The sequence below is a fragment of the Methylobacterium sp. TK26 genome (assembly GCF_055361565.1).
Genome location: NZ_CM143965.1, coordinates 7,501 through 119,423 on the forward strand (window position 1 = coordinate 7,501; position 111,923 = coordinate 119,423).

Consider the following 111,923-nt stretch of genomic DNA (forward strand, 5'->3'; position numbering starts at 1 on the left):
ATGATCGCGCGGCTCGAAGCCGGAAGTGCCGGCGAACTCATGGCGCCCCTGGATCTCGGCGCTTCGGCGCGGAGCGTGGGGGAGCTTTACGAAGTCCTGGCCGAGGATCACGGCTTGACCATTGAGGTGCAGGCGCCCGAAGGCGTCGTCATCCAGGCGAACCGCGAACTGACCGGGCAGGCCCTGGCCAACCTCGTGGACAATGCCCTGAAATACGGAAGCCCAGCCGAGGGGGGCGCCGGCCGCATTCTCATCGCGGTCGAAAGGCGCCCCGGGGCGGCCGTGCTCACCGTGTCGGATCACGGGCCGGGCATCCCAGAGGAGGAGCGGGAGCATGTGCTGGCGCGATTCGTCCGGTTGGAGAAGTCGCGTTCGCGGCCGGGTTTCGGGCTCGGCCTCAGCCTCGTGAACGCGGTGATGCGCATTCACCGGGGCACTTTGCGGCTGGCTGACAACGGCCCCGGGCTTAAGGTCGAGATGGTGTTTCCCCGGGCACCGGCATCGCCGTGACGATCCTCCCCCTTTGAAGGTCTTTGGAGCCCTCACGAAGTCGGCGCCGGCCGTGGACTTCACCCTGCGGTTCGGCCAAGTGCTGCCTGACCCTCTCTCGAACACGCTTCCGGAGGTTGCCATGAGCTTGAAGAGCAAGACCGCCCTCGTCACCGGATCGACCAGCGGCATCGGCCTCGCCATCGCGAGGGGTTTCGCGGCGCAGGGGGCGAATGTCGTTCTGAACGGCTTCGGCAAGCCGGACGAGATCGAGCGCACCCGCGCTGGGATCGAGACGGAATTCCGCGTCCGAGCCCACTATTCCGGGGCGGACATGACCAAGCCCGCCGAGATCGAGGCGATGGTGCGGGAGGCTCAGGAGATGTTCGGTTCCGTCGACATCCTCGTGAACAATGCCGGCATCCAGTTCGTCTCGCCCATCGAGGAGTTCCCCGGCGAGAAATGGGAGCAGATCATCGCGATCAACCTGTCATCCGCGTTCTATTCGATGAAGGCGGTGATCCCCGGCATGAAGACCAAGGGGTGGGGGCGGATCATCAACACGGCCTCGGCGCATTCGCTCGTGGCCTCGCCGTACAAGTCGGCCTACGTGGCGGCCAAGCACGGCATCGCCGGCCTGACCAAGACGGCCGCCCTCGAATTGGCGCCGCACAAGATCACGGTGAATTGCATTTCGCCGGGCTATGTCTGGACGCCCCTCGTGGAAGCGCAGATTCCGGACACGATGAAGGCGCGCGGCCTCACGAAGGAACAGGTGATCGAGGACGTGTTCCTCAAGGCGCAGCCGACGAAGGAATTCGTGACCGTCGATCAGGTCGCCGGCCTCGCCGTGTTCCTGTGTTCGGACGCGGCGAGCCAGATGACCGGCGCCAACCTCACCATGGATGGTGGTTGGACCGCTCAGTAAGTCGAGACGGCCCCGCCAGGGGGCGGGGCCGGACCTTCGATCAACGGCGCCCGTGCACCAGCAGGGCGAGGCCGTAGCCGACCGCGCCCGCGATGAGCAGGGCGATCATCGGGTTCTCTTCGACCTGGTTGCTGACAGCATGGCGACCGTCGCGCAGGTAGGATGAGCCGCGCGCGTAGGCGTCGTTGGCGTAATCGCCGGCCCGGTCGTAGGCATCGCTGGCATAGTCGCCCGCGCGGTCGGCGAGATCCGCCGCGGTGTCCTTGGCCTGGCCGTAGGCGTTTTGTGCCGTGCCTTGGGCTTCGCGGAGCCGGCCATCGACCGAGTCGCGATTCGACCCGAGGACGTCGCCTGCCGCACCCTGCGCCTTGCCGAGTGCCTCCTTGGCTCCCCCGACGATCCGATCAGTGTCCACCATCGTACTCTCCTCGACGCGGCGTCCGGTGCCGCCCGCGCGGATGCGCGGCCCCCGCGTCCACGGAACGCGCGAGAGGCCGTTTGTTCACCCGGCGGGCGCGTTTTTCTTCGTCGGGAGAGCGCCGATCTAGAGGCCGATCAACTCGGCGATGGCGGCCGCTCCGGCGGCGGGGGAGACCTCGCCCCGCGACACGCCGGATTCGGCCTCGGCCGTCTTCTGCCGCACCTCCGCCGTGCCGACGAGGCGCTGATGCAGGCGCTCGTGGACGAGGGCCCACATCCACTTCACGTCCTGACCACGGCGCTTGCTGGCGATCTCGCCGGTCGCGGTGAGCTTCGTGCGGTGGTCCTCGATCTTCGCCCAGAGGGCATCGAGGCGCCGGTTGTGGAAACCGGAGATCGTCACCACCGGGGGCGTCCAGGTCGCCGAGGCGGGGGTGAGGATGTGCAGGGCCGCCCGGTATTCCGAGGCCGCCGCGTTCGCCCGCGCCTCGGCCTCGCCCTCGTCCGCCTTGTTGACGGCGATCATGTCCGCGAGTTCGAGAATGCCCTTCTTGATGCCCTGCAACTCGTCGCCCGCGCCCGGCAGCATCAGCACAAGGAAGAAGTCGGTCAGGTCGGCCACCGCCGTTTCCGACTGGCCGACGCCCACCGTCTCCACGAGGATGACGTCGAACCCCGCCGCCTCGCAGAGCAGCATCGTCTCGCGGGTCTTGGCCGCTACGCCGCCGAGGGTGCCGGAGGAGGGCGAGGGGCGGATGAACGCCTTCGGATCGTGCGACAGCCGCGCCATGCGGGTCTTGTCGCCGAGGATCGAGCCGCCCGTGCGCGAGGAGGACGGATCGACCGCCAGCACCGCCACCTTGTGGCCCGCCTCGGTGAGGTTCGTGCCCAGCGCGTCGATGGTGGTCGACTTGCCGACGCCGGGCACGCCCGTGATGCCGACGCGGATGGCATTGCCGGTTTGCGGCAGCACCGCATCGATCAGCGCCGCCGCCGCCGCACGGTGATCCGCCCGCTTCGACTCGACCAGGGTGATCGCGCGCGCGAGCGCCGCCCTGTCGCCAGCCAGAAGCCTGTCCTTGAGCGAGTCGATGTCGAGCGGAGCAGCCATGCTCCTTCATGGCCAAGGCCGGGCCTGACGTCGAGAGGCCCCTCCGGCCCGGTGCGGGAAAAGGGCGGGGGCGCGTCGAAGCGCCGTCAAGGTTAAGAAGTTTCGCGGCCGCCGGCAGGGGTGCCAAGCCGATGACGCGGTGGACGAATCCCCGTCGCGCCGCTGCGCCGGACCCTGTGGCCGATGCGGCACGGGGGCAGGGGGAGCACGGGAATGGCTTGGCGTGCCCCGTCTTGGTCACGATCCCCTGATTACGGTTCCGCTTCAAAGGGCGGCGCGGCCGCTCGATCAGTCCCGTGGATCATGACGCCTCGGTCTCCCTCCCGCCGCTTCCTCCTGCGCGTCGGCGCGCTCACGGCCGCCGCCGGAGCCATGCCGATGCTCGGCGGCTGCGTCACCGACGAATTGGGCGGCGGCCCGGCCCTGCCGGAAAAGCAATCGGCGCTCGACGTCATGCCGGTCCTGTTGGTCGCCACGACGCGCAAGCCGGTCGGGAGTCCGGTGCGGCCCCCGTATTTCTCGTCCGACCGGGGCAAGGGCCTGAGCTTCGCGGAAGTTCGGCTCTCCCCGCCGGATCGCTCGCTCCTCGGCAAGGTGTCGGCGGTCATCACTGGAGACTGGACCATCGGCGCGGTGCCGAAGGTCGAGACCGGGCCCGGCGCGGCGGACGCATTCAGCCAGGCCGCACTCGGCCGCGACGTGCTCATCTACGTCCACGGCTACCGCGAATCGTTCGAATCGGCCGCCGTCAGCGCCGCGCGGCTGTCGGACGGCATCCGCTTCAAGGGCGTCTCCGGCCTGTTCACATGGCCGTCGGCCGCCGCGACGCTCGATTACGGCTACGATCGCGAGAGCGCGATGTGGTCGCGCGATGCGTTCGAGGACCTGCTGAAGGCCCTCGCGGTGACGCCGAACGGCGGGCGCATCTTCATCGTCGCCCATTCCATGGGGACGCTGCTGACGCTGGAGACTCTGCGGATGCTGCGGGCGGAGGCCGGCGAATCGGCGATGGCGCGGATCGGCGCCGTGGTGCTCGCCGCGCCCGACATCGATTTCGACCTGTTCTCGAACGGCGTCTCCCGGCTGGGACCGGACCTCGCGAAGATCACCGTCATCTCCGCGACGAACGACCGGGCCCTCGAATTGTCGGCGGCCATCGCGGGCGGCACCCGGGCGGGGGCGGCCGACCGGGCGAAGCTCGAAGCCCTCGGCGTGCGCGTGGCCGATGCGTCGGATTATGGCGGCGGCCTCATCAACCACGACCTCTTCCTCTCGAACCCCGAGGTCCAGGGCGTGGTGAAGCGGGCGATCGCCCGAGGCGGCGCCGGGGTCGAGAACCCGCGCGAACGGGCTTGGCCCGGGGCCGCTTCCCCCCTACAGCAGCCGCGTGCGGCGATGGTGCCGGCCAGATCGGCCGACCCGTCGCATCACGCGCCCCGGACGGGAGCGTGCAGGCGCGGTCTTGAAGAGAGGATGCCGGCCATGTTCACCCTGGAAATCGAGGGCACGGCGGTCGCGGTCATCAACAGCGATGAGGCCTCGGCCAAAGACCTGTTCACCTGCGACGGCTTCAAGGAAGACATCAAGACGATGACGAGCGGCGGCAAGCCGCTCTGGGACGGCAAGGCCGCCCTCAACGTCCGCCCGGCCAACGAGGACGAGATCGAGGTGTTCGAGGATGCCCTCGCCGAGGATGACGGCGAAGGCGATTTCGTGGACGACCCGCGCTACGCCGAAGCCGATGACAGCGAAGAGGACGAGGCCGACATCGTCTTCCTCGTAGATATCGACGAGGACGACACGGCCCACGCCTGAGGCCGAAGACCGGGCCGGTCGATCTGTCGTGGAATGACCGGCCCGGCCCTCGCCATCGCGTGACGCTTCGTGGCATGTGGTGGACGCGGCTGGCTTGGCCGGTATCCGGGAACGATGACGTTGCTGCTCCGCGCATTCGCCTTCGGTTCTGGCGGCCCTCGCCGCCATGTCCTCACCCGGCCGTGCCGCCGATGCCCCGACCCCTCCGCTGACCCTCTCCGCCCAGGGCAGTTTCTTCGTGGGGGGACGAGACGTCTCGTCCGACACGCTCTCCACCCTGCCGGCCTATGCGGCCTCCGGCACGGTGACGGTCGATCAGATCTACGTGCGCTTTCAGGTCCCCGTCTCGCCGACGCGGGCGCCGCTGGTGCTGATCCACGGCTGCTGCCTGACCGGCAAGACCTGGGAGACGACGCCCGACGGGCGGATGGGGTGGGACGAGTACTTCGTCCGCAAGGGTTTCCCGACCTACGTGATCGATCAATCCTGGCGGGGGCGCTCGGCCGGCAACCCGAGCGCGATCAACGCCGTGAAGGCCGGCAAGGCGGGCGCCGAGACGCTGCCGGCGGTCTTCTCGGCGGGGCGCGAGGCGGCCTGGGCGATCTTCCGGTTCGGCCCGGAATACCCGAAGGTCTTCCCCGGCATGCAGTTCCCCCTGGAAGCGCAGGGTGAGTTCTGGAAGCAGATGGTGCCGGATTGGTCGGCGGCGCTGCCGGTTCCGAACCCGACCGTCACGGCCCTGTCGGACCTGTCCAAGCGCCTCAAGAACGCAGTGCTGATCTCGCATTCGCAATCGGGCATCTACCCGTTCCAGACGGCCGCCCTCGACCGTACCGGTGTCCGCGCCCTCGTCGCCCTCGAGCCCGCCGCCTGCCCGGATCCGGGCAAGGACGACCTTGCACCCTACAAGGACCTCCCGATCCTCGTGCTGTTCGGGGATTACGTGGACCAATCGTCCCGCTGGGCGCCCCGTTTGAAACTGTGCCGGGCCTTCGTCGCCGCCGCCAACGCTGCGGGGGGGAAGGCAGAACTGATCCTGCTGCCGGAGATCGGCATCCACGGCAATTCGCACATGCTGATGCAGGACAAGAACAGCTTCGAGATCGCCGACTGGCTGGCCGGCTGGCTCGACAAGCGGGTGCCGGTGAAGGAGTGAGCAACCGCGTGCGACCTTGCACGCCGGACGTTCCGCGTTCCTCCTCTCAAGACGTTTCCGCCGTGATGCCGCGACGCAACCGGCGTCGTCCTTGCCTTTTGCGTGTCGATCTTCGAAAACCCGCCCCGAAGGCTTAAGCGTGCGCCGGTATCCGTGGCGCGGTGGACCGGATCGGTTCAGGAACGAGGTTTCCGATGCTCGATTACGCGCAGGCGCGGCGGATGATGGTCGACTGCCAGTTGCGGACCTTCGACGTGAACGACAACGCCGTTCTCGACGCCTTCGATTCGGTGCCGCGCGAAGCCTTCGTTCCCAAGAACCAGGAGCCCTTCGCCTATATCGACCAGCCCCTGCGGCTCGGTTCGGCAGGCTCCGATCTCCGCGTGACCCCGGCTCCGATGGTTCTCGGCCGGATGATCCAGGCTCTCAAGATTCATTCCGGTGTCACGGCGCTCGATGTCGGCACCGGCTATGGCTACGCCTCCGTCCTGATGGCGCAGCTCGGCGCGACGGTGACGGCCATCGAATCGATTCCCGAACTGGTCGCCGCCGCGAAGGAACGGCTCGCCGGCAAGGCGAACGTCATCGAGGGGCCGCTGCGGGCCGGTGCCGCCAGCCAAGGGCCGTTCGACGCGATTCTCGTCAACGGCCGCGTCGAGACCCGCCCGCAATCCTTGCTTGATCAACTCAAGGATGACGGACGGCTCGTGTGTGTCTTCGGGCCCGACCGGGGCGCGAAGGTCACTGTATTCGTCCGGGCCGGCAATGCCTTCGGATCGCGTCCGCTCTTCGACGCGTCCCTGCCAGCCTTGGCAGACTTCGCGCAAGAAGCGTCTTTTGCCTTCTGATACTCTCGAAAGCTGAGAATTCGCGGGTCCAGTGAGGTGTCGCCTTTATGCGCCACCCCCGAGGATTCAGGCGCGGAAGCCGCTGGACCCGGTGCCGAGTTAACGTCTTCCAGCTAAGGTCCGTCGCAGGGCGGGCTTGTTCGGATAGGTGCGGTTCGCCGCATGACCGCTGTTGAGGCGGGTGTCCGAGATCGCGGGGGCCGCAAGGGTTGAGCACTGTGAGTTTACGAGTGCCGAAAAACCGCTTCACCCAGCGCCGCGCTGGCATCGCCGTCACGGCGATCGCCGCGGTGCTGGCGTCGAGCCAGGTGGGTGCGGAAACGCTCGAGAGTGCCCTTGTTCGGGCCTATCGCGGCAATCCGACCCTCAATTCCGGTCGGGCAACCGTTCGCTACACCGATGAGTTCGTGGCCATCGCCCAATCGGGCTACCGGCCGCAGGTGAACCTCAGCGCTGACGTCGGAACCCAGTACACGAAGGGCCAGCTTTCCGGCGGGACTTTCAACCAGACCACGACTCCTGGCGGCGCCGGCCTCGTGGTCAGCCAAACGCTGTTCAACGGCTTCCAGACGGACAACAACGTCCGCCGGTACGAGTCGACGGTCTACAGCCAACGCGAGACGCTGCGCTTCACCGAGCTGTCGGTCCTCTACGCCGCCGTTCAGGCCTACATGAACGTGCTGAGCAACACGGCGACGCTGGAGCTGAACCGCAACAACGTCGAAGTGCTCGAAGAGCAGCTCCGGCAGACGCGCGACCGCTTCAACGTCGGCGAGGTCACGCGGACGGACGTCGCGCAGGCCGAGGCGCGCCTTGCCGGTGCCCGGTCGCAGGTGAGTGCCGCGGAATCGACCTTGCGGACGTCGATCGGTGTCTATCGCCAGAACATCGGTGTGGAGCCGCGCTCGCTGGCACCGGGTCGGCCGCTCGATCGCTACGTCCCGGCCAGCCTCGACGCCGCCGTGTCGGTCGGCCTGCAAGAGCATCCGCAGATCTTCTCGGCGATTCACGCGCTCGATGCCGCCGAGTCTCAGGTTAAGGTGCTGGAGGGTCAGCTTTACCCGCAAGTGACCGTGCAGGGCAGCGTCCAGCAGCGTTACGACAGCCAGCTGCCCGGCGACAACGCCGTGACCGCCTCGCTCATCGGCCGCGTGACCATCCCGATCTATGAAGGCGGGCAGGTCTATGCGCAGGTCCGTCAGCAGAAGGAACAGGTGGGTCAGCTCCGGATCGAGGTGGACCGGGTCCGCGATCAGGTGCGGGCGCAGATCGTGGATTTCTGGGGCCGGCTCGAAGCCGCCAAGGCGCAGGTGATCGCCGCCCAGGCGCAGGTCCAGGCCAACGAGGTCGCCCTCAACGGCGTGCGCGAGGAAGCGCGCGTCGGCCAGCGGACCACCCTCGACGTCCTCAACGCGCAGCAGGAATTGCTGAACTCCCGCGTGAACCTCATCGTCGCCCAGCGCGACCGGGTGATCTTCTCCTACGGCGTCGTTCAAGCGATGGGTCAGCTGACCGCCCGCTTCACGGCCCTGCCGGTCGAGGCCTACAGCGCCAAGATCCACTTCGATCAGGTCAAGGATCTGTGGTTCGGCCTGCGCACGCCCGACGGGCGCTGAGCCCGCCGCCTCTGCTGTGAGCATTGTTCGTTTTTTCAAGGACTGTGCTGTCGGTACGCTTGTCGTAGCTCAGGGGCGTGAAATACTGAGTTGCGGCTCCGAGCGAGCCGCCTTCCGGTCTCTTCGCATCCGAGCGCGCCGTCGTCATGAGTGCAGCAAGCCCCCAGGTTCAGGACAAGGCTGCCGATAAGGCGCATGAGCCGTCGATGGAGGAAATTCTCGCCTCCATCCGCCGGATCATCGCCGACGATCAGGCGGCCAAGCCCAGCGAGCCGGAGCCGGAACCGGCCGAGGTCGATGATATCCTCGACCTCGCCGAGGTGGCCGAACCGGTGCCGCCGCCCGTCGCCCTGGTGCGACCCGTCGAGCCGCCCGCGCCGCAGCCGGCTCCGCTCGATCTCGATGAGATCAGCTTCGAGGATCTGGCCGTCGAGGACGAATTCGTGCCCGAGCCGCCGCCCGTCGCCAAGGCTCCGGAGCCGGTGGCCCCCGAGCCCGTGGCACCCCCGGAGCCGCCCAAGCCCGCACCGCGCATGGAACCGCCGCCGGTCGCCAAGGCGCCCGAGCCCTCGTTCGACCGTCTGATTTCCCCAACCACGGATGCGACCGTCGGGCAGGCGTTCAACCTGCTGGCGCATACGGTGCTCACCAACAACGCGCGCACCCTCGAAGACATCGTGCAGGACATGCTCCGCCCGATGCTCAAGTCCTGGCTGGACGACAATCTGCCCGTGGTGGTGGAGCGCCTCGTCCGCGCCGAGATCGAGCGGGTATCGCGGGGGCGCTGAGGCCTCTCGCGTGTTGACGCGGGCGGTCTGACGGCCGAAAGCGGGGGCTCGTTCCAGCCCAGCCCGCTTTCGGCCCGACTTTCGCGATGATGGACAAAACCTTCGACCCGGCTTCCGTCGAGGCGCGCATCCGCGCCGCTTGGGAGGATGCGGGGGCCTTCCGCGCCGGCCGCCCCGAGCGGGCCGGCGCCGCGCCCTATTGTATCGTGATCCCGCCGCCGAACGTGACGGGCTCCCTGCATATGGGCCACGCCCTCAACAACACCCTGCAGGACGTGCTCTGCCGGTTCGAGCGCATGCGCGGGCGCGACGTGCTCTGGCAGCCCGGCACCGACCATGCCGGCATCGCGACGCAGATGGTGGTCGAGCGCCGGATGGCCGAGCGCAAGGAGCCGGGTCGCCGGGAGATCGGCCGCGAGGCCTTCCTCGAAAAGGTCTGGGCGTGGAAGGCCGAATCCGGCGGCGCCATCGTGGAGCAGCTGAAGCGGCTCGGCGCCTCCTGCGATTGGACCCGCGAGCGCTTCACCATGGACGAGGGCCTGAGCCGCGCCGTGCTCAAGACCTTCGTGGACCTGCACAAGGACGACCTGATCTACCGCGACAAGCGCCTCGTGAACTGGGACCCCCGGTTCCAGACGGCGATTTCCGACCTCGAAGTGCTGCAGGTCGATATCAAGGGCCATCTCTGGCACTTCGACTATCCCGTGGTCGATGCCTCCGGCGCCGAGACCGGCGAGATCATCACCGTCGCCACCACCCGGCCCGAGACGATGCTCGGCGACACCGCCGTGGCGGTGCACCCGGAGGACGAGCGCTACACGTCCCTCGTCGGCAAGTCCGTGCGTCTGCCGCTGGTGGGGCGCCTGATCCCGATCGTCGCCGACAGCTATTCGGACCCGGAGAAGGGAACGGGCGCGGTCAAGATCACCCCGGCCCACGACTTCAACGACTTCGAGGTTGGCCGCCGGCACGCTCTGACGATGATCAACGTCCTCGATCCCGAGGGCAGGATGCTCATCGAGGGCAACGAGGCGTTCCTGGCGAAGGCGTCGCCCGAGGCGGACGTGCTGGCCCTGCACGGCGTGGACCGGGCGGCGGCGCGCAAGCGCGTCGTGGAACTGATGGAGGAGCGCGGGCGCCTGCGCACCATCGAACCCAACACCCATATGGTGCCGCACGGCGACCGCTCGGGCGTGGTGATCGAGCCCTACCTCACGGACCAATGGTACGTGAACGTGAAGCCGCTGGCCGAGCGGGCGATGCAGGCCGTTCGCGACGGCAAGACCCAATTCGTGCCGGAGAACTACGAGAAGATCTTCTTCCAGTGGCTCACCAACATCGAGCCGTGGTGCATCTCGCGCCAGCTCTGGTGGGGCCACCAGATCCCCGTCTGGTACGACGACGAGGGCGGTGTCTACGTCGCCGAGAGCGAGTCCGATGCCCTGGCGCAGGCCGAGGCGAAGCACGGCCGCGCCATGGCGCTGACGCGCGATCCGGACGTCCTCGACACGTGGTTCTCCTCCGGTCTGTGGCCGTTTTCGACCCTCGGCTGGCCGGACAAGACGCCGGAACTTGCTCGCTTCTACCCGACCAACACGCTGGTGACGGGCAAGGACATCCTGTTCTTCTGGGTCGCCCGCATGATGATGCTCGGGCTGCACGTCACGGGCGAAGTCCCGTTCGACACCGTCTATCTGCACACGCTGGTGCGCGACGCCTCCGGCGCCAAGATGTCGAAGTCGAAGGGCAACGTCGTCGATCCCCTCGAAATCATCGAGCAGGTCGGCGCGGACGCCCTGCGCTTCACCCTCTGCGCGCTGGCCGTGCAGGGGCGCGACATCAAGCTGTCCACCGACCGCGTTCAAAGCTACCGCAACTTCGCGACGAAACTCTGGAACGCGGCCCGCTTCGCCGAACTGAACGGCTGCACGCTCGATCCCGCCTTCGATCCGCGCGCGGTCACGGGGGCGATCAACAAGTGGGCCCTGGGTGAAGCCGCCCGCGCGGTGGCCGAGGTCGCGGCCGCCATCTCGGCCTATCGGTTCAACGATGCGGCGAACGCCGCCTACCGCTTCACCTGGAACATCTTCTGCGATTGGTACCTCGAACTCGCGAAGCCCGTGCTGCAGGGGGAGGGGGCCGATCCGGCCGCCAAGGCTGAGACCCAGGCGAGCGTCGCCTACCTGATCGATCAGGTCGCCAAGATCCTGCACCCGTTCATGCCGTTCCTCACCGAGGAGCTGTGGGGCATCAAGGGCGAGGGCATCGAAGGGCGCGGTCTGCTGGCGCTCGCCTCCTGGCCCGACCTCGCGGGGCTCGCGGACGCGGGGGCCGAGGAGGAAGTCGGCTTCGTGGTCGATCTCATCGGCCAGATCCGCTCGGCGCGTTCCGAGACGAACGTGCCGGCCGGCGCGCAGATCCCCCTAGTTCTCGTCGGCGCCGATGCGGCGGTGAGGGCGCGGGTCGAGGCGTGGCGCGAGACGCTGGTGCGCCTCGCCCGCCTGTCGGAGATCACCTTCACCGACGCGCCTCCGGCCAAGTCCGTGCAACTGCTGGTCCGCGGCAGCGTGGCCGCGCTTCCCCTGGAAGGCATCGTGGACCTCGCCGCCGAGGTCGCGCGGCTAAAGAAGGAGAAGGCCAAGGCCGAGGGCGAGATCAAGAAGGTCGATGCCAAGATGGCCAACGCCGACTTCGTCGCCCGCGCCCCCGAGGAGATCATCGAGGAGAACCGCGAGCGGCGGGAGGCCGAGAGCGCGCGTCTCGTGAAGATCGATGAGGCGCTGGCCCGGTTGAGCGGCGAGTAGACCGGCGATTGCAGGGCGGCCGTCACGCGCGGCCGCCCACCTGACAAAACGGTAATCTGCCCGCCACACCGGGGTGAGGGCCGGGCGCCTAGAAAGATCCCATCGACGGCCGCGACAGGCGTCGTCCCGATCTTTTCAGGTGTGAGAGCCCCATGACCGAGCCCCGTACCGCCCGCCGCTACACCAGCCGTGCCCTCGCCTCCGTCGCCGCCGCGGCGTTGGTGGCCGGTGGGGCCGTGGGCAGCGGCTACCTGCCCGCCGCGACCCCCGCCTTCGCCCAGGCCCTGCCGAAGTCGCCCATCGAGGCGCCCGAGCATCCGCCGGGCTCGTTCGCCGGCATCGTCAACAAGGTGAAGCCGGGCGTCGTCTCGGTGAAGGTGAAGCTCGACGATTCCGCGAGCGACGACGAGGACGGCGGCGGCAACAACGGCCAGAACCTCCAGAACGTCCCGCCGCAGCTGCGCGAGTTCTTCAAGCGCTTCGGCGAGAACGGCCCGAACGCGCAGCCGCAGCGTCGCGGCAGCCGTGGCGCCGTGGGCTCGGGCTTCATCATCTCGGCCGATGGCTACGTCGTCACGAACAACCACGTCGTGGACCACGCCACCACCGTGCAGGTGACGCTGGATGACGGCCGCACCCTCGACGCGAAGGTCATCGGCAAGGATGCCAAGACCGACGTCGCGCTCTTGAAGATCAAGGAAGGCGGCAACTTCCCCTACGTGCAGTTCGGCAAGTCCGCGCCGCAGGTGGGTGACTGGGTGGTCGCCATCGGCAACCCGTTCGGCCTCGGCGGCACGGTGACGGCGGGCATCGTCTCGGCCCGTGGCCGCGACATCGGCGCCGGCCCCTACGACGACTTCCTGCAGATCGACGCGCCCATCAACAAGGGCAATTCCGGCGGCCCGACCTTCAACGTCAACGGCGAAGTGGTCGGCGTGAACACGGCCATCGCCTCGCCGTCCGGCGGCAGCGTCGGCCTCGCCTTCGCCATCCCGGCCGAGACGGTGCAGGCGGTGGTGGATCAGCTCCGCACGGACGGGAAGGTCGCCCGCGGCTACCTCGGCGTGCAGATCCAGCCGGTGACGCAGGACATCGCGGAGGGCCTCGGCCTCGACAAGGCCAAGGGCGCCCTGGTCGATCATGCCGAGAGCGGCACCCCGGCGGCCAAGGCCGGGCTGAAGTCCGGCGACGTGATCGAGAAGGTCAACGGCGAGACCGTCGACAGCGCTCGCGAGCTTTCCCGCCGCATCGCCTCCATGAAGCCCGGCGCCGAAGTGAAGCTCGGCTACCTGCGCGGCGGTAAGGCCGACACGGCGACCGTCACCCTCGGCTCCATGCCGACCGACGGTACCAAGGTGGCGAGCCGCGAGGATGACAACGGCGGTCAGGTGCATCTCGGCCTCGGCCTCGCCCCCGCTGCCCAGGTCGGCCTGTCCGACCAGGGCGTGGCGGTGATGCAGGTGGATCCCGATGGTCCGGCTGCCGCGAAGGGCATCGAGCGCGGTGATCTGATCCTCGACGTCGGCGGACAGTCGGTCTCCAGCCCCTCGGACGTGGCCGCCCAGGTCCGCGCCGCCGAGACCAGCGGTCGCAAGGCCGTGCTGATGCGGGTGAAGAGCGCCAAGGGCCAGACCCGCTTCGTGGCGATCTCGCTCAGCAAGAATGCCGGCTGATGCCGGCTGTTAAGGGGGAACCCCTCTTCCCCCGGTGACGCCCCTCGACTGGCGCCGGTCTCAGGACCGGCGCCATTTTTCGTTCAGGGCTGGGCGGGCGGAACGGGGATGCCGAGCCCGTCGCCGAGACACTGGCGGCAGCGGGCGAGGACGGCGAAAGCCGCGTTCGAATCGCGACCGAGGCGCATGAGATCGCCGATCCGCGCCCGTCCGAAGACCAGGGCCGAGAGTACGCCCCTGATGTCCGGTTCGCCATCGGGCGTGAGGGCGTTGGCGGCGAAGGCGGGGAGCGCCCGGTCGGCCGGATCGCAGATCACCCGCAGGGCCGCGAAGGGCAGGCCGTGCCGCCCGGCGAAGGTCGCCGCGACATGCGATTCCATATCGACGGCCGCCGCGCCGGTCGTCTCGCGCAGGATCGTCTTGTCGGCGACGGCCAGCACCGCCGCATCGACGCCTGCGAGATCCGCCGAGATCACGCGATTGGGCAGGTCTGCGAGCAGGCCCACCATCGCGGCGGCGGCGTCGAGATCCGCCCGTCGCCGTCCATCGGCCGTGACGATGCCGGTGCCGACGACGACATCGCCCGGCTTCAAGCTGGGATCGAGCCCGCCCGCGATGCCGAAGCTCACCACGGCCCTGCAGGCCGGTGGCACGCGCCCGTCGAGCAGCACGCGCAGGCGGGCCGGATCGCCGCCCGCGCCGACCGCCTCGACGCCACGGCCGGCGGCGATGCGCCGTTCGCGGGCAAGTCCGGTCACGGCGAGGACGGGGGCTGACGGGTCGATCATGGGGCGGGGCTGGATCAGGTCCGCGAGCAGGCCGGGCGGGGGCCGGCGGCGGGGCTGATCGGGGTCGGGAGAGGGCAAGGGGCGCGCGGGTCGAGGGGGCCGCCGCTCGGGCGAATCACGGCCCTCATAGCAGGGCGCAAGCGTCGCGTCGTCAGGAGCGCGGGGCGGGGCGGCGTTCCGCCCCGCCCCACGGGCCGGGTCACATGCCGAAGGCGACCTGGCGGGTGTTGCTCTTCTTCAAGTTCCGGTAGCGCGCCAGCGCCCAGAGCGGGAAGAACTTCGGGTAGCCGTGGTAACGGAGGTAGAACACGCGCGGGAAACCCGTCGCTGTGTAGCGCTCCTCGCTCCACAGGCCGTCCGTGTCCTGCGTGCGGGTGAGGAAGTTGATGCCCCGCGTCACGGCCGGATCGTCCACAGCCCCCGCCGCCATCAGGGCGAGCAGCGCCCAGGCGGTCTGTGAGGCGGTGGAGGAGCCTGCCTCGAACTCCGGGTCGATCTTGTAGGACGAGGCGTCCTCGCCCCAGCCCCCATCCGGGTTCTGGATGCGGATCAGCCAGGAGACGGCCTTCTGGATGCGTGGATCGGCCGAGGAGATGCCCGCCGCGTTCAGGGCGTTCAGCACGGACCACGTGCCGTAGATGAAGTTCATGCCCCAACGGCCGTACCACGAGCCGTCTTCCTCCTGATCGTTCAGGAGGTAGTTCACGCCCCGGTCGAGGGAGCGGCAGGATTCGCGGGTCTCCCCGAGCTGCGCCAGCATCCCCACCACGCGGGCGGTCACGTCGGCGGTCGGCGGGTCGAGGAGCGCCCCGTGATCCGAGAACGGGATGTGGTTCAGGTACATGTAGTTGTTGTCGGCATCGAAGGCGGCCCAGCCGCCATCGGCCGATTGCAGCCCCTCGACCCATTCGCGGGCGCGGGCGATGGCCACCTTGTAGTCGGGCATGCCGGCCACGAGGCCGTGCTGGCGCATGGCGCGGTCCATTGCCATCACCACGACGGCGGTGTCGTCGAGGTCCGGGTAATGGGCGTTGGCGTATTGGAACGCCCAGCCGCCGGGGCGGACCTTCGGCTTGCGGGCCGCCCAGTCACCCACGATGTCGAGCACCTGCCGGGGCTTCAGCCAATCGAGGCCGGCGCGGGCCGTGGCCTCGGCCTCCGGGCCGCCGGCTTCGAGGAAGGCGTGGCTCGCGAGGGCGGTGTCCCACACGGGCGAGACGCAGGGCTGCACATAGGCCTCGTCGTCCTTGATGACGACGAGCTTCTCGATGGCCTCCAACGCGACCTTCACCTGCGGATGGTCGGGCGTGTAGCCCATGATCTCGTACATCAGCACCGAGTTGACCATCGGCGGGAAGATGGCGCCGAGGCCGTCCTCGCCGTTCAGCCGCTCGCTTACCCAGGCGCGGGCCTTCTCCATGGCGCGCTGGCGGGGGCTGCGCGGGAACAGGTGCTCGGTGTTCTGGAGGATGCGGTCGATGAAGCCGAAGATCGGCGTCCACGGCCACGTCGCGTGGGGCGAGCCCGGCCAGGAACGGACGCTCTCCGGTGGCGTCACGAACAGTTCCTGAATGCCGATGCCGCGCGGATTCTTCGCCCTCGGCTTCGTGGCCTGCAGGACGAACATCGGGACCATGGTGCAGCGGGCCCAGTAGCTCACCTTGTCGATGTGGAAGGGAAACCACTTCGGCAGGAACATGATCTCCACCGGCATGGCCGGCACGGCGCGCCACGGCACCTCGCCGTAGAGGGCCAGCAGGAAGCGGGTGAAGACGTTGGCGTTGGCCGCGCCGCCACGGGTGAGGATCGCCTCGCGCGCCCGGCGCATGTGCGGGGCCTCGATGTCCTCGCCGATCATCTTGAGGCAGAAATAGGCCTTCACCGTCGCGCTCATGTCGAACGGCCCCTCGTGGACGAGGGCCCAGCCGCCATGCGGTCCCTGCGTCCGGCGCAGGTAGTTGCCGATCTTGCGCTCAAGGTCGGGCGTCGGCGGAAAGCCGCGGAAATGGTGGAACAGGATGTATTCGGAGGGGATGGTCGCGTCGGCTTCGAGTTCGAAGCAGATATGCCCATCCTTGTGAGCCAGCTCGCCCAGGGCCCGGGTCGCAACGCTCACGCTGCGCTCGACGGTTTCCAGGCTGATGTCCTGCGTCTTCGGGCGCTGCAGCGCCTCTATCTTGTTCACGGCCTCTCGCATCTGTCCTCGCCTCACGGTCACCTGCCGCCGGTCCCGAACGCATCGCGCCCGGAAATGGCCTCAAGCCCCCATTCCACGCGTCCCCTCGCACCGGAACGGCATCCGTTCCGGCGGGGAACGCTCACGTCGCAACCGCCATGCCTCATGCTGCGCCACGCGCAGGTGTCTCCGCACACATCAATGCGTGGGCGGCCGTCTTGCCGGAGCGGATCGCACCCTCGATGGTCGATGGCAGGCCCGTGGCCGTCCAATCGCCCGCGAGAACGAGGTTCGCGTGCCGCGTGCGTGCAGGAGCCCTCCGCGCCGCCTCGGTCGGCGTCGCGGCGAACGTTGCACGCTTCTCCTTGACGATTTGCCAGCGTGGCAGTTCCGAAGCAAGACTGCCGAGCAAGGCGATCTCCCCCCAGATCTGCCGGGCGAGGTCTTCGCGCGGCACGTCGAGGAGCCTATCCGCCCCTGAAATCGTGACCGAATATCGGTCCGAATAGGCGAAAAGCCACTCCGTAAGACTATTCACCACACCGAGAACAAGCGGGCTGCCGGGCTTCGGAACGACCGCGAAATGGGCGTTCACGATCGAGCGAAACTCCAGCGGCGTGGGGACTTCGGGCAACAGGTCGGCGGTCACCCACGGCGGCAGCGCGAGCACGACCGAAGCACCCGGCCCGATCGCCTCCGGCCCATCCGAGAATTGCAGCGCGGTGACGCGCCCGTCCGTGACGTCGAGCCCGCGCAGGCGGCGGCCGAGGCGCACCTGCGCGCCCCGCTTGGCCAGGGTGGCGAGCGCCGGGTCCACGAAGGCGTAGGAGAGGCCCTTCTCGGCCACCATCGGCTTGCAGGCCTTGCCGCCCGCGCCCAGCGTCTCCCGCAGGATGCGCGCGGCGAGGCCGACATCGCTGTCGCGGGGCTCGGTGTTGAGGGCCGCGAGCAGGACCGGGTGCCACAGGCGCTCGTAGAGCGGGCCCGAGCATTCCATGGTCTCGCCGATCGTCCCGCCCGCGCCCTCGGCCTTGCCGGCGGCGGCGCGCAGGATACCGAGGGGGGCGAGGTAGTCGCGGGCGCGGGTGCCGGGCACCCGGCGCGACGGGCTCAGCACCCACCAGGGCAGGCGGCCGGCATTGGGGCGCAGCGTCCAGCGCTGGCCGGATTTCAGGTCGGCGAAGTCGAAGGCGGCTTCTTCCGGGCCGATCAGGGCATCGTCGGGGGCGCCGACCTCGCGCAGGAAGCCGAGCGCGTCGGCATTGCCGGAGAGCAGCAGGTGGTTGCCGTTGTCGATGTGGAGCCCGAGGCTCGGGTCGAAGTAGGAGCGGCAGCGCCCGCCGGCCTGCTTGGCGGCCTCGTGCAGCACGACCTGCTTGCCGCTCTGGCTGAGCGAGACGGCAGCCGAGAGCCCGGCGAGACCGGCTCCGACGATGTGGACCTTGGCCATCACAGCACGCCGTGGCGGAGGGCGACGAGGATCAGCGAGAGCTTGCCCGGCTTCACCCGGGCGCGGGGCGGCGCCCAGCCCCGGCGGATCACCGCCTTGAGGTAGAGATGGTAGGCCGCCGCCATGAGCCGCGCCGCCTTGGTCGCTTTGCGCGGATTGCGCTGGATGATTTCCCAGGTCGCCCGGTAATGCGCCTCGGCCTCCCGCGCGATGGCCGCGCAGACCTCGCCGATGCGCGGATGCATGATCGCCTGGGTCGGCGTCGGATCCGCGAGGCCGATGGCCTCCAGCTTCTCGCGGGGCAGGTAGAGGCGCCCGCGCTCGGCATCCTCATCGATGTCGCGCAGGATGTTGGTGAGCTGCAGCGCCCGGCCCTGGTGCCAGGCGAGCTTCACCCCGTCCGCCTCGGGCATGCCGAAGATGCGCACGGAGAGGCGCCCTACGGCGCTGGCGACGCGGTCGCAATAGAGATCGAGGGTGGCCTCGTCGGGGGCGACGATGTCCTCCTCGGCGTCCATCGCCATGCCGTCGATGACGGCCTGGAAATCCTCGCGCTTCAGGTCGAACTGCGCCACCGGCCCGACGAGGTCGCGGGTGCGCGCCACCGGGCGGCCGGCATAGAGCGCGTCGATATCGGCCCGCCAGCGGTCGAGTTCGGTGCGGCGCACGTCACGCGCGCCGCCATCGTCGGCCACGTCATCGACGGCGCGGCAGAAGGCGTAGACGGCATACATCGCCTCCCGCCGCTCCTTCGGGAGCAGGCGCATGGCCGTGTAGAAGGACGAGCCGGCGGCGGGCAGCGCCGGGGCTTCGGCCTCGGCGGCGGTCGCGGGCGTCGCGGTGGCGCTCAACGGGAGGCTCCTTGCATGGCCGCGCGGACGATCCGCCCGCGGAACGGGCGGCGCGCGAGGGTCGCGGCGACCCCGCGCAGGGCGATGAGGGCGAAGGCCGCCTTGCCGTGATGGACCTTCTCGGAGAGCGGATCGCGGTCCAGCAGGCCCTTCGACAGGACCACCGCGAGGCGATGGATCGCCGCGATCTCCAGCGAGAGCCGGGTGTCGTCGATCAGGTCCGGCAGGGTGGCGCCCTCATCGAGCAGGACGAGGCATTGCTGCGCCAGTTCGTGGAACACCGCGCGGAGCGCCGGAGGGGCCTTCGCCTCGCCGAGCATGGCGATGGTGGCGCCGTGCCGGTCCAGGCAATCCTGCGGCAGGTACACCCGGTCGAGAGCGCGGAAGTCCTTCCCGCAATCCTGCAGGTGGTTGATGATCTGCAGCGCCGCGCAGATCTTGTCCGAGGGGTCGTAGACCCGCGCCGGGTCCTCGCCGTGGATGTCGAGGACGAAGCGGCCCACCGGCATCGCCGAATAGCGGCAATAGTGGATCAACTCGTCCCAGTCGGCGTAGCGGTTCTTGCGCGCGTCCATGCGGAACGCGTCGAGGAGTTCGAGGGCGTGGCGCGGCGGAAGCCGGCGGGTCGCCAGTTCCGCCTTCAGCGGCGCCGCCTCGGGGTCGGCGGGACCCGCCCCGGTCAAGGCGTCGGCGAGGCCGTCGAGGAGGGCGAGCTTACGCTCCGGCGTGAGGTCGGAATGGTCCGCCACGTCGTCGCCCGCGCGGACGAAGTTGTAGAAGGCCAGGATCGCCCCGCGATGGCGCGGATGGATTAGGTGCGAGGCGACGGGGAAGTTCTCGTCGCGATGGCCCTTGCCGGAACGGGTGTCGGTCGCGGTGTCGAGGGTGGTCATTTCAGGTATCCCGCGCCCCGGAACCAGTCGATCGCGTCGGACAGGCCCTCGCGATAGGGCCGCGCCGTGTAACCGAGTTCGGCCCGCGCCTTCTTGTCGGAGAAGAACATCCGGTAGCGGGACATGCGGATGCCGTCGATGGTGGCGAAGGGCTGGTTGCCGGTGAAGCGTGCGGCCAATTGCGCGAAGAACGCCACCGGATACACCACCGCGCGGGGCAGGTTCACGGTCGGCGGCTTGCGCCCGACCATCCCGGCGATGTCCGCCAGCATCTGCGACAGGAACACGTCCTCCCCGCCGAGGATGTAGCGCTCGCCGATCCGCCCCTTGTTCAGGGCCAGCAGATGGCCGTTCGCCACGTCGTCCACATGGGCGAGGTTGAGGCCGGTATCCACGAAGGCCGGCATCTTGCCGAGCGCCGCCTCCTGGATGATCCGCCCGGTGGGGGTCGGCTTCACGTCGCGGGGGCCGATGGGCGTCGAGGGGTTCACGATCACCGCCGGCAAGCCGTCGCGGGCGACCATCTCCTCCACCACGCGCTCGGCCACGACCTTGCTGCGCTTGTAGGCGCCGATGGCCGTCTCCGGCGTGAGCGGCATGGTCTCGTCGGAGGGCGTGACGCCGTCAGCCGGGGGCCGGATGGTCGCGACGCTCGACGTGTAGACGACCCGCTCGACGCCCGCGTCGAGGGCGGCCCGCATCATCAGCCGGGTGCCGTCGCGGTTGGTGCGGACGATCTCCTCCATGTCCGGCGCCCAGAGCCGGTAATCGGCGGCGGCGTGGATCAGGTAGCGCTGGCCGCGCATCGCCTCGGCGACCGAGGCCGGATCGCGCATGTCGCCCGTGACGATCTCGACATCCGGCCATGTGAGGTTGGTGCGCGGGCTCGAGGCGCGCACGAGGATGCGCACCGGGAAGCCGGCCCGGCGGAAGACATCGACCAGGGCCGAGCCGAGGAAGCCGCTCGCGCCGGTGATCAGCACGGGGCCGGCCTCGGCCGGGCCGGATGGGGTGGCCACAGCCATCGTATCTCGTCAGGTCGCAAACAATGACGGCGGGCAAGATGCCCGCCGGTCGGCGTTCTAATCGGGCAGGCCCGGCCGCGGCAAGGCGCGGCCGTGCAGTCCCGTCAGGCGAGGCGCAGGCGCGAACGGCCGTCCTTGCGCTCGGGCAGCGTCTCGGTGACGACCTTGACGATGCTCGGGGCGTCGAGGCCGGCCTCGGCGTACATCTTCTCCGGCTTGTCGTGGTCCTGGTACGTGTCCGGCAGGGTGAGCGTCCGCACCCGCACCCGGCCCGCATCCAGCGCGCCCTTCTCCGCCAGGAGATGCAGCACCATCGCCCCGAACCCGCCGCGCGAGCCTTCCTCGATCGTCACCAGCACCTCGTGCCGCGACGCCAGATCCAGGATCAGCGCCTCGTCCAGCGGCTTGGCGAAGCGCGCATCCGCCACCGTGACCGCCACGCCCTGCTCGGCGAGCGTATCCGCCGCCTTAAGCGCCTCGGCGAGGCGCGTGCCGAGCGACAGGATCGCCACCCGGGCATTCGCGTCCTCGCGGACCATCCGGCCCTTGCCGATGGGCAGGGCCTCGCCCCGCTCCGGCAATTCGATGCCGACGCCTTCGCCGCGCGGATAGCGCAGGGCGGACGGGCCGCTGTCATGGGCGTGCAACGTCGCCACCATGTGCACCAGCTCGGCCTCGTCGGCCGCCGCCATCACCGTCATGTTCGGCAGGCAGCACAAGTAAGCGAGGTCGAAGGCGCCGGCATGGGTCGCGCCGTCCGCGCCGACGAGCCCCGCCCGGTCCATGCAGAAGCGCACCGGCAGGTTCTGCAGGGCGATGTCGTGCACCACCTGATCGTAGGCCCGCTGCAGGAAGGTCGAGTAGATCGCCACGAACGGCTTGTAGCCCTCGGTGGCCAGACCGCCCGCGAAGGTCACCGCGTGCTGCTCGGCGATGCCCACGTCGAAGGTCTTGTCCGGGTGGGCCTTGCCGAACAGGTCGATGCCGGTGCCGCCGGGCATCGCGGCGGTGATCGCCACCACCTTCGGGTCGGCGTCGGCCGCCTTGATCAGGCTCTCGCCGAACACCCGTGTGTAGGCCGGCGCGTTCGGCTTGGCCTTGGCCTGGACGCCCGACACCACGTCGAACTTCACCACACCATGGTAGCGGTCGGCCGACGCCTCGGCCGGGGCGTAGCCCTTGCCCTTGCGGGTGACGACATGCAGCAGGATCGGGCCGGTCTCGGTGTCGCGGACGTTCTTCAGCACCGGCAGCAGGTGGTCGAGGTTGTGGCCATCGACCGGGCCCACGTAGTGGAAGCCCATCTCCTCGAACATCGTGCCGCCGCCGACCACGAGGGAGCGGGCGTACTCTTCCGCCGCCGCCGCGCGCTGGTAGATCGCCTTCGGCAGCAGCTTGCCGAGTTGCTTGGCGGCATCGCGCAGGGTCCGGTAGGTGTCGCCCGAGGCGAGCCGCGCGAGATAGGCCGACATCGCGCCCACGGGGGGCGCGATGGACATGTCGTTGTCGTTGAGGATGACGATGAGGCGCGAATGCAGGGCGCCGGCATTGTTCATGGCCTCATAGGCCATGCCCGCCGACATCGAGCCGTCGCCGATCACCGCGATCATGTTGCGGCGCTTCGGATTCTGGCCCTTGGCCTTGGCGGCGGCGGCGTCGAGGTCGCGGCCCACCGCCATGCCGAGCGCGGCCGAGATCGAGGTGGAGGAATGCGCCGCGCCGAACGGGTCGTAGACGCTCTCGGAGCGCTTGGTGAAGCCGGACAGGCCCCCGCCCTGGCGCAGGGTGCGGATGCGGTCGCGGCGGCCGGTGAGGATCTTGTGCGGGTAGCACTGGTGGCCGACATCCCAGACGATGCGGTCGTCGGGGGTGTCGAAGACGTGGTGCAGGGCGACGGTGAGCTCGACGACGCCGAGCCCCGAGCCGAGATGGCCGCCGGTGATGGACACGGCGTCGATCATCTCGGCGCGCACGGCATCGGCCACGGATTGCAGCTCGCCTTCCGGCACCGTCCGCAGATCCGACGGCTCGTTCACACGATCCAGCAACGCTGATTGCTCAGGGGTGATCGCCAATGCTCGCACTCGCTTGTTCACTGTGCCGCCCGCCGCGCCGATCCGGACCGGACACCGCACGGGCCTTGAGCGGGGCGCGACCGTATGAAATCCGGGATGCCGCCGCTATCACGATATTTCCAGTTACGAACGATCGGCGCTTCGATCAATGACGGGATGACGCTTTTTTCCAGTTCAGTGCCCTTACCGCAACATGAGGTAATCCGTTGAGACCCGTTCGTCTCTGCAAGATCCTGCTGATCTCAGTCATCCCATACTGCAGCCAAGCTTTGGCCGATCCGCGTGTGCCGGATGGCAACCTGGACTTCGCCTGTAACTTCCTCGGCATTTGCCCCGTCCGCACAGTGCCGGGAGGGCCGGACCGAGATGTGCGCCCCTTCGTCGACAGCCTCGGGCGACCCTGCGCGCGGCGTGATCGGCCGACCCCGGAGGGCACGCGGCACGTCCGGGCCTGCTGGTGAGGGCTCTGCGTTTCACCGCCCTCGTCCTGCTCGCCGCGACGGCCGCGACGACGGCCAAGGCGCAGACCTGCCCCGCTCTGTTCGCAGGCGGTCAGGTGCCGGTGCTGGTCAATGCCAAGCTCACCGAGCGGACGACGGCGCTATGCTTCGAAGCTTTCGCCGTTCTGCATTCCGGCGTGACCCGGACCCCGCTCTATTCGGCCGAGCATCTCACCCGGGAGAGCATCGCCGCCGCGCGAGCGGTCGCCCGGGACGACACGTTCCATGAGGAGACGCGCCTGCCGCCGGAGGGCCGCGCGCGGCTGGAGGATTACGTCCGCAGTGGCTTCGACCGGGGCCATCTGGCCCCCGCCGCCGACATGCCGACCCTCTCCGCGCAGGCGGAATCGTTCAGCCTTGCCAACATCGTCCCGCAGGACAGGGCGATGAACCGGGGCATCTGGAGCGACATCGAGGAGAGCACCCGGCGTTTCGCGACGCGGCGCGGCTCGGTCTACGTCGTGACCGGGGTGGTCTTCGCGGGCGAGTCCCTGCGGGAGATCGGTGCGGGCGTCCTCGTGCCGACGCAACTGTACAAGGCGCTCTACGACCCGGCGACCGGGCAGGCCGGGGCCTATCTCGTGCCGAACGCGGCCGGGCGCGAGTGGAAGAGCCTGTCGCTCGACGAACTTCGCACGGCCACGGGCGTCGATGTGTTCCCCGCCCTGCCGCCCGCCGCCAAGGCGAGCGCGATGACATTGCCGGATCCGCAATCCGGCGGGCGCGGCGAGGCGCGGCGTCCGGACGGGTCGCAGGACCAGGTCTGGCGCGATTGGCTCTGGCGCGAGACGATGCGGGCGGTGAGAAAGGCCATCCGCGAATTGCTGCGCGAGATCTTCTGAGGCGACGATGACGAAGACGACGCCCGACCGTTTCGAGCCCTTCGCGGATGAAGCCACCGTGCGCAGCCTCGGCGGCCTGTCCATCGAGAACGGTACCGAGCGGATCGCCCTGCACGGCTCCCTCGACATCACCTGCGACAGGGCGGGGCTCGACGCGGCGCGGCGGCTGCGCGACACGGCCGAGGCCATCGTGAAGGCGCTGGAGGGACGGGACCTGCCGGCGCAGGTGGCCGAGGCGCCCGAGGCGCCGCCGCGCGAGGTGAAGAACCCCTTCGCGTGAGCGGGGAGGATGGGGCGATCCTTGCCGCTCTCCGGCCGTCCTGATACTCGGGACGGATCATACGACACATCCTGACTCGCGCGACAGGGCCGGCCGAGATGCCCGCCGCCGTCCGCCGCGACTCGGACCCGATCCCGAACAAGGACGACCCGCGATGGCCCGCGAATTCATCTATCACATGAAGGGGCTGACCAAGGCCTATACCGGCGGCAAGAAGATCCTCGATAACGTCAACCTGTCGTTCTACCCCGATGCCAAGATCGGCGTGTTGGGCGTCAACGGCGCCGGCAAGTCGACCCTGCTCAAGATCATGGCCGGGATCGACACCGACTTCTCCGGCGACGGCTGGGTCGCGCAGGGCGCCCGCGTCGGCTACCTGCCGCAGGAGCCGCATCTCGATCCGAACAAGTCCGTCCGCGAGAACGTGATGGAGGGCGTCGCCGCCAAGCAGGCCATGCTCGACCGCTACAACGAGCTCGCGATGAACTACTCGGAGGAAACCGCCGACGAGATGACCGAGCTTCAGGACCGGATCGAGACGCTGGGCCTGTGGGAGCTGGATTCGAAGATCGATCAGGCGATGGAGGCCCTCGGCTGCCCGAGCGACGAGCAGCCCGTCGCCACCCTGTCGGGCGGTGAGCGCCGCCGCATCGCCCTGTGCCGCCTGCTGCTGTGGGAGCCGGAGCTCCTGCTCCTCGACGAGCCGACCAACCACCTCGACGCCGAGACGGTGAACTGGCTGGAAGGCCACCTGCGCCAGTATCCGGGCGCGATCCTGATCGTGACCCACGATCGCTACTTCCTCGACAACGTGACGAGCTGGATCCTCGAACTGGATCGCGGCAAGGGCATCCCCTACGAGGGCAACTACTCCTCCTGGCTGGTGCAGAAGCAGAAGCGCCTGGAGCAGGAGGGCCGCGAGGACATGGCCCGCCAGCGCTCCATCGCCCGCGAGCAGGAATGGATCTCGGCCTCGCCGAAGGCCCGCCAGACCAAGTCGAAGGCGCGCATCACCCGCTACGAGGAACTCGTGGCGAAGCAGCAGCAGAAGGTCGACGCCACGGCGCAGATCGTCATCCCGATCACCGAGCGGCTGGGCCAGAACGTCATCGAGTTCAACAAGCTCTCGAAGGCCTATGGCGAACGCCTGCTGATCGAGGACCTGTCCTTCAAGCTGCCGCCGGGCGGCATCGTGGGGGTGATCGGCCCGAACGGCGCCGGCAAGACCACCCTGTTCAAGATGATCACCGGCAACGAGAAGCCGGACGACGGCGAGATCAAGATCGGCGAGAGCGTACATCTCGGCTACGTCGATCAGAGCCGCGACGCCCTCGATCCCAACGCCACCGTCTGGCAGGAGATCTCGGGCGGCAACGACATCCTGTATTTCAACAAGCGCGAGATCAATTCGCGGGCCTATTGCGCGGCCTTCGCCTTCAAGGGCCCCGACCAGCAGAAGAAGGTCGGCACGCTCTCGGGCGGTGAGCGCAACCGCGTCCACCTCGCGGCGACCCTGCGCAAGGGCGGCAACGTGCTGCTTCTCGACGAGCCGACCAACGACCTCGACATGGAAACCCTCCGCGCCCTCGAAGAGGGTCTGGAGGATTACGCGGGCTGCGCGGTGATCATCAGCCACGATCGCTGGTTCCTGAACCGCATCGCGACCCACATCCTCGCCTTCGAGGGCGAGAGCCACGTCGAGTGGTTCGAGGGCAACTTCTCCGATTACGAGCAGGACAAGATGCGCCGTCTCGGCGCGGATTCGCTCATGCCGAAGAAGATCAAGTACAAGAAGTTCTCCCGGTAAGACGCCAAGTCCCGGCGGCGTCTCGCCGCCGGGATCACTTACCTTGGAACCTAACCCGCCCGTCTGTCTTGCTTGGCAGCGGCGGCGACGGGACACGGCGGCCGCGGGAACGCCGCATGCCGGATCGCCGCTCGCTCTTCCTCGGCCTCGCTGCCGCCCTCTCCGTCGCGCCCGCGCGGGCGGTCGGCGCGCCGGAACGCATCGCCCTCTGGCCCGCGACGCCACCGGGCGGGGGAGGTCCGACAGGTCCGCTGCGCCGGGACGACAGCGGCGCCGTCAGCAACATCGCAACCCCCATCCTCGAAGCCTTCCTGCCGGATAAGCCGACCGGCGTCGCCGTGCTCGTCGCGGGCGGTGGCGGCTATGCCCGGATCGGCCTCGTGAAGGAGGCCTACCCGGCCGCGTACTGGCTCGCCGCCCAGGGCATCACCGCCTTCGTCCTCACCTTCCGCCTGCCGCGCGAGGGCTGGAACGACGGGCCCGTCGTCGCCCTTCAGGACGTGCAGCGAGGGCTTCGCCTGATCCGCGCCCAGGCCGACCGCTTCCGGATCGATCCCGCCCGGCTCGGCATCATGGGCTTCTCGGCCGGCGGCCACCTCGCCGGCATGGCCGCCTCGCGCTCAGCCTTCCAATCCTATGCGCCGGTCGATGCGGCGGACGAGGGGTCGGCCCGGCCGGATTTCGCGAGCCTCATCTACCCGGTCGTCTCGGTCGAGGCGCCTTACGACAGGACCACCACACGCCGCTCCCTGGTGGGCGAGGCGCCGAGCCAAGCCGACAGCGCGGCGTGGTCGCTGCAGACCTACGTCCGGACGGGATGCCCGCCGATCTTCCTCGTCCAGACCGACGACGACCCGGTGATCGGCCCCGAGCACAGCCGCATCCTCGATGCCGCCTGCAAGGCGGCGCAGGTGCCGGTGGAGTATCACCGCTTCGCCGTGGGCGGTCACGGCTTCGGGATCGGCCAGTCGGAGACGCCGGTCGCCCTCTGGCCTCGTCTGTGCAGGCTGTGGCTTTCCAGCATTGCGCTGATGCGGTGAACGATGGACGCCCCAATCCCGGAGAGGACGGGCGGCGCGTGGACCGACGCGGCCGCCAAGCAGACCACCCGCAAGCGCGACCCACGGGTCGATGTGCTGCGTGGCCTCGCCCTGCTGATGATCTTCATCGACCACATCCCGCGCAACGCGCCGGCCGCCTTCACCCTGCACAATCTCGGCTTCTCGGATGCCGCTGAGATCTTCGTGCTGCTGGCGGGCTACTCGTCCATGGTCGCCTATGGCGGGATGTTCCGGCGCTCGGGCATCCCGACGACGCTGCTGCGCATCGCGAAGCGCTGCCTGCGGATCTACCTGTTCCAGGCGGGGCTCCTGATCGCGACGCTGCTGATCGTGCGCGCCTGGATGGACATGACCGGGCTGGTGCCGCGCTTCGGCGTGAAGCCGCTTCTCGAAATGGGGCTGTGGCAGGGAATGCTGCGCGGCCTCTCCCTCAACGCCCTGCCGAACTACCTCGACATCCTGCCGCTCTACATCATCCTGCTGGCGCTGTTTCCCCTGGTCTATCTCGGGATCACGCGGGGCATGTGGGGGGCGCTCGCGCTGTCGGCGACCATCTGGCTCGCGGCCAATGTCGATCACCAGCTCAACCTGCCCAACGCCGCCGCCGTCGATGACGGCTGGTACTTCAACCCGTTCGCGTGGCAGTTCCTGTTCGTGATCGGCGCCTGCCTCGCCGTGGCGGTGCGGAACGGCGGGGGCTACCTGCCGCGCATCCCCGTGCTGACGGTGGCGGCGACCTGCTACCTGACCTTCTCGTTCTTTCATGCCGGCTCCTGGGGCGAGTGGGGCCTGCCCGACCTGCGCCTCGTGGCGATGGACCAGCCTGACAAGGGCCATGTCGCGCCCCTGCGGCTCATCAACATCGTGGCGCTGGCCTACCTGCTGTTCAGCTCGCCCGCGATCCGCACGCTCTCCGAGAAGGCCTTCCTGCGCGCGGCCGAGGCCTGCGGGAAGCACTCGCTGGAGATCTTCGCGGCGGGCTGCCTCGCCGCCCTGATCGGCCGCATCCTCTACCGGACCTTCGAACCGCTCTGGTGGTTGCAGATCCTCGTCAACGCCAGCGGCCTCGCGCTCATGCTCGGCCTCGGCCTCTATTTCGATGCACGCGTGCGCCGCCGCGCCGCCAGGACGGAGAGGGCGTGATGCCGCCGATGCGCCGCAAGGGCGATCTGCCGACGAAGATCTGCGCGCAATGCGGCAAGCCGTTCGCGTGGCGCAAGAAGTGGGAGCGCGTCTGGGACGAGGTCCGCTATTGCTCCGACCGCTGCCGCAGCGAGGCCAAACGGGCGAAGTGATCCTCGGCCTGCGCCAGGGCATCGCGCGTATCGATGTCGAGGGCGGTCGAGGGATCGCCGTCGATCTCCATGACATCCGAACGCCCGGCGAGGAGCGGCCCGGCGCCCCGGTCGCCGCTGAGAGAGGCGATCGCGGCCCCGAGCAGGCGCAGGTTGAGGAGCACGGGGTTGCCCCGCCGCCCGCCATGGACGGGCACGATGGCGGCTGGTTTCGGCGCGGCCCGATGGAAGCTTTCCGCGAGGCGGTCGATCATCGCCGGGTCGACCAGGGGCATGTCGCCCAGCATCACGATGGCCACGTCGCAATCCGGCAGGGCGGCAATGCCGGCCTTCAGGGAGGTGGAGAGCCCGTCCGCGTAGGCGCCGTTGCGCACGAAGGTGAGGTCGAGGCCCGCGAGAGCCTGTCTCACTGCCGCGTCGTTCGCGCCAAGCACCGCGACGACCGGCCGGGGGCGAGCAGCCAGCGCCGCTTCCGCCACGCGGCGCACCAGGGGAACGCCGTCGAGTTGAGCGAGAAGCTTCGGCGCCTCGCCGAACCGGGTGCCACGCCCGGCGGCGAGGAGGACGATGCCGATCCTACTCATCGTCGCCCGCCGTCGCGCCGCCCGCGCGGGGCTGCGGGCGGGACACGATCTCCATCAATAACCCGCCGACGCCGAGAGCCACGATATCCGCGCGGCTCACCGGCACATCCGCGAGTAGGCGCTGCAAGATCCAATCGAACCCGTTCTCGCTGGGCGAGCGGGCGCAGCCCGGCGCCCCGATCACCGGCACATCGCCCCGCGCTCCCAGGAGCAGCAAGTTGCCGGGATCGACCGGCATGCCGAGATGATCCACCCGGCCTCCCGCCTGCTCGATCCCCGCCGGGATCACGTCGCGGCGGTCGGCGATGGCCGAGGCGCCGAACACCACCGTCAGGTCCGCACCCACCCCGTCGATGACCTCCGCGAGCCCCGACGCCACGCCCTCCGCCGTGTGGGGAACCCGCGTCTCGGCGACGATCTCCGCGCCGGTCGGCGCGAGACGTTCGGCCAGCACGCGGAGCGTCTTGTCGATGGTCGTATCCTTCAGGGAAGCGAGACGCGTCGAGACGACACCGACGCGCCGCCGCCGATAGGGCGCCACCGCGATGGCGCCGGCTTCGCCCTCGGTGCAGGCGCGGGCCAGGGTCACGCTGCCGACCGCGTAGGGAATGATCTTCACCGTGGCGACCATCTCGCCCTCCGTCACCGGCTTGAAGGCCGGCAGGGTCGCGACGGTCACGGCCTCGTCCACACCGTTCACGGAATCGATCCGGCCCCGGTCGATGAGCAGGATGCCCCGTGTCGTGGCGAACAGGTTGCAGCGGCCGGTGAACGGCTCCTCCACCCGCAGGTTCTCGCCGGACAGGATCGCGGCGAGCCGGCCCGCCGCCGCGTCCTCGCCGACGTCGCCGGTTTCGAGGGAGACGGCCACCACCTCGTGCACGCCGTCCGCTTCGAGCGTCGCGGCCATGGCGGGGGTGATGATCGAGCCCTTGCGCAGGGTCTCGCCCCCGCTGCGCAGGGAATGCGCGGTGATGAGCCCAGCGGAGTCCGCCACCGGGACGGGGCCGAACCTCACGCGACCTCCGGCCTGGGGGCGCGACGCAATTCCGCGACGATTTCCGACAGAACGGAGAGGGCGATCTCGGCCGGGCTCACCGCGCCGATGGGCAGGCCGATGGGCGCGTGGATGCGGCCGATCTCGGCCTCCGTGAAACCGGCCTGACCCAGCCGCGCCACGCGGGCGGCATGCGTCTTCCGCGAGCCGAGGGCGCCGATATAGAAGCACCCCGCCCGCAGACCCGCCACCAGGGCCGGGTCGTCGATCTTCGGATCGTGGGTGAGGGCGGCCAGCGCGCAGTAGCGGTCGAGGGGCGGCACCGGACCGGCGAAGGCCGCATCCGGCCATTTCGCCACGAGGTCGATGCCGGGGAAGCGCTCCGGCGTGGCGAAGGCGGTGCGCGGGTCGATCACCGTCAGGGCAAGGTCGAGGGCGGCGGCCATCGGCGCCATCGCCTGCGAGATATGCACCGCGCCGATCACCACGAGCCGCACCGGCGGCACCTGCACGGTGAGGAAGGCTTGGCCCTCGCCGGTCTCAACGAGGCCGCTCTTGCCGGAGGCGAAATGCTTGCGCAGCGTCTCGGCCATGGGATCGGCCTCGATCTCGGATTCGCGCACGAGGCGCTGGGACCCATCGGGAATCGCGGTGACGAGGATCGCCGCCCGCCGCGCTTCGCGCTCCTCGTTGAGGGCGGCCAGGATATCCGCGCGCATCAGTCGATCCGTTCCACGAAGACGCGGATGCGCCCGCCGCACGAAAGCCCGGCTCGCCACGCCGTCTCGTCGGCCACGCCGAATTCGAGGACGCGGGGCTTTCCGTTCTCGATCACGTCGGCGGCCTCCACCATGACCTCGCCCTCGACGCATCCGCCGGACACCGAGCCGAGGAAATTGCCGTCGCCGTCGATCACGAGATGGCTGCCGACCGGCCGGGGCGCCGAGCCCCAGGTCTCGATCACGGTGGCAAGGGCGACGTCGCGCCCCTCGCGCCGCCACGTCTGGGCGGCGGTGAGAATGTCGGTATCGGTGCTGAGCATGGCCCCGCGCGCCTTGTTGGGAGACGGGCCACGCCCGCTCGGGGAGAGGTATGGCTGCCGCGCCGCAGCGCAAGTCGCCCGACCTTGGCGCCCGACCTTGGCGCCTCATGCGCCGGCCGGTAGAAGGTGATCCCGCTTGGGGCCGGAGCCCATGCCGTCCATCGCGAAGATCACCCGCCGCCGAGGGCGCGGTTCGTGAACGCCGAGGATCCCGCCCTCGCGCGCATGCAGCGTGCGGCCGAGACGCCGGCCCGCGCCCTGTCGGCACCGCGCCGCCAGCTCAAGCGCCTGTCGCGGGCCATCGGCGACGTACTGCCCAAGGGCCTCTACGCGCGCTCGCTCATCATCATCATCGCGCCGATGGTGCTGCTGCAATCGGTGATCGCCTACACCTTCATGGAGCGCCACTGGCAGCTCGTGACGAAGCGGCTCTCCGCTTCCGTGGTGGCGGATGTCGCGGCCCTCATCGACATCTACGAGAGCTATCCGCAGGACAAGGACGCCGACACCCTCTCGCGGATCGCGGGTGAGCGCCTGAACCTCGACCTCGACATCCTGGAGAACGCCAAGCTGCCCCCGCCGGGGCCGCGGCCGTTCTTCTCGATCCTCGACGAAGCCCTCTCCGACGAGATCAAGCGGCAGATCCGGCGACCGTTCTGGATCGACACGGTGGGCCGCTCGAACCTCATCGAGATTCGCGTCTCGATTCCCCAGGGGGTCATGCGCATCACCGCGCGGCGCTCACAGGCTTACGCCTCGAACTCGCACATCTTCCTCGTGTGGATGATGGGCTCCTCGCTGGTGCTGCTCGGCGTCGCGATCCTGTTCCTGCGCAACCAGATCAAGCCGATCCTGCGGCTCGCCGCCGTAGCGGAGGGGTTCGGCAAGGGCCGCGAAATCGAGTTCCGCCCGCGCGGCGCGCGCGAGGTACGGCAGGCGGGCCATGCCTTCATCGAGATGAAGCGGCGCATCGAGCGGGCCATGGAGCAGCGCACGACGATGCTCAACGGCGTCAGCCACGACCTGCGCACCATCCTCACGCGCTTCCGCCTCTCCCTGGCGCTCTTCGAGAGCAGCGACGAGATCGACGACCTGACCCGCGACGTCGATGAGATGAGCCGCATGCTCGAAGGCTACCTCGCCTTCGCGCGGGGCGATTCGGCCGAGACCGCCACGCAGACCGACATGCGTGCCCTCCTCGAAGACCTGCGCACCGATGTGGAACGCCTGGGCGCCCACGTCTCGGAGGTGGAGCTGGTGGGCCGCCCCTTCGTGACCGTCCGGCCGGATGCCTTCCGGCGCTGCCTGTTCAACTTGGCCTCGAATGCCGCCCGCTACGGCGAGACCGTGTCGATCACGGGCAAGCTGGAGACGCGAAGCTTCTTCGTCTCCATCGAGGACGATGGTCCGGGCGTGCCGCCGGAGAGCCGGGAGGACGTGTTCAAACCCTTCGTGCGGCTGGACGACGCACGCCAGGATGCGGGCGGATCGGGCCTCGGCCTCGCCATCGCCCGCGACATCGCCCGCGCCCATGGCGGCGACATCACCCTGCACGACAGTTCGCTCGGCGGCCTGCGCGCCACCGTGCGGGTGCCGGCCTGATCGCTCAGGCGTCGGCGGGGCCGCGCAGCCGGATGTATTCGCTCTGGACGCTGCCGATCAGGTGATGGAGGCTCGTGCTGTCGAGCTTTGCCCGGGTCAGGCGGTCGAGGAGGCTCGCTTCGCCCTGCCACGCATAGCCGCAATCGAAGGGCAGATGGCGCAGCAGCAGCGGGCTCACCACACGGTTCCGCCGATAGGCAGGATGCCGCACGAGGCGTGCGATGTGGCGAACGAGAGAATCGAGGTCGCCCGTACCGATGGAAGTGCCCGACTGATTCGCGGACGTAAACTGCATATCGCTCCCCAAATCTCCTCGATAGTTGTTTTGCATGAGGTTCTGTAAATAAATCCCTCGCGCTCATGTGTTTGCGCCGGGATGCTTCCGCCCCGGCCAATCTCCTGCGCAACGGGGGGTGCCAACCGTCGCCGTGCGATGCTATGCAGGATACCTCACAGCCAAAGGCGCGATCCGCGCCAGTTACCGAGTGCCTTGCATGAACCCGCTCGTCCCGCTGTTCATCCTCATCTCGCTGCCGCTCGCCGCGATCGGCCTGGTGCTCTACACGGATACGGGGATCGAGCCGGCCCTGTTCTACGCCTCGGTGAAGACCTTCATCATCCTCGGTGTCGTCTCGATCGGCATGTCCTTTGCGGCGATGAAGCTGTCCGAGCGCACGAAGCCGTAAGGCGTCGCAGGCGGCTCGGCTTCCGTAGACGACGTTTCCGGCCCGGAGGCCGCCATGCTTCACGTTGTTCCGGCCTTCTCGCGCATCGGCGAGGAGAACGCCTTCGCCGTGCTCGCCCGCGCCCAGGCGCTGGCGGCCCAGGGGCGCGACATCATCAACCTCGGTATCGGCCAGCCCGACATGCCGACCCCGGCCCATGTGGTCGAGGCCGGCATCAAGGCCCTGCGCGACGGCCACCACGGCTACACGCCGGCCACCGGCATCCTGCCCCTGCGCGAGGCGGTGTCCCGCGACATCCTCCGCCGCCACGGCGTCGAGGTCTCGCCCGAATCGGTGATGGTCGTGCCGGGCGGCAAAGTCACCATGTTCATGGCGATCCTGATGTTCGGCGAGCCGGGCGCCGAGATCCTGTATCCGGACCCCGGCTTCCCGATCTACCGCTCGATGATCGAGTACACGGGCGCGACCCCCGTGCCGGTGCCGATCCGCGAGGAGAACGGCTTCGCCTTCTCGGCGGCCGAAACGCTCTCGCTCATCACGCCGAAGACGCGGCTGCTCATCGTCAACTCGCCGGCCAATCCCTGCGGCGGCGTCAGCCCGAAATCCGAGATCGACGCCCTGGTGAAGGGCCTCGCCGACCACCCCGACGTGGCGGTGCTTTCGGACGAGATCTACGGCACCATGACCTATGACGGGGAGGTGCATCACTCCCTGCTCGCGTATCCCGAGATCCGCGACCGGCTGATCTATCTCGACGGCGCCTCGAAGACCTACGCCATGACCGGCTGGCGGCTCGGCTGGTCGGTGTGGCCGAAGCCCCTCTACGAGAACGCCCGCAAGCTCGCGGTGAACGCCCATTCCTGCGTCAACGCCGCGACCCAATGGGCCGGCATTGCCGCCCTCGACGGCCCGCAGGATTGCGTGGCCGAGATGGTCGCGGAGTTTGACCGGCGCCGGTCCATCGTTGTGGACGGGCTTAACGCCCTGCCGGGTGTGTCCTGCATCGTGCCGAAGGGCGCCTTCTACGCCTTCCCGAACGTGTCCCACACCGGCTGGAAGGCCAAGGCCCTGGCCTCGGCGCTCCTGGACGAGGCGGGCGTCGCGACGATCGGTGGCCCGGATTTCGGCGTCCACGGCGAAGGCTTCATCCGCCTGTCCTACGCGAACTCGGCCGAGAACATCCGCCGCGCCCTGGAGCGGATGAAGGATTTCCTGGAGAGCCGGACGGCGGGGTAGCGGCTACCCCACCACCCGCAGATCGTCCCCGGCGGCCAGCCCGCCCCCTGCGATGATCTCCATGTAGACGCCGAGATCCCGGTGGCCGAGACGCTTGTCGATGGTCCAAGGGATGTCGAGGTCGCGGGCACCGGTCTCCGGGTCGACGTTGGTGGCGGCGCAGCGCACCGTCCGCTTCGTCACCTTGAACCGCAGGCCGCTCGGCGCCTCGATGACCTGCCCGAGCATGTCGAGTTCGGCGAAGGGGGCGAGCCCCTCCACCAGCAGGTTGCCGCGAAAGCGCAGCGGGTTCACCGGCACGCCGAGGTCGTCCTCCAGCATCTGCACGCTCGCCCGGTTGATGAGCGAGACGTAGCCGATCGGCGAGTCGGTGAAGCGGTGCTGCGGCGGCGCTTCCAGCACCTTCGGCTCGCCCTTCAGGGCGTCAAGCACGAAGCGGCGTAGGAAGTCTTCCAGGGCTTCGCGTCCTTCGGCCGTGTCGAGCCTCGCGGCGAGGGTTTCGCCGTCGCCCTCCACATGCAGCGTCGCAGTGGCGTCCTCGTAGCGGGTGCGCAGCCGGGCCAGGGCCTCGTCGCGCATCAGCATCAGGTACTTCGTCTTCGGCTGGTGGCGGTAGGCCACCGGGTTGAAGCCGGACGGGCCGTTCTCGACGGCGTAGAGGCGGTCTCCGGGGAAGAAGCCGCTCGTCTCCAGATGGACGCGGTCCACCCTTTCGGGGCTCAAACCCTTCACCGGATAGCGGTAGAGGGCGGTGACGTGAATCAATGCGGTCATGCGCGGATCGTGGCCCTGAAGTGACATGTCGCGCAAGAGCGTCGCCGGGTCTTGTGGTGCGCATATGCAACACCACATCGGGTGTGTCGGCGGCCGTGAGGCGTCGATGCCCTCGCGCGGCAGAGTGCCGGAGGGCGACGTTTCGGTTACGCCGCGCCTCGCATGGGCGGCGGATGCCGGTACGGGAGAGGCGATCCATGAATTTCGAGAAGTACACAGAACGCGCCCGCGGCTTCGTGCAGGCGGCGCAGAACCTCGCCATGCGCGAGGGCCATCCCCAGTTGCAGCCGGGCCATCTGCTGAAGGTGCTGCTCGACGATCCCGAGGGCCTGTGCGCGGGCCTCATCGACCGGGCCGGCGGCCAGTCCCGCGTGGCCCTGGCGCAGACCGAGCAGTGGCTCGCCAAGCAGCCGAAGGTGTCCGGCAACGCGGCCGCCCCGCAGGCGACGCGCGAACTCGTGCGCCTGTTCGACACCGCCGAGAGCGCCGCGCAGAAGGCCGGCGATTCCTATGTCACCGTCGAGCGGCTTCTCCTCGCCATCGCGGTCGAGAAGGAATCGGAAGCTGGCCGCGCCCTGCAGGCCGCCGGCGTCACGCCCGCGTCGCTGAACGCGGCGATCAACACCCTGCGCAAGGGCCGCACCGCCGACAACGCCAGCGCCGAGAACAGCTACGACGCCCTGAAGAAGTATGCCCGCGACCTCACCGAGGCGGCGCGCACCGGCAAGCTCGACCCGGTCATCGGCCGCGACGAGGAGATCCGGCGCACCATCCAGGTCCTGTCCCGGCGCACCAAGAACAACCCGGTGCTCATCGGCGAGCCCGGCGTCGGCAAGACCGCCATCGTGGAGGGTCTGGCGCTGCGCATCGTCAACGGCGACGTGCCCGAATCCCTCAAGGAGAAGAGCCTGCTCGCCCTCGACATGGGCTCGCTGATCGCGGGCGCGAAGTATCGCGGCGAGTTCGAGGAGCGGCTGAAGGGCGTGCTCTCCGAGGTCACGGCGGCCGAGGGCGGGATCATCCTGTTCATCGACGAGATGCACACCCTCGTCGGCGCGGGGAAGGCGGACGGGGCGATGGACGCCTCGAACCTGCTGAAGCCCGCGCTAGCCCGTGGCGAATTGCACTGCGTCGGCGCGACGACCCTCGATGAGTACCGCAAGCACGTCGAGAAGGACGCGGCGCTCGCCCGGCGCTTCCAGCCGGTCTTCGTCTCGGAGCCCACCGTGGAGGACACGGTGTCGATCCTGCGCGGCCTGAAGGAGAAGTACGAGCAGCACCACGGCGTGCGCATCCAGGATTCGGCCCTGGTTGCCGCGGCGACGCTGTCGAACCGCTACATCACCGACCGCTTCCTGCCCGACAAGGCCATCGACCTCGTGGACGAGGCCGGCTCGCGGCTGCGGATGCAGGTCGATTCGAAGCCGGAGGAGCTGGACTCCGTCGACCGCGAGATCGTGCGCCTGAAGATCGAGGGCGAGGCCCTGAAGAAGGAGACCGATTCCGCCTCCCGCGACCGCCTCGTGCGGCTGGAGAAGGAACTCGGCGACCTTGAGGAGCGCTCGGCCGCGATCACGGCGCGCTGGAAGGCCGAGAAGGACAAGCTCGGCACGGCGGCCGATCTCAAGAAGAAGCTCGATGAGGCGCGCAACGAACTCGCCGCCGCCCAGCGGCAGGGGCAGTACCAGCGCGCGGGCGAACTCGCCTACGGCATCATCCCCGGGTTGGAGAAGCAGCTCGCGGACACCGAGAGCACCGAGAACGGGCGCGGCCTGATGGAGGAGGCGGTGACGCCAAGCCACATCGCGGGCGTCGTCTCGCGCTGGACCGGCGTGCCCGTCGACAAGATGCTCGAAGGCGAGCGCGAGAAGCTGCTCGCGATGGAGACGGCGTTGGCGAATCGCGTCGTCGGCCAGCGCGAGGCGGTGGAGGCGGTGGCGACCGCCGTGCGCCGCGCCCGCGCCGGGTTGCAGGATCCGAACCGGCCGATCGGCTCGTTCATGTTCCTCGGCCCGACGGGCGTCGGCAAGACGGAGCTGACCAAGGCCTTGGCCGGCTTCCTGTTCGACGACGACACGGCGCTCGTGCGCATCGACATGTCCGAGTACATGGAGAAGCACGCGGTCGCCCGGCTGATCGGCGCGCCTCCCGGCTATGTCGGCTACGAAGAGGGCGGCGCGCTGACCGAGGCGGTGCGGCGCCGGCCGTATCAGGTCGTGCTGTTCGATGAGGTCGAGAAGGCGCACCCGGACGTGTTCAACGTCCTGCTGCAGGTTCTCGATGACGGTCGCCTGACGGACGGGCAGGGGCGGACGGTGGATTTCCGCAACACGCTCCTGATCATGACCTCGAATCTCGGGTCGGAATACCTCGTGAACCAGCCCGCCGGGCAGGACACGGAGGCCGTGCGGGACGAGGTGATGGGCGTGGTGCGCAGCCACTTCCGGCCGGAATTCCTGAACCGGGTCGATGAGATCATCCTGTTCCACCGCCTCAAGCGGGAGGAGATGGGTGCGATCGTGGAGATCCAGCTCGGGCGGCTTCAGAAGCTCCTGGACGAGCGCAAGATCGTCCTCACGGTGGACGAGGATGCGCGCAACTGGCTCGCCGACAAGGGCTACGACCCGGCCTACGGGGCGCGGCCGCTGAAGCGGGTGATCCAGAAGAACGTGCAGGACCCGCTGGCGGAATTGCTGCTCGCGGGGAAGGTCCACGACGGCGAGCATGTGCCGGTCCATCTCGGGCCCGCCGGCCTGATGATCGGCGACGTCACGGTCGGCGCAAAACGGCGGCCTTCGGACGCCACGCTCAACTGATGGATGGGGAAGGGGGCCTGGCGCCCCCTTCTTCTTGTCTAGGCTCGCTTCCTCCGCAGGTAGGCCTGCCGCTCGCCCTCGGCCTGCAGCGAGGCGGCGCGGATGCGCAGCAGATCGCGGCGGGTGAGGAGCCCGACGAGGGTACCGCCCTCCGCTTCGGTGACGAGAAGCCGCCCGCTGCCGTCGGCCAGCATCACGTCGAGGGCGTGGGAGACCACATCGCCCGGATGCACCACCGGGAGGCTCGCATCGGAGAGGCGCTCAGCCAGCGTCTCGCCCGCGTGCGCCTCGTCATCCTCCCGCGTCCAGAGCAGCATCTCGGCCCGCGAGACGATGGCCACCGGACGGCCCGTCGCGTCGGTGACGGGGTAGGCGTCGTGGCGGCCGGCCTCGATGGCGGCGGCGGCTTCCGCGAGCGTCAGGGTCGCGTCGAGGGTCTCGACCTCCGTCGTCATCACCGCGCCGACGCGGGTGAACTCGTAGGGGTCGATTCCGTATTCGCGCGTGACGTGCAGGCCGCGCCGGGCGATCTTCTCCGTGAGGATCGAGCGCTTCAGCAGAAGCACGCTGACGGCGTAGGCCGCCATGGTCGCGGCGAGCAGCGGCGCCAGCGCGCCGGCATCGCCCGTCACCTCCACCGCGAAGACGATTCCCGTGAGCGGCGCGGGCAGGGTGCCCCCGAGCATCGCGGCCATGCCGAGCAAGGCCCAGAAGCCGTGCGCGCCGGGCAGCACGACCGCCGCGAGCGAACCGAAGGCGCCGCCGAGGATCAGCAGCGGCGCCAGCACGCCGCCGGAGGTGCCGGAGGCCAGCGCCACCAGCCAGATCACGGCCTTCACCACGAGGATCGTCGCCACCACGGACAGGGCCATGTGCCCGTCGAGGAAGCCACGGATCACGTCGTAGCCGACGCCGAGGGCGCGGGGCTCGATCAGCCCGCCGAGGCCGACGACGACGGCGCCCAGCGCCGGCCACCACATCCAGTGGACCGGAAGGCGCCGGAACGCATCCTCCAGCCCGTAGAGCAGACGGGTGAGAAGCCCCGAGAGCAGTCCGCAGGCGAGGCCGAGCAGGACGCAGGCCGGCAGGCCCCACCAGGGCAGGGAGGGGTTGTCGGAGAAGGGGAAGAGCGGCCCGGTCTCGAACAGGGCCGGGCGCCACGCCATGGCCGTCGCGGCGGCGACCGTCACCGGCACGAGGCTGCGCGGGCGCCATTCGAACAGCAGCACTTCGAGGGCCAGCAGCACGGCGGCGACCGGCGTGCCGAAGATCGCGGTCATGCCGGCGGCGGCGCCGGAGACGAGGAGCGTGCGCCTCTCGATGGCCGACAGGTGGAAGAATTGCGCGTAGAGCGAGCCGATGGCCCCGCCCGTGACGATGATCGGTCCCTCCGCGCCGAACGGCCCGCCGCTGCCGATGGCGATGGCGGACGAGAGCGGCTTCAGCACGGCGACCTTGGGCGACATCCGGCTGCCGCCGATGAGAATCGCCTCCATCGCCTCCGGGATGCCGTGGCCGCGGATCTTCTCCGAGCCGTATCGCGCCATCACGCCGACGACGAGCGCGCCGACGACCGGAATGGCGACCATCCCGATTCCGCGCGGCGCCGTGGCAAGCGAGGTGAGCGCCGTGTCGAACCGGCCGAACCACGCGAGGTTCGTCGCGAGCCCGATCAGCGCCAGCAGCACCCAGGCGGCGCCCACCGCCGCCGAGCCGACGATCACCGCCATGCCGGTGAGCAGCAGGATCCGCCTATCGACGGTGAAATCCGAAAGCGTTCGGCGCACCGGGCTATGGCCCGTCGCCTTCGTGGATGACATCTCCATTCCAACCTCCTGCGGCGGAAAATACATCGTGTTACGATATATTCCAGTGCGGCGGGATCGGAGGCAGGTATGAGCGCCGAGCGGAACGATGGGCTCTCGCCGGAGCAATACGCGGCGCTGGCGGCCTTCCGGTACCGGCTGCGCCGCTTCCTCGCCTTCAGCGAGGCGGAGGCGGCCAAGCACGGCCTGCCGACGCAGCAGCATCAGGCGCTGCTGACCCTCGCCGGGCATGGGGGCAGCGGGCCGGCCACGGTGGGGCTGCTCGCGGAGCAGTTGATGATCGCCCCGCACACCGCCGCCGAGCTGGTGTCGCGGATGGTCGAGGCGGGGTTGCTCACCAAGGCGCGGGGCGCGCAGGATCGGCGACGGGCCGAACTCGGCCTCACGCCGCATGCTTCGGCGCTCCTGCACGACCTGACCGAGGCGCATCTGCGCGAGTTGCGCGACCTCGGCCCCGCCCTCGTCGCGGCGCTGGCGGGGGGCGCCGAAAAAGCGACGCAATCGCCGCCGACGAGCCCCGCGTGAGCCCGACGATTCCCTCCGGCGCCTCGTGGCGGCGCTTCTCCCGCGATGCCCTCGGCGCGACGCTCCTGGCGGGGCTCGCCATCGTCGCCTTCATCGCGGCGGCGGATCCCTATGGCCTGCGGGCGGGCCCGGGGCATCCGCCGGGACCCATCGTGGATACGAACCAGCGGCTGTCCTACCCGGCTCTCGCACGAGGCGGGGATTTCGACGCGGCCGTGTTCGGCACCTCGACGGCGCGGCTCCTCGATCCGGCTTCCCTCGACGCGGCCCTTGGGGCCCGCTTCGCGAACCTCGCGGTGAACGCCGCCACGCCCGACGAGCAGATGCGCCTCGCCGCCCTGTTCCTGGCCCGGCGCCCGGTGAAGGCCGTGCTGTTCGGGCTCGACGCGCCCTGGTGCGCCGCGCATCCGGCAGCGCGCACGAGCCACGCCTTTCCGGATTGGCTCTACGAGGAGGGGGCGCCCTGGGGCGTTCTTCGTCAGGCGAACCTGCGCGGCCTGACGGCGGCGGTGAACGCGGTTCAGGTGCGGTTCGGGCATGGGCGCCCGCGCATCCGGGGCGACGGCTACGGCGTGTTCACGCCCCCGGAGGCGAGCTACGACGCCGCCCGCGCCAGCGCCCATATCGCGGCGGGGTCGGGTGATCCGAACGCGCCCTCAGATCCACCCGAGGCGCCGTTCCCGGCCCTCGATGCCCTGGATGCCGTGCTCGCGTCACTGCCGCCGGAGACGGAGACGATCATCGCCTTCATGCCGGTCCATGCGGGGGCGCAGGGGCAACCCGGAACGCCGGTGGGCCGCCGGGAGGATGCCTGCAAGGCGAAGGCGGCCGAGATCGGCGCGCGGCGCCACGCCCTGGTCATCGACTTCCGCCGGATCTCGCCCGTCACGGCCGAGAACACGAACTACTGGGACGCGCTGCATTACCGCCTGCCCATCGCGGCGCGGGTCGTCGCCGGGCTGAAGGACGCCGCGCGCGGCGGCGGTGACGATCCGCAGGGCTTCTACCGGGTGCTGGCGCGCTGACCCCTCAGGCGGCCTGCCGCTCGGCCCGCGCCCAGCCCTCGCGGGTCTCCGCGCAGTAATCGGCGAAGCGCCCCTCACGGATGGCGGCGCGGGAGCCGGCCATGAGGTCCTGGTAGTAGGCGAGGTTGTTCCACGTCAGCAGCATCATCCCAAGGATCTCGTTGGAGCGGACGAGATGATGGAGATAGGCACGAGAATAATCGCGGGCGGCGGGGCAGGCCGATTGCTCGTCCAGGGGCTCGATGGCCTCCGCCCAGCGGGCATTGCGCAGGTTCACCCGGCCGTGCCTCGTGTAGGCGAGGCCGTGGCGGCCGGCGCGGGTCGGCATCACGCAATCGAACATGTCGATACCGCGCGCCACCGAGCCGAGGATGTCGTCCGGCGTGCCGACGCCCATCAGGTAGCGCGGCTTGCCCTGCGGCAGGTGCGGCTCGGTGGCCTCGATCATCGAGAACATCACGGCCTGCGGCTCACCCACCGCGAGGCCGCCGATGGCGTAGCCCTTGAGGTCGAGGTCCACGAGGGCGCGGGCGCTCTCGGCGCGGAGGTCGGGCAGGTCGCCGCCCTGCACGATGCCAAACATCGCCTTACCCGGCTGCTCGCCGAAGGCCACCTTGCAGCGCTCGGCCCAGCGCAGCGACAGGCGCATCGCCTTCTCGACCTCGGCGCGCTCGGCGGGCAGGCGCACGCATTCATCGAGCTGCATCTGGATGTCGGACCCGAGCAGGCCCTGGATCTCGATGGAGCGTTCCGGGCTCATGGCATGGGCGGTGCCGTCGATATGCGAGCGGAAGGTCACGCCGCTCTCGTCGATCTTGCGCAGGGCCGACAGGGACATGACCTGGAAGCCGCCCGAATCGGTCAGGATCGGCCCGCTCCACTGCATGAATTTATGCAGGCCGCCGAGGCGGGCCATCCGCTCGGCGCCGGGCCGGAGCATCAGGTGATAGGTGTTGCCGAGCACGACGTCGGCGCCGAGATCGCGGACCTGATCGGCATACATTGCCTTCACCGTCGCGGCCGTGCCGACGGGCATGAAGGCCGGGGTGCGGATCGTGCCGCGCGGCATGGCGATCTCGCCTGTGCGGGCGGCGCCGTCCTGCCCGTGGAGGGTGAAGCCGAACGACGTCGGAGTCTCGGAGGTCATCGCGTGGCTCCCGCTGCGGCCGGAAACAGCAGGCTCGCATCGCCGTAGGAGTAGAAGCGGTAGCCCGTCGCGATGGCGTGGGCATAGGCCGCCCGCATCGTGTCGAGGCCGGAGAAGGCGCTCACCAGCATGAACAGTGTCGAGCGCGGCAGGTGGAAGTTCGTCACCAGGGCATCGACCGCGCGGAAGCGGTATCCCGGCGTGATGAAGATGTCGGTGGGGCCGGAGAAGGGGGCGATCCGTCCGTCCTCGCCCGCCGCGCTTTCCAGGAGCCGCATCGCGGTCGTGCCTACGGCGACGATGCGCCCGCCCGCCGCCCGCGTGCGGTTCAGGGCCTCCGCTGTGTCGGCGTCGAGATGGCCGATCTCGCTGTGCATCCGGTGACCGTCGGTGTCGTCGGCCTTCACCGGCAGGAAGGTGCCCGCCCCGACATGCAACGTCACATGGTGCCGGCTGAGGCCCGCCGCGTCGATGGCGCCGAGCAGCGCATCGGAGAAGTGCAGGCCGGCGGTGGGCGCGGCGACGGCGCCGGGATCGCGGGCATAGATCGTCTGGTAGTCGTTGGCGTCGCGGGCGTCGGCCGGGCGCTTGCCGGCGATGTAGGGCGGCAGCGGCAATTCCCCGAGGGTGGCGATCTGCTCATCGAGGACGGGCCCCGCCAGTTCGAAGCGCAGGACGATCTCGCCGGCCTCGCCCTTCTCCATCACACTCGCCCGCAGGCGCGTCGCCTCGCAGGCCGTGCCCTCGGTTGCCTGCCCGAAGGTGAGGTCGTCGCCGGGGGCGAGGCGCTTCGCCGGGCGGGCGAAGGCGCGCCAACGGTCGGGGGCCTCGCGCATGTGGAGCATCACCTCCGTGCGCTGGCCCGGTGCGCCGGGCCGGGTGCGGACGCCGTGCAGCCGCGCCGGAATCACGCGGGTGTCGTTGAAGACGAGGGCATCACCCGGCCGCAGCAGGCTCGGCAGATCGCGAATCGCCCGGTCGGCCAGGGGTTCGCCGGGAGCCACCACGAGCAGGCGCGCCGCGTCGCGCGGCTCGGTGGGCCGGAGCGCGATGCTCGCGTCCGGCAGGTCGAAATCGAAGAGGTCCACACGCATCGCAGGGTGCGTGCACCGAACGCTTTCGCGTTTCAAGCGCGCAAAAAGAAACCCGCCGCGGCGTGAGCCGGGCGGGTTCCCGTCAGCAAGGGAAGGCCTCGCTTAGCAGTCCTTGTCGGCCATGTTGGTCGTGGACTTGGCGGCGGCGGCGTTGTTCATGGCGCCGACGGTGCCCGGCGAGGCGGGCTGGTTGCCGCCGGCCATGTTCTTGGAGCCGGCGTTCGCGCCGTCCTTGTTGGACGTGCCGTCGGTCTGGGTCGGGGCCTGCGTGGCGCCGGCATTGTTCATGGCGCCGACGGTGCCCGGCGAGGCCGGCTGGTTGCCGCCCGCGAGGTTGGCGCTCGACTTGTCCACGTCCGAACTCTTCGGATTCATGGTCTTGTCCGGGGACTTGGAGGCCGTGGTGCCGGTGGCGCAGGGGGCAGCGTAGGCGGTGCCAGACATCAGGACGAATACGGCAGCAGCACCGAGCGCGCGAGTAACCTTCATCAGACATTCCTCCAGATTTTGTAATCGTTGAAACAATGGCCTGATATGCCCGGAGGTTCCGAGACATTTCTCCCGAATGACCTTCGACGGCGGGCATCGAGGGCGGCGCATCCGCCTCCTTGCCGAGGCGGGGCCGAACGGGTACGGCTTTCGTGCCGCGGATGGCCGTCGGGGTGTGGCGCAGTCTGGTAGCGCACCTGGTTTGGGACCAGGGGGTCGTAGGTTCGAATCCTATCGCCCCGACCATCCTCCGCAGGGCATGACACCAGGAGCTTTCGAAAACCCCATGCCGAGTGCCCGCATCTACCGCCCCACAAAGGATGCGTCTCAATCGGGCCTCGCCCGCACCAAGCAATGGGTTCTGGTCTTCGACCAGACGAGCCCGCGCGAGACCGATCCGCTCATGGGCTGGTACGGCTCGAAGGACATGATGCAGCAGGTGCGCCTGGAATTCGAGACGCGGGAGGAGGCCGTGGCCTACGCCCAGCGCGAGGGTATCACCTACCGCGTCGAGGAGCCGGGCAAGGAGACGGCGCGCAAGGGCCTCTCCTATTCCGATAATTTCAAGTTCAACCGCACGGCGCCCTGGACCCACTGAGCGCCGTCCGGGAGCGGCGCGTCAGCCCTTCTGGCGCGCTTCCCATTCCGGGTAGGGCGAGGCGCCCTCCGGCCGCATCTGCTTGAGCCGCATCGGCTGCTGGTCCAGCGGCCGGCAAGTTCGGCGTAGATCTCAGCGCTACCCGCGCCGCATTCCTGCGCTTCCTCCGCGCTGAAAGCGAAGTAGCCCTCCTTGAATCCGGCGAGCCGCATGGCCGCGTGGCACATCGGGCAGGGGCGCCCGCTCGCGTACATCACGCAATCCGAGAGATCCTTGCGCCCGAGCGCTTGGCTCGCCTTGTGGATGGCGACCATCTCCGCATGGTCGGTGGCATCCTTGCTCAGATGGACCGTGTTCGGCGCCGTCGCGACGACGGTGCCGTCGCGCACGATGACTGCGCCATAAGGCGTGCCGCCTTCGGCGACATTGGCCCGCGCGATCCGCACGGCCTCCGCCATGTACTCCTCGTGCCGATCCATCAAATCCTCATCTTGCTCTGGCGGGACGTCCTCAGAACGTCGGCCGAGAGGCACGGTTCACGCCAGGATTCACTCTCCAGTGGCACTGGAGGAATTATTTACGCTCTGCTTGTATTTCGGATACCGAGCAGGGAACGGGGCGATGGCCGCGCAAGCAGGCACAAGCTTAGAGCCGAGTGCTGACATGGGAATCGTCGCTTCACCAGAGCGAATTCTCAGGCGTGCCATTCGGCGCGATCAGCTCGATGCTGCCAGACGGAGCGTGTTGCGCGCTCTTTTCATCAACCTGATTCTCGGCCTGACCTGTCTCGCCGTGGCGATCCGCGCCGACCACGGAATGGCCGGCGGAATCTGGTTCGCCGCCTCGACGGTCGCCAACCTCCTGCGGGTCTATCTCTGTCGGGCGTCCTGCGTCGGCCTCGACGACGACACCCCCGTCGATGCGGATGCGGCCGCCACGGCCATCGACCGGCGGCTGGAACTCATGGCGTTCGGCGCCTTCCTGTCCGGACTGGTCTGGGCCTGCCTGCCGTTCCTCTGCGCCGCCTACACCACGCCGCAGGCGGTCTTCTACCTCGTCGTGACCTGCGGAATCACCGCCGGGGCGGTGAGCTACGGCACGTCCTTCGCCCGCATCCCCGTCTTCTTCATCACGCCGCCGCTCGTCTCGGTGGTGGGATGCCTGTTCGTCACGGGCGGCTTCGAGCGCGAGTGCCTTGCGGTGACGACGCTGGTCTACCTCGTCGCGCTGATGCGCACCTGCTTCGAGACGGAGGCCAACTTCCGGCGCACGAGCGGGCTGAAGAACGAGGCCAACGCGCTCGCCGCGCGCATGGCGAACCGCGCGATCTGCGACGGGCTCACCGGCCTCCTCAACCGCGCGGGCTTCGCGGAGCAGGCCGAGGCGACGCCCGCTCCCTGCCTGATGCTGCTCGACCTCGACGGCTTCAAGTCGGTCAACGACATCTACGGCCACAAGACCGGCGATCAGGTGCTCGCCGAGGTCGGCCGCCGCCTGCGGGCGCAGGTGCCGGCCTGTGGCCATGTCGGGCGGCTCGGCGGCGACGAATTCGCCATCCTCTACGATCCCGCCGTGGCGGGCGTGTCCGTCCGCGACCTCGCAGAGGCGGTCATCGCGGCGGTGGCCGAACCCTTCGACCGGTTCGACACCGACCGCGTCGGCATCAGCATCGGCATCCATCTCGGCGCCTGCGACAGCCTGACCGAAGGCCTCGTGCGGGCCGACGAGGCCCTGTACGCGGCCAAGTCCACCGGCCGGAACCGCTACCGCATCTTCGATGACGAGTTGCGCGACCGCCTCGACATGCGCCGCGACGCCGAGCGCGACCTGCCCGACGCGCTGGCCGAGGGCGCCGTCGAGGTGTGGTTCCAGCCGATCTTCCGCGTCCGCGAAGGCAACCTCGCGGGGCTGGAAGCCCTGGTCCGCTGGCGCCATCCGCGCCACGGTTGGGTGCCGCCGCCGGACATCATCGCCGCCGCCGGGGTGATCGGCCTGTCGGAGGCGCTGCTGCGCTACATCCTCGACAGCGTCTACCGGATGAAGCTCGCGCTCACCGAGCATGGGGCGACCGACATCCGCATCGCCATGAACGTCTGCCCGCGCGAACTGACCCAGACCCCCATCGAAGGGCTGATCCTCGACAAGCTCGAAGCCTTCGGCCTGCCGGCGGACTGGCTGGAGATCGAACTGACGGAAGACACCGCCCTCGACGCCGCCGCCGTGTCGGACAAGCTCGGCGCGCTGTCGCGGGCCGGCGTGAGCATCGCCATCGACGATTTCGGCGTGGGCTACTCGTCCCTGTCGCGCATCCGGCAGTTGCGCGTGAACCGCGTGAAGATCGACCGCAGCCTCGTCACCGGCCTCAACGAAGCGGGCGACAAGCGCGGGCTCGTCCAGGCGGTGATCGACCTCGGCAAGGCGCTGAGCCTCGAAGTGGTGGCCGAGGGCGTCGAGACGGAGACCGACCTCGTCGCCCTGCGCGAGATGGGCTGCCCCTTCGCCCAGGGCTACCATCTCGGCCGGCCGATGCCGGCCGAAAGGGTGATCGAGAGTTTCGCCGTCCCGCTGTTGAGGGTCGCCTGAGCGTCAGCGCAGGCGGTAGTCGGACATCCGCGCGCGGCGGGCGCTGCGCCGGTAGGCCAGCACCGAATCCGGCCAGAGGGTCGTGTTGCGGCCCTGGTTGTCGAGATACCAGCTGCGGCATCCGCCGGCCTGCCAGATGCTCTCCTTCATCCGGTTGCGGATGCGCTCCACGAAGCGGACCTGCGCCGGCTCGCTGACCTCGATGGCCTGCCGGCCCTCGGCCAGGGCCTTCAGGCAGCCGATGACGTGATCCACCTGGATCTCGATCATGGCGATGATCGAGTTGTGGCCGATGCCCGTATTGGGGCCGAGCAGGATGAAGTAGTTCGGGAAGCCCGCGACGGTGATGCCCTGGAAGGCCTGCATCCCGTCCGACCACGCCTCGGCGAGGCGGCGCCCCTCACGGCCGATTACCTCCGTGCGCAGCGATCCGCCGAGCACATCGAAGCCCGTGGCGAAGACGAGGGCGTCGAGGTCGTGCTTCGTCCCGTCCGTCATCTCGACCCCCTCGGGCAGGATGCGGGCGATGGAGCCGGTCTCCAGGGTCACGTCGTCCCGCTGGAGGGCGGGGTAGTACTCGTCCGACAGCAGCACGCGCTTGCAGCCGAAGCGGTACTTCGGCGTCAGCTTCTCCCGCAGCACCTTGTCGGGCACGGCTTTGCGCAGGTTGTGCTTGGCCATCCCCTCGGCCTGGGCCGTCACCTTCGAGACGCGGGTGAACCCGACCAGTGCCGGGAATTCGAGCCGCCAGAACAGCCGCCAGCGTTCCAGAAGCCGTAAGGCGGGGAAGCGGGCGTAGCGCGCCTTGCGCGCCTCCGGGATCGCCCGGTCGTTCTTCGGCATGATCCAGGGGGGCGTCCGCTGGAACACCGTGAGGTGCCCGGCATGGCCCGCCAGTTCCGGCACCACCTGGATCGCGCTCGCGCCCGTGCCGACGATGCCGACCCGGCGGCCCTTCAGGTCCACGGAATGGTCCCAGGCGGCGGTGTGGAAGCTCGCCCCGGCGAAGTCCGCGCGGCCGGGAATGTCGGGCATCGACGGATGATGCAGCCCGCCGGCCCCGGAGACGATGGCGCGGGCCAGGATCTCGCCGCGATCCGTCTCCGCCCGCCACAGGGCGCGGGCCTCGTCCCAGACCGCCCGGCGCAGGGTGGTGCCGAAGCGGATCAGCGGCATCAGCCCGTACTGCTCGGCGACGCCGCGCAGGTAATCCTCGATCTCCGGCTGCTTGGCGTAGAGCCGGCTCCAATCGGCCTTCGGTGCGAAGGACAGGGAGTAGAGATGCGAGGGCACGTCGCAGGCCGCACCCGGATAGGTGTTCTCCCGCCACGTCCCGCCGATGCCGGGCCCCTTCTCGATCACCGCAATCGGGCCGATGCCCTGCTGCCGGCAGCGGATCGCCATCGCGATGCCGGAGAAGCCGGCGCCGACGATGAGCACGGCGAGCACGCCGTCGGTGTCCGTGGCGGCGCTCATGCGTGGGTCTCCCGGCCGGCATGGCGCTTCAGGAACTCGGCCGCCTCGTCGAGGGAGGTCTTGGCTTCCGGGAGGACCTGATCGGCGAATTGCCAGGCATGGGCGACGACGGGGAAGACGCGCAGCCGCGTCTCGACCCCCGCCGCCTTGGCGCGGTCGGCCATGCGCACGGCGTCGTCGCGGAGGATTTCGCGGTCGCCGACATGGAACAGCAGCGGCGGCAGGCCGGTCGGGTCGCCATAGACCGGCGAGGCGAGGGGCGTGCGCGGATCGCCCTCGCCGACATAGACCGGCGCCACCTCCGCGATGGATTGGGCGTGGAACATGGCATCCCGGCTTCCATTCGAGATGCGCGAGCCGTCGACGGCGGCGAGGTCGGTGACGGGGGAGAACAGGCAGGCCGCCGAGGGGAGGGGCATGCGCCGGTCCCGCGCCGCCAGCAGGAGCGCCAGGGCGAGGTTGCCCCCGGCCGATTCGCCCGCGAGGCTCGCAGGGCCGGCCGCGCGGAACGCGTTCCACGCGGCGATGACGTCATCGAGCCCCGCCGGGAACGGATGCTCCGGCGCCAGCCGGTAATCCGGCGCGAAGACCTCGAAGCCCCGCCGCGCGAAGGCCCCCGTCACCGGGCGGTGCGTCCGGGGCGAGCAGGCGACGAAGCCGCCGCCATGGACGTAGAAGAGCCGCCGCGACACCGTGCCCGACGCCGGCCGGATCCATTCGCCCGGCACGCCGCCGAGGCTGCCCGCCTCGAAGGTCGCGTCGCGCGGGTCCGGGAACGAGGCGCCGCCGAGGATGCGGCGCACGTCGTCGATGCTCTTGGCGCCCGCCAGGGGGGCCTTTACCCGGCGGCGGACCATCCAGGCCCCGATATAGGCACGCAGGCTCGCCATCTCAAACCTTTCCGCCGGAGAGGCGCAGGATCGCCCGCCAATAGCCGGCGGGCAGCAGGCGTTGGATCAGCGCGGCGTTCCGCGCGTCCTTGCCGACGACGATGCGCGGGGCGCGCCGCTCGATGCCCCGCAGGATGGCGGCGGCGGCGTCGTCCGCCGACAGGGTGAGCAACTTCTCGAAGGCGACCCGCCCGTCCTCCGCCGCCTGCCGCATCGCGTCGGCTTCCGCCGGATCGTCGGACAGGCGCGGGTTGCGGGCGTTGCGGGCGATGGAGGTCGCCACGCCTCCCGGATGCACGACGCTGACGCCAAGCCCCGTGCCGGCATATTCGTGGCGCAGGGATTCGGTGAAGCCGCGCACCCCGAACTTGCTGGTGCAATAGGCCGCTTGGCCGGGGGGCGCGATCAGCCCGAACAGGCTGGAGACATTCACGATCTGCGCGGCCGGCCGTTCCTTCAGCATCGGCAGGAAGGCGTGGCACATGCGGATCACGGCCCGCAGGTTCACGTCGAGCACCCACTCGAAATCGTCGAGATGCGTTTCCTCGAAGCGCCCGCCCAGGGCGACGCCGGCATTGTTCACGAGGAGATCGAGCCGGCCGAACCGCCGCGTGACCGCCTCGGGCAGCGCGGCGATGGCCGAGGCATCGGCGAGGTCGAGGGTGCGGCACTCAGTGTCCGCGCCGGCCGCCTTGGCGCGTGCGGCGGTGACGGCCAAGCCCTCCGCGTCGCGGTCGATGAGCATGAGCGAGGCGCCCCGCGCCGCGAGCGCCGCGGACAACGCGGCGCCTATGCCGCTGGCCGCGCCGGTCACGAGGGCGACGCTTCCCTGCAGGCGGAATCGTTGAGCCAAGCTGCTCTCCCGGCCTTCCTCCGGCGGTGCCGGATCTCAGGGGGTGATAGGCCCGGTGGTCTTCCCTGTCTAGGGTGAATACCCTAAAGTCGGTTCGTGATGACCCGCGCGACACCGATCCCGAGCGTTGCCGCCCCGCGCACCCGCGACCGGATCGTGGCGGCGAGCCTCGCACTGTTCAACGCCCGGGGGATGGGCCGCGTCACCACGGCCGAGATCGCCGCCGCGTCAACCATGCGCGAAGGCAATCTGCACTACCATTTTCCGCGCAAGAGCCTGCTTGTGGAGGCGGTCTTCGCCGCCTTCGCCGCCGAGGCCGAAGCGGTGGCCGGCGGCCTGCCGGCGGATTTCGCGCAGGCCGATGCCCTGACGGCCTATCAGCGGGCATGGTTCGACCTGATCTGGCGCTACCGCTGCATCTACCGCGACGGGATCGCCATGGTGGAGATCGCGCCCGCGTTGCGCGGCGAGGTCCGCACCCTGCGGCAGCGGACGCAGGCCCTGGCGCGGGGCGTGTTCGAGGCCGCCGCCGAAGCCGGGCGCCTGCGCATCGATCCTGACGCGCTCACGCGGCTCCTCGACAATGCCTGGATCGTGTCGAGCCACTGGATGAGCTTCCGCGTGCAAGGCAAGGCGGATCTTGAGGCGGCCGATCTCGAATGGGGGTTCGATCAGGTGCGGGCGCTGTTCCTTCCCTACATCGTCCCCGCCAACGCGACCGAAACTTGACTGTTGGTACGATCCTTCCATCCCGGGTGGGATGATCGATCGTCTGATCCACGCGGCCCTGAGCATCGCGCTGCTCCTCGCCGTCGCCTTCCTGTTCTCGGTGAACCGCCGGTTGGTGCGGCCACGTGTGGTGGTCAGCGCGCTCGCCCTGCAGATCGGCGTCGGCGCCCTGGTGCTGTTCGTGCCGGCGGGGCAGGCGGCGTTGCACGGGGCCGCCGACACCGTGGCGACCCTGCTCGCCTACGGCGACCGGGGCACCGCCTTCCTGTTCGGCGGGCTGGTCGAGCCGCGCATGTTCGAGCTGTTCGGCGGCTCCGGCTTCGTCCTGGCGCTGCGGGTGCTGCCGCAGATCCTCTACGTCTCCGCGCTGATCGGCGTGCTCTACCATTTCGGGATCATGCAGGCGGCGGCGCGGATCCTCGGCGCGGGGCTGCAACGGGTGCTCGGCACGTCGCCCATCGAATCGTTTTCGGCGGTGATCACCATCGCCATCGGGCAGAGCGAGATCGCGGTGGCCCTGCGCCCCTTCCTGCCGATGCTGACCGGGGCTGAACTCTTCGCGGTGATGTCGAGCGGCGCCTCCTCGACGGCGGGCGCGATCCTCGCCGGGTACGCGGCCCTCGGCGTGCCGATGGCCTACCTGCTGGCCGCCTCAGTAATGGCGATCCCCGGCGGCCTGCTCTACGCCAAGATCCTGTTTCCCTCCTCCGAGCCGACCCGCATCACCTCGACGCGCGTCACCTTCGGGGAGGCGAGGGCGGCCAACGTCATCGAGGCGGCGGCGGACGGCACGCAGAAGGGCCTCGCGGTGGCCGTCTCGGTCGGCGCGATGCTCATCGCCTTCGTCGGGCTCATCGCCCTGGCGGACGGCATCCTCGGCTGGGGCGGCACATTGCTTGGATGGCCCGGCCTGTCCATCGAAGCCGTGCTCGGCCGCGTCCTGTCGCCGCTCGCCTGGCTGCTGGGGGTGCCGTGGGATCAGGCGGGGATCGTCGGCGGCGCCATCGGGCAGAAGCTCGCCTTCAACGAATTCCTAGCCTACGCCTCCCTCTCGCCGACGCTGAAGGCCGGCACCCTCGATCCGCGCTCGCAGGCCATCGTCTGCTTCGCGCTCTGCGGTTTTGCGAACTTCGCCTCCATCGCGATCCAACTCGCGAGCTTTTCGAGCCTCGTCCCCGAACGCCGGTCCGAGGTGGCCTGCTACGGCCTGCGGGCGATTCTCGCCGGCTCGCTCTCGAATCTGACCAGCGCGGCCATCGCCGGCCTGTTCGTGGGGTGAGCCCAAATGAAAAACGCCGCCCCCCGAAGGAGGCGGCGTTCTCAGACCTGACGGTCCGGGATCGACTTAGTTGAAGGTGTCGATCTCAGCGGACTCGTAGCTGGTGACTTCCATGCCGACGCAGATCTCGGACACGACGGGAGCAGACCAAGCCATTATAATTCCTCCTGATAAGACTTCGGGTTGGGTGTGTAGCGTCAACTGGGCTGCGATCCGAAGATCGCGAACCACTTAGTTGAAGGTGTCGATCTCGGCCGACTCGTAGCTGGTGACTTCCATGCCGACGCAGATCTCGGACACGACGGGGGCAAACCAAGCCATCTGAACCATCCTCAAGTGTTAGAGCCACCGGTCCGGCGAACGGACCGTCTGATTTTGCCGCAGTCATCCTGATCGGCCTGCGATCCGGTCTCCCGGAGCGCTGTGCCTCTCGGCCCTGCGATATGCAGGATATAACCGTTTGCTGGCGCGCAATACAAGCGGACACGAGCTTATATTTCTCACAGTCACACCGGCGATCCGATAGCCCTGAGTTGCTGCTTTGTGCTTGACGGACGCTGCGGGGCAGCGCACGAGGCAGCCGCGCGGCACCGCCCAGGCGGGGCTGCGGCCCCTTCAATCCCAAACCAGTGAAGCGACGTGCCCGACCGATCGTGCCTGCCGCGCCCGGCCCTGCGCCGTCGCTTCCGTTAAGCCGTCTTCGCGCCGGCCTGCGGGACCGGCGAGCGGCCCGGGAGCGGCCTGACATCCTGAGGCGCGCCGCCTCGTCCCATGAGGCGCGTCATGAACGAGTTGGCTCCCTTCGACGCCCGCGTCGAACCCGCAGCCCTGGCCGCAAGGCTGGCTGACGAGCGCGCACCCGACATCGTCGAGGCGCTGAACACCGAGGCGCCGGAAGTCGCCACGGCGATCCTGCTCGGCCTGCCCATCGAGAAGGCGGTCGAGGTTCTCGACCAGCCCGAACTCGAATGCGCCGGGGAGATCATCGAGATGCTGCCCCGCGACCGGGTGGCCTCGTTCCTGTCGGGCATGTCCGCCGACCGCGTGACCGACGTGTTTCGCGAGATCGAGGAGCCCGGCCGCTCCGACCTGCGCGCCCGCCTCGACGCCGAGACGCGGGGCGCCGTCGACAGGCTCTCGGCCTATGGCGAGGAGACCGTCGGTTCGCTGATGACGACGGAGTTCGTCACCGTGCCCGGCACGTGGACGGTGGGCCAGACCCTCGAATATTGCCGGCACGTCGAGAAGACGCGGGAGACGATCTACTCGATCTTCGTCCTGGATCCGCGCACCCGCGCGCTGACGAAGGCCGTGCCCCTGCGGCGGCTCATCTCCGGCAACCCGGAGGACAACGTGCTCACCGTGGCGCCGGGCCGCGCGCCGCTCGCCGTCTCGCCCACGGCGAGCCGCGACGAGGCCGCGCGCCTCATCTCGAAATACGACCTCCTTGCCCTGCCGGTGGTGGATGCGGTGGGCCACGTCATCGGCATCGTCACCGTGGACGACATGATCGACGCGATGGTCGAGAAGCAGACGCAGGAGGTGCAGCGCTTCGGCGGCATGGAGGCTTTGCCCGAGCCCTACATGGATATCGGCTTCCTCACGATGATCCGGAAGCGGGCCGGCTGGCTCTGCGCCTTGTTCCTCTCGGAGATGCTGACCGCCTCGGCGATGCAGGGCTTCGAGGGTGAGCTGGAGAAGGCCATCGTCCTCACCCTGTTCATCCCGCTCATCATGAGCTCGGGCGGCAATTCCGGTTCGCAGGCGACCTCGCTCCTCATCCGCGCCCTCGCCCTGCATCAGGTGCGCCTGCGCGACTGGTGGAAAGTAGCGTTGCGCGAACTCCCCACCGGACTGGTGCTCGGCGGAATCCTCGGGGTGATCGCCGTGGTGCGCATCGTCGCGTGGCAGAAGCTCGGCCTCTACGATTACGGCGAGCACTGGCCGCTGGTGGCGGCGACGGTGGGTGCGGCCCTCGTGGGCATCGTGACCTTCGGGTCGCTCGCCGGCTCGATGCTGCCCTTCCTGCTTCAGCGCATCGGCTTCGACCCCGCCACGGCGTCGGCGCCGTTCGTGGCGACGCTCGTCGATGTGACGGGGCTCGTGATCTACTTCTCGGTGGCGCTGCTGATCCTGCGCGGGACGCTGCTGTAGGGCGGCGACCGATCACGTTGAGGCGACCCCCACCCACCTCATCCTGAGGTGCCTGCGTCAGCGGGCCTCGAAGGAGGGCTCCAGCCTGCCGCGCGATCCCTGGAGCCCTCCTTCGAGGCGGCTTCGCCGCACCTCAGGATGAGGGGACGATCCGGAGAAGGCTGGCTGAACAAATTCGTTCGGGTGCGGCGCTAGCCCTGCGAGGCCGCCACGAGGCGCTTGCGCTGCACCTTGCCGTTGGCGGTCCTCGGCAGGGCGTCGAGGAAGCGGATCTCGCGGGGGCGCTTGTAGGCGGCGAGGCGTTCCGCGCACCAGTCGAGCAACGCCCCGGCATCCGGGCCGGCGCCCGGCTGGAGCACCACGAAGCCGCAGATCACCGACACGTCGGCACGCACCGGCAACTCGGCCACGCCGACCTCGGCGACAGCGGGGTGGGCGCCGAGCACCACCTCGACCTCGTTCGGCGAGACGCGGTAGCCCATCGCCTTCATCAGGTCGTTGTTGCGGCCCTCGAACCAGAGGTAGCCGTCCTCGTCGAACCGGGCGAGGTCGCCGCCGACGAACCATTCGCCGCGGAACACCTCCGCCTCCTCGTCCGGCCGGTTCCAGTAGCCGAGCATCAGCGCCGGTTCCGAGCGGTGGACGGCGAGGAGCCCGCTCTCGCCCGCCGGCAGCGGCTTCGGCTCGCCCTCGACGGGAAGGATCGCCACGCGCCGCCCCGGCTGCGGCTTGCCCGGCGATCCGGGACGCACGGGGATGGTCGGGCCGCTCGAAATGTAGGTCGAGATCTCGCTCATCCCGAGGGCTTCGTAGAGCGGCTTGCCGGTCGCCTCTTTCCAGGCTTCGAGCAACTCGACGGAGAGCGGTTCGCCCGCCGTGCAGCCGTGGCGCAGGCTGGTGATGTCGTGGGCGGGTAGGTCGCCGTATTTCAGGATCTGGCGGTAAAGCGTTGGGACGGCGGCGAAGATCGTCGCGCCGTAGCGGGCGATCAGCCGGGGCCAGACGCCCGGATCCCGCGGCCCGTTGTAGAGCACCGCCGTCGCGCCCACCGACCACGGGTCGGACAGGCCGACGCCGAGGGTGTAGGTCCAGTTCATCGTGCCGGCGTGGAGCATCACGTCGGATTCGGTCACGCCGATCCAGTGAGCGAGCATCGGCCGGCGGCCGTAGGTCGCCCGGTGGCCGTGCAGCACGCCCTTCGGCCGGCTCGTCGTGCCGGAGGTGTAGATCAGCATCGCCGGGTCGTCGGCGGCGGTGTCGGCGTAGTCGGCCAGCGGTTCGCCCGCCTTCAAGGCCGCGATGGCGGCCGCATCGAGGAGGATGCGCCCTGCCAGGACGTCCGGCTCGACGGTGCAGCCGCCGGCCAACGCCACCGCCGCCGCACCGGAATTCTCCATCAGGAAGGCGGCCTCACCCTCCGTCAGTTGCGGCGACGAGGGAAGCGAGACGAGGCCCGCCGCCATCGCCCCGAAATGGAGCAGGGCGTAATCCGCATCGTTGCCCATGCGGATCATCACCCGGTCGCCGGGCTTGAGCCCCAGCCGCAACAGCCCCGCGCCGATGCCGCGCACCGCCCGGTCCACTTCGCCGAAGGTGAGCCGCGCCTCCGTCCCGTCGCCCACGAGGATGAGGGCGGTCTTCTCGGGCCGGAGGCGGGCGTTCTCGCCGATGCAGGAGCGGGCCGCGTTGAAGCGGGCGGGCGGCTGGCGGCTTTCGGTCAAGGGGCGTCTCTCTCGGGTGGCGGCGGATCTTACGTCCGCCGCTGGGTCTCCCGTTCTTCCAACCCCTTGAGCACCTTGTCGAGGGTCATCGGGTAATCGCGGATGCGGATGCCCGTGGCGTTGTAGATCGCGTTCGCGACCGAGGCGCCCGCACCGCAGATGCCCAGTTCGCCCAAACCCTTGCTCTTCAGTGGGTTCGCCTTGTCGTCGAGTTCGGGGAGGAAGAACGCGTCCACGTCCGGCACGTCGGCATGGGTGGAGACGTGGTACTCCGCGAGGTCGTGGTTCACGTAGTAGCTGTATCGCGGGTCGATCACGGCATCCTCCATCAGCGCCGCGCCGACGCCGAAGATCATGCCGCCGATGGCCTGCGACCGGGCGGTCTTCTCGTTGAGGATGCGCCCGCCGGTGAAGCAGCCGAGCATCCGCCGCAAGCGGATCTCGCCGGTATCGACGTCCACGCCCACTTCGGCGAAATGCGCCCCGTAGGAGTATTGCGAGAACTTCTTCTCCATCTCGCCGGGCTTGATCTCGCCCTTGGCCTCCAGGCCCTCGGACCCAGCGAGGTCCTTGAGCGGCACCGAGCGTCCGCCGACGTTCACGGCCCCGTTGGCGAAGGTCGCATCGCCGGAGCCGAGCCCGGCCTTCTCGACCAGCGCCTTCCGAAGGTTGTCGCAGGCGACGTAGAGGGCCGAGCCCGCCGAGGCCGCGCCGAACGAGCCGCCGGAGCCGGCCGCCTTCGGGAAGTTCGTATCGCCGAGTTCGACGCGCACCTTGTCGGCGGGCAGCCCCATCATCTCCCCGCCGATCTGGGTGAGGATCGTGTAGGTGCCGGTGCCGAGGTCGGTCATCGCCATGCGGACGGTGAGCACCCCGTCCGGTCCGAGGCGCACCGAGGCCGAGGACGGCTTCAGCGGGTTCTGCCGCGCCGCCGCCGACATGCCGATTCCGACGAGCCATTGCCCGTCGCGGTTGGTGCCCGGCTTGCCGCGCTTGTCCCAGCCGAACCGCGCCGCGCCCTCCTTCATGCAGTCGATCAGGCGGCGGGTGGAGTAGGGGATCTTCTTCTCCGGGTCCTCCTCCGGCTCGTTGCGGACGCGCAGTTCGATCGGGTCGATGTTCAGCCGCTCGGCCAGCTCGTCCATGGCGCATTCGAAGGCGAGCTGTCCCACGGCCTCGCCGGGCGCGCGCATCGAGGAGGCGATGGGCAGGTTGAGGTTCACCAGCCGGTGCGCGGTGATCCGGTTCGGCGCCGCATAGAGCGAGCGCGTTACGTTGGCCGAAGTTTCGTAGAACGCATCGCCGATGGCGGTGTCCGACCACGATTCGTGGCCGATGGCCGTGAGGCGGCCATCGTTGTCGGCGCCGAGGCGGACGCGCTGGATCGTGTCGGTGCGGTGCGTCCCGACGTGGAATTCCTGCTGCCGGGTCATCGCGACCTTCACCGGCCGCTTGATGACCTTGGAGGCCAGGGCGGCGAGGGTCGCCTCGGGGAGCGCCTGGAGCTTCGAGCCGAAGCCGCCACCGATATAGGGCGTGACGATCCTCACCTTCTCGGGCGGGAGCTTCAGCACCGAGCCCAGCGGAGGCTGGCCTCGGTTCGGCATCTGGTTCGCCGAGTACAGCACCACGGAATCGCCGTCCGGCCCCGTCTGCCATTCCGCGATGGTGGCGTGCGGCTCCATCTGGGCGTGGATCTGCGTCGGCGTCGTGTATTCGACGTCGATCTGGATCGGCGCCTCGGCGAAGGCGCCGTCGAAATCGCCCAGCGACGAATCCGGCTTGACGCCGGGCGACGTCACCATCGGCTTCGGCTCGTAGGCCGCGCCGAGGTTCGGCTTCAGCAGGCCCTTCGGCTTGGCGGTGTCGTAGCTCACCTTCACCAGCATGGCGGCGGCGCGGGCCTGTTCGAACGTTTCCGCGACGACGAAGGCGACCGGCTGGCCGTAGAACGTGACCTCGCGGCCCTGCAGCTGCGGCCAGACCTGCTCCTTCTTCTCGCCCTGCTCCGGCACGTTCTCGTGGGTCATCACGAGGATCGTGCCCGGCGCCTTGCGGGCGGCTTCGGCGTCGAGGGCCTTGATCGTCCCGGCGGCGATGGTCGCCGTGACGATGTAGCCGTAGGCCGGGTTTTTGAGCGCGTGGCTCTCGTAGGCGTAGGGCGCGCGGCCCGTCACCTTGAGGGGCCCGTCGACGCGGTCGAGGGGCTTGCCGACGAGGCCGTCGGCGCGGTCATCGAGCGGCGTGCGGCCGATCGGCTGGTTCATCTCCATGGCGGATGTCCTGCGTTCGGCGTCAGGCGCGGGTCGCTTGCGCGACGACGGCGCGCAAGGTCCTGCGGGTGAGGGGGATCTTGAAGTCGTTCGCGCCGTAGCCGCGGGCGCCCTTGAGCACCCGGTCTGCGGCTTCGTCGGCGGAGCCGGTGCGGACCAGCGCCTCCTCGGCCGCCGCCACGCGCCACGGCTTGTGCGCGAGACCGCCGAAGGCGAGACGCGCCGAGCCGACGCGGCCATTGCCCTCCGCCGCGATCACCGCCGCGATGGAGATGGTGGCGAAGGCGTAGGAGGCCCGGTCCCGGACCTTCCGGTAGATGTGCATGCCCTCGACCGGCTTCGGCAGCGTCACCGCCGTGATGATCTCGCCCTTCTTCAGATCGGTCTCGATCTGCGGCGTGTCGCCCGGCAGCCGGTGGAAGTCGGCCATGGCGATGCTGCGGATCTGGCCCTCCGGGTTCACCGTCTCGACGGTGGCGTCGAGGGCGGCCATCGCGACGTTCATGTCGGACGGGTTGGTGGCGATGCACTGATCGCTTGCCCCGACCACCGCCATGATGCGGTTGAAGCCGCCGATGGCCGCGCAGCCCGAGCCCGGCTCGCGCTTATTGCAGGGCATGGACGTGTCGTAGAAATAGTAGCAGCGGGTGCGCTGGAGCAGGTTGCCGGCGGTGGTCGCCTTGTTGCGCAGCTGGCCCGAGGCTCCGGCGAGCAGGGCCCGCGAAAGCACCGCGTAATCCTTCCGCACGCGGGGATGGGCGGCGAGGTCGGAATTGCGCACCAGGGCGCCGATCCGCAATCCGCCGTCCTTCGTATCCTCGACCTGCGCAAGGGGCAGGCGGTTGACGTCGACCAGGGTGGCGGGCGTCTCGACCTGAAGCTTCATCAGGTCGAGAAGGTTGGTGCCGCCGGCGATGAACTTGGCGTTCGGCCGCTCGGCGACGATCTTCGCCGCCTCCTGCACGGTCGCGGGACGCTCGTAGGTGAAGGCCTTCATTGTCCGACCCTCACAGTTTCGTGCCGGCGGTGTCGCGGATCGCCGCGACGATGTTCGGGTAGGCCGAGCAGCGGCAGATGTTGCCCGCCATCCGCTCGCGGATCTCGGCGTCGTTCAGGGAGGCCTTGGCCGTCAGGTCGTCGGTGACGTGGCTCGGGAAGCCGTCCTTGACCTCATTCAGCATGCCCACCGCCGAGCAGATCTGGCCCGGCGTGCAGTAGCCGCACTGGAAGCCGTCGTGCTGGATGAAGGCGGCCTGCATCGGATGCAGCGTCTCGCCCTCGGCCAGCCCTTCGATGGTGGTGATGTCGTCGCCCTCGTGCATGACGGCGAGGGTCAGGCAGGAATTGATCCGCCGCCCATTCACCAGCACCGTGCAGGCGCCGCACTGGCCGTGATCGCAGCCCTTCTTCGAGCCCGTGAGCGCGAGATGCTCACGCAGGGTGTCGAGCAGGGAGGTGCGGGTGTCGAGGTTCAGGTCATGCGCCTTGCCGTTGATGGTGAGGCGCACCGGCATGGTCTGCGGCGCCGGGTCTCCGGGGGCGGGGGTTTCGGCCCGCGCGGAGGACGTGGGAAGGCCGAAGCCGCCGAGGCCGAGGGCGCCGACGACGGCGCATCCCTCCACGACCGCACGGCGCGTGGGCGCACCCGCCTTGCCCGGTGAGTGGTCTGTCATGCTGCGATTCCGCTGAGAGACGGCCGGCGCGACCGCGCGGCGTGATCCAGAAAGCGTCAGGGCAACGTGTCATCGCGCAGGCTGGATCCACTCCAAACTGCGCCCGATCCGCACGGGGTTCGGGCCTGCCCTGGCGGCGGCGGCGTCGCCACAGGCGATGACCGATCCGCCACCTTCTGCTGAGCTTCGATCGGCTGCCGAAAGTGTTGCGGAAACCTATTGCCCCAGCATCCTGAGAACGATCATTGCCCCCGCCGGATTCTTACGGCAGCCGGTCGAAGGTCGCGGACGCGCTTGTCGGGATGCTGCGACGCACCCTGACAAACGCGCCGCAAAAGATTTATGCTCAAAGCTAGCATATCTAGACAGAGGCATCCGGCACCCATAAGTTAGACGGCACAATGCTCAAAGTGAGCATAATTGGAGGACGCCATGACGGCGACCATCGCGCCCGCCTCCCGGATGCCGGGGGCCCTTCCTCTGCCGGACCTGTACGCCCGGGTCTCCCGTCACGTCCCGGCCATCGAATGGCCGGCGCTGGCGCCGGACATTGAGGCGATCCTGCGCCTCAAGCGCGAGAAGAACGCGGTGATCCTGGCGCACAACTATCAGGCGCCGGAGATCTTCCACACGGTGGCGGACATCGTCGGCGACAGCCTTGCCCTGGCGCGCGAGGCGGTGACGGTCGATGCGGACATCATCGTGCTGGCGGGCGTCCACTTCATGGCCGAGACCGCCAAGCTCCTGAACCCGTCGAAGACGGTGCTGATCCCCGACATGGGCGCGGGCTGCTCGCTCGCCGATTCCATCACGGCCGAGGATGTGCGGGCCCTGCGCCGGAAGTATCCGGGCGTGCCGGTCGTCACCTACGTGAACACGTCGGCGGCGGTGAAGGCGGAATCGGATCTCTGCTGCACTAGCGGCAACGCCGTGCAGGTGGTGCGCTCGCTGAACGCGCCCCGCGTGCTGATGATCCCCGACGAGTTCCTCGCGCAGAACGTCCAGGCCGAGGTGCCGGAGATCGAGATCCTGACCTGGGCCGGGCATTGCGAGGTGCATGAGCGCTTCACCCCCGCCGACATCCGCGACGTGCGCGAGAGCTACCCCGGCATCACGGTCATCGCCCACCCGGAATGCCCGCCGGACGTGGTGGCCGAATCGGACTTCTCCGGCTCGACCGCGATGATGATGGACTTCGTGGTGCAGAAGCGGCCCGCGCAGGTGGTGCTCGTGACCGAATGCTCGATGGCCGACAATATCGCAGCAGCGAACCCGGACATCGAGTTCATCAAGCCCTGCAACATGTGCCCGCACATGAAGCGGATGAGCCTGCGCAACATCCGCCGCTCGCTCGAGACCCTGACCCACGAGGTCACGGTCGATCCGGCCCTCGCCGACCGGGCGCGGGCCGCCGTGGAACGGATGCTGGCAGTGAGGACGCGATGAACGCATTCTCCCGCAACCCGGCGGACCGGGTGGTGGTGGTCGGCGGCGGCGTCGCCGGCCTCAGCACCGCCCTGCGCCTCGCCCCCCGCCCAGTCACGCTCGTGACCGCCTCGCCGCTCGGCCTCGGCACCGCCACCGGCTGGGCGCAGGGCGGCATCGCCTCCGCCATGGGCGCCGACGATGCGCCGGCGCTGCACGCCGCCGATACGGAAGCGGCCGGCGCGGGCCTCACGGAGCCGGACGTGGCGCTCCGCATCGCCGCCGAGGGTCCGCGCCTCATCGACTGGCTGGTGAGCCTCGGCGCCCCGTTCGACCGGAGCGCGGACGGCGCGCTGGCCCTCGGCCTGGAAGCCGCCCACAGCCGCCGCCGCATCGTGCGGGCCGGCGGCGATTCGACCGGTGCGCGGGTGCTCGAAACCCTCGTTGCGGCGGTGCTGAACGCGCCGTGGATCGAGGTCGTGAGCGCCGCCGTCACCGATCTGCTCCGCGATGAGGCGGGCGCGGTGGCGGGCGTCGTCGCGGAGAGCGACGGGGCGCGCTTCCGTATCCCCGCCCGCGCCGTGGTGCTGGCCACGGGCGGGCTCGGCGGGCTCTACGCCTCCACCACGAATCCGCCCGGCGCCATCGGGCGCGGCGTCGCGCTGGCGGCGCGGGCCGGGGCCACGCTCCGCGACATGGAGTTCGTGCAGTTCCACCCCACGGCCATCGCGGCGGGGCGCGATCCCATGCCGCTCGCCACCGAGGCCCTGCGCGGGGAGGGCGCCCGGCTCATCGACGAGACCGGCGCCGCCGTGATGGCCGGCATCGCCGGGGGCGATCTCGCCCCGCGGGATGTCGTCGCCCGCGGCATCTTCCAGGCCCTGCAGCGGGGGCGGACGGTCTATCTCGACACGCGCGGGGCGCTGGGCGCTGCGATGCCGACGCGCTTCCCCACCGTCGCGGCGCTCTGCGCCTCGGCGGGCATCGACCCGGCGACGCAGGCGATCCCGGTGCGGCCGGCGGCCCACTACCACATGGGCGGTGTGAAGGTGGATGCGCATGGCGCGTCGAGCGTGCCCGGCCTCTATGCCTGCGGCGAGGTCTCATCGACCGGTCTGCATGGGGCGAACCGGCTCGCCAGCAATTCGCTCCTCGAAGGACTGGCCTATGCCGGGTTCATCGCGGACGGGCTCGATGCGCCGCCGCCCCGCCGGATCCTGCCCGACACCGCCCCGCGACGCGCCGGCTCCGACGTCGCGGCGATCCGCGCGGTGATGGAGACGAAGGTCGGCGTGGTGCGTGAGGAGACGGGCCTGTCCGCCGCCGTGGCGGAGCTGTCGCCGCTCGCCGAGACCTGCGACGCGGCCCTGGTCGCCTCGCTGATCGCGTCGAGCGCGCTGTCGCGACGGGAGAGCCGTGGCGCCCACTGGCGCAGCGACCATCCCCATCAGGCGCCCGCCCGCCACACCGAGACGACGCCGGCCGGCGTCGCCGCGCCCGCTCTCGCGGAGTGAGACAGCCGTGACCGACATCCTTCCCCTGCCGAGGCTCCTCGTGGAGCCGATCGTCCGCGCGGCCCTGGTCGAGGATCTCGGCCGGGCGGGCGACATCACCACCGATTCCATCGTGCCGCCGGGCGCGCGGATGAAGGGCGTCATCGCCGCCCGCCAGCCGGGCGTGATCTCCGGCACCGATGCGGCTGCCATCGCCTTCGCCCTGGTCGACCCCGAGGTGAGCGTCACCATCGCGCGCGGCGACGGCGCGAAGGTCGCCCCCGGCGACGTGGTACTCCACCTCGACGGTCCGGCGCGGGCGATCCTCACCGCCGAGCGGGTGGCGTTGAACCTGCTCTGCCGGATGTCGGGCGTCGCCACGGCCACGAACGGCCTCGTGGAGGCTGCACGGCCGCACGGCAAGGCATCCATCGTCTGCACCCGTAAGACCACGCCGGGCCTGCGCTCACTGGAAAAGCACGCGGTGCGGGCCGGCGGCGGCTCGAACCACCGCTTCGGCCTGGATGACGCGGTGCTCATCAAGGACAACCACATCGCCGTGGCGGGCGGCGTCCGCGAGGCCATCGAGCGGGCCAAGGCGCGGGCCGGGCACCTCGTGAAGATCGAGTGCGAGGTCGACAATCTCGATCAGTTGCAGGAAGCCCTGTCGGTCGGCGTCGATGCCGTGCTTCTCGACAACATGGACCCGGCGACGCTCGCCCGCGCCGTGGCGATGATCGACGGCCGGGCTTTATCCGAGGCCTCGGGCCGGATCACCGTCGAGACGGTCGGCGCGGTGGCGGGATCGGGCGTGGACCTGATCTCCTGCGGCTGGATCACCCACTCGGCGGCGATCATCGACCTGGGGCTCGACGCAGCCTGATTGAAAACGGCCGCGCTCGCGCGCATATGCCCGGCGCGATTTCCCAACCTGACCCGGAGGTTCATTCCGTGAGCGAGACGATCGAGCGGCACGAATTCGGTGCGGAGGTGGGGCGCCTCCTCGACCTCGTGGTGCACGCGCTCTATTCCGACCGCGAAATCTTCCTGCGCGAGTTGGTGGCCAACGCCGCCGACGCCATGGACCGGCGCCGCTTCGACGCTCTGACCAGCGCGTCGAGCGCCCTTCCGCCGGACGCGAAGGTCCGCATCGCCCCCGACAAGGATGCCCGCACCCTCACCATTTCTGATGCGGGCATCGGCATGGCCAAGGACGACCTCGCGTCGAGCCTCGGCACCATCGCCCGCTCGGGCACGCGCGCCTTCTCGCAATCGCTGGAGGCCGCCAAGGCCGAGGACCGGCCGAGCCTGATCGGCCAGTTCGGCGTGGGCTTCTACTCCGCCTTCATGGTGGCCGACCGCGTCACCGTCACGTCGCGCAAGGTCGGCGCCGACGAGGCCTGGACCTGGGCCTCCGAGGGCCAGGGCAGCTACACCCTCGAACCCGGCACCCGCGCCGAGCCCGGCACCGACATCGTTCTCCATCTGAAGGAGGACGCGGACGAGTATCTCGAACCCTACCGGCTCGATCACCTCGTGCGGAAATGGGCGGACTTCATCACCGTCCCCGTCGCCATCGTGCGCGACGGCAAGGATGAGGCGGCGAACCAGGGCACGGCCCTGTGGCGCAAGCCGAAATCCGAGATCACCGAGGAGCAGTACACCGAGTTCTATCACTCGGTCGGCATGAACTTCGACAAGCCCTGGGCGACGCTGCATTGGCGGGCCGAAGGGCAGCTCGAATTCGCGGCGCTGCTGTTCGTGCCCGGCTCGAAGCCGTTCCAGCCGATCGAGAACGACCGCCAGAGCAAGGTGCGCCTGCACGTCCGGCGCATGTTCATCACCGACGAGGCCGAGTTGCTGCCATCCTGGCTGCGCTTCGTGCAGGGCGTGGTGGACACCGAGGACCTGCCCCTCAACGTCTCCCGCGAGATGCTGCAGACCACCCCGGCGCTCGCCCGCATCCGCAAGGCCGTCACCGGCCGGGTGATCACCGAACTCACGAACCGCGCCAAGAAGGGCGAGGATTACGAGAGCTTCTGGGAGAATTTCGGCCCGGTCCTCAAGGAGGGCATCTACGAGGATTTCGAGCGCCGCGCCGACATCGCCCCGCTCCTCCGATTCCGCTCCTCGGCGGTGGAGGGCTGGACCTCGCTCGCCGACTATGTGTCCCGGATGAAGGACGGGCAGGAGGCGATCTACTACCTCGTGGCCGACGATCAGGAGGCGCTGAAGTCCTCGGCGCAGCTCGAAGGCTTCCGGGCCCGTGGCCTCGAAGTGCTCCTGCTCTCCGACCATGTGGACGCGTTCTGGCCGGACCAGCTCGGCACCTTCGAGGGCAAGTCGCTGACCTCGGTGACGAAGGGCAACCTCGACCTGTCGAAGTTCGCCCCCGAGGGCGGCGATGCCGAGCCGGCCGAGGGGATCGACGCCTTCGTGGCGGCGGTGAAGACCGCGCTCGGCGAGGAGGTGGCGGATGTCCGCGTCACCGACCGTCTGGTGGACAGCGCCGTGGTGCTCTCGGCCGGCGGGGCGGGGCCCGACCTTCAGATGCAGCGGCTGTTGCGCCGGGCCGGACGGGCCGGTGCCGGTAAGCCGGCGCTGGAGATCAATCCGCGCCACGCGCTGATCCGCGCGCTGGCGGCCTCCCCCGAATCAAACCTGCCCGAGGCGGCCGGGATGCTCCTCGATCTCGCGCGAATTCAGGACGGCGACAGCCCCCGCGACCCCGCCGCCTTCACCCGAAAGGTCGCCGCGGCCCTCGCATCGGCCCGCTCGGTAGGCGCCTGAGGGGATAAAGCGTGACGGGGCGCACCTTCCGCGCCCCGTCGTGATTGATCATTCCGAAACGTGGGGGCCATAACTTCGCCACCGGTCGGGATCATTCCGACCGGATGCGCGGGCGCGGTGGGGGCCGCAGGCGCACTCTCAACTCCACGGCGAGGATCAAAAGTCCCGCCCATCGGACGCGACATGAATCTCGTCGAGGCTGAAGCCGGCAATGGACAGGCGGTCGCGGCAGCGCGCAACCGTGTCCATGCCCATGCGTACCGCCACAGCGGCCGCGTCCGGCGGTTGCGGCGGCTGATCCCCGTGGTCGCCGGCGGCGCCACGGCGGTGCTGCTCGCCTACCTGTTCAATCCCTTCGCGGCGGGCATCTCGGGTGTCTCCGTCGGGCCGGTGACGCTCGCGGGCTCGAAGGTGAAGATGGAGAATCCCCGCCTCTCCGGCTTCCGCAAGGGCAACCGCGCCTACGAGGTGACGGCCGAGGCGGCGCTGCAGGACGTGCGCAAGCCGAGCCAGATCGAGCTTCAGCAGATGCGCGGCCACATCGCCACCGACGATCAGGGCGGGCTCGCCCGGCTCTCGGCGACATCCGGCCTGTTCGACAGCGCCCGCGAGGCGTTGGACCTCAAGGACGACATCCGCGTCTGGACCGACAAGGGCGAGGAAGCGCGCCTGAAGACGGCGGCCATCGCCTTCAAGACCGGCTCCATCGTCTCGAAGGATCACGTCACCGTCACCACGGGCAAGGGCGTCGTGGATGCGGACGGGCTCGACGTGGTCGAGAACGGCAAGGTCATCTCGTTCATCGGCAACGTACATGTGTCGATCAACCCGGAGAGCGCGGACGCTCCGAAGGGCGGCGCCCTGAAGGGCCCGATCCTCACCTCCGATGCCGATCCTGCGGAGCGCCGGCCATGAGTGCTCTGAAGATTCTGACCGCCGCGCTGGCCCTCGGCCTCGCCTTCGCCGCCCCGGCCCATGCCGAGAAGCCGACCAAGGATTCCTCCTCTGCGTTCGGCAACATCGGCGGCGGCGGCAAGGAGCCGATCAAGATCGACGCCGACCGGCTCGACGTGTTCGACAAGGAAAACAAGGCGATCTTCGCCGGCAACGTTGTTGCCGTGCAGGGCGAGAGCACGATCCGCTGCGCGACCATGACGGTCTATTACAAGCGCGGGAAGGACAAGGCCGAGGGCGGCGACGAGTCGGCGCCGAAGAACCCGGCCGAGAACGGCATCAAGAAGGTCGAGTGTGCCGGCCCGGTGACGGTGACGCAGAAGGATCAGGTCGCGACCGGTGACAACGCCGTGTTCGATCAGGATGCGAAGCGCATCGTGCTCACCGGCAACGTCGTGCTGAGCCAGTGCCAGAACGTCACGCGCGGCCAGCGGCTCGTCTACGACATGGCGAACGGCCGGGCGAACATGGACCCCGTGGCCGGCGGCCGCGTCTCGGCGATGTTCGTGCCGGGCGAGAAGTCCGACGGCAAGGACACGAAGGCGAAGGGCTGCACCGTGCCCCCGGCGAAGCCGCGGGCGCAAGCCAATTGAGCGACGCCGTGGCTTTACAGGCCGGGCCGGCGGCAGCGGCCCGCCCCTCGCTTCTGTCGCGCCTGTTCGGCCGGAAGGCGGCTGCGCCGCAGGGCGGGGAGATGCCGGCCGATGCCGTCGCGGCGCAGGCCGAGGGCGGACCGGGCATCCTCTGCGTGCGCGGCCTGCGCAAGAGCTACGGCGCGCGCACCGTCGTTCACGAGGCGGGGCTGACGGTCCATACCGGCGAGGCGGTGGGGCTGCTCGGGCCGAACGGCGCCGGCAAGACCACGATCTTCTACATGATCACCGGCCTCGTCGCCGCCGACCGGGGCGAGATCACCCTCGACGGCCTGCCGATCACCCACCTGCCCATGTACCAGCGGGCGCGGCTCGGCATCGGCTACCTGCCGCAGGAAGCCTCGATCTTTCGCGGTCTCTCCGTCGAGGACAACATCCGCGCGGTGCTCGAAGTGGCCGAGCCCGACCGCAAGGAACGGGCGCGCAAGCTCGAATCCCTGCTGGAGGAATTCGATATCGCGCGTCTGCGGAAGTCGCCCTCCATCGCCCTATCGGGCGGCGAGCGGCGGCGCTGCGAGATCGCGCGGGCGCTAGCCTCCTCGCCGACCTTCATGCTCCTCGATGAGCCCTTCGCCGGCATCGACCCCATCGCGGTGGGCGACATCCAGGATCTGGTGAAGCACCTTAAGCAACGTGGGATCGGCGTTCTCATCACCGACCACAACGTGCGCGAGACTCTTGGCCTGATCGACCGCGCTTACATCGCCCATTCGGGCCGGATCCTCACCGAGGGCACGCCCGAGGAGATCGTGGCGAACCCCGAGGCGCGGCGCCTCTATCTCGGCGAGGATTTCCGGCTCTAGCGGCCGGGCCTCAGCCCTTCCAGTTCTTGAGCGCCGCGAAGGGGCTGTCCGAGCCCGCCGGCTTCTCGGGGTTCAGCACCGGCTCCACCTGCGCGATCGCATCGGCCAGGGAGAAAGCCGAGCCGCTCTGCAGCCGGCCGCCGGCCGCGTCCCGGTGTCCGCCGCCCCGGAACAGGCGCGCGCCGTCGAGGGCGGTGCCGTCGACGGAGCGGAAGGACAGCGTGCCCATCCGCTGCACGTTCACCACGCGCTTGGTCCGCCCGGCCTCCATGATCCGGTCGGAGACCCGCTGGAACATGCCGGAATCGAGCCCGAAGGACAGGAGCGTGCCGTCCTTGAGCGGGCGGAACAGGGTGTCCGAACGCGCCAGGGCCCGGGCGAGGCGGGAGCGGGTGGTGAGGTTGGCGTCGTCGTCGGGCGCGTCGGCCAGCAGGTCGTTCACGATCCGCGTGCGGATCGCCACGGCGTCCTGTTCCAGCTGCGCCGGGGTGGCTCCCGCGCGCAGGCGCGCGCCGGCTGCGAGGAGCAGCGCCGAGACGAACCGGTCATGCCAGGGATGGCCGGGCGGGATCAGCCCGGTCGCGTTCTCCCAGAAGATCTCATCGAGCGCGATCCCGCCGGGGAAGGCTGGGTTCTCCTTGCGCCACAGGTCGAGGGCGTCGATGGCGGCGATCAGCGCGGCCAGATCCTCTTGCCGTTCGGGCTCGTGCGTGGCGAAGAGGGCGCGGTGCGTCATCGCCATCGCCGTCGCGCAGGAATCCTCCTCGATCAGCAGGGTGATCGCCGGATCGCCGAAATCCGAGCGGGACAGGCCGGGCCGCTCCGCCACGGGGGCGGGCTCCAGGCCCTGACGCGCCAGCTGCTCGGAGGAGGAGGCATGGTGGTCGAGGACCACGAGCCTGTGCTTCTCGCTCTCCCGCTTCCGGTTCATGGCGGCGAAGCGCTTCAGCCCGGCGATAGTCTGCTCCTCGAGGCCGAGATCGGTCATTAGCAGCGTTTCGGAGGCCTGAGCCTTGGCGAGCCGCTTCACCTCCTCCTCGAAGACCGGGCCGACATCGCTGTAGCGCGGGACGTGGATGACGCGATCCACCTCGGCGCAGGCGGCGGCGACCGTCGAGGCGCCGTAGCCGTCGAGGTCATGGTGGGTGATCTGGGTCAGGCGCACGCGCTCTCGGCTCCGGCTGGCGGGGGTTCGCGCTTCTTACGCTGCCAGAACGCCGCAGGCGAGAGAGCGGTGGATGCCGCCTTCGGCAAGTTGCGCGACGTCGACCCACGCAACGGGTCGTTAAGCAAGCCCCCGGACGTGGCGCGAAACGGCGCGGCGAAGTTAAGAAATAGGTCAAGCCATTGGCGAATAAGCCGTTACTTCCGGTGCCGGCCGTTAACCAAAGTTAAGGAACGGGGTCGGAAGGCCGAGATCGGTGCAGTCCCTACCCGCTGCTCACAGCATTAACCTTTTGTTAAGCGGCCGATTGCGGCGAGGGCTCCGTCGTGAGAGCTTTCGTTAACGAGAGCTAAACGGTTGGGTCACGGCGATGCGGTTCGCGGCTAACAAGATGCGGGATGGGGCCTCGGCGCTTCGGCGCGGCCTGGCCATCTTCGCCGTCGCCACCGCCGCCCTGACCGGCGCGGCTGCCGCGCAGACGCTGGCGAGCCTGCCGAATGCCGATATCGGCGCTCGTGTGCGGGGCGATGCCAAGCCGATCGCCGCCTGGAGCACCTTCTGCCAGGATTACGCCTCCGAATGCGCCATCGACCGCACCGAGCCGGCGCGCATCACCCTCACTCCCGCCGTCTGGAACACCATCGTCGCCGTCAACCGTCGCATCAACAAGTCGGTCGAGCCGATGACCGACATGGATCACCTCCACGTCGCCGACCGCTGGGACCTCGCCGAGGACGGCATCGGCGATTGCGAGGATTTCCAGCTGCTGAAGCGCCATCTGCTCGCCGAGGCGGGCCTGCCGCGCCGGGCCATGCGCATGACCGTCGTCATCGACGAGAAGGGCGAGGGCCATGCGGTCCTGACGCTCGTCACGGATCGCGGCGACCTCGTGCTCGACAACAAGACCAACACGATCCTGCCGTGGCACCGCACCGGCTACGTGTTCATCAAGCGCGAGAGCCAGGATACCGTGGCGTGGGTGTCGCTGGGCGGCGCGACCTCGCCCGTCACCACCGCCAACCGCTAACGCAGGAAGGTCGGGGCGATCCACCAGCCCGGATGGGCGGCGCGCAGGCGCTTGGCCGCCCTGACCGCCGCCTGACGGTTTTCGAACAGGCCGAATACCGTCGCGCCGGAGCCCGACATGCGCGCGAGGAGGCTGCCCTGGCCGCGCAGGGCGGCGAGGCATTCGCCGATGACCGGCGCCACCGTGAGGGCCGGGCCTTCGAGGTCGTTCCGCGCCGGGCCGATGGTCGCGAGCACCGTCTCGGCATCCGCATCCGCCGGGATGAACGGGTGCTCGCCGCCCGAAAGGGTCTGGCCGACCGAGAGGCCGAGCGCCTTGAAGACCGGCGCGGTCGGCACCGGCACGCCGGGATTGATCAGCACCGCCGGCAGAGGCTCGATGCCGAGGGCGAGGCCCACATCCTCCCCCGCGCCGCGCATCATGCGCGCCAGCGGATCGAGGCACACCGGCACGTCCGCCCCCGTCTGCCGCGCCGCCTCCACGACGGCGGGATGATCGAGGGTGAGCCCGTTGAGGCGGGCGAGGAGCCGCAGGGCCGCCGCCGCATCGGAGGACCCGCCGCCGATCCCCGCCGCCACCGGCAGCCGCTTCACGAGACGGAACGCCCCGACCCTCAGGTTCGGCACCTTGGCGGCGAGGCCGCGCGCCGCGCGGATCACGAGGTTGTCCGCATCCGGCCCCGCCGGGCCGGCTGTGGGTCCGCTCACCGTCAGGGAGAGGTCGTCGCCCGGCGTCAGGGTCAGCCGGTCGGCCGTGCCGGCGAAGGCCACGAGGCTTTCGAGCACATGGTAGCCGTCCGCCGGGCGCCGTCCGAGGACGTGCAGCGTGAGGTTCACCTTGGCGGGTGCGCGGTCGGTCAGGAGGGTCACGGGAAGTCCGCCGGCGAGTGATCGGGCGGGGTCGGGGTACAGGCCGGATGGACCGGCGGCAAGGTTGCCTCAGCCGAGGGGGTGCGCCCGGAAGGGCAGGAGGTCGCCGGGGCGGATCACTTCGATCTCCTCGCCGAGTTCCGCCAGCCCATCGCTCGCCGCGAGCCCCGTGAGGGCGCCGCCGGGGGCGGGCCTCGTCTCCGACAATCCGTCCGCGCCCTGGTACAGGCAGACCCGGAGATATTCCCGCCGTCCGAGCCGCTTCGTCAGGGCGAAGCCGCTGCGGACGAGGGGGAGGGCGGGCTCCTCGGTGCCGCCGCTCAGGAACCGCAGCACGGGCAGCAGGACCGCCACGGCGGTCACATAGGCCGCGCCGGGATTGCCGGGCAGGCCGAGGAAGGGCGTGCCGCCCACCTCGCCGAAGGCCAGGGGCCGGCCGGGCTTGATGGCGAGCCGCCACAGGGCGATGCCGCCGGCTTCGTCCACCGCCGCGCGGACGTGATCCTCTTCGCCGACGGACACGCCGCCGGAGGTCACGATCAGGTCGTAGCGCGTCGCCGCCTCCGCCAACCGCGTGCGTAGCGACGACGCGTCGTCCCGCAGGATGCCGAGCGCCTGGGGCAGGGCGCCCCATCGCGCGAGCAGGGCGGAAAGCATCGGCCCGTTGGCATCGTGAATCCCGGCCGGGGCGAGGCCGTCGCCCGTCGCGGTCACTTCGTCGCCCGTCGAGAACACGCCGACCCGCAGCCGGCGCCGCACCGGCAGGTCCCCCACGCCGAGGGCCGAGGCGAGGGCGAGGTCGCGCGGCCCGAGCCGCCGGCCTGCCGGCAGGGCGAGGCTGCCGCGCGCGACATCCTCCCCGGCGCGGCGGCAATTGGCGCCTCGCCCGATGGTGGCCGGAAGCCGCACCGCGTCGCCGTCGAGGGACGTATCCTCCTGCATCGCGACGGTGTCGGCGCCACGGGGCAGGGGAGCCCCGGTGAAGATCCGCGCCGCGCTGCCGGGCGGGATCTCCGCCACAGCCTTGCCCGCCGGTACGCGGGCGGCGACCGGCAGGGGGCTCTTCCCGAGATCGGCGAACCGGAAGGCGTAGCCGTCGACGGCCGAATTATCGAAGGGCGGCAGGGAGAGGGGTGCGGCGACGTCCGCCGCGAGGATGCGGCCCAGGGCTTCCCGCGCGGACACGGTCTCGGCCTCGGCGACGATGGCCAGCCGCTCGCGGATGAGCGCGAGGGCGTCCGAAACCCGCATGGGCGCGGGGGCGTCGCAACTCCGAGAGGTCATGGCACGAGACTGACACGAAGGGCGGAAGGCGTCGCCACCGATTGCGGCATGCGCAACCGGGGATCAAGCCCGGGACGGGTTTCGCCCCATCCCGGCGATCCCTTAGGCTCAACCCATGGAATCGCCCTTCGTCCTCGCCTGCCAGCGGCCTTGTTTCGAGCTGCCCGAGGGCGTGAGCTATCTCGATGCCGCCGCGTGGTCGCCCTTGCCCCGCGCGGTGCGGGCGGCAGGCGAGGCGGGAATCCTCGCCAAGAGCCGGCCCTGGGACCATTCCCGCGCGGATTTCCCCCGCCACACCGAGCGAGCGCGGGCGCTGGCGGCGGGCCTCATCGGCGCCTCTGCCGACGACATCGCCATCGTCGGATCGGTGAGCCACGCCATGGCGACCGTCGCCTATAACCTGAAGCCTGCAGCGGGCGGGCGCGTGCTGCGTGTGGCGGACGAGTTTCCGTCCCTCTGCCTGCCCTTCGATTGGCTGGCGGACCGCCACGGCCTCACCGTCGAGATCGTGGAGCGGCCCGAGGACGGCGATTGGACCTCGGCCCTCCTCGCCGCCATCGCACGGCCGGGTGCAGCGCCCCTCTCCATCGCGACCTTGACCCCCGCCCATTGGACGGACGGCACGCTCATCGACCTCGACCGGATCGCGCCCATCGTGCGCGCGTCGGGGGCGGTGCTCGTCATCGACGCGACGCAGGCGGCGGGGGCCATGCCCATCGACGTCGCCCGCTGGCAGCCCGACTTCCTCGCCTTCCCGACCTACAAGTGGGTGCTCGGCCCCTACGGGCTCGCGTTCCTCTACGCGGCCCCGCATCGCCAGAATGGCTTGCCTGTGGAGGAGAACAGCGGCAATCGCCCTCCGGCCCAGGGCGCGCGGCGCTACGACCGGGGCGAGCTGCACGATCCCGTCGCCCTGCCAATGGCGGCCGAAGGTCTGGAGCTGATCGCGGAATGGGGCACGGACCCGATCTCGCGCTACCTCGGCGGCCTGACCCGGCGCCTCGCGGAGGGATGCGGCGAACTCGGCCTCATCGCGCCGCCTCAGGAGTGGCGCCTGCCGCATATCCTCGGCCTGCGTCGGCCGAACGGGTTGCCGGAGAACCTGATCGCCCGCCTCGCGGAGCGCCGCGTCTTCGCCAGCGAGCGCGGGGGCGGCCTGCGCCTGAGCCCGCATGTCTGGGCGAGCGAGGCCGACATCGACGCCTGCCTCGCCGCCCTCGCGGCGCTTCTCTGAACACCGCCTTTTCTCGCACGCGGCACTGGTGCCGGGATGGGTGCGAGGCTACATAGTGGGAGCGGGGCTGCAGAGTTCGTCAGGAGCACTATCCCCGGGGCCTTATCGACTCCCTCGGGAGCTGTCACTGGCCTCGTCCCTGGACTTGGCCAACACGGCGCCCACCTACGCTGTAGGTTTCCCGGGATCGATCCTCCAACGGCTCACGTGGCTCCGCACCCTGATCCTCACTCCCTGGCAGGCCGGAAGGCTGCCCTGCGCCGCACGGCGCTCGCCGCCCGCGACGCCCTCGACCCCGACGCACGGCGCGAGGCCTCCGCGATGATCGCGGACGCGCTCCTCGGCCTGGAACCGCTCCGCGCGGCCAAGCTGGTGGCCGGCTACTGGCCGATCCGCAGCGAGGTCGATCCCCGCCCGGTGATGAAGGCCCTGGCCGAGCGCGGCACGCGCATCGCCCTGCCGCATGTGACCCCCGACGGCCTCGTCTTCCGCGAATGGATGCCCGGCGCCACCCTGGTGCGCGGCCAGTTCGGATTGAGCGAGCCCGATCCCTCCCTTCCCGCCGTCGCGCCCGATGCGCTGCTGGTGCCGCTTGCTGCCTTCGACGCGGAAGGGCGCCGCCTCGGCTACGGGCGCGGCTATTACGACGGCGCCATCGCCCGGCTGTCCGAAGGCCGTGCCCTGCTCACCATCGGCATCTGCTACGCCGCTCAGGAAGTGCCGGAGGTGCCGGTGGAGCCCCACGACAAGTCGCTCTCGGCCATCGTCACCGAGGCCCGGACGTTCCATTTCGAAGGCGCGCGCGGATGAGGCTCCTGTTCCTTGGGGATGTGGTGGGGCGGCCGGGCCGCACCGTCGTACTCGACCGGCTTCCGGACCTGCGCGAGCGCTGGCGGCTCGATTGCGTCGTCATCAACGGCGAGAACGCGGCCGGCGGTTTCGGCATCTCCGAGGCAATCTGCGACGAGTTGATCGGCGCGGGCGCTGACGCGGTGACTCTCGGCAACCACAGTTTCGATCAGCGCGAGGCCCTGGTCTTCATCGGCCGGCAGGAGCGCCTGATCCGCCCGGCCAATTACCCGCCCGGCACCCCCGGCCGTGGCGCCACCATCGTCGAGGCCGGCAACGGCGCGCGGGTGCTCGTGGTCAACGTGATGGGCCGCGTCTTCCTCGACCCGATGGACGATCCCTTCGCGGCGGTGGAGCGCGAGATCTCGGCCTGTCCCCTCGGCGCGGCGGCGGATGCCATCGTGGTCGATGTCCATGCCGAGGCGACGAGCGAGAAGCAGGCGATCGGCCATTACCTCGACGGGCGGGTGAGCCTCGTCGTCGGCACGCACACCCACACCCCGACCGCCGACCACCGCATCCTTCCCGGCGGCACCGCCTACATGTCGGATGCGGGCATGTGCGGCGATTACGATTCCGTCATCGGCATGCAGAAGCACGAGCCGATTCGCCGGCTGATCCAGAAGACGCCGGGCTCCCGCTGGGAGGTGGCGACGGGCTCCGGCACGCTGAGCGGAATCGCCATCGAGACCGGGGCGAACGGGCTCGCGACGAAGGTCGCCGCCGTGCGGATCGGCCCGAATCTCGAAGAGAGCCTGCCCCACTTCTGGGAGTAGCGGCGCTTCGCCCTTGGCAGATCGGCTCAAGGGCGTACTATGCCGGAAAGTGCTGAACCGCACATGCCAGATGCGGGCCGATGCGCAGCCAGAGGGACATCTCATGCTCAACAGCACGAGCCTCATCAAGTCGTCGTGGATCGCCGTCGAGGTGGGCCGGGAGCGCACGGAGCGTGTGCTCATGGTCGAGACCTACATCGCCGTGAGCCCCCTCGAACCCAATTACGACCCCGCGCAATACGAGAAAGTCGTGGGCTGCGTCCGCAGCGTGCTGGCGCGCAATGCCGAGATCGACCGCGCCTCGATCCTCAGTATGCATCGCGGCTCCGGCTGCACCGCCCTGTTCCGTGACCGCCCGGTCGAGGCCGCCCTCACGGCGGCCTAACGGACACTTTTTCACGCTCGGAACGGCCGAAGGTCCGTGGCGCCCCGCCGCGGGCCTTTTTTGCGCGCGGCCCTGTCATTGACCTGTCATTAGAGCTGTTCTAATTAAGAACTACGGACGGCGCCGGGTTCGGCTCCGTCGAGGATGTTTTGGGAGATTGAGCATGGCCGGTACCGCGAACGCGTCCTGCGACAGCTGCCGCTTCTACGACGAGCACAAGGGCAACGGCGCCGTTGCCAAGTCCGACGAGGGCCTGTGCCGCTTCAACCCGCCGGTGAGCCAGCCGGGTCCCGACACCAAGGGTCTCTGGCCCGTGGTGGCGACCAGCGACTGGTGCGGCCACTTCACCGCCGAGATGACCGCCGCGGAATAAGCGGCGCGCCTCGCGAGTTTGCCCGAAGGGGCCGGTGCCGATGCACCGGCCCCTTCGCTTTTGAGCGGGGCACCGATGCGCGACGCGCAGGATGGGCCCGGGATAAGGCTCTCTGTCATCATCCGGCCAACTTCGGGCGTGAGACGGCTGCCAGCAGCATCGGCGCCGCCCGTCGGCGGTGGCGACGACCGGCCGGAATACCGGCACGGCCTCGTCACGCCCCGCGGCTCGCGATGGAGGAGAGTTCAGGGATGATGTTTCGTACGCTCGGTCGCCGCGCCGCGCCGGTCGCGCTGCTCGCGCTCGCCGCCCTCTCCGGATCGGCCCACGCCGCCGCGACACCCACCGATCCGACCGGCACCTACCTCACCGAGGATGGCCGCGCCCGCGTCCGCCTGGAGAAGTGCGGCGCCGTCAACGACAAGCTGTGCGGCTACGTCGTGTGGCTGAAAGTCCCGCTCAACGACAAGGGCGAGCCCCGGACCGACTTCAAGAACCCGGACCCGAAGAAGCAGGCCCGTCCGTCCCTCGGCCACCAGCTCATCATGGGCCTGAAGCCCAATGACGATGCCCGTTACGAGGGGCAGATCTACAATTCCGAGGACGGCAAGTTCTACAAGGTCACGATCTGGACGGATGCGCCCGGCGAGTTGACCGTGAAGGGCTGCCTGATCGCCTTCCTGTGCAAGTCGCAGACCTGGACGAAGGTCACCGACCTGATCGCCGGCCAACTCCCGGGCCCGACCAACGGGGCGAACGGCCCCCGCACGGATCCCGAGTACATGCCGAAGGCGGCGGGCGCCGCCGCCAAGGCCGGCACCAAGGCCCCGGCTGGCAAGGCTGCTCCGGCCCCGGCCCCGGCGGCCGCGGCTCCCGCCGACGACTGAGCGGCCTCGCTCCACGAAAAAGGCCTGCCTCGGGGGACCGGGGCAGGCCTTTTTTTGTTGCGCCGATGCGGGCCGCTCAGTCCTTGTCGAGGGACAGGTCGGGCGCCTCGGGATTCTTCATGCCGACGACGTGGTAGCCCGCATCGACGTGCAGGATCTCGCCCGTCATGCCGGCCGCCATGCCGGAGAGAAGGTAGGCGGCCGTCTCGCCGACCTCACCGATCGTCACCGTGCGCCGGAGCGGCGCGTTGTACTCGTTCCACTTCAGTATGTAGCGGAAGTCGCCGATGCCGGAGGCGGCGAGAGTCTTGATCGGCCCGGCCGAAATCGCGTTCACGCGGATGTCCTTCGGACCGAGGTCGGCGGCGAGGTAACGGACGGAGGCTTCCAGCGCCGCCTTGGCCACGCCCATCACGTTGTAGTGGGGCATCCACTTCTCGGCGCCGTAATAGGTCAGCGTCAGCAGCGAGCCGCCCGGCCGCAGGATCTTCTCCGCGCGCTGCGCCACCGCCGTGAAGGAGTAGCAGGAGATCAGCAGCGACTTGGTGAAGTTCTCCTCGGAGGTTTCGAGGTAGCGCCCCGTCAGCTCGTCCTTGTCGGAGAAGGCGATGCAATGGACGACGAAATCGATGCCCTCGGGGAAGATGCGCCCGGCTTCGGCGAACACCGCGTCGATGGACGCAGCGTCGGTGACATCGCAATGGCCGATGACCTGCGCGTCGAGTTCCTTAGCCAGCGGCTCCACGCGCTTGCGCAGCGCCTCGCCCTGGTAGGTGAAGGCCAGTTCGGCGCCGTGGGCGCGGGCGCTGCGGGCGATGCCCCAGGCGATCGAACGGTTGTTGGCGACCCCGAGGATCACCCCCCGCTTGCCTGCCAGAATCCCGTGCCCGTGTTCCGCCATGACGCTTCCCGGTATAACGCGGCGCCGGTAGCGCCGGGGGTTCCCTTAGCGGAGGCGGGACGGGGACGGAAGTCCGACCCGCAACGGAGCGGGCCGGATTGACGCTTTCAGCCGACCCGTGCGGCCCGGCGGGCCCGGGCGAACTCGGCCAGGGCCTCGTCGTCGCCGGCCGGCAGCGTGATCGCCGTGGTGGCGAAGAGGTCGCCCCGCGTCCCGTCTTTCCTGGGCAGGCCCTTGCCGCGCAGGCGGAAGGTGCGGCCCGAACTGGTCATCGGCGGCATCTTCATCTCGACGGCGCCGGTCAGGGTCGGAACCCGGATCGTCCCGCCGAGGATCGCATCGTCCAACGGGACGTCCACGCTTACCCGCAGGTCCGCCCCCTCGGTCTTGAAGCGCGGGTGCGGCTGGATGCGGATGGTGAGGAGGGCGTCGCCCGGCTCCGCGCGCGGCCCACCGCCATAGCCGAGACCGCGCAGACGGATCGTCTGGCCATCGACCACGCCCTTGGGGATCATCACGTCGACCTCGCGGCCTGTGGGCAGGTTGAGGCGCAGCTTCTCCTCGCCGCCGACCTGTTCGAGGGTGACGATCAGTTCGGCCGAGACATCCTCGCCGCGCGGAGCCTGGCGCGCACCCGGCCCGGCGCCGCCGGCCCGGAAGGCCTCGCCGAAGATGTGCGAGAAGATGTCCTCGCCCATGCCGCCGCCGCCCATGCCGCCGCGCTGGTTGCGCGCCATGGATTCGAAGTCGAAGCCGCGTCCTCCGCCGCCGCCGCCACCGCCGCCGAAGCCGCCGAACCCTTCGAAGCCGCTCGCGCGCGGCCGGCCGTCTGCGTCGATCTCGCCGCGGTCGAACTGCTTGCGCTTGTCGGCGTCGCCCAGGATCTCGTAGGCCGAGTTCACTTCCGCGAACCGGTCCTTGGCCTTCACGTCGGTCTTGTTGCGGTCGGGGTGAAACTCCTTGGCGAGCTTGCGATAGGCCTTCTTGATGTCGGCCTCGCTCGCAGCCTTGGGCACGCCCAGAACATCGTATGGGTTGCGCATCGGTCGTAGATTGCTTTCGGCGAAGCGGGGGTACTTCCCATGTGGGAAGCCTGTTGCATCTCTGCAACGGTGCTGGTCGCAAAACTCTGCGCGAAAGGCGTCGCCGTCAAGCGGGCGAAATGCGCGGCGGGCGCATCGCCATGATCGTGACGCGGGCCTACACTCCCGCTGTCCACCGCTCGATGCCGGAAGCCATGACCTACCGTTGCGATCACGTCCACCTGCGCAGCCGCGATGCCGTCTCGGCCGCCGCGTTCTACACGGCGATGTTCGGCGCCCGCGAGACCGGCCGTGTCGGCGTCGATCCCGTACAGCGGGTGATCCTCGACCTGGGCGGCCTGACGGTGTTCATCGAGCAGGCCACCGACGACGTGCATCCGGCCGCGACGACGCCCTGCCTCGGCGTCGAGCATATCGGCCTCGCCGTCGAGGACATCGAGGCGGCGGTGGCCGACCTGACAGGGCGCGGCGTGGTGTTCCGGACAGACATCATCCAGCGCGGCCCCGGCCTGCGCATCGTGTTCCTCGACGCCCCGGACGGGGCGATCATCGAATTGCTCGAACGGCGCTAACGGCCGGGGCTCGGCTGGACGAAGCGGATCCGCTGATCCGCCTCGGGATCGCTCGCCATGAAGCGGCTCTGGTGCGGGTCGATCCCCACTAGGCCGCTGTCATCGTACACGGCGCCGAGCACGGTCCGGTAATGGTCGCGCACGCGGGCGTGGCAGTCGCAGGACACCTCTTCCATCCGGCGCCGGTCGAGCACCGTGATCCGGCCGCGCCCGACCTTGATGAGCCCCTGCTCCTGCAAGACCCGCAGGATGCGCGTGAGATAGGTCCGCTGAACGCCGAGCATCGCCGCCAGAAGCTCGTGGGTGATCGGCAGGACGGGCGAGCCGATCCGGTCGTGCAGGGTCTGCAGCCAGCGCAGGCAGCGTTGCTCGATCGGATGCAGCGCGTTGCAGGCGGAGGATTGAAGGACCTGCGCCAGGAGGCAATCGGAGTAGCGGGCAAACAGGTCGCGGACGTGCCGCGACTGCCGCTTGGCCTCCTGCAGGGTGGCGGCTTCGATCCGCAGCATCGGCCCGGCGATCTGCACGACGGCGTGGGTGGAGGCCGGCACATAGCCCTGGCTGACGATGCCGCCGACGGCTCCCTCATGCCCGATCGTCGCCGTCTCGGCGCTGCGCCCGTCGCTCGTGGTGATCACCAGGGTGACGACCGCGTGCTCGCAGGGGAAGGTGATGTGCGTGACCGGCGCGCCCGCCTCAAAGATCGTGCCGCCCTTGCCGTAGCTGATCGCCTCCAGATGCGGCTGCAGCAACTCTCGGTCGAAGCCGCGCAGGGCTTTCAACAGCAGGTTGGATTCAAGGTTGGGAGCGGGTTCGGCGGGCATCGCTTCGTTGATAGCGCCTGTACTTCCTACTCCCTACTCAATGTGCTCTGTGGTGTCTGTTCAAGAATAGACCAATTGACGACAAAATCAGCTAAATTAGTGAGGTTTCGTCAATCCGTAGCATTGCTGCTACTTGTCGGTGCAAATTCCTTGTGAAGACAAGCGCTTGTGATCTCTCGGATCACAGTCGGTGGACAGGAAGGACGCCCAATCGGAGGGGGTGCCGTAGAAGGCGTTCCGATCCACGTCGCCCCGCACGCCGGGGACGCGGCCGGTGGAGGTGAACTGCCAGAGCATCCAGCGGCGGTTCACGAAGCGCTGCTCGGGCTCGGCGGCGGTGGAGCGCAGCCAGTGCGGATAGTCCGGCAATTCGCCTTCCAGCACGTCCTTGTGGAAGGTGATGTCCGTGTAGATGATCGGGCGCTTGCCGGTGTAGCGCTCCATCTCTTCAAGCATCTCCCGCACCATCGACAGGGCCTGCTCCTTGGGGAGCTTGCGCGGGCAGGTCTGGGAATGGCCGTTCCATTCCACATCGAGAACCGGGGGGAGGGCGCTCGGATCGTTGGGGACGTTCTTCTTGAACCACGTCATCTGGTCCCGCGCCGAGCGGCACCAGAAGACGAAGTGATAGGCCCCGCGCGGAATGCCGGCGGCGGCGGCCCCATCCCAGTTCGCCCGGAAGCGCTCGTCCACGTGATCACCGCCCTCGGTTGCCTTGATGAAGGCGAATTGCGTGCCGGAGGCGCGGACGGAGGCCCAATCGACGTTGCCCTGCCACTTCGAGATGTCGATGCCCTGGATCGGGTGGAGCTTGGCCTTGGCTACGCCCGGATGGGGCTTCACGTCACCCTTGGTGGGGTAGAAATCGGGGTTGCTGGAACAGGCCGCGAGGCCCGCGAGGGTGGCCACAGCGAGCGCCCGGCGCGACATCCGCAGAACGGCCGACAGCGACGCGGAAATGGAGCCCCCGAAGAGCGGTGTAGACACTCTAGTCCGCGACATCAGCGCCACCGCCCGTTTCTCCGAAAAGCGCTTACGAGAGGACTATTCGATGACCCCTGTGCAGTTAACGGACCTTTGCGATCATTGCGGCGGAATTTCGGGATGCGTTGCCGGCCAGTGACATACCCACAGCCTGCCACGCTTGGAGAAGCCGGTGACGGAGCCTAAGTCCCGGCAACGCAAGGAAAGTCGGGTCGGGCTGCCGTGAGCAAGAGACTGTTTACCATCGGCTACGAAGGGCTCGATCCGGAGCGCCTGCGGGACGCCCTGCAGTCGGCCGGGGTCGCCGTGCTGGCCGATGTCCGCGCCGTGGCGAATTCGCGCAAGCGCGGCTTCTCGAAGGGCGCCCTGAAGACGGGGCTGGAGGAAGCCGGGCTCGGCTACGCGCATCTGCGCGCCCTCGGCACGCCGAAATCCGGCCGCGAGGCCGCCCGCGCCGACGATGCGGCGCTGCTGAAGCGCATCTATTGCGAGGAGGTGCTGGAGACGGCGGGCGGCATCGCCGCGCTCGATGAGCTGTCGGCCCTCGCGGAGAAGGCGCCGACATGCCTCCTCTGCTTCGAGCGCGATCCGGCCCGCTGCCATCGCCGACTGCTGGCCGAGCGGCTAGCGCCGCGCGGCTTCGTGGTCGAGGACCTGTTTGGCTAGCCGGTCAGGCCTGCGCGATGGCCTGGACGCGGGCGCTCACCGCCCCGGCGAAGCGGCGCATCGGCTTGAGCGCCGCGTCCAGCAGGGCGTTCGGCCGTTCGGCGCGGGCTTCCGGCCGGCGCCGGTTCGGATCGGCCTCCGCCGACACCGGCAGGTAAAGCGCCTCGAAGAAGGAAATCTCCATCAGCTCGGCGCCCGCCTCGTCGGTGACGAGGAGCGAGGCGTCGAGGAGCTTGGCCTCGCCGCCGTGGCGCTGGACGATGCCGCGCACCACGGTGGAGGCGGCGAAGCGCAGAGCCGCCGTGTCGCCCACATCCTGGCCGACGCGGTCGGGCACGACCTTTCCGTTGATGACGATGTTGAAGAAGGCACGCATGAGGGCGAGGCTTTCTTGCGAGGGAGGCCGGGAGGCCGGGTTCAGGCGGCCTCGACGTCCCTGTCGGGTTCGGCGGCCGATTTGGGGTCGAAGGCGTCGGCGAGCAGGCCGATGCGGCGGGCCATGTCCCGCACCTCGTTGAGGGCGATCGACTTCTGGCCTTCCTTCACAGCCCGCGTGATGTCGCTCACCTGGGCCGTCGCGATGCGCTTCAGTTCCTCGGCAAGTTGCTGGCTTGTCATCATGTCCGCTGTCCGGCGAAGGAATACCGGCAGGTTCGGCCGGTCTCGTTACCATGCCGTATCTTCGGGCGGTGGATTGCTGTGGATTGAGGGGATCGCCCGCTCGACGGTGCTTCCCGTTGCGCGCACCGGCCCGTGCGCTACCTCCGGCACGGCCGCCACAGAACTCCAGATCGTCAGGACCGCAGCATGGACTACGCCCTCTTCCTCGACTTCGACGGCACCCTCGTCGACATCGCGCCGAGGCCCGATGCCGTGGTGGTCGAGCCGGGGCTGATCGACAATCTCGAAGCCCTGCGGCGGCGGCTCGGCGGCGCGCTCGCCCTCGTCAGCGGGCGGCCCATCGCGCAGATCGACGGGTTCCTCACGCCGGCGCGGTTCGATGCGGCGGGGCTGCACGGCGTGGAGCGGCGGCGCGAGGGCGAGATCGTCGGCGGGCGGCCCGAGGATCACCCGGACCTGCGTCGGCAGGTGGAGCGGTTGCACGCCGATTCGGCGCCGCTCGCCAACGTGCTGATCGAGGACAAGGGCGCGTCCGTCGCCGTGCACTGGCGGCTGGCGAGTGCGGAGGACGCGCAGCGCGCCGAGGCGCTGGTGAAGGAGGCGGCCGGTTTGCTCGGCGGCGCCTACCGGCTGCAACTCGGCAAGGCGGTGGGTGAGATCGTGCCGGCGACGGCGACCAAGGCCGTGGCGATCCGCACCTTCCTGGAAGAGGCGCCCTATGCGGGCCGCCGGGCCATCTTCCTCGGCGACGACAAGACCGACGAGATCGCCTTTGCGAGCGTCACCGAGGATGGCGGCGTGGCGGTGCGCGTCGGCGACGGCGAAACCGCCGCCGCCCGCCGCCTGCCGGATCCGGCGGCGGTGCGGGCGCTCATCGCCGCCTGGGCCGCCGGAGAACCGATCGACCCGGACGCGCTGCCGCCCGCCTGACGGGGCCTTAGGGCGCCATGTCGGGGACGGGCTTCACCACCACGTCGTCGGCCGGCGCACCGACCGGGGCCGGAACCGCCGCTTCGACGCGCGGCGGCGGGGTGAGCTGCAGCGTCTCGCTGGTCATGGCCAGCGACTCGAAGGCCTTCTGCGGATCTTCGTTGAGCTTGGTGCCGTAGCTCGGGACGATGCGGCGGATCTTCTCCTGCCACTCGGGCGTCGCGACCTTCTTGGCGAAGACCTTCTCCAGCACGGAGAGCATGATCGGCGCGGCGGTCGAGGCCCCCGGCGAGGCGCCGAGCAGGCCGGCGATGCTGCCGTCCTTTGCGCTGACGATCTCGGTGCCGAGCTTCAGCACGCCGCCCTTCTCGGCATCGCGCTTGATGATCTGCACCCGCTGGCCCGCCTGCCACAGGCGCCATTCGCCCTTCTTCGCGTTCGGGAAGTACTCGCGCAGGGCCTGGTAGCGGTCCTCGTCCGACAGCATGAGCTGGCCGGCGAGGTATTCCACCAGCGGATACTGGTCGATGCCGACCCGCATCATCGGCCACACGTTGCTCGCGGTGGTCGAGGAGAGCAGGTCGAGATACGAGCCCTCCTTCAGGAACTTGGTCGAGAAGGTCGCGAACGGTCCGAACAGGATCACGCGCTTGCCGCCGAGCATGCGGGTGTCGAGATGCGGCACCGACATTGGCGGGGCGCCCACCGATGCCTTGCCGTAGGCCTTGGCGAGGTGCAGCGCCGTGACGTCCGGGTTCTCGTTGATGAGAAACGAGCCACCCACCGGGAAGCCGGCATAATCCTCGGCCTCGGGAATCCCCGACTTCTGCAGCAGGTGGAGCGCCCGCCCGCCCGCGCCGATGAAGACGAACTTGGCATCGACCGTGTCGGGCGCGCCGGTCTTCACGTTGCGGATCGTCACGCGCCAGGAGCCGTCACCGTTGCGGGTCAGGGCCTCGACCTCGGTGCCGGTCTTCAGATCGAACTTCGGCGCGCTCTTCAGATGGCCGACGAACTGGCGGGTGATCTCGCCGAAGTCGACATCGGTGCCGACCGGCGCCCAGGTGGCGGCGATCTTCTGCTGCGGGTCGCGGCCCTCCATCATCAGCGGCACCCAGGCCTTGATGCGCTCGGGGTCCGACGAGAACTGCATGCTGGAGAAAAGCGGGCTCGCCTTCAGGGCCTCGTAGCGGCGCTTGAGGAACGAGACGTTCTCCTCGCCCCACACGAAGCTCATGTGCGGCGTCGAGTTGATGAAGCTGCGCGGGTTCCGGAGGACGCCGTTCTTCACCTGCCAGGACCAGAACTGGCGGGAGATCTGGAACGCCTCGTTGATCGCGACGGCCTTGTCGATCGTGACCCGGCCCTTCGTATCCTCGGGGGTGTAGTTTAGCTCCGCCAGGGCGGAATGGCCGGTGCCGGCATTGTTCCAGCCGTTGGAGCTTTCCAGCGCGACGCCGTCCAGGCGCTCCACCATCTCCATCGACCAGTCGGGCTCGAGCTCGCGCAGCCACACGCCGAGGGTGGCGCTCATGATGCCGCCGCCGATCAGCAACACGTCGACCTTGCGAGTATCGCCGGCCGCGCCCGCAATCGTAGCCGGCAGCGAAGCCGCCGCGGCGCCGGTCAGCGCAGTCCCGATAAGTTGCCGGCGGCTGAAGCCAACGGAACTATCGTTCATATCCTGCTCGGAAGAGCGGTTGTCGTGGTCGATCATTGCTACCGGCGGTTCTCTGACAGAGTTAAATTTTATTTGCGGGCGGCTACAGCTAAATTTGACGACCGACTCCTCGCCGAGGTGCCGCCAATGCTCAAGCCTTGTGCGCTGCAACGGGGGGCCGCGCCGGATGCAAGGGTCGCCGTGAGGCCTTCCCGTGCCGGGCGGCATTTGCCAAACAGGGCGTGGCCTGCGCTGTCCGCGCGGCGGGGAGGTGAGTGCTGATGTTCGAGTTCCCGGTCCTCATCGGCGACATCGGGGGCACGAATGCCCGCTTCGGCCTCGTGGAGCGAAAGGGCGACAAGCCGCGCACGCTCTCGCACGAGGCGACCGCCGACCACGCCGACCCGTCCGCTGCGATCCGCGCCGCGCTCGGCAAGGCGGGCCGGGACGCGCCGCCGCCGCGCTCGACGATCCTCGCCATCGCGGGGCGGATCGACGGGCCGGAGATCCAGCTCACGAACGCCCATTGGAAGGTGAGCGGCGAGCGGATCGCCGGGGATTTCGACCTGTCCTCGGCGACGATCGTGAACGATTACGTCCCCGTGGCGGCCGGCGCGGCGGAGATCGAGCCGCACGACCTCACCCCCATCGGCCGCAGCCATCCCATTCCGGGGGGCGCCCGCGTGGTGCTCGGGCCGGGCACGGGCTTCGGCGCGGCGGCGCTGGTGCCGTATTCCTCCCACCTCGCCATCGTCTCGACGGAGGCGGGGCATACCGATATCGGCCCGGCGGATCCGTTCGAGGAGCAGGTCTGGCACGCGCTGGAGCGCGTCGAGGACCGCATCACCGTCGAGACGGTGCTCTCCGGCCCCGGCCTCGCGCGGCTGCACGCGGCGGTGGTGCATGTCCGCACCGGGCGCCCGCACGACAAGATCGACCCCGCCGCCGTCACGGAAGCCGGGCTCGATGCCTCAGATCCCCATGCGGTCGAAACGCTCGGCCTGTTCGCCCGGCTGCTCGGCCGGGTCTGCGGCGACCTCGCCCTGACCTTCCTCGCCACCAGCGGGGTCTATATCGGCGGCGGCATCGCGCCGCGCATCCTGAAGGTGCTGGAGGAGAGCGGATTCCGCGAGGCCTTCGAGCGCAAGGCGCCCTTCTCGGCGATGATGCGGGGCATCCCCACCAGCGTCATCACGGTGCAGGACCCCGCCTTCAACGGGCTGTCGGCGCTGGCGAGCGACGGCGCGAAGTTCGTCTATCACGGGCAGGTCTGGCGCCGCCCGGAGTGATCCGAGCCGCCCGCTGCGGACATGTCATACAATTGAAATAGCGCAAATCATGCGCTGGGCGCATGGCTTGTTACAGCCGTCGCGGTCTGTTTACCTTGGCAATGGGAACCATAGCGCAGGCGATCTTGACGTCCCGCGCTTTGTTGCATTGCGAAATTTTCAAACCGCGACGCACCAATTCTGTGTTTTCTTTTGCGGGCCGGAATACCCCGGTGTCGCATCGGAGCACACAATGCGCACGATTATCTTTCTTGCGTCGTCCGCTATCGCCGCGGCGACCTTCGCGGCCGGCATCGCCTCGGCCGACGACCGGATCAACGTGACCCCGCCGATCAGCCGTGAGCATGCCCGCGAGATCCGCGCCATCCACCCGGCCGGCGAATTCACCGTGACGCCCCAGCCGGTGCCGACCACTGAGACGCCGCGCCCGTTCTCGGCCGCCGCGTCCCGGATCGACGTCGCCAACCGCTGAGGCGGTGGGTCAGGCCGCGGCCAGCGGCTTGGACACATCTTCGAGGGACCGCCCTTCGGCGGCGGTCCCCCAGATGCCGCCCACCACGGCGGCGACGATCATCAGCACCGCGCCCAGCAGGTAGCCGAAGAAGACGTATTCCCGCGAGCCGCTCTCCACGAGCGACCCGAAGAGCAGCGGACCCGAGACGCCGCCGACCCCCGTGCCGATGGCATAGAAGGCGGCGATGGCGAGCGCCCGGATCTCCAGCGGGAAGGTTTCCGCCACGGTGAGGTAGGCCGACGAGGCCGCCGCGCTGGCGAAGAAGAACACCGCCATCCACACCACCGTCTGGCCCACGGGGCCGAAGGCGTCGATGAGGAACAGGTAGCCCGCCCCGATCAGCATCACGCCGGAGATGCCGTAGGTGAAGGCGATCATCGGCCGGCGCCCGACCGTGTCGAACAGCCGTCCGAGGACCACCGGCCCGAGGAACGAGCCCAGCGCGAAGGGCAGCAGATACCAGCCGACCTGCCCGCCCGGCACTTGGTAGAACTTCTCCAGCACCAGGGCGTAGGTGAAGAACAGGGCGTTGTAGAAGAACGCCTGCCCGACCATCAGGCAGAGGCCGACGACGGTCTGCTTGCGGCTCGTCACGAACATCGAGTGCACCACGTCCGAGAGGGGCGTGTGGTGGCGGACCCGGATCTTGGTGTGCTTCTTCGGGTCCGGCGGCGGGAGGGTGACGCCCGCATCGGTGAAGCGCTTCTCGATGCTCGTCACCACCCGGTCGGCCTCGGCGGTGTAGCCGTGGGTCGCAAGCCAGCGCGGGCTTTCCGGAATCCAGCGCCGTAGGAACAGGATCACGAGGCCGATGGCGCCGCCGGTCAGGAAGGCGACGCGCCAGCCCCAGGCCGGATCGATCACCTCCGGCTTCAGCAGCACGATCGACATGAAGGAGCCGAGCGCCGCACCGATCCAGAACGATCCGTTGATGACGAGGTTGGTCCAGCCCCGCGCGCTCGCCGGCACGAGTTCCTGGATGGTCGAGTTGATGGCGGTGTACTCGCCGCCGATGCCCGCGCCGGTGAGGAAGCGGAAGAAGCAGAAGCTCGCCACGTTCCACGACAGGCCGGTGGCCGCCGTGGCGACGAGGTAGAGCGCCAGGGTGATGAAGAAGAGCTTCTTGCGGCCGATCCGGTCGGTCAGCCAGCCGAAGCCCACCGCGCCCGTCACCGCGCCGATGAGGTAGGAGGAGGCCGCGAGCCCCACGTCGAACTCGGAGAAGGACATCGGCGGCTGGCGCAACGCCCCGACGAGGGAGCCCGCCAGCGTCACCTCGAGCCCGTCGAGCACCCAGGTGATGCCCAACGCCACGATCACGAGCACATGGAAGCGGCCCCAGGGCAGGCGGTCGAGGCGCCCCGCGATGTCCGTATCGACGACGCTGCCGATCTCGGCGCGCTCGGGCGTACCGGCTACCCCTTCCACCTTGGTCGCCATGCTGCGCGGTCCCCCATTCACCAAAAGTCGTGAGAAGCAGTAAACCGCAACTCGGGATTGCTGTTCGCAACAATCGCCCAGCCGATTCGGTTCGATCCCGTCTTCACCACCCTGGCGTCACCCTGGCTGCGCTCACAACGAGTGATCGCCATGCGCCTCCGTCTGCTCCTCGCCCTTTTCGTCACCACCGGCTTCGCCTCCTTCCCGACCGGCGCGGCGGATTCCGCGCTGCCCGCCGGCAGGGCGCGCGTCGCCATGGGGGCGGAGGAGCGCTGGGCTCTACGCCCGAGCGAGCCGGTGAGGGCGCTGTTCGCGTCCTCGGAGGATGCCCCGCGACGGGACGTGCGCATCGTCTATCCGCCCCTCGTCGAGCCGCGCTGAGTCCTCGCTTCCGCTCGCCCCGGAACCTCGGTGCGCGTACAGCGTCGGGGAAGATTCGACGGGCGACAGGAGAGGCGGATGGGTGTGGCCACCGACACGGATCTGCGTGAGGCGGGCGTCTGCCCGCAGCGTCTCGCCCGGATCGCGCCGTGGATGGACCGGCTCGTGGCGGACGGGCGGCTCGCGGGCCTCTCGGTGTCGATGCAGCGGCGCGGCAAGACCGTCTTCGCCCGCGCCTGCGGGCAGGCCGACCTCGCGCGCGGCACGCCGTTCACCCTGGAGACGGTGGCGCGCATCTATTCCATGACGAAGCCGCTCACCTCCGTGGCGGTGATGCAGCTCTACGAGCAGGGCCTGTTCCAGCTCGACGACCCGGTCTCGCGCTTCCTGCCGGAATTCGCGGAGATGCGGGTGGCGGTGGGCGGCAACCGTGCCAGGATCGAGACCGAGCCGGCCAAGCGGCCGATCACGGTGCGCGACCTCCTCACCCACACCGCCGGCCTGACCTACGGCTTCATGGAAGCGACGCTGGTCGATGCGGTCTATCGCGAGAAGGGCATCGACTTCCTGGCCCGCGAGGGCACCCTCGCCGAGATGTCGGCGCGGACGGCCTCGGCGCCGCTGCTGGCCCAGCCCGGCGCGGCCTGGAACTACAGCGTCGCCACCGATGTGCTCGGCCATTTCGTGGCGGTGGTCTCCGGCCGCCCCTTCGCGGATTACCTCCGCGAGGAGGTGATCGCCCCGCTCGGCATGGTGGACACGGATTTCCACGTCCATCCCGAATGGATGGACCGCTTCTGCGCCTGCTATGCCTATGACCGGGAGCGCAGGCTGCGCCCCTTCGACGGATCGGTCGAGAGCAGCTTCGCGCAGCCGCCCGCCATTCCCTCCGGCGGCGGCGGCCTCGTCTCGACGGCGGCCGATTACCACCGGTTCTGCCGGATGATCCTCAACGGCGGCGAACTCGACGGGCGCCGGCTCCTCGGCCGCAAGACCGTGGCGCTGATGACGGCGAACCACCTGCCGGGCGACCTCGCGGCCATGGGCACGCCGCGCTTCGCCGAGACCTCCTATGCCGGGATCGGCTTTGGCCTCGGCTTCTCGGTGATGCTCGATCCGGCCAAGGCGCAGATCGTCGGCACGCCGGGGGAGGTCGCCTGGGGCGGCATGGCCTCGACGGCGTTCTGGATCGATCCGGCGGAGGATCTGGCCGTCGTGCTGATGACGCAGCTCGTCCCGTCCTCGGCCCTGCCGATTAGGAAGGAACTGCGGGTGCTGACCTACGCGGCGCTGGTGGATTGACCCGCGCGGGGCCGGCTCAATCCGGCACCGTCAGGTCCGCAATGTCCTGCGGCCCCTCGGGAAACCGGGGGTCCATCGCTTCGAGGGTGTCGGCGACGGTCTTGGCCACGGCGTAGTTGCGGAACCACTTCCGGTCGGCCGGCACCACGAGCCACGGGGCATGCGGCGTCGAGCAGCGCCCGAGGGCGTCCGCGAAGGCCGTCTGGTAGGAATCCCACGACTTGCGCTCGACGAGGTCCGCCGGGTCGAACTTCCAGTGCTTGGCGGGATCGGCGATGCGGGCTTCCAGCCGCGCCTTCTGCTCGTCCTTCGAGATGTGCAGGAAGAACTTCAGGACCGTGGTGCCGCTCTCGGTGAGAAGCCGCTCGAAATCGTTGATGGCCGTGTAGCGCGAACGCCAGACCTCATCCGGCACGAGGCCCTTCACCCGCACCACCAGCACGTCCTCGTAATGGCTGCGGTTGAACACGCCGATCATCCCCTTGCCGGGGGTGCGGCGGTGATACCGCCAGAGGAAATCGTGGTCCAATTCCTCATGGGAGGGCACCTTGAACGAGGCAATGGTGCAGCCCTGCGGGTTCACGCCCTTCAGCACGGCGCGGATCGTGCCGTCTTTGCCGCCAGTATCGATGGCCTGCAGCACGATGAGCAGGCTGCGCCGCCGCTCGGCATAGAGCCTCTCCTGAAGGTCGGAGATGCGCGCCCGCTCCTTGCGCAGCTGTTCCTCGGCCCAGCCCTTGTCGAGGCCGCCGTTCTCCCGCGTGTCGACGCCCGCGAGGCCGAATGTCGCGCCCGGCGCCACGGCGACGAGGCCGGGGGTCGGCACGATGGGGCTCACGACAGGCGCCTCGAGCGCATCGGGCTTCGCCCCGGCGATCAGGCCGGCGGCGTTCGCCCACAGGGATGTCGAGGGTGGGTGCAAATGTCCGTGGGAGAGATCGTCCCGGTCTGCTACCTGCCTGCCGGTAATGGGCTGGCCGCAATCATGCTTGGCGTGCTTCTTGGACATCCGGTGAGGCCTGTGGGGGGCGTTGCTCAGCGGCATCGGAACGGTCGGGCTGATGCCTCGTTCCCGTGGCCGTGTTCCTCGTAAGGAACGTGGGGTTTGCGGACTATCTATTTTATCCGGCATGGCCAGACCGGCTGGAACGCGGAGGGCCGTCTTCAAGGTGCCCATGATATCGACCTGAACGCCATCGGCGAGGCGCAGGCCGCCGCGGTGGCGCCCCGCCTCGCGGCCGTCGCCGGCCCGACGCTGGCGGATGCCACGTATATCGCGAGCCCGCTGACCCGGACCCGGCGCACCATGGAAATCCTGCGCGGGACGCTCGGCCTGCCGCCGGAGCGTTACGCCACCGATCCGCGCCTGCGGGAGATCGGCTTCGGCGCGTGGGAGGGTTCGACCTGGGCCGAGATCCGGCGGCGGGACCCGGCGGCGGCCAGCCAGCGCGACCGCAACCGCTGGCACTATCGCCCGCCGGGCATCGGCGCGGAAAGCTACGCGATGCTGGCCGAGCGCGTGGCGCCTTTCTTCGCGGAACTCCCTCCGGTCTCGGTGGTCGTCGCTCACGGGGGTGTCGCCCGTGCGATGCTGGTCGCCCTCGGCCAGATGGACATCTACGCCGCCCCGCGCCTCGGCATCCGCCAGGGCGAGGTGCTGGTCGTGGAAGCCAAGGGTTGGCACTGGGCCTGATGACCCGCAAGCCACGGTCGAGACTTCGTCACCGTCGCGGGGCCGTTCCGGTGGAAAGCCGCCTCGCTAACGGCACGATCCGCAGGGTATAGGGCGCCAGATTGACATGCGCCGGCGGGTAGAGCCGGCAGCGGAGCAGCGCATGAGCGACCTCGCCGAGAAGTCCTTGCCCGCCACGGCGGCCATGGGCGCGCGGCCGTCGAGGGAGGGGGCGGTCCTGTACGGCGACCGCCGGCCCGACCTGATCCGCGACGAGGTGCTCGGCGAGATCTTCCTCGCCTCCGCCGGGGCACGCGGCGACCATCCCTGCCTGATCGACGGGGCCGCCCTCGGCACGGGCGGGCTGCATCCGCACCTGAGCTACGCTGAGGTCGTGGCGCGGGCGCAGCGGATCGCCGCCGGGCTGGCGCATCGCGGCATCGGGCCGGGCGACGTGGTCGGCCTCTGGATGGCGCGCGGGCCGGACCTCCTGGTCACGCAGATCGGCATCAGCCTCTCGGGCGCCGCGTGGCTGCCCTTCGACGCCGAGGCGCCCGCCGACCGGGTGGGCATCTGCCTCGGGGACGCCGCCGCCAAGGCGCTCCTCGTCTCCCCGGCGCTCGAAGCCCAGGCGCCCGCCGGCACTCCCGCCCTGACGCCCGCCGCGCTCGACAGGGACACCCCCGCCGACGCCCCCGTGCCCGATGCGCGGGCGAAGGGCCTCACCCCCGGCCATCCGGCCTACCTGATCTACACCTCCGGCTCGACCGGCGTGCCGAAGGGCATCGTCATCAGCCATGCCAACATCTGCCACTTCCTGCGCTCCGGGAACGCCCTCTACGGGATGCGGGCGGACGACGTGGTGTTCCAGGGCGCCTCCGTCGCCTTCGATCTCTCGATGGAGGAGATCTGGGTCCCCTACCTCGTCGGCGCGACCCTGTTCGTGGCGAGCCCGTCGATGATGGGCGATGTCGAGGCGCTGCCCGGCATCATCGCCGCCAACGACATCACCGTCCTCGACACGGTGCCGACCCTGCTCGCCATGATCACCGGGGACCTGCCCAAGGTCCGCCTCGTGCTGCTCGGCGGCGAGGCTCTGCCCGAGCCGCTGATCGCCAAATGGGCGACCGCGAAGCGCAAGCTGTTCAACACCTACGGGCCGACCGAGGCCACCGTGGTAGCCACCGCCGCCGAGATGCATGCCGGCGAGCCCGTGACCATCGGCGGGCCGATCCCGAACTATTCCGTCTACGTGGCGAGCGAGGAGCTTCGCCTCCTCGGACACGGCGAGCAGGGTGAGTTGCTGATCGGCGGCCCCGGCGTCGCGGCGGGCTACCTGCAGCGGCCGGAACTGACGGCCGAGAAGTTCATCGCGAATCCCTTCGCCTCGGACGGGTCGGACCGGATCCTCTACCGCTCGGGCGATGCCGTCTCCCTCGACGCGGACGGGCACATCCTCTTCCACGGGCGCATCGACGATCAGGTGAAGATCCGGGGCTTCCGGGTTGAGCTGGGCGAGATCGAATCGCGCATCCGCGCCGTGCCGGAGATCAACCAGGCGGCGGTGGTGCTGCGCTCGGATGACGGGGTGGACCGGCTCGTCGCCTTTCTCATCCCCGAGCGCGGACACAGCCTCGACACGCCCTCGCTGCGCAAGCGCCTCGCGGCCGAGATGCCGCCCTACATGGTGCCCGGCCATTTCGAGGTGACGGAAACCCTGCCGCGCCTCACCTCCGGCAAGGTCGACCGCAAGGCGCTGAAGATCGCCCCGCTGACGGTGGTCGCCGCCGACGGCGAGCAGGAGCCGCCGCAGAACGACACCGAGGCCGCGTTGCTCGCCGCCGCCAAGCAGATCTTCGGCGCGCAGCCGATCCCCCTGGAGGGCGACTTCTTCGCCGACCTCGGCGGGCATTCGCTGCTGGCCGCGCGGTTCGTCTCCGCCGTGCGTGAGACGCCGGCGCTCGCCGGCATCACCCTGCCCGACGTCTACGCCAAGCGCACCCTGCGGGCGATGGCCGACGCCCTGATCGAGCGGACCGGGGGCGTCGGCGCCGAGGCCGCCGTGCGGGACCTGAGCTTCGCGCCGCCGCCGCTCCTGCGCCGGGCTCTATGCGGCCTCGCGCAGGCGGTGGCCTTGCCCTTCCTGATCGCGCTCGCTACCGTCCAGTGGCTCGGCATCTTCGTGACCTACCTGCTGCTGACCGGCGGCGGCCTGAGCTTCTTCGCCGAGCTCGGCGTGCTGCTCCTCGTCTACATCGCCATCAACGCGGTGACGGCGGCCATCGCGGTGGCGGGCAAATGGCTCGTGCTCGGGCGGACGAAGCCCGGCCGCTATCCGCTCTGGGGTGTCTACTACTACCGCTGGTGGCTGGCGCAGCGCCTCGCGCCGCTGGTCCACGTGAAGTGGCTCCAGGGCTCACCGGCCATCGCCAGCTACTTGCGCCTGATGGGTGCCAAGGTCGGCAAGGACACGCTGATCTCCGACATCGAGATCGGCGCCCCCGACCTCCTGACCATCGGCGACGGCGCGTCGCTCGGCGGGCGGCTCGTCATCGCCAATGCCGAGATCGTCGGCAACGAACTCGTCATCGGTCGGGTCGAGATCGGCGCGGACGCCGCCATCGGCACGTCCTGCGTTATCTCCCACGACACGGTGATCGGCCCGCAGGCCGAGATCGCCGACCTCACCACCATCCCCTCGCGCACCCGTGTCGGTGCCGCCGAGCGGTGGGACGGCTCCCCCGGCCGCAAGGTCGGCATGGCCGAGACGGGCGACCTGCCCGCGCAGGCGACCGCGAGCCCACGGCGGCGCGCAGCGTTCGGGCTGATCTACGTCCTGCTGCTCGGGGCGATCCCGGCGGTCGGGCTGCTGCCGATCTTCCCGGCCTTTTTCATCTTCGACCAGATCTCGGATTCGCTCTCCGACATCACCGACATCGACTATCACTTCTACCTGCCGATCCTCACATGGCCGACCGCCATGCTGATGACCGCCGGCACGGTGCTGCTCATCACCGGCCTGCGCTGGTCGATCCTGCCGCGCACCCGGCACGGCACCTACTCGATCCACTCCCTGTTCTACCTGCGGAAGTGGTCGCTGGCGCTCGCCGTCGAGGTGACGCTGGAGACGTTGGCCTCGCTGTTCGCCACCGTCTACATGCGCGCGTGGTACCGGCTGATGGGCGCCCGGATGGGCGAGGGGGCCGAGATCTCCACCAACCTCGCGGGCCGCTACGACCTCGCGGAGGTCGGCGCACGCAACTTCATCGCCGACGAGGTGGTGTTCGGCGAGGAGGAGATCCGCCGGGGCTGGATGCATCTCGATCCGGTCCAGACCGGCAAGCGCGTCTTCGTCGGCAACGATGCGGTGGTGCCGCCGGGCGCGGTGATCCCGGACGACGTGCTCATCGGCATCAAGTCCAAGCCCCCGGCCAACGACGCGATGGCGCCCGGCGAGACGTGGTTCGGCTCTCCGCCGATCCGCCTGCCGGCGCGGCAGCGGGTCGATCTCGGCTCGGCCGCGCAGACCTACGAGCCCGGCCTGTGGCCGAAGGTGCGGCGCGGCGTGTTCGAGGCGTTCTCGACCTCGTTCTCGCCGATGCTCTACATCACCCTCGCGATCACCTCGATCGATTGGTACTTCTACCCGGCGATCCTGGAGCGCGACTGGACGGGGCTGGCGGTCAGCTTCATCACGGTGAGCGTGGTCATCGCGCTGATCCAATCCTCGGCGGTCATCGCGATGAAGTGGCTGCTGATGGGCGTCTATCGCCCCGGCATGCAGCCGATGTGGTCGTGGTGGGCCATGCGCACCGAGGCCATCGCGGTGGCCTATTGGGGGCTCGCCGGCAAGGTGCTCCTCGAACACCTGCAGGGCACGCCGTTTCTGCCCTGGGCGCTGCGCCTGTTCGGGGTGAAGGTGGGGCAGGGGGTGTGCATGCTCACCACCGACATCACCGAGTTCGACTGCGTCGAGATCGGCGATTTCTGCACGATCAACCGCGTCTCCGCGCTGCAGACCCACCTCTACGAGGACCGCATCATGAAGATCGGCCGCGTCGTGGTCGGGCGCGGCGTGTCGGTCGGGTCGTTCTCGACGGTGCTCTACGATACCAAGGTCGGCGACTACGCCCGGCTGCGGCCGCTCACCATCGTCATGAAGGGCGAGTCGATCCCGGCCAACACCGAGTGGGAGGGCGCCCCCGCCGTGCCGGTGATCCACACGGCGTAGGCGGTGGCGCCTAGCCGATCGCCGTCAGCCCCTCGGCGCGGATCCAGTCACGGGTCCGGTCGAGCGCCCGCGTCAGGCGATCGAACAGCGTGTCGATCTCCTCACGCGTGATGATGAGCGGCGGGCACACCGCCACGCGATCCCCCGAGAGGTAGCGGACGATCAGCCCTTCCTCCTGGGCGAAGGCGACGCAGCGGGCGGAGACGCCCACCTTCGGATCGTATTGCCGGCGGCTCGCCTTGTCGGCGACGATCTCCAGGCCGCCGATCAGGCCCATGCCCTTGGCTTCGCCGACGATGTCGTGCTCGGCCAGCGCCGAGAGGCGCCGCTGGAAGTGCGGGGCCTTCTCCGCCGCGCCCTCGATCACGCGGTCGCGCTTGTAGATCTCGATGGCCTTGATCGCGACGGCGCAGGCGACGGGATGCCCGGAATAGGTCGTGCCGTGGCCGAAGCCGCCGAGCTTCTCGCTCTGCCCCAGCAGCGCCTCGTAGAGCGGCGGGTCGATGCTGATGCCGCCGAGCGGTACGTAGCCGGAGGTGACGGCCTTGGCGAAGGAGATCGTGTCCGGCCGCATGTCGAGCGTTTCGCCGCCGAACCATGTGCCCAGCCGGCCGAAGCCGCAGATCACCTCGTCGGCGATCAACCGCACGTCGTACTTCGTCAGCACGGCCTGGATCGCCGGGAAGTAGCCCTTCGGCGGGATGATCGCGCCGCCCGCGCCCATCACCGGTTCGGCGATGAAGGCGGCGACCGTCTCGGGCCCCTCGCGCAGGATCGTCTCTTCCAGCTCACTGGCGAGGCGGGCGGAATAGGCTTCCTCGCTCTCGCCCGGCTCGGCGCCCCGGTAATGGTGCGGGGTCGAGACGTGGAGGAAGCCCGGCAGTGGCAGATCCCAGTCCATGTGGTTGGCCGGCAGGCCCGTCATGGAGGCGCTGGCGATGGTGACGCCGTGATAGCCCTTCTTGCGGGCGATGATCTTCTTTTTGTTCGGCCGCCCGAGGGCGTTGTTGTAGTACCACGCGAGCTTCACCTGCGTGTCGTTTGCCTCCGAGCCCGACGAGCAGAAGAAGACCTTCGAGGTCGGGACCGGCATCAGCTCCTTCAGCGTCTCGGCCAGTTCGATGGCCGGGTCGTGGCTGCGGCCGGAGAAGAGATGCGAGAAGGGCAGGCGGCCCATCTGCTCCCGCGCCGCCTCGACGAGTTCCGCGTTGGAATAGCCGAGCGCCGTGCACCACAGCCCCGCCATGCCCTCGATATAGGGGCGGCCTTCCGCGTCGTAGACGTGCACGCCGTCCCCGCGCTCCAGCACCAATGGGCCGGTGCGGCGGTGGTTCGCGAGATGCGTGTAGGGGTGGAGCAGAGTTTCGACGTCGCGGGTCGCGAGGTTCGAGAGCATGCAGGCGCTCCTGGACAATGGGCCGTGCCACACTACCGGCACGATGCCTGCGCAGATAGGTCCGTCGTCCGCGATCCCTCTTCCCCGGACGCATGCCGGACCATCCGATGCAGAGCCCCGACAGCTACGTCGCCCACCCCGCGCCCGGCCGCGCCTGCGGCACCTGCACCCTGTGCTGCAAGGTCTACGACGTGCCGGCGGTGGAGAGCGTCGCCGGGCAATGGTGCCGGCACACCCTGTCCGGCCGGGGCTGCGCGATTCACGCGACGCGGCCGGACCATTGCCGCGCCTTCCATTGCCTCTGGATGACGGAAGGTTGGCTCGGCCCGGAATGGAAGCCGGAGCGCGCCAAGATGGTGCTGAGCCTCGATCCGACGACCCGCAACATGAACGTTCAGGTCGATCCGGGGCAGGCGAATGCGTGGCGGCGCGAGCCCTATTACGGGCAGTTGCGCCGCTGGGCCGTGGCCTCGGCGGCCAAGGGCCGGCACGTCCTCGTCCACGTCAACAAGACGACGACGATGGTCCTGCCCGACAGGGACGTCCCCCTCGGGATCATCGCCCCCGACGAGCGCATCGTCACCCGCGAGCGGATGACCCCGCAGGGCCTCACCTTCGATGTCGAAAAGGTCCGCCCATCGCCGCAGCCGGCATGAGCCTATTCCGGTGAGGGGCCCCGATGCTCTATGGATCGCGGGAGCCAGGAAAAGCCGGACGGAATGACCACAGTTCACGATTTCACCGTCCACGAAGGGGACGGGAGCCCGCACCCGCTGGCGCAGTACCGGGGCCAGGCGCTGCTCATCGTCAACACCGCGTCGCGCTGCGGCTTCACCTCGCAATATGCCGGCCTCGAAGACCTCTGGCGCGCGCGGCGCGAGGCGGGGCTCACCGTGCTCGGCTTTCCCTGCAACCAGTTCGGCAAGCAGGAGCCGGGGGATGCGGCGGAAATCGCGCGGTTCTGCTCGCTGAGCTACGACGTGACGTTCCCCATCCTCGGCAAGGTCGAGGTGAACGGCCCGAACGCCGATCCGCTCTTCGCCTATCTCACCCGCAGCCGCCGCGGCCTGTTCGGGACGGCGGCGGTCAAGTGGAACTTCACGAAGTTCCTCGTGGGGCGGGACGGCGTGCCCATCGCGCGCTTCGCGCCCAAGGATCGCCCGGCCTCGCTCGCCGGCGCCATCGACAAGGCGCTGAGGGTCTAGGCGGGCTCGTGGCTCGCGCGGAAATCGGGCGCGGCGTTCCAGAGTTGGCGGGTGCCGCGCACGCTCTGGTAGCGGATGGGCGAGACGGACTCCCGCAGGATCCCCGCCAGGAACCGGCTTTCTGCCAGCCGGCCGAGAGTAACCGCCGACGCGCCGCCCACGAATGCTTGCTTTTCGAGCCGAGATAGCGACTCGAACAGCGCGATACGCGAGTCCCGTTCGCGAGGACCCCGCGCGCGACCTAAAATCGCCGTCAGATCGTCGATAAAGGTGTTTTCGTCGGTCGAAGGGACGGACATCGGGCAGCCGAATTCTTGACGGGCCGATGCTAATATGACGGAGGCGGGTTCCGCCAGAGGTTGTTTCGCGGCCGGGCGATTATGGTGAAAGCCGGGCAGCGATGTTGCCCGATTGCATCGGCGCGGCGCGCCTCACGGAATCGCCGCGATGGTCCGCGCGGCGGCCTCGAACTCGGCGCGGCGCACCGCGAGGCGTTCCTCGGCTTCCTCGTCGCGGCCCCAGACATCGGCCTGATAGGTCTCGTCCACATGGGCGGCGGCCCAGGCTTCCGCCGGGTCTAGCCGCCCGTGCAGCACGGCCAGGGCGAGGATGAGGGAGCCGGAGAGCGTCGTGAGCGTGTGCAGGGCGGCGAGCTTGAAGGGGTCGCGCACTTGGCGCACCGCGTCGGACAGGGCCTGCACGCTCTGCGGCGGCTGCGTGACGTGCATCACGCCCTCGCTCAGGATGAGCCGGGCGCCGAACGCCTCGTAGGCCCAATCCAGCACCGGGTCCCAGGTGCGCGCCTGCGCGGACACGAGATTGTCCGGCCCGGCGGCGCGATAGGCGAGGAGGTCCGTCTGCGCATAGGCGCAGAGGTCGTCGGCCACGGCGTCGAGGCGCTGGGACACCCCGTCGATGGCCGTGTTGGCCAAGCGGGTGAGCGGCATCTTCGCCGGGTCGATCTCGGTGGCCGGCGCACCCCATTCGGCCGCGACGGCTTCGGCCAGCGTCTCGGACGGGAGAAGCAGGGGGTTGCGGGCCGGCGTGTTGGCGGGCCGCCCGTCGAGGGTCAGGCGGTATCCGCCCTCGGCCGGGGCGAAGCCGGCTTCCTTGTAGAACCGGCGGGGGAGGGCGGGTTTGGCCCCCGACCGTGCAGCCCGCATCGGATCGGGCCGTGCCTCATCGCCCGGTTCGCCGAGCCAGTCTCGCGTCACGTCGCTCATGGGCACGCACATAGGCGTTTCGCCGCCCGTGGGCGAGGGGGGTCAGGCGAGGCCGAGCAGCGGTTCCAGCGCGGCGGTATTCTCCACCACCGTCACCGCGCCCGCGCGGAGCAGGGAGCCCGGCGCGTGGTAGCCCCAGGCGACCCCGATGGGCACGACGCCCGCCGCCACCGCCATGCCGATGTCGTAGGTCGTGTCGCCGATCATCACCGTGGCGTCGGGGCCGGTGCCGGCCTCGCGCATGGCCTGATGGAGCATGCCGGGGTCGGGCTTCGACGGCGCGTCGTCCGCCGATTGCGTCGTGACGAAGCGGCCCTCCCAGCCGTAATGCTCGATCAGCCGGTCCACGCCCCGGCGCGACTTCCCCGTCGCGATGCCGAGCATCACACCCGGATTCGCATGGAGCCGGTCGAGCAGATCGGCCATCCCGGGAAACAGCGGCTCCTCGTGTTCCGGGTCCAGGCGCAGGCGGTTGTAGGCGAGCTTGTAGGCTTCGGAGAGTTCGGCCACCGGCCCGTCCTCGCCGACGAGGCGGCGGAAGGCCTGCGGCAGGGACAGCCCGACCACCGACAGGGCGATGCGCCGCTCCGGCGCGGGCAGGCCGACTTCGGCGAAGGCGACGCCCTGCGCGGCGACGATCAGATGCTGGCTGTCGACGAGGGTGCCGTCCACGTCGAAGACGACGAGCCTCATCGGCAGCCCCTTCTCATGGCTTGCGAACGGGAGCGGGCGCGGGCGCGGCGGCGGGCGCCTGCTGCTGCTGCTGATGGCGGGCGCGCTCGTAGCCGAGGCGGCAGCGGATGAGGAAGCGCCGCCGCTTGCCGCCGCGATAGCCGCGCTGGTGCGAGGCCCGGTTGCAGGCGGCATACGAGCGCCGTCGCCGGTCGCGGCTGCCGACGACGGGTGCCCCGGCGGCCCTGGGCTCGGCGCGGGCGGCGGGTACTTCCGCCTTGGCCGGTTCCGCCTTCGCGGCCTCGGGTTTGGACGCCGTCGGCTTTTGCGGTGCCGGCACGGCTTCGCCCGCCGCCGCATGGGCGAAGGGCGCCGTCAGGCACAGGGCGGCGAGGCAGGCCAGAGTCGCGAGCTTCATGTCCCAGGGTCTCGACCGTCGGATATCCCGGCAGGCAGGCGCGCGGCCGAGCAAGGCAGCATATGAGGCGGGCGGCGCCGTTGCCAAGGCATGGCCGCCCGCAGGAGCCCTCGGGCCGATCAATCTTCGGGTGCGTCCACCACCGGATCGTACCGGTTGGCATCGAAGCCGAGCAGGTTCCAGCTCTGCTGCATGTGCTGCGGCAGCGGGGCGCTCACGTCCACGGGCTTGCCCGTGCGCGGATGCGGAATCACGATCCGCCGCGCCAGGAGGTGCAGGCGGTTCTGGATGCCGCCGGGCAATTCCCAGTTCTCGACCGAGAAGTATTTCGGGTCGCCGACGATGGGATGGCCGATATGGGCCGCGTGGGCGCGCAACTGGTGCGTGCGCCCTGTCACCGGCTTGAACGACAGCCACGACAGCTTCTGCGCCACCTGATCGACCGTGGCGTAGTAGGTGAGCGCGTGGGTGGCGCCCTCCTCGCCGTGCTTGGCGATGCGCATCCGCGCGTCGGCATCGGTAGGCTCGTCCTTCGCGAGATAGGTCGAGACCCGGCCCTGCTTGACGCGCGGAACCCCGGCGCAGAGCGCCCAGTAGATCTTGCGGGCGTTGCGAGAGCGGAAGCTCTTGGCGAGCGTCGAGGCGGCAAGCCGCGTCTTCGCGATGATGAGGCAGCCCGCCGTATCCTTGTCGAGCCGGTGGACGAGGCGGGGCTTCTGCCCATCCGGCCCGATCAGCGATTCGAGGAGGCCATCGACGTGGCGGACGGTGCCCGAGCCCCCCTGCACGGCGAGGCCGAAGGGCTTGTTCAGCACCATCATCTCCGCATCCTCGTACAGGATGAGGTTCCGCAGGAAGGTGGCGTCGTCCGAATCGCGGGCGGCGTTGCGCGGGCGGTCGTTCGGCTGGTCGAGGCGGAGCGGCGGCACGCGCACGCTCATGCCCGGTTCCAGCCGGTCGTTCGGCTTGGCGCGCTTGCCATCGACCCGCAGCTCGCCCTTGCGGACGATGCTCTGCACGCGGGTGAAGGGAAGCTGCGGAAACCGCGCCGTGAGGAAGCGGTCGATCCGCATCCCCGCCTCGTCCGTCTCCACCGTCAGCGTCTGCACGCCGGAGGCGAGGGTCGCCGAGGCCTCGGCCCGCTGCTCGCGCTTGGTCGGGCCGGGGGGCGGGGGAGGGGCCACGGGAGCCGCCTTGGGCTTCGGCTTCGCCGCCTGACGCGGCTCGGGCGCGGCCGTGGGGATCCACGGCGCGCGCTCGCCCGCATCGTCGCCGCGGGCGCGGGCGGCGCGCTCGGCGGCATCGCGGGCGCTGGTGCGCGGGCCGGTGCGGGCGCGGTCGGCACCATAGGGCGGCTTGCGGCCTGGCCGTCCATCGGGGCGGCCATTGCCGCCGGAAGGGCCGCCGCGGCGGGGAGGTCGTGTGGTCATGATCTTCCTGGAATGCCCGCCGCATAGCATCGCGCGGCGCACCCGGCAAAGTCTTCGCCCGGGAAAGCCCCCGCGCGAGCGTTGACGCGGGGGGAGTGCGTCGCCTAGCGTGGCCGTGACGGTTCCCCTTTCGGGGATCAAAAGGGAACGCGGTGTGGGGCAACCCGAAGCCGCGGCTGCCCCCGCAACTGTAAGCGGCGAGCTTTTCCACCATTCACGTCACTGGGCCAGTTCGCCCGGGAAGACGGTGGGACGGCGACGACCCGTGAGCCAGGAGACCTGCCGTCAGCAGTGGTCACACGCGAAACGCGCCGGGCGGGGTGTCCTGGCGGGTGTCGAAGCAGCGCCCTGAGTGGGGCTGCCGAGGCCTCGTTCGCGGTGACGTGCCACAGCAGCGCGCCCGCGTCCGCCATGCCCGCATCCCGTCCATCCGCAACGGTTCCGCCTGAACTCGTTCGCGGGCCTGGACATGTAATGTTGTTACATTGCATCTGGGGCAAGGCCGGCATCCGCCGCGCCGGAGTCCGTTCACCGATGTTCGTTTTCCGTTCGAGACGCCGCCTCTTCGCCGTCGTCGCCCCTCTCGTCGTCGTCGCGCCTGCCTCCGCGCAGGAGGCCGTGACCCTCGATCAGCTTTCCGTGGAGGGGGAGGGGGGCGTCAGCCTCACCCGCGCCTCGCCCACCGGTCTCAACCTGCGCACGCCCGACCGCACGGCGAGCCGCCTCGGCCTGACGCCGCTCGAAACGCCGGCCAGCGTCGACATCGTCTCCGGCGAGACGGCGCGCCTGCGCGGGCAGGACACGATCGCCGACGCCGTGACGCAGGACGCCACCGGTATCACCACCATCGCCTCGCCCGGCAACGGCAACGGCGCCTTCACGAGCCGGGGCTTCGCCGGGCCAAACTCGATCCAGCAGCTCTACGACGGCACGCGCTTCTATGTCGGCGCCGGCACCGTGACGTTCCCGTTCGATACGTGGAACGTCGAGCGCATCGAGGTGCTGCGCGGCCCGTCCTCCGTGCTCTTTGGGGATGGGGCCATCGGTGGCATCATCAACGTCGTACCGAAAAAGCCGACCTTCGTGCCCATCAACACCGCGCGGGCGGTGGTTGGCTCGGACGGGATCGCGCGCCTCGCCCTCGATTCGGGCGGCGGCATCGCGCAGGCCGAATACGGCGACACCTTCGCCTACCGTTTGAACGTCAGCGGCAACCGGGCGGATGGCTGGCTCAATCAGGCGGGCGACTTCCGCAACCTCGCGGTATCGGCGGCGCTGCTGTTCCGGCCGAGCCCCGACCTCGCCATCACCCTCTCGCACGACCTCGGCTATCAGGAGCCGATGCGCTACTGGGGCACCCCGCTGGTCGAGGGGCGGATCCCGGACCTGATCCGGTTCAACAACTATAACGTCCGCGACCCGAAGATCACCTGGGCGGACAACTGGACCGCGCTGAAGGCCGAATGGTCGCCCACCGCCGACATCACCATCCGCAACACGGCCTACAGGCTCACGAGCCGTCGCCATTGGCTGGACGTGGAGCAATACGCGTTCAACCGGGGCACCGGCCTCGTGGACCGCTCCGACTATTTGGAAATCTACCACAATCAGGAGCAGGTCGGGAATCGCCTGGACGCCACGTTCCGGGGCGCGCTGTTCGGTCGGCCGAACGACGTCTCCGTGGGCTTCGATGTGAACCACATCGACTTCCGGCACACGAACAACTTCTATTTCGACCAGAGCACGAGCGTACCCCTCGTCGGCTACGATCCCGGCCTGTTCCCGCAGAATGGCCGGGCGATCCCGGCCTATGCCACGCAGACCAATCAGGCATCGTTCTTCGCCGAGGACAGGCTGGTCCTCACCGACAAGCTGTCCTTCCTCACGGGCGCGCGCCTCGACCTGCCGACGCTGCAGCGGCAGGACCTCCAGACCGGCGCGCAATTCGAACGCAGCTTCCAGGCGCTCGGCTACCGGTTCGGCCTCGTCTACAACCCGACGCCCGACAGCGCCCTCTACGCGCAATACAGCTACGCCACCGATCCGGTCGGGAGCCTCATCACGCTGTCGCAATCGCTCGCCGGCTTCAAGCTCGCGACCGGTGACCAGATCGAGGTCGGCGCCAAGGGGCTGGCCTTCGACGGCGCCCTGGAATGGACGCTCGCCGGCTACCGCATCGTGAAGGACAACCTGATCTCGCGCCTGCCCGGATCGTCGGCGGTCGGCGTGCAGGTGGGGAGCCAATCCTCGCAGGGCGTCGAACTGGCGCTGGGCTGGCGGTTCACGCCGGGCTGGCGGCTCGACGGCAACCTCGCCCTCCTGCACGCGCAATACGACAGCTTCGACCAGATCGTGAACGGCGCGGCCGTCTCCTATGCCGGGCGGCAGCCCATCGACGTGCCGGAGCGGGTGGCGAACCTGTGGCTCACCTGGGAGCCGACCCGCGACTGGGCCGTGCGCGTGGGCCTTCAGAACGTGGGCGAGGTCTTCAGCGACTTCGGCAACACCGCCCGGCGCCCCGGCTACAACCTCGTGAACCTCGTCCTCGACCGGCAGGTCACGGCGGAGTCGCGCCTGTCGCTGCGGGTCTACAACCTGTTCGACAAGGTCTACGCGATCAGCGGGAACGCGGTGAACGGCGTCGGCACCAACTGGCTGCTCGGACGCCCGCGCTCCGTCGAGGTCGCCTACACGGTGAGCTGGTGAAGGCCGTCGGCAAGCGGGGCAAGCGCTGGCTGATCCTGGGCCATCGCTGGCTCGGGATCGGCACGGCCCTGCTCTTCGCCCTGTGGATCGGCTCGGGGCTGGTGATGCTCTACGTGCCGTTCCCGCGCCTCGACGAGGCGGAACGGCTCGCCCGCCTCACGCCCCTCGACTGGGACCGGGTGAAGGTCGGTCCCGACGCCGCCCTCGCTCTGGTGAGGGCGACGGAAATCCGGCTGGACATGCGCGGCGACCAACCGGTCTATCGCCTCGCTGCACCCGATGGAGGGCGCGTCACGGTCTCGGCCGAGACGGGCGAGCGGCTCGGGCCCATCGGCCCGAACGAGGCCGCGCGCACGGCGGGCGGCGGAGCGGTCGAGCGGGTGTCGCGCGACCAGTGGACGGTCACGGCGCGCTACGATCCCCTGCGGCCCTTCCTGAAGGTGGCCTCCGGCGATGCGGCGGGCACCGAAACCTATGTCTCCGAGCCGACCGGCGAAATCGCCCTCGTCACCACACGCTGGCAGCGCGGCTGGAACTGGGTCGGGGCCGTAATTCACTGGGTCTACCTCACGCCCCTGCGCGCGCGGCCGGAGGCATGGCGGCAGGCGGTGCTGTGGCTCTCCGGCGTCGCGAGCGTCACGGCGCTGACCGGCCTCGTCATCGGGGTCTGGCGGATGCGCCTGCGGCGGCGCTATCGCGGCGGGGCGGTGAGCCCCTATCGCGGCCTCGCCCTCTGGCACCACACCTTCGGCCTCGTCGGCGGAATCGGGCTCGCCGGGTTCATCGTGAGCGGCTGGCTCTCCATGAACCCGAACCGCTGGTTCTCCTCGCTGTCCGTGCCCGACGAGATTCGGGTGGCCTATGCCGGCGAACCCGGTAGCATCGGCCTGTCGCCCGACGACCTCCGGCGAGGGCCGGAGGCGAAGGCCCTGCGCTTCACGGCGATCGGCGGGCGGTGGTTCGTGGTGCGCGATGGAATCGCCGCCGGCCTGGACGACACCACCCTCACTGCCGCCGCATCCGTGCCCGGCGGCAGGCTCGTCTCGGCCGAGCGGATCACGGCCTACGACGCCTATTGGTATCCCCACGGCGACCCGCGGCCCCTGCCGGTCCTCCGCCTGATCTACGACGACCCCGCCGGGACGTGGCTCCACATCGATCCGCGCGACGGCGCGCTGCTGAACCGGCTCGACCGCTCGGGCCGGGTGAACCGCTGGCTCTTCGACGCGCCGCACCGCCTCGACCTGCCGGGCCTGACCCTGCGCCCCACCGGCCGGGAGGCCGCGCAATGGGGGCTCAACCTCCTCGCGATGGGCATCGCGGCGACGGGCCTCGTCGCCGGCTGGCGGCGGCTCGTCAGAACCGCGCGGTGAGGAACAGGCGCACGTTCCGGCCGGGCAACAGGATCTCGTCCTTCTTGAACGAGGCCGCGTTGCGGATATCCGCGTCGAGGAGATTGCGCCCCTGCAGGCCGAGGGTGACGGAGGTCGCGCCGTAGACCTTCGGATCGAGGGGGGCCGTGTAGCTCACCTCTGCGCGCAGGTCGTCGTAGCCGGCGGTCGGCGTCTCGAACGGGGCGATGCGGCGCTGGTCGAAGGCGTGGAGCAGGTTCACCCGCGCGAACCACCCATCAGCCCGCACATAGACGCCGCCGCCGACGCGGTAGGGCGGAATGCGCGGCACGTTGGTGCCGTCATCGAATTGCGCGCGCACGGCATCGAACTGCGCTTCCACACCCGCGAACCCGTCGCCGATCGGCAGGATGTCGTATTGGCCGATGATCTCGGCGCCGTAGAACGTCGCGTTCTGCTGCTGGTAGACGATCTGGCGATTCTCGGTGCCGGTGCCGCAGGACGCGAAGTCGTCGTCGCAGAACAGCCCCGTATAGTTGCGGTAGATGAAGCCCGTGTAGCGCGTGTAGTAGCCGGTGGCATCGAGGCGCAGCGGGCCGACCGCCCGGCGGATGCTCGCCTCGATGGTGCGGGCGCGCTCGCGCTTCAGGTTCGGGTTGCCGATCTCGAACGTCGCCGTGGCGTCGTGCGGCCCCTGCGAGAACAATTCGTAGCCGCTCGGGCCGCGCTCGACATAGGAGCCGGTTAGGCTCGCCACGAAATCGAAGGGCAGGTCCTGCAGGGCGCCGAGGCTGATGCTCTTCGGCGCGAAGCGGCGGGTGCGGGCGTATTGGAGCGGGTCCTGCCCGTCCACGGGAAGGAAGTTGTCCGGGAACTGCGCCGCCGTGCCGGAGATGCGGTCCACCTCGTAGCGGCCCGCCGCCTGCAGCCGCGTGCCGGGCCGCAATTCCAGTTCCTCGAACAGGTACACCGCGTTGGCGCGGGATTCGGTCTTCGGCAGGAAGGATTCGAGGGCGGTGTTGATCACCCGCCGGTCGGATTGGAAGCCCAGCGCGCCCGTCAGCTTGCCGATCTCGGTGAAGACCGGAACGTGCTGGAATTCGAGCCGCGCCTCGGCCTCGCGATTCTTGAAGGTGGCCTGGATCCCGTCGATCCCGTCCTCCCCGATCCCGACTTCGTTGTGCTTGTAGACCGAATAGCCCGCCCAATAGCGGATGACCTCGATGGGCCCGTCCAGCGGGCGATACTCGCCCCGGCTGAGGACGCGGTCCTGGTTCGGGGTCAGGCGGGTGCGGTCCTGCTCCGCGACGCCGCCGGGGATGGCGTAGATCGCATCGTAATGGCTGAACGAGATGCCGGCGAATCCGCGGTCGCCGATGGCGGAGATGCCGAAGGCCCCGCCCTGCGATTCGTTGTAGGAATTGCGCTGGATCCCGCCGGGGATGGCGTAATTGTCGGCGGCGGTCTTGAACCCGTCCGCGTGGACGGCGATGCCGTCGCCGCCCGCATCGACCGTCGCGGCGCCGAGCCGCCCGTTGTCGACCGTCGAGTAGCCGCTCGTCACCTGCCCCTGGACGCCGTTCGCCGGGATGAAGGTCGGCACCCGATTGTTGTCGGCCGAGACGACGCCGCCGATGGCACCCGATCCGTAGCGCAGGGTGGCCGGGCCCCGGATCACCTCGATCCGGTCGGACACCAGCGGGTTCACCGGCACGGCGTGATCCTCGCCGAGGTCCGACACGCCGCCATTGACGATGCCGTTTTCCTGGATGCGCACCCGCGCGTTGTCGAGGCCCCGGATGATGGGGCGAGAGGCGGCGCCGGGGGCGTAGGTCGTGCCGGAAATGCCCGGCCGGTCGAACAGCGCGTCGCCGAGGGTGCGGGGCTGGTCCCGCGCGATCTGCTGCTGCGTGACGACCGTGACCGGGGAGAACGTGTCCGTCGCCACCGGCAGGATGCCGACAGGGACGTTCGCGTCCGCCGCGACGGCGGCACGGCTCGGCTGGACCGGCGTCGGGCTGGTGACGCTGATCTGATCCAGGGTGACGGCGCTCTGACCCAGGGCGGGCCCGGCGCCGAGGAGCGCGGCGCAGGCGAGGGCAGGCACGACGGAGTGGCGCGGCGACGACATAGAGACTCACAACTTGTTATAACGTTTCAATGCCGCGCCACCGTATGGCCCCGCAAGGCCGCTTCGGAGCCGTGACGGAAATGGTGGAGAAACGTTACTCAGTTGCAACAGGCCGGCCGGTGTGGGGCGCCTACGGCGCCAGGGCGTCGGCCTCGTCCTCACCCTCGATTTCGGCGTCGATCTCCGTCGCCTGACCGGCGGCACCCGCCGCCTCGGCGAGGCCCTTCGCGGCCTTGCGCAGCAGCTTGCGCAGGCGGCGGCGGTCGCCCTTGTCGAGATGGTCGAGGAGTTCCGCCTCGACCTCTTCCTGGATCGCCTCGATGGCCTGGGCCTTGACGAGGCCGACCTCGGTCAGGCGCACCCGAACCACGCGGCCATCGCCGGCCTCGGCGCGGCGCTCGACGATGCCGAGGGCCGCGAGGCGCGTGACGGTCTTGGAAGCCGTGGGCGGGCGCACCCGCAGGAGGGCGGCAAGATCGCCCATCGTCATGGTGCCGGCGGCGGCGAGCACCTGCACAACCTGCTCCTGACCCGCGAACAGGCCGATCTTGGCCAGCCGGTCCCCGGTTCGCGCCCGATGGAGGCGCGCCGCCTGGACCAGCGCCCAGCCGACGCTGCGCGACCCCGGAGGGCGCAGTTTCTTCGAACCCGGATCGAACACGGCACCTTCCGTATCCGCCTCGCGGTCGGGATTGGCCTTCTCGCCCGCGAGCGCGGCTGAGTCGGACCCGGCGGCAAGCACCGGAAGAACGTAGACCTGCACCTTCGATTCCCGCACTTCTGCCAGCCCCTGGGCTCTTGGCGGAAAACCGGTGACGATGGGATGACAGCGTGGCGGCGGCCTCGCCGTTTAGCAATGCATGAGGTGGCGCAGCCGCTGCAGGATATCCTCGCCGCTGCACGGCCGCGCGATGAATTCCGCATGTTGCGGCATCCGGTCGGGATCGGGCGCCGCTCGCCCGGAGACGATGAGAATCGGCAATTGCGGGCGCGCCTCGGCGACGGAGCTGGCGAGGTCGAACCCGTCCGTCTTGCCCGAAAGCTGCACGTCGGTGACGAGGCCGCAGATGTCCGGGCGCGTCTGGAGAATGCTCAGGGCGCGCTCCGCCGAGGCGCACTGGATCGTGTCGTAGCCGCCCTCCTCGAGCACGTCGCCGAGGTCCATGATCGTCAACGCCTCATCCTCGACGAGGAGGATCACCGGCCGATCGTCCGCTACCGTCTGCTCACTCGTCACGTCATGCTCCTCCCCGCCGCCAACCCTCCGGCGCAGCCGGTTCGCGGCCTCCCCGGCCGTAAGCCCAACGGGACAAACGCCCTGTAGTTGCAGAACTGAGGCGCCTCTCGCGCACGAGATCAGCGATTTTCGCGCACGGTCTCGACCACGGCCGCGATCAGCTGGTCGAGATCGGCCTCGGCGATGGTGAGGGCGGGCGTAAGGTAGAGGATGTCGCCGAACGGCCGCACCCAGACGCCCCGCGCCAGCAACCGTTCCTTCAGCGCGGCGAGGTCCGGCGCGCGCGCAAATTGCACGCAGCCGATGGCACCGAGCACCCGCACATCCGCCACACCCGGCGCGGCGCGCAGGTCGGAAAGCCCCGCCGCGAGGCGCGCGGCGATGGCGCGGGCCTGGGGAAGACGCGGCTCCCGCTCGAACAGGTCGAGGCTGGCGTTGGCGGCGGCGCAGGCCAGCGGGTTCGCCATAAAGGTCGGGCCGTGCATCAGCGCCGCCGCCGGGTCGTCGGACCAGAAGGCGTCGAAGATCGCGGAGCGCGCCACCGTGGCGGCGAGCGTCATGGTCCCGCCGGTCAGCGCCTTCGACAGGCAGAGGATGTCGGGCACGATGCCCGCCTGCTCGCAGGCGAACAGGGTGCCGGTGCGGCCGAAGCCGGTGAATATCTCGTCCGCGATGAGCGGCAGGCCGTGCCGGGCCGCCAACCGGGCGATGGTCGCCAGCACCTCGGGCGGGTGCATCAGCATCCCGCCCGCGCCCTGCACGAGCGGCTCCACGATCACCGCCGCGAGGGTGTCGCGGTGCCGGGCCAGCGCGGCATCGAGCGCCGCCATCTGATCGGCGGTGCGCGGCAGATCGCAGAAGACCTGCTCCGGCAGGTACGCGCCGAAGCGGCGGTGCATCCCCTCGTCGGGGTCGCAGACCGACATCGCCCCCATCGTGTCGCCGTGGTAGCCGCCCCGGAAGGCGAGCACCCGGGTGCGGCCGGTGATTCCCCGGTTCAGCCAGACCTGCGCGGCCATCTTCAGGGCGACCTCGACGGCCACCGAGCCCGAATCGCTGAAGAAGACGTGGTTCAGATCGCCCGGCAGCAGGGCGGCGAGGCGCGCGGCGAGCCGTTCGGCCGGCGCATGGGTCAGCCCGCCGAACATCACGTGGGGCATGGCAGCGAGTTGCCGCGACACCGCCTCGGCAATGTGCGGATGGTTGTAGCCGTGCACCGCTGTCCACCAGGAGGCGATGCCGTCCACCAGTTCCCGCCCGTCCGCGAGGCGGATGCGCGTGCCCTCCGTCGCCACCGCTTCCAGCGGCGGGGCGGCGTGCTTCATCTGGGTGTAGGGGCGCCAGAGATGCGTGGTCATGGGCGGGGGATGGACAGTGCCGCCGCCGGGGTCAA

General features: G+C 69.6%; 102 protein-coding genes, 1 tRNA gene, 1 other RNA gene, 2 pseudogenes and 1 riboswitch (1 of these 107 running past the window's edge). Of the genes and pseudogenes, 55 read left to right on the plus strand and 51 right to left on the minus strand.

Features of this window, described 5'->3' with window-relative positions:
- Together ACXJ1Y_RS00035 and ACXJ1Y_RS00040 are read left to right on the plus strand one after the other, a co-directional pair.
- Positions 1-510 carry the final stretch of a HAMP domain-containing sensor histidine kinase gene (locus ACXJ1Y_RS00035; protein ID WP_463848170.1) on the plus strand. 933 nt of this gene lie to the left of the window's left edge, so only the last 510 of its 1,443 coding nucleotides appear in the window; its start codon lies beyond the left edge, outside the window; the stop codon is at positions 508-510.
- Between the two features lie 121 nt (positions 511-631).
- Positions 632-1,417 carry a 3-hydroxybutyrate dehydrogenase gene (locus ACXJ1Y_RS00040; protein ID WP_463848171.1) on the plus strand — a complete coding sequence of 262 codons (786 nt, stop codon included), beginning with the start codon at positions 632-634 and terminating at the stop codon, positions 1,415-1,417.
- A 40-nt stretch (positions 1,418-1,457) separates the two neighbouring features.
- On the opposite strand, the gene ACXJ1Y_RS00045 is transcribed toward ACXJ1Y_RS00040, so the two are convergent.
- Together ACXJ1Y_RS00045 and meaB are read right to left on the minus strand one after the other, a co-directional pair.
- A complete protein-coding gene (locus tag ACXJ1Y_RS00045) occupies positions 1,458-1,835 on the minus strand; it encodes a CsbD family protein (protein WP_463848172.1) in 378 nt (125 codons plus the stop codon).
- Between the two features lie 126 nt (positions 1,836-1,961).
- A complete protein-coding gene (meaB, locus tag ACXJ1Y_RS00050) occupies positions 1,962-2,948 on the minus strand; it encodes a methylmalonyl Co-A mutase-associated GTPase MeaB (RefSeq protein WP_463848173.1) in 987 nt (328 codons plus the stop codon).
- Between the two features lie 303 nt (positions 2,949-3,251).
- On the opposite strand from meaB, the pseudogene ACXJ1Y_RS00055 reads away from it, so the two are divergent.
- The 7 genes and pseudogenes from ACXJ1Y_RS00055 to ACXJ1Y_RS00085 form a co-directional block, all read left to right on the plus strand.
- Positions 3,252-4,280: pseudogene (locus ACXJ1Y_RS00055) on the plus strand (alpha/beta hydrolase); the annotation flags it as partial.
- A gap of 649 nt (positions 4,281-4,929) precedes the next feature.
- Positions 4,930-5,919, plus strand: a complete 990-nt coding sequence (locus tag ACXJ1Y_RS00060) for an alpha/beta hydrolase family protein (RefSeq protein ID WP_463848174.1) — start codon at positions 4,930-4,932, stop codon at positions 5,917-5,919.
- Positions 5,920-6,113: 194 nt separating this feature from the next.
- Entirely contained in the window at positions 6,114-6,767 is a 654-nt protein-coding gene (locus ACXJ1Y_RS00065; protein ID WP_463848175.1) for a protein-L-isoaspartate O-methyltransferase family protein, read from the plus strand.
- A gap of 209 nt (positions 6,768-6,976) precedes the next feature.
- Positions 6,977-8,383: a TolC family outer membrane protein gene (locus tag ACXJ1Y_RS00070; RefSeq protein WP_463848176.1), complete on the plus strand. Its 1,407-nt coding sequence runs from the start codon at positions 6,977-6,979 to the stop codon at positions 8,381-8,383.
- A 206-nt stretch (positions 8,384-8,589) separates the two neighbouring features.
- A complete protein-coding gene (locus tag ACXJ1Y_RS00075; RefSeq protein WP_463848177.1) occupies positions 8,590-9,171 on the plus strand; it encodes a PopZ family protein in 582 nt (193 codons plus the stop codon).
- A gap of 86 nt (positions 9,172-9,257) precedes the next feature.
- Positions 9,258-11,975: a valine--tRNA ligase gene (locus tag ACXJ1Y_RS00080; protein WP_463848178.1), complete on the plus strand. Its 2,718-nt coding sequence runs from the start codon at positions 9,258-9,260 to the stop codon at positions 11,973-11,975.
- A gap of 152 nt (positions 11,976-12,127) precedes the next feature.
- Entirely contained in the window at positions 12,128-13,648 is a 1,521-nt protein-coding gene (locus ACXJ1Y_RS00085) for a Do family serine endopeptidase (protein WP_463848179.1), read from the plus strand.
- Between the two features lie 83 nt (positions 13,649-13,731).
- Here the strand turns inward: ACXJ1Y_RS00085 and ACXJ1Y_RS00090 are convergent, their stop codons facing one another.
- The 7 genes from ACXJ1Y_RS00090 to dxs form a co-directional block, all read right to left on the minus strand.
- Positions 13,732-14,514, minus strand: a complete 783-nt coding sequence (locus ACXJ1Y_RS00090; protein WP_463848180.1) for a phosphorylase — start codon at positions 14,512-14,514, stop codon at positions 13,732-13,734.
- Between the two features lie 121 nt (positions 14,515-14,635).
- Positions 14,636-16,633, minus strand: coding sequence for a squalene--hopene cyclase (gene shc, locus ACXJ1Y_RS00095; RefSeq protein WP_463848181.1), 1,998 nt, complete (start codon positions 16,631-16,633; stop codon positions 14,636-14,638).
- 142 nt (positions 16,634-16,775) lie between these two features.
- A complete protein-coding gene (gene hpnE / locus ACXJ1Y_RS00100) occupies positions 16,776-18,062 on the minus strand; it encodes a hydroxysqualene dehydroxylase HpnE (protein WP_463848182.1) in 1,287 nt (428 codons plus the stop codon).
- Complete coding sequence (gene hpnD / locus ACXJ1Y_RS00105; protein WP_463848183.1) at positions 18,062-18,913, minus strand: presqualene diphosphate synthase HpnD; 852 nt, start codon at positions 18,911-18,913, stop codon at positions 18,062-18,064. Before hpnD ends, hpnE begins: the two co-directional genes overlap by 1 nt.
- Complete coding sequence (hpnC, locus tag ACXJ1Y_RS00110; protein WP_463848184.1) at positions 18,910-19,806, minus strand: squalene synthase HpnC; 897 nt, start codon at positions 19,804-19,806, stop codon at positions 18,910-18,912. The genes hpnD and hpnC overlap by 4 nt, the downstream gene beginning before the upstream one ends.
- A complete protein-coding gene (gene hpnA, locus ACXJ1Y_RS00115; RefSeq protein WP_463848185.1) occupies positions 19,803-20,831 on the minus strand; it encodes a hopanoid-associated sugar epimerase in 1,029 nt (342 codons plus the stop codon). The genes hpnC and hpnA overlap by 4 nt, the downstream gene beginning before the upstream one ends.
- Before the next feature lie 104 nt (positions 20,832-20,935).
- Positions 20,936-22,906 (minus strand): 1-deoxy-D-xylulose-5-phosphate synthase, encoded by a 1,971-nt coding sequence (dxs, locus tag ACXJ1Y_RS00120; RefSeq protein WP_463848186.1) that lies wholly within the window; start codon positions 22,904-22,906, stop codon positions 20,936-20,938.
- A 451-nt stretch (positions 22,907-23,357) separates the two neighbouring features.
- Here dxs and ACXJ1Y_RS00125 point away from each other — a divergent pair, with 451 nt between their 5' ends.
- From ACXJ1Y_RS00125 to ACXJ1Y_RS00150, 6 genes are all read left to right on the plus strand, one after another.
- Positions 23,358-24,248, plus strand: coding sequence for a DNA/RNA non-specific endonuclease (locus ACXJ1Y_RS00125; protein WP_463849991.1), 891 nt, complete (start codon positions 23,358-23,360; stop codon positions 24,246-24,248).
- A 7-nt stretch (positions 24,249-24,255) separates the two neighbouring features.
- On the plus strand, positions 24,256-24,528 hold the full coding sequence (locus ACXJ1Y_RS00130) for a hypothetical protein (protein ID WP_463848187.1): 273 nt from the start codon (positions 24,256-24,258) through the stop codon (positions 24,526-24,528).
- 154 nt (positions 24,529-24,682) lie between these two features.
- A complete protein-coding gene (gene ettA / locus ACXJ1Y_RS00135; RefSeq protein ID WP_463848188.1) occupies positions 24,683-26,335 on the plus strand; it encodes an energy-dependent translational throttle protein EttA in 1,653 nt (550 codons plus the stop codon).
- A 116-nt stretch (positions 26,336-26,451) separates the two neighbouring features.
- Complete coding sequence (locus ACXJ1Y_RS00140; protein WP_463848189.1) at positions 26,452-27,375, plus strand: alpha/beta hydrolase; 924 nt, start codon at positions 26,452-26,454, stop codon at positions 27,373-27,375.
- 3 nt (positions 27,376-27,378) lie between these two features.
- Positions 27,379-28,539 (plus strand): OpgC family protein, encoded by a 1,161-nt coding sequence (locus ACXJ1Y_RS00145; protein WP_463848190.1) that lies wholly within the window; start codon positions 27,379-27,381, stop codon positions 28,537-28,539.
- Positions 28,539-28,691, plus strand: a complete 153-nt coding sequence (locus ACXJ1Y_RS00150; RefSeq protein WP_243957708.1) for a DUF2256 domain-containing protein — start codon at positions 28,539-28,541, stop codon at positions 28,689-28,691. The genes ACXJ1Y_RS00145 and ACXJ1Y_RS00150 overlap by 1 nt, the downstream gene beginning before the upstream one ends.
- Here the strand turns inward: ACXJ1Y_RS00150 and ACXJ1Y_RS00155 are convergent.
- The 4 genes from ACXJ1Y_RS00155 to ACXJ1Y_RS00170 are packed head-to-tail and all read right to left on the minus strand — an operon-like array spanning position 28,646 to position 31,314.
- Complete coding sequence (locus ACXJ1Y_RS00155) at positions 28,646-29,275, minus strand: nucleotidyltransferase family protein (RefSeq protein WP_463848191.1); 630 nt, start codon at positions 29,273-29,275, stop codon at positions 28,646-28,648. The two genes, ACXJ1Y_RS00150 and ACXJ1Y_RS00155, sit on opposite strands and share 46 nt — an antisense overlap.
- Entirely contained in the window at positions 29,268-30,293 is a 1,026-nt protein-coding gene (locus ACXJ1Y_RS00160; protein WP_463848192.1) for a molybdopterin-binding protein, read from the minus strand. The genes ACXJ1Y_RS00155 and ACXJ1Y_RS00160 overlap by 8 nt, the downstream gene beginning before the upstream one ends.
- Positions 30,290-30,991 carry an XdhC family protein gene (locus ACXJ1Y_RS00165; protein ID WP_463848193.1) on the minus strand — a complete coding sequence of 234 codons (702 nt, stop codon included), beginning with the start codon at positions 30,989-30,991 and terminating at the stop codon, positions 30,290-30,292. Before ACXJ1Y_RS00165 ends, ACXJ1Y_RS00160 begins: the two co-directional genes overlap by 4 nt.
- Positions 30,991-31,314 carry an XdhC family protein gene (locus tag ACXJ1Y_RS00170; RefSeq protein ID WP_463848194.1) on the minus strand — a complete coding sequence of 108 codons (324 nt, stop codon included), beginning with the start codon at positions 31,312-31,314 and terminating at the stop codon, positions 30,991-30,993. Before ACXJ1Y_RS00170 ends, ACXJ1Y_RS00165 begins: the two co-directional genes overlap by 1 nt.
- Positions 31,315-31,539: 225 nt before the next feature.
- On the opposite strand from ACXJ1Y_RS00170, the gene ACXJ1Y_RS00175 reads away from it, so the two are divergent.
- Positions 31,540-32,916: an ATP-binding protein gene (locus tag ACXJ1Y_RS00175; protein ID WP_463849992.1), complete on the plus strand. Its 1,377-nt coding sequence runs from the start codon at positions 31,540-31,542 to the stop codon at positions 32,914-32,916.
- 4 nt (positions 32,917-32,920) lie between these two features.
- On the opposite strand, the gene ACXJ1Y_RS00180 is transcribed toward ACXJ1Y_RS00175, so the two are convergent.
- Positions 32,921-33,094 (minus strand): hypothetical protein, encoded by a 174-nt coding sequence (locus ACXJ1Y_RS00180; RefSeq protein ID WP_463848195.1) that lies wholly within the window; start codon positions 33,092-33,094, stop codon positions 32,921-32,923.
- 316 nt (positions 33,095-33,410) lie between these two features.
- On the opposite strand from ACXJ1Y_RS00180, the gene ACXJ1Y_RS00185 reads away from it, so the two are divergent.
- Positions 33,411-33,602, plus strand: a complete 192-nt coding sequence (locus ACXJ1Y_RS00185) for a hypothetical protein (protein ID WP_463848196.1) — start codon at positions 33,411-33,413, stop codon at positions 33,600-33,602.
- Positions 33,603-33,656: 54 nt separating this feature from the next.
- On the plus strand, positions 33,657-34,838 hold the full coding sequence (locus ACXJ1Y_RS00190; RefSeq protein WP_463848197.1) for a pyridoxal phosphate-dependent aminotransferase: 1,182 nt from the start codon (positions 33,657-33,659) through the stop codon (positions 34,836-34,838).
- Positions 34,839-34,841: 3 nt separating this feature from the next.
- On the opposite strand, the gene ACXJ1Y_RS00195 is transcribed toward ACXJ1Y_RS00190, so the two are convergent.
- A complete protein-coding gene (locus tag ACXJ1Y_RS00195) occupies positions 34,842-35,612 on the minus strand; it encodes an MOSC domain-containing protein (RefSeq protein WP_463848198.1) in 771 nt (256 codons plus the stop codon).
- Between the two features lie 197 nt (positions 35,613-35,809).
- Here ACXJ1Y_RS00195 and clpB point away from each other — a divergent pair, with 197 nt between their 5' ends.
- Complete coding sequence (gene clpB / locus ACXJ1Y_RS00200) at positions 35,810-38,428, plus strand: ATP-dependent chaperone ClpB (protein ID WP_463848199.1); 2,619 nt, start codon at positions 35,810-35,812, stop codon at positions 38,426-38,428.
- 38 nt (positions 38,429-38,466) lie between these two features.
- Here the strand turns inward: clpB and ACXJ1Y_RS00205 are convergent, their stop codons facing one another.
- A complete protein-coding gene (locus tag ACXJ1Y_RS00205; RefSeq protein WP_463848200.1) occupies positions 38,467-40,254 on the minus strand; it encodes a chloride channel protein in 1,788 nt (595 codons plus the stop codon).
- A 69-nt stretch (positions 40,255-40,323) separates the two neighbouring features.
- On the opposite strand from ACXJ1Y_RS00205, the gene ACXJ1Y_RS00210 reads away from it, so the two are divergent.
- Together ACXJ1Y_RS00210 and ACXJ1Y_RS00215 are read left to right on the plus strand one after the other, a co-directional pair.
- Entirely contained in the window at positions 40,324-40,779 is a 456-nt protein-coding gene (locus tag ACXJ1Y_RS00210; protein ID WP_463848201.1) for a MarR family winged helix-turn-helix transcriptional regulator, read from the plus strand.
- The gene (locus tag ACXJ1Y_RS00215; RefSeq protein ID WP_463848202.1) at positions 40,776-41,804 is read left to right on the plus strand and encodes a hypothetical protein; all 1,029 of its coding nucleotides are present in this window, start codon (positions 40,776-40,778) and stop codon (positions 41,802-41,804) included. The genes ACXJ1Y_RS00210 and ACXJ1Y_RS00215 overlap by 4 nt, the downstream gene beginning before the upstream one ends.
- A gap of 4 nt (positions 41,805-41,808) precedes the next feature.
- Here ACXJ1Y_RS00215 and tgt read toward each other — a convergent pair whose 3' ends face one another.
- From tgt to ACXJ1Y_RS00230, 3 genes are all read right to left on the minus strand, one after another.
- Positions 41,809-42,951 carry a tRNA guanosine(34) transglycosylase Tgt gene (gene tgt, locus ACXJ1Y_RS00220; RefSeq protein WP_463848203.1) on the minus strand — a complete coding sequence of 381 codons (1,143 nt, stop codon included), beginning with the start codon at positions 42,949-42,951 and terminating at the stop codon, positions 41,809-41,811.
- The gene (queA, locus tag ACXJ1Y_RS00225) at positions 42,948-44,045 is read right to left on the minus strand and encodes a tRNA preQ1(34) S-adenosylmethionine ribosyltransferase-isomerase QueA (RefSeq protein ID WP_463848204.1); all 1,098 of its coding nucleotides are present in this window, start codon (positions 44,043-44,045) and stop codon (positions 42,948-42,950) included. Before queA ends, tgt begins: the two co-directional genes overlap by 4 nt.
- Positions 44,046-44,147: 102 nt before the next feature.
- Positions 44,148-44,534, minus strand: a complete 387-nt coding sequence (locus ACXJ1Y_RS00230; protein WP_463848205.1) for an exopolysaccharide production protein YjbE — start codon at positions 44,532-44,534, stop codon at positions 44,148-44,150.
- Positions 44,535-44,703: 169 nt separating this feature from the next.
- On the opposite strand from ACXJ1Y_RS00230, the gene ACXJ1Y_RS00235 reads away from it, so the two are divergent.
- Positions 44,704-44,780 (plus strand) — tRNA-Pro (locus tag ACXJ1Y_RS00235).
- Positions 44,781-44,820: 40 nt separating this feature from the next.
- Complete coding sequence (locus tag ACXJ1Y_RS00240) at positions 44,821-45,132, plus strand: ETC complex I subunit (RefSeq protein ID WP_243957681.1); 312 nt, start codon at positions 44,821-44,823, stop codon at positions 45,130-45,132.
- 21 nt (positions 45,133-45,153) lie between these two features.
- Here ACXJ1Y_RS00240 and ACXJ1Y_RS00245 read toward each other — a convergent pair.
- Positions 45,154-45,611: pseudogene (locus ACXJ1Y_RS00245) on the minus strand (nucleoside deaminase).
- Positions 45,612-45,873: 262 nt separating this feature from the next.
- On the opposite strand from ACXJ1Y_RS00245, the gene ACXJ1Y_RS00250 reads away from it, so the two are divergent.
- Positions 45,874-47,715 (plus strand): putative bifunctional diguanylate cyclase/phosphodiesterase, encoded by a 1,842-nt coding sequence (locus tag ACXJ1Y_RS00250; RefSeq protein WP_463848206.1) that lies wholly within the window; start codon positions 45,874-45,876, stop codon positions 47,713-47,715.
- A 3-nt stretch (positions 47,716-47,718) separates the two neighbouring features.
- On the opposite strand, the gene ACXJ1Y_RS00255 is transcribed toward ACXJ1Y_RS00250, so the two are convergent.
- Genes ACXJ1Y_RS00255 through ACXJ1Y_RS00265 form a run of 3 tightly spaced genes read right to left on the minus strand, consistent with a single transcriptional unit; the run spans position 47,719 to position 50,934 of the window.
- Entirely contained in the window at positions 47,719-49,191 is a 1,473-nt protein-coding gene (locus ACXJ1Y_RS00255; protein ID WP_463848207.1) for a flavin-containing monooxygenase, read from the minus strand.
- The gene (locus ACXJ1Y_RS00260) at positions 49,188-50,081 is read right to left on the minus strand and encodes an alpha/beta hydrolase (RefSeq protein ID WP_463848208.1); all 894 of its coding nucleotides are present in this window, start codon (positions 50,079-50,081) and stop codon (positions 49,188-49,190) included. Before ACXJ1Y_RS00260 ends, ACXJ1Y_RS00255 begins: the two co-directional genes overlap by 4 nt.
- A 1-nt stretch (position 50,082) precedes the next feature.
- On the minus strand, positions 50,083-50,934 hold the full coding sequence (locus ACXJ1Y_RS00265) for an SDR family NAD(P)-dependent oxidoreductase (RefSeq protein WP_463848209.1): 852 nt from the start codon (positions 50,932-50,934) through the stop codon (positions 50,083-50,085).
- Positions 50,935-51,033: 99 nt separating this feature from the next.
- On the opposite strand from ACXJ1Y_RS00265, the gene ACXJ1Y_RS00270 reads away from it, so the two are divergent.
- A complete protein-coding gene (locus ACXJ1Y_RS00270) occupies positions 51,034-51,663 on the plus strand; it encodes a TetR/AcrR family transcriptional regulator (protein WP_463848210.1) in 630 nt (209 codons plus the stop codon).
- Positions 51,664-51,694: 31 nt separating this feature from the next.
- On the plus strand, positions 51,695-52,942 hold the full coding sequence (locus tag ACXJ1Y_RS00275) for a NupC/NupG family nucleoside CNT transporter (RefSeq protein ID WP_463848211.1): 1,248 nt from the start codon (positions 51,695-51,697) through the stop codon (positions 52,940-52,942).
- Positions 52,943-53,008: 66 nt separating this feature from the next.
- Here the strand turns inward: ACXJ1Y_RS00275 and pqqA (ACXJ1Y_RS00280) are convergent, their stop codons facing one another.
- Together pqqA (ACXJ1Y_RS00280) and pqqA (ACXJ1Y_RS00285) are read right to left on the minus strand one after the other, a co-directional pair.
- Positions 53,009-53,098 carry a pyrroloquinoline quinone precursor peptide PqqA gene (gene pqqA, locus ACXJ1Y_RS00280; protein WP_007559225.1) on the minus strand — a complete coding sequence of 30 codons (90 nt, stop codon included), beginning with the start codon at positions 53,096-53,098 and terminating at the stop codon, positions 53,009-53,011.
- Positions 53,099-53,173: 75 nt separating this feature from the next.
- Positions 53,174-53,263 carry a pyrroloquinoline quinone precursor peptide PqqA gene (gene pqqA, locus ACXJ1Y_RS00285; RefSeq protein WP_463848212.1) on the minus strand — a complete coding sequence of 30 codons (90 nt, stop codon included), beginning with the start codon at positions 53,261-53,263 and terminating at the stop codon, positions 53,174-53,176.
- 462 nt (positions 53,264-53,725) lie between these two features.
- On the opposite strand from pqqA (ACXJ1Y_RS00285), the gene mgtE reads away from it, so the two are divergent.
- The gene (gene mgtE, locus ACXJ1Y_RS00290; RefSeq protein WP_463848213.1) at positions 53,726-55,096 is read left to right on the plus strand and encodes a magnesium transporter; all 1,371 of its coding nucleotides are present in this window, start codon (positions 53,726-53,728) and stop codon (positions 55,094-55,096) included.
- Between the two features lie 191 nt (positions 55,097-55,287).
- Here the strand turns inward: mgtE and ACXJ1Y_RS00295 are convergent, their stop codons facing one another.
- Genes ACXJ1Y_RS00295 through paoA form a run of 4 tightly spaced genes read right to left on the minus strand, consistent with a single transcriptional unit; the run spans position 55,288 to position 60,763 of the window.
- Positions 55,288-56,817, minus strand: coding sequence for a class I adenylate-forming enzyme family protein (locus ACXJ1Y_RS00295; protein ID WP_463848214.1), 1,530 nt, complete (start codon positions 56,815-56,817; stop codon positions 55,288-55,290).
- A gap of 29 nt (positions 56,818-56,846) precedes the next feature.
- On the minus strand, positions 56,847-59,090 hold the full coding sequence (locus ACXJ1Y_RS00300) for a molybdopterin cofactor-binding domain-containing protein (protein ID WP_463848215.1): 2,244 nt from the start codon (positions 59,088-59,090) through the stop codon (positions 56,847-56,849).
- 22 nt (positions 59,091-59,112) lie between these two features.
- The gene (locus ACXJ1Y_RS00305; RefSeq protein ID WP_463848216.1) at positions 59,113-60,087 is read right to left on the minus strand and encodes an FAD binding domain-containing protein; all 975 of its coding nucleotides are present in this window, start codon (positions 60,085-60,087) and stop codon (positions 59,113-59,115) included.
- 10 nt (positions 60,088-60,097) lie between these two features.
- Entirely contained in the window at positions 60,098-60,763 is a 666-nt protein-coding gene (gene paoA, locus ACXJ1Y_RS00310) for an aldehyde dehydrogenase iron-sulfur subunit PaoA (protein WP_463848217.1), read from the minus strand.
- 432 nt (positions 60,764-61,195) lie between these two features.
- Here paoA and nadA point away from each other — a divergent pair, with 432 nt between their 5' ends.
- The 7 genes from nadA to lptB all read left to right on the plus strand — a co-directional run bounded on the left by nadA (position 61,196) and on the right by lptB (position 68,881).
- Positions 61,196-62,209: a quinolinate synthase NadA gene (gene nadA, locus ACXJ1Y_RS00315; protein ID WP_463848218.1), complete on the plus strand. Its 1,014-nt coding sequence runs from the start codon at positions 61,196-61,198 to the stop codon at positions 62,207-62,209.
- Entirely contained in the window at positions 62,206-63,702 is a 1,497-nt protein-coding gene (locus ACXJ1Y_RS00320) for an L-aspartate oxidase (protein WP_463848219.1), read from the plus strand. The genes nadA and ACXJ1Y_RS00320 overlap by 4 nt, the downstream gene beginning before the upstream one ends.
- 7 nt (positions 63,703-63,709) lie before the next feature.
- The gene (gene nadC / locus ACXJ1Y_RS00325; protein WP_463848220.1) at positions 63,710-64,564 is read left to right on the plus strand and encodes a carboxylating nicotinate-nucleotide diphosphorylase; all 855 of its coding nucleotides are present in this window, start codon (positions 63,710-63,712) and stop codon (positions 64,562-64,564) included.
- 68 nt (positions 64,565-64,632) lie between these two features.
- Positions 64,633-66,471 (plus strand): molecular chaperone HtpG, encoded by a 1,839-nt coding sequence (gene htpG / locus ACXJ1Y_RS00330; RefSeq protein ID WP_463848221.1) that lies wholly within the window; start codon positions 64,633-64,635, stop codon positions 66,469-66,471.
- 183 nt (positions 66,472-66,654) lie between these two features.
- Positions 66,655-67,386, plus strand: coding sequence for an LPS export ABC transporter periplasmic protein LptC (gene lptC, locus ACXJ1Y_RS00335; RefSeq protein WP_463848222.1), 732 nt, complete (start codon positions 66,655-66,657; stop codon positions 67,384-67,386).
- On the plus strand, positions 67,383-68,018 hold the full coding sequence (locus ACXJ1Y_RS00340; protein WP_463848223.1) for an LptA/OstA family protein: 636 nt from the start codon (positions 67,383-67,385) through the stop codon (positions 68,016-68,018). Before lptC ends, ACXJ1Y_RS00340 begins: the two co-directional genes overlap by 4 nt.
- 8 nt (positions 68,019-68,026) lie before the next feature.
- Positions 68,027-68,881 (plus strand): LPS export ABC transporter ATP-binding protein, encoded by an 855-nt coding sequence (gene lptB, locus ACXJ1Y_RS00345; RefSeq protein WP_463848224.1) that lies wholly within the window; start codon positions 68,027-68,029, stop codon positions 68,879-68,881.
- Positions 68,882-68,891: 10 nt separating this feature from the next.
- Here lptB and ACXJ1Y_RS00350 read toward each other — a convergent pair whose 3' ends face one another.
- Complete coding sequence (locus ACXJ1Y_RS00350; protein ID WP_463848225.1) at positions 68,892-70,046, minus strand: dimethylmenaquinone methyltransferase; 1,155 nt, start codon at positions 70,044-70,046, stop codon at positions 68,892-68,894.
- Between the two features lie 370 nt (positions 70,047-70,416).
- On the opposite strand from ACXJ1Y_RS00350, the gene ACXJ1Y_RS00355 reads away from it, so the two are divergent.
- The gene (locus ACXJ1Y_RS00355; protein WP_463848226.1) at positions 70,417-71,073 is read left to right on the plus strand and encodes a transglutaminase-like cysteine peptidase; all 657 of its coding nucleotides are present in this window, start codon (positions 70,417-70,419) and stop codon (positions 71,071-71,073) included.
- Here ACXJ1Y_RS00355 and ACXJ1Y_RS00360 read toward each other — a convergent pair.
- Both ACXJ1Y_RS00360 and ACXJ1Y_RS00365 read right to left on the minus strand, forming a co-directional pair.
- Positions 71,070-71,942: a 4-(cytidine 5'-diphospho)-2-C-methyl-D-erythritol kinase gene (locus tag ACXJ1Y_RS00360; protein WP_463848227.1), complete on the minus strand. Its 873-nt coding sequence runs from the start codon at positions 71,940-71,942 to the stop codon at positions 71,070-71,072. The two genes, ACXJ1Y_RS00355 and ACXJ1Y_RS00360, sit on opposite strands and share 4 nt — an antisense overlap.
- Positions 71,943-72,011: 69 nt before the next feature.
- Entirely contained in the window at positions 72,012-73,193 is a 1,182-nt protein-coding gene (locus ACXJ1Y_RS00365; RefSeq protein ID WP_463848228.1) for a molybdopterin molybdotransferase MoeA, read from the minus strand.
- Positions 73,194-73,341: 148 nt separating this feature from the next.
- Here ACXJ1Y_RS00365 and ACXJ1Y_RS00370 point away from each other — a divergent pair, with 148 nt between their 5' ends.
- From ACXJ1Y_RS00370 to ACXJ1Y_RS00400, 7 genes are all read left to right on the plus strand, one after another.
- Entirely contained in the window at positions 73,342-74,460 is a 1,119-nt protein-coding gene (locus ACXJ1Y_RS00370; RefSeq protein WP_463848229.1) for an aminotransferase class V-fold PLP-dependent enzyme, read from the plus strand.
- Between the two features lie 61 nt (positions 74,461-74,521).
- Positions 74,522-74,678: non-coding RNA, 6S RNA (ssrS, locus tag ACXJ1Y_RS00375), on the plus strand.
- Positions 74,668-75,270, plus strand: coding sequence for a 5-formyltetrahydrofolate cyclo-ligase (locus ACXJ1Y_RS00380; protein WP_463848230.1), 603 nt, complete (start codon positions 74,668-74,670; stop codon positions 75,268-75,270). The genes ssrS and ACXJ1Y_RS00380 overlap by 11 nt, the downstream gene beginning before the upstream one ends.
- Positions 75,267-76,085, plus strand: coding sequence for a TIGR00282 family metallophosphoesterase (locus ACXJ1Y_RS00385; RefSeq protein ID WP_463848231.1), 819 nt, complete (start codon positions 75,267-75,269; stop codon positions 76,083-76,085). Before ACXJ1Y_RS00380 ends, ACXJ1Y_RS00385 begins: the two co-directional genes overlap by 4 nt.
- A gap of 103 nt (positions 76,086-76,188) precedes the next feature.
- Complete coding sequence (locus tag ACXJ1Y_RS00390) at positions 76,189-76,470, plus strand: hypothetical protein (RefSeq protein ID WP_463848232.1); 282 nt, start codon at positions 76,189-76,191, stop codon at positions 76,468-76,470.
- A gap of 163 nt (positions 76,471-76,633) precedes the next feature.
- Positions 76,634-76,843 carry a hypothetical protein gene (locus ACXJ1Y_RS00395; RefSeq protein WP_463848233.1) on the plus strand — a complete coding sequence of 70 codons (210 nt, stop codon included), beginning with the start codon at positions 76,634-76,636 and terminating at the stop codon, positions 76,841-76,843.
- 251 nt (positions 76,844-77,094) lie between these two features.
- A complete protein-coding gene (locus ACXJ1Y_RS00400) occupies positions 77,095-77,730 on the plus strand; it encodes a DUF2147 domain-containing protein (RefSeq protein ID WP_463848234.1) in 636 nt (211 codons plus the stop codon).
- Between the two features lie 76 nt (positions 77,731-77,806).
- Here ACXJ1Y_RS00400 and fabI read toward each other — a convergent pair whose 3' ends face one another.
- On the minus strand, positions 77,807-78,631 hold the full coding sequence (gene fabI / locus ACXJ1Y_RS00405) for an enoyl-ACP reductase FabI (RefSeq protein WP_463848235.1): 825 nt from the start codon (positions 78,629-78,631) through the stop codon (positions 77,807-77,809).
- 107 nt (positions 78,632-78,738) lie between these two features.
- Positions 78,739-79,674: a DnaJ C-terminal domain-containing protein gene (locus ACXJ1Y_RS00410; protein WP_463848236.1), complete on the minus strand. Its 936-nt coding sequence runs from the start codon at positions 79,672-79,674 to the stop codon at positions 78,739-78,741.
- 194 nt (positions 79,675-79,868) lie between these two features.
- Here ACXJ1Y_RS00410 and ACXJ1Y_RS00415 point away from each other — a divergent pair, with 194 nt between their 5' ends.
- Positions 79,869-80,246, plus strand: a complete 378-nt coding sequence (locus tag ACXJ1Y_RS00415) for a VOC family protein (protein WP_463848237.1) — start codon at positions 79,869-79,871, stop codon at positions 80,244-80,246.
- Here ACXJ1Y_RS00415 and ACXJ1Y_RS00420 read toward each other — a convergent pair.
- Together ACXJ1Y_RS00420 and ACXJ1Y_RS00425 are read right to left on the minus strand one after the other, a co-directional pair.
- The gene (locus tag ACXJ1Y_RS00420) at positions 80,243-81,070 is read right to left on the minus strand and encodes a Crp/Fnr family transcriptional regulator (protein WP_463848238.1); all 828 of its coding nucleotides are present in this window, start codon (positions 81,068-81,070) and stop codon (positions 80,243-80,245) included. The two genes, ACXJ1Y_RS00415 and ACXJ1Y_RS00420, sit on opposite strands and share 4 nt — an antisense overlap.
- Positions 81,071-81,199: 129 nt before the next feature.
- The gene (locus ACXJ1Y_RS00425) at positions 81,200-82,000 is read right to left on the minus strand and encodes a glycoside hydrolase family 25 protein (protein ID WP_463849993.1); all 801 of its coding nucleotides are present in this window, start codon (positions 81,998-82,000) and stop codon (positions 81,200-81,202) included.
- A gap of 276 nt (positions 82,001-82,276) precedes the next feature.
- Between ACXJ1Y_RS00425 and ACXJ1Y_RS00430 the strand changes: the two genes are divergently transcribed.
- Positions 82,277-82,720, plus strand: coding sequence for a DUF488 domain-containing protein (locus ACXJ1Y_RS00430; RefSeq protein ID WP_463848239.1), 444 nt, complete (start codon positions 82,277-82,279; stop codon positions 82,718-82,720).
- Positions 82,721-82,724: 4 nt separating this feature from the next.
- On the opposite strand, the gene ACXJ1Y_RS00435 is transcribed toward ACXJ1Y_RS00430, so the two are convergent.
- Positions 82,725-83,096 carry a DUF6894 family protein gene (locus ACXJ1Y_RS00435; RefSeq protein WP_463848240.1) on the minus strand — a complete coding sequence of 124 codons (372 nt, stop codon included), beginning with the start codon at positions 83,094-83,096 and terminating at the stop codon, positions 82,725-82,727.
- Between the two features lie 41 nt (positions 83,097-83,137).
- Complete coding sequence (locus ACXJ1Y_RS00440) at positions 83,138-83,341, minus strand: hypothetical protein (protein ID WP_409564712.1); 204 nt, start codon at positions 83,339-83,341, stop codon at positions 83,138-83,140.
- Between the two features lie 186 nt (positions 83,342-83,527).
- On the opposite strand from ACXJ1Y_RS00440, the gene otsB reads away from it, so the two are divergent.
- Positions 83,528-84,271, plus strand: coding sequence for a trehalose-phosphatase (gene otsB, locus ACXJ1Y_RS00445; RefSeq protein WP_463848241.1), 744 nt, complete (start codon positions 83,528-83,530; stop codon positions 84,269-84,271).
- 7 nt (positions 84,272-84,278) lie between these two features.
- Here otsB and mqo read toward each other — a convergent pair whose 3' ends face one another.
- Positions 84,279-85,952 (minus strand): malate dehydrogenase (quinone), encoded by a 1,674-nt coding sequence (mqo, locus tag ACXJ1Y_RS00450; RefSeq protein ID WP_463848242.1) that lies wholly within the window; start codon positions 85,950-85,952, stop codon positions 84,279-84,281.
- A 320-nt stretch (positions 85,953-86,272) separates the two neighbouring features.
- Here mqo and ACXJ1Y_RS00455 point away from each other — a divergent pair, with 320 nt between their 5' ends.
- Both ACXJ1Y_RS00455 and ACXJ1Y_RS00460 read left to right on the plus strand, forming a co-directional pair.
- Positions 86,273-87,220, plus strand: coding sequence for a glucokinase (locus ACXJ1Y_RS00455; protein ID WP_463849994.1), 948 nt, complete (start codon positions 86,273-86,275; stop codon positions 87,218-87,220).
- A gap of 232 nt (positions 87,221-87,452) precedes the next feature.
- Positions 87,453-87,692: a hypothetical protein gene (locus ACXJ1Y_RS00460; RefSeq protein WP_463848243.1), complete on the plus strand. Its 240-nt coding sequence runs from the start codon at positions 87,453-87,455 to the stop codon at positions 87,690-87,692.
- A gap of 9 nt (positions 87,693-87,701) precedes the next feature.
- Here the strand turns inward: ACXJ1Y_RS00460 and ACXJ1Y_RS00465 are convergent, their stop codons facing one another.
- Positions 87,702-89,174, minus strand: coding sequence for an MFS transporter (locus ACXJ1Y_RS00465; protein WP_463848244.1), 1,473 nt, complete (start codon positions 89,172-89,174; stop codon positions 87,702-87,704).
- Between the two features lie 150 nt (positions 89,175-89,324).
- Between ACXJ1Y_RS00465 and ACXJ1Y_RS00470 the strand changes: the two genes are divergently transcribed.
- A complete protein-coding gene (locus ACXJ1Y_RS00470; protein ID WP_463848245.1) occupies positions 89,325-89,555 on the plus strand; it encodes a hypothetical protein in 231 nt (76 codons plus the stop codon).
- 78 nt (positions 89,556-89,633) lie between these two features.
- Positions 89,634-90,857, plus strand: a complete 1,224-nt coding sequence (locus ACXJ1Y_RS00475) for a serine hydrolase domain-containing protein (protein WP_463848246.1) — start codon at positions 89,634-89,636, stop codon at positions 90,855-90,857.
- Between the two features lie 16 nt (positions 90,858-90,873).
- Here the strand turns inward: ACXJ1Y_RS00475 and ACXJ1Y_RS00480 are convergent, their stop codons facing one another.
- On the minus strand, positions 90,874-91,866 hold the full coding sequence (locus ACXJ1Y_RS00480; protein ID WP_463848247.1) for a polyphosphate kinase 2 family protein: 993 nt from the start codon (positions 91,864-91,866) through the stop codon (positions 90,874-90,876).
- A gap of 96 nt (positions 91,867-91,962) precedes the next feature.
- On the opposite strand from ACXJ1Y_RS00480, the gene ACXJ1Y_RS00485 reads away from it, so the two are divergent.
- On the plus strand, positions 91,963-92,550 hold the full coding sequence (locus ACXJ1Y_RS00485; RefSeq protein ID WP_463848248.1) for a histidine phosphatase family protein: 588 nt from the start codon (positions 91,963-91,965) through the stop codon (positions 92,548-92,550).
- 142 nt (positions 92,551-92,692) lie between these two features.
- A complete protein-coding gene (locus ACXJ1Y_RS00490) occupies positions 92,693-96,760 on the plus strand; it encodes a Pls/PosA family non-ribosomal peptide synthetase (protein WP_463848249.1) in 4,068 nt (1,355 codons plus the stop codon).
- 10 nt (positions 96,761-96,770) lie between these two features.
- Here the strand turns inward: ACXJ1Y_RS00490 and ACXJ1Y_RS00495 are convergent, their stop codons facing one another.
- Positions 96,771-98,156: an aminotransferase gene (locus tag ACXJ1Y_RS00495; protein ID WP_463848250.1), complete on the minus strand. Its 1,386-nt coding sequence runs from the start codon at positions 98,154-98,156 to the stop codon at positions 96,771-96,773.
- Positions 98,157-98,263: 107 nt separating this feature from the next.
- Between ACXJ1Y_RS00495 and ACXJ1Y_RS00500 the strand changes: the two genes are divergently transcribed.
- Positions 98,264-98,812, plus strand: a complete 549-nt coding sequence (locus ACXJ1Y_RS00500; RefSeq protein WP_463848251.1) for a hypothetical protein — start codon at positions 98,264-98,266, stop codon at positions 98,810-98,812.
- Positions 98,813-98,875: 63 nt separating this feature from the next.
- The gene (locus ACXJ1Y_RS00505) at positions 98,876-99,361 is read left to right on the plus strand and encodes a glutathione peroxidase (protein WP_463848252.1); all 486 of its coding nucleotides are present in this window, start codon (positions 98,876-98,878) and stop codon (positions 99,359-99,361) included.
- Here the strand turns inward: ACXJ1Y_RS00505 and ACXJ1Y_RS00510 are convergent.
- The 5 genes from ACXJ1Y_RS00510 to ACXJ1Y_RS00530 all read right to left on the minus strand — a co-directional run bounded on the left by ACXJ1Y_RS00510 (position 99,358) and on the right by ACXJ1Y_RS00530 (position 103,104).
- A complete protein-coding gene (locus ACXJ1Y_RS00510; protein ID WP_463848253.1) occupies positions 99,358-99,660 on the minus strand; it encodes a hypothetical protein in 303 nt (100 codons plus the stop codon). The genes ACXJ1Y_RS00505 and ACXJ1Y_RS00510 overlap by 4 nt on opposite strands.
- Before the next feature lie 132 nt (positions 99,661-99,792).
- Positions 99,793-100,584, minus strand: a complete 792-nt coding sequence (locus tag ACXJ1Y_RS00515; RefSeq protein WP_463848254.1) for an ATP12 family chaperone protein — start codon at positions 100,582-100,584, stop codon at positions 99,793-99,795.
- A gap of 42 nt (positions 100,585-100,626) precedes the next feature.
- Positions 100,627-101,277 carry an HAD-IA family hydrolase gene (locus ACXJ1Y_RS00520; RefSeq protein ID WP_463848255.1) on the minus strand — a complete coding sequence of 217 codons (651 nt, stop codon included), beginning with the start codon at positions 101,275-101,277 and terminating at the stop codon, positions 100,627-100,629.
- 13 nt (positions 101,278-101,290) lie between these two features.
- Complete coding sequence (locus ACXJ1Y_RS00525) at positions 101,291-101,674, minus strand: hypothetical protein (RefSeq protein ID WP_463848256.1); 384 nt, start codon at positions 101,672-101,674, stop codon at positions 101,291-101,293.
- Positions 101,675-101,793: 119 nt separating this feature from the next.
- The gene (locus ACXJ1Y_RS00530) at positions 101,794-103,104 is read right to left on the minus strand and encodes an RluA family pseudouridine synthase (RefSeq protein WP_463848257.1); all 1,311 of its coding nucleotides are present in this window, start codon (positions 103,102-103,104) and stop codon (positions 101,794-101,796) included.
- Positions 103,105-103,206: 102 nt separating this feature from the next.
- A riboswitch (cobalamin riboswitch) is annotated at positions 103,207-103,405 on the plus strand.
- A gap of 233 nt (positions 103,406-103,638) precedes the next feature.
- Between ACXJ1Y_RS00530 and ACXJ1Y_RS00535 the strand changes: the two genes are divergently transcribed.
- Complete coding sequence (locus tag ACXJ1Y_RS00535; RefSeq protein ID WP_463848258.1) at positions 103,639-105,810, plus strand: TonB-dependent receptor; 2,172 nt, start codon at positions 103,639-103,641, stop codon at positions 105,808-105,810.
- Positions 105,807-107,183, plus strand: a complete 1,377-nt coding sequence (locus ACXJ1Y_RS00540) for a PepSY domain-containing protein (RefSeq protein ID WP_463848259.1) — start codon at positions 105,807-105,809, stop codon at positions 107,181-107,183. Before ACXJ1Y_RS00535 ends, ACXJ1Y_RS00540 begins: the two co-directional genes overlap by 4 nt.
- Here ACXJ1Y_RS00540 and ACXJ1Y_RS00545 read toward each other — a convergent pair.
- The 4 genes from ACXJ1Y_RS00545 to ACXJ1Y_RS00560 form a co-directional block, all read right to left on the minus strand.
- Positions 107,167-109,293, minus strand: coding sequence for a TonB-dependent receptor (locus ACXJ1Y_RS00545; RefSeq protein WP_463848260.1), 2,127 nt, complete (start codon positions 109,291-109,293; stop codon positions 107,167-107,169). The genes ACXJ1Y_RS00540 and ACXJ1Y_RS00545 overlap by 17 nt on opposite strands.
- A gap of 130 nt (positions 109,294-109,423) precedes the next feature.
- Positions 109,424-109,954, minus strand: a complete 531-nt coding sequence (locus ACXJ1Y_RS00550; protein ID WP_463849995.1) for a MarR family winged helix-turn-helix transcriptional regulator — start codon at positions 109,952-109,954, stop codon at positions 109,424-109,426.
- Between the two features lie 189 nt (positions 109,955-110,143).
- Positions 110,144-110,530, minus strand: coding sequence for a response regulator (locus tag ACXJ1Y_RS00555; RefSeq protein WP_243957551.1), 387 nt, complete (start codon positions 110,528-110,530; stop codon positions 110,144-110,146).
- 119 nt (positions 110,531-110,649) lie between these two features.
- Entirely contained in the window at positions 110,650-111,888 is a 1,239-nt protein-coding gene (locus ACXJ1Y_RS00560) for an adenosylmethionine--8-amino-7-oxononanoate transaminase (RefSeq protein WP_463848261.1), read from the minus strand.
- Between the last annotated feature and the right edge of the window lie 35 nt (positions 111,889-111,923).

Bases quoted from the DNA above. Each gene is read 5' to 3' on its own strand.
- ACXJ1Y_RS00040 (WP_463848171.1), top strand. From the start codon at position 632: ATGAGCTTGAAGAGCAAGACCGCCCTCGTCACCGGATCGACCAGCGGC.
- ACXJ1Y_RS00045 (WP_463848172.1), bottom strand. From the start codon at position 1,835: ATGGTGGACACTGATCGGATCGTCGGGGGAGCCAAGGAGGCACTCGGC.
- meaB (WP_463848173.1), bottom strand. From the start codon at position 2,948: ATGGCTGCTCCGCTCGACATCGACTCGCTCAAGGACAGGCTTCTGGCT.
- ACXJ1Y_RS00060 (WP_463848174.1), top strand. From the start codon at position 4,930: ATGTCCTCACCCGGCCGTGCCGCCGATGCCCCGACCCCTCCGCTGACC.
- ACXJ1Y_RS00065 (WP_463848175.1), top strand. From the start codon at position 6,114: ATGCTCGATTACGCGCAGGCGCGGCGGATGATGGTCGACTGCCAGTTG.
- ACXJ1Y_RS00075 (WP_463848177.1), top strand. From the start codon at position 8,590: ATGGAGGAAATTCTCGCCTCCATCCGCCGGATCATCGCCGACGATCAG.
- ACXJ1Y_RS00080 (WP_463848178.1), top strand. From the start codon at position 9,258: ATGATGGACAAAACCTTCGACCCGGCTTCCGTCGAGGCGCGCATCCGC.
- ACXJ1Y_RS00085 (WP_463848179.1), top strand. From the start codon at position 12,128: ATGACCGAGCCCCGTACCGCCCGCCGCTACACCAGCCGTGCCCTCGCC.
- shc (WP_463848181.1), bottom strand. From the start codon at position 16,633: ATGCGAGAGGCCGTGAACAAGATAGAGGCGCTGCAGCGCCCGAAGACG.
- hpnE (WP_463848182.1), bottom strand. From the start codon at position 18,062: ATGGCCAAGGTCCACATCGTCGGAGCCGGTCTCGCCGGGCTCTCGGCT.
- hpnC (WP_463848184.1), bottom strand. From the start codon at position 19,806: ATGACCACCCTCGACACCGCGACCGACACCCGTTCCGGCAAGGGCCAT.
- hpnA (WP_463848185.1), bottom strand. From the start codon at position 20,831: ATGGCTGTGGCCACCCCATCCGGCCCGGCCGAGGCCGGCCCCGTGCTG.
- ACXJ1Y_RS00130 (WP_463848187.1), top strand. From the start codon at position 24,256: ATGACGAAGACGACGCCCGACCGTTTCGAGCCCTTCGCGGATGAAGCC.
- ettA (WP_463848188.1), top strand. From the start codon at position 24,683: ATGGCCCGCGAATTCATCTATCACATGAAGGGGCTGACCAAGGCCTAT.
- ACXJ1Y_RS00140 (WP_463848189.1), top strand. From the start codon at position 26,452: ATGCCGGATCGCCGCTCGCTCTTCCTCGGCCTCGCTGCCGCCCTCTCC.
- ACXJ1Y_RS00145 (WP_463848190.1), top strand. From the start codon at position 27,379: ATGGACGCCCCAATCCCGGAGAGGACGGGCGGCGCGTGGACCGACGCG.
- ACXJ1Y_RS00150 (WP_243957708.1), top strand. From the start codon at position 28,539: ATGCCGCCGATGCGCCGCAAGGGCGATCTGCCGACGAAGATCTGCGCG.
- ACXJ1Y_RS00155 (WP_463848191.1), bottom strand. From the start codon at position 29,275: ATGAGTAGGATCGGCATCGTCCTCCTCGCCGCCGGGCGTGGCACCCGG.
- ACXJ1Y_RS00165 (WP_463848193.1), bottom strand. From the start codon at position 30,991: ATGCGCGCGGATATCCTGGCCGCCCTCAACGAGGAGCGCGAAGCGCGG.
- ACXJ1Y_RS00170 (WP_463848194.1), bottom strand. From the start codon at position 31,314: ATGCTCAGCACCGATACCGACATTCTCACCGCCGCCCAGACGTGGCGG.
- ACXJ1Y_RS00175 (WP_463849992.1), top strand. From the start codon at position 31,540: ATGCAGCGTGCGGCCGAGACGCCGGCCCGCGCCCTGTCGGCACCGCGC.
- ACXJ1Y_RS00185 (WP_463848196.1), top strand. From the start codon at position 33,411: ATGAACCCGCTCGTCCCGCTGTTCATCCTCATCTCGCTGCCGCTCGCC.
- ACXJ1Y_RS00190 (WP_463848197.1), top strand. From the start codon at position 33,657: ATGCTTCACGTTGTTCCGGCCTTCTCGCGCATCGGCGAGGAGAACGCC.
- ACXJ1Y_RS00195 (WP_463848198.1), bottom strand. From the start codon at position 35,612: ATGACCGCATTGATTCACGTCACCGCCCTCTACCGCTATCCGGTGAAG.
- clpB (WP_463848199.1), top strand. From the start codon at position 35,810: ATGAATTTCGAGAAGTACACAGAACGCGCCCGCGGCTTCGTGCAGGCG.
- ACXJ1Y_RS00205 (WP_463848200.1), bottom strand. From the start codon at position 40,254: ATGGAGATGTCATCCACGAAGGCGACGGGCCATAGCCCGGTGCGCCGA.
- ACXJ1Y_RS00210 (WP_463848201.1), top strand. From the start codon at position 40,324: ATGAGCGCCGAGCGGAACGATGGGCTCTCGCCGGAGCAATACGCGGCG.
- tgt (WP_463848203.1), bottom strand. From the start codon at position 42,951: ATGACCTCCGAGACTCCGACGTCGTTCGGCTTCACCCTCCACGGGCAG.
- queA (WP_463848204.1), bottom strand. From the start codon at position 44,045: ATGCGTGTGGACCTCTTCGATTTCGACCTGCCGGACGCGAGCATCGCG.
- ACXJ1Y_RS00230 (WP_463848205.1), bottom strand. From the start codon at position 44,534: ATGAAGGTTACTCGCGCGCTCGGTGCTGCTGCCGTATTCGTCCTGATG.
- ACXJ1Y_RS00240 (WP_243957681.1), top strand. From the start codon at position 44,821: ATGCCGAGTGCCCGCATCTACCGCCCCACAAAGGATGCGTCTCAATCG.
- ACXJ1Y_RS00255 (WP_463848207.1), bottom strand. From the start codon at position 49,191: ATGAGCGCCGCCACGGACACCGACGGCGTGCTCGCCGTGCTCATCGTC.
- ACXJ1Y_RS00260 (WP_463848208.1), bottom strand. From the start codon at position 50,081: ATGGCGAGCCTGCGTGCCTATATCGGGGCCTGGATGGTCCGCCGCCGG.
- ACXJ1Y_RS00270 (WP_463848210.1), top strand. From the start codon at position 51,034: ATGACCCGCGCGACACCGATCCCGAGCGTTGCCGCCCCGCGCACCCGC.
- ACXJ1Y_RS00275 (WP_463848211.1), top strand. From the start codon at position 51,695: ATGATCGATCGTCTGATCCACGCGGCCCTGAGCATCGCGCTGCTCCTC.
- pqqA (WP_007559225.1), bottom strand. From the start codon at position 53,098: ATGGCTTGGTCTGCTCCCGTCGTGTCCGAGATCTGCGTCGGCATGGAA.
- pqqA (WP_463848212.1), bottom strand. From the start codon at position 53,263: ATGGCTTGGTTTGCCCCCGTCGTGTCCGAGATCTGCGTCGGCATGGAA.
- mgtE (WP_463848213.1), top strand. From the start codon at position 53,726: ATGAACGAGTTGGCTCCCTTCGACGCCCGCGTCGAACCCGCAGCCCTG.
- ACXJ1Y_RS00300 (WP_463848215.1), bottom strand. From the start codon at position 59,090: ATGGAGATGAACCAGCCGATCGGCCGCACGCCGCTCGATGACCGCGCC.
- ACXJ1Y_RS00305 (WP_463848216.1), bottom strand. From the start codon at position 60,087: ATGAAGGCCTTCACCTACGAGCGTCCCGCGACCGTGCAGGAGGCGGCG.
- paoA (WP_463848217.1), bottom strand. From the start codon at position 60,763: ATGACAGACCACTCACCGGGCAAGGCGGGTGCGCCCACGCGCCGTGCG.
- nadA (WP_463848218.1), top strand. From the start codon at position 61,196: ATGACGGCGACCATCGCGCCCGCCTCCCGGATGCCGGGGGCCCTTCCT.
- ACXJ1Y_RS00320 (WP_463848219.1), top strand. From the start codon at position 62,206: ATGAACGCATTCTCCCGCAACCCGGCGGACCGGGTGGTGGTGGTCGGC.
- lptC (WP_463848222.1), top strand. From the start codon at position 66,655: ATGAATCTCGTCGAGGCTGAAGCCGGCAATGGACAGGCGGTCGCGGCA.
- ACXJ1Y_RS00340 (WP_463848223.1), top strand. From the start codon at position 67,383: ATGAGTGCTCTGAAGATTCTGACCGCCGCGCTGGCCCTCGGCCTCGCC.
- ACXJ1Y_RS00355 (WP_463848226.1), top strand. From the start codon at position 70,417: ATGCGGTTCGCGGCTAACAAGATGCGGGATGGGGCCTCGGCGCTTCGG.
- ACXJ1Y_RS00365 (WP_463848228.1), bottom strand. From the start codon at position 73,193: ATGCGGGTTTCGGACGCCCTCGCGCTCATCCGCGAGCGGCTGGCCATC.
- ACXJ1Y_RS00370 (WP_463848229.1), top strand. From the start codon at position 73,342: ATGGAATCGCCCTTCGTCCTCGCCTGCCAGCGGCCTTGTTTCGAGCTG.
- ACXJ1Y_RS00385 (WP_463848231.1), top strand. From the start codon at position 75,267: ATGAGGCTCCTGTTCCTTGGGGATGTGGTGGGGCGGCCGGGCCGCACC.
- ACXJ1Y_RS00390 (WP_463848232.1), top strand. From the start codon at position 76,189: ATGCTCAACAGCACGAGCCTCATCAAGTCGTCGTGGATCGCCGTCGAG.
- ACXJ1Y_RS00395 (WP_463848233.1), top strand. From the start codon at position 76,634: ATGGCCGGTACCGCGAACGCGTCCTGCGACAGCTGCCGCTTCTACGAC.
- ACXJ1Y_RS00400 (WP_463848234.1), top strand. From the start codon at position 77,095: ATGATGTTTCGTACGCTCGGTCGCCGCGCCGCGCCGGTCGCGCTGCTC.
- fabI (WP_463848235.1), bottom strand. From the start codon at position 78,631: ATGGCGGAACACGGGCACGGGATTCTGGCAGGCAAGCGGGGGGTGATC.
- ACXJ1Y_RS00410 (WP_463848236.1), bottom strand. From the start codon at position 79,674: ATGCGCAACCCATACGATGTTCTGGGCGTGCCCAAGGCTGCGAGCGAG.
- ACXJ1Y_RS00415 (WP_463848237.1), top strand. From the start codon at position 79,869: ATGACCTACCGTTGCGATCACGTCCACCTGCGCAGCCGCGATGCCGTC.
- ACXJ1Y_RS00420 (WP_463848238.1), bottom strand. From the start codon at position 81,070: ATGCCCGCCGAACCCGCTCCCAACCTTGAATCCAACCTGCTGTTGAAA.
- ACXJ1Y_RS00425 (WP_463849993.1), bottom strand. From the start codon at position 82,000: ATGTCGCGCCGGGCGCTCGCTGTGGCCACCCTCGCGGGCCTCGCGGCC.
- ACXJ1Y_RS00435 (WP_463848240.1), bottom strand. From the start codon at position 83,096: ATGCGTGCCTTCTTCAACATCGTCATCAACGGAAAGGTCGTGCCCGAC.
- ACXJ1Y_RS00440 (WP_409564712.1), bottom strand. From the start codon at position 83,341: ATGATGACAAGCCAGCAACTTGCCGAGGAACTGAAGCGCATCGCGACG.
- otsB (WP_463848241.1), top strand. From the start codon at position 83,528: ATGGACTACGCCCTCTTCCTCGACTTCGACGGCACCCTCGTCGACATC.
- mqo (WP_463848242.1), bottom strand. From the start codon at position 85,952: ATGAACGATAGTTCCGTTGGCTTCAGCCGCCGGCAACTTATCGGGACT.
- ACXJ1Y_RS00460 (WP_463848243.1), top strand. From the start codon at position 87,453: ATGCGCACGATTATCTTTCTTGCGTCGTCCGCTATCGCCGCGGCGACC.
- ACXJ1Y_RS00465 (WP_463848244.1), bottom strand. From the start codon at position 89,174: ATGGCGACCAAGGTGGAAGGGGTAGCCGGTACGCCCGAGCGCGCCGAG.
- ACXJ1Y_RS00470 (WP_463848245.1), top strand. From the start codon at position 89,325: ATGCGCCTCCGTCTGCTCCTCGCCCTTTTCGTCACCACCGGCTTCGCC.
- ACXJ1Y_RS00475 (WP_463848246.1), top strand. From the start codon at position 89,634: ATGGGTGTGGCCACCGACACGGATCTGCGTGAGGCGGGCGTCTGCCCG.
- ACXJ1Y_RS00480 (WP_463848247.1), bottom strand. From the start codon at position 91,866: ATGTCCAAGAAGCACGCCAAGCATGATTGCGGCCAGCCCATTACCGGC.
- ACXJ1Y_RS00490 (WP_463848249.1), top strand. From the start codon at position 92,693: ATGAGCGACCTCGCCGAGAAGTCCTTGCCCGCCACGGCGGCCATGGGC.
- ACXJ1Y_RS00495 (WP_463848250.1), bottom strand. From the start codon at position 98,156: ATGCTCTCGAACCTCGCGACCCGCGACGTCGAAACTCTGCTCCACCCC.
- ACXJ1Y_RS00500 (WP_463848251.1), top strand. From the start codon at position 98,264: ATGCAGAGCCCCGACAGCTACGTCGCCCACCCCGCGCCCGGCCGCGCC.
- ACXJ1Y_RS00505 (WP_463848252.1), top strand. From the start codon at position 98,876: ATGACCACAGTTCACGATTTCACCGTCCACGAAGGGGACGGGAGCCCG.
- ACXJ1Y_RS00510 (WP_463848253.1), bottom strand. From the start codon at position 99,660: ATGTCCGTCCCTTCGACCGACGAAAACACCTTTATCGACGATCTGACG.
- ACXJ1Y_RS00515 (WP_463848254.1), bottom strand. From the start codon at position 100,584: ATGAGCGACGTGACGCGAGACTGGCTCGGCGAACCGGGCGATGAGGCA.
- ACXJ1Y_RS00520 (WP_463848255.1), bottom strand. From the start codon at position 101,277: ATGAGGCTCGTCGTCTTCGACGTGGACGGCACCCTCGTCGACAGCCAG.
- ACXJ1Y_RS00525 (WP_463848256.1), bottom strand. From the start codon at position 101,674: ATGAAGCTCGCGACTCTGGCCTGCCTCGCCGCCCTGTGCCTGACGGCG.
- ACXJ1Y_RS00530 (WP_463848257.1), bottom strand. From the start codon at position 103,104: ATGACCACACGACCTCCCCGCCGCGGCGGCCCTTCCGGCGGCAATGGC.
- ACXJ1Y_RS00535 (WP_463848258.1), top strand. From the start codon at position 103,639: ATGTTCGTTTTCCGTTCGAGACGCCGCCTCTTCGCCGTCGTCGCCCCT.
- ACXJ1Y_RS00545 (WP_463848260.1), bottom strand. From the start codon at position 109,293: ATGTCGTCGCCGCGCCACTCCGTCGTGCCTGCCCTCGCCTGCGCCGCG.
- ACXJ1Y_RS00560 (WP_463848261.1), bottom strand. From the start codon at position 111,888: ATGACCACGCATCTCTGGCGCCCCTACACCCAGATGAAGCACGCCGCC.